Annotated in this window: 82 protein-coding genes, 2 tRNA genes and 1 pseudogene; 47 read left to right on the top strand and 38 right to left on the bottom strand. The window is 64.9% G+C overall.

What is annotated here, in order from left to right; translation table 11 throughout:
- Positions 1 to 117 precede the first annotated feature (117 nt).
- The 23 genes from ACYOEI_RS29655 to ACYOEI_RS29545 all read left to right on the top strand — a co-directional run bounded on the left by ACYOEI_RS29655 (position 118) and on the right by ACYOEI_RS29545 (position 20,072).
- Positions 118 to 657, top strand: a complete 540-nt coding sequence (locus tag ACYOEI_RS29655) for a phage gateway protein (protein WP_462853279.1) — start codon at positions 118 to 120, stop codon at positions 655 to 657.
- 39 nt (positions 658 to 696) lie between these two features.
- Entirely contained in the window at positions 697 to 2,214 is a 1,518-nt protein-coding gene (locus ACYOEI_RS29650; RefSeq protein ID WP_462853278.1) for a DUF3383 family protein, read from the top strand.
- Positions 2,215 to 2,228: 14 nt separating this feature from the next.
- Positions 2,229 to 2,678: a phage tail fiber protein gene (locus tag ACYOEI_RS29645; protein WP_462853277.1), complete on the top strand. Its 450-nt coding sequence runs from the start codon at positions 2,229 to 2,231 to the stop codon at positions 2,676 to 2,678.
- A gap of 2 nt (positions 2,679 to 2,680) precedes the next feature.
- Complete coding sequence (locus ACYOEI_RS29640; RefSeq protein ID WP_462853276.1) at positions 2,681 to 3,133, top strand: hypothetical protein; 453 nt, start codon at positions 2,681 to 2,683, stop codon at positions 3,131 to 3,133.
- Between the two features lie 109 nt (positions 3,134 to 3,242).
- Positions 3,243 to 4,889 (top strand): phage tail tip lysozyme, encoded by a 1,647-nt coding sequence (locus tag ACYOEI_RS29635; RefSeq protein WP_462853275.1) that lies wholly within the window; start codon positions 3,243 to 3,245, stop codon positions 4,887 to 4,889.
- Entirely contained in the window at positions 4,889 to 5,515 is a 627-nt protein-coding gene (locus ACYOEI_RS29630) for a phage baseplate protein (RefSeq protein ID WP_462853274.1), read from the top strand. Before ACYOEI_RS29635 ends, ACYOEI_RS29630 begins: the two co-directional genes overlap by 1 nt.
- The gene (locus ACYOEI_RS29625) at positions 5,512 to 5,904 is read left to right on the top strand and encodes a phage baseplate plug family protein (protein ID WP_462853273.1); all 393 of its coding nucleotides are present in this window, start codon (positions 5,512 to 5,514) and stop codon (positions 5,902 to 5,904) included. The genes ACYOEI_RS29630 and ACYOEI_RS29625 overlap by 4 nt, the downstream gene beginning before the upstream one ends.
- On the top strand, positions 5,901 to 6,776 hold the full coding sequence (locus ACYOEI_RS29620) for a baseplate hub protein (protein ID WP_462853272.1): 876 nt from the start codon (positions 5,901 to 5,903) through the stop codon (positions 6,774 to 6,776). Before ACYOEI_RS29625 ends, ACYOEI_RS29620 begins: the two co-directional genes overlap by 4 nt.
- A complete protein-coding gene (locus tag ACYOEI_RS29615; protein WP_462853271.1) occupies positions 6,773 to 7,489 on the top strand; it encodes a Gp138 family membrane-puncturing spike protein in 717 nt (238 codons plus the stop codon). The genes ACYOEI_RS29620 and ACYOEI_RS29615 overlap by 4 nt, the downstream gene beginning before the upstream one ends.
- On the top strand, positions 7,489 to 7,836 hold the full coding sequence (locus tag ACYOEI_RS29610; protein ID WP_462853270.1) for a contractile injection system sheath initiator: 348 nt from the start codon (positions 7,489 to 7,491) through the stop codon (positions 7,834 to 7,836). The genes ACYOEI_RS29615 and ACYOEI_RS29610 overlap by 1 nt, the downstream gene beginning before the upstream one ends.
- On the top strand, positions 7,829 to 9,037 hold the full coding sequence (locus ACYOEI_RS29605; protein ID WP_462853269.1) for a baseplate J/gp47 family protein: 1,209 nt from the start codon (positions 7,829 to 7,831) through the stop codon (positions 9,035 to 9,037). The genes ACYOEI_RS29610 and ACYOEI_RS29605 overlap by 8 nt, the downstream gene beginning before the upstream one ends.
- 1 nt (position 9,038) lies before the next feature.
- A complete protein-coding gene (locus tag ACYOEI_RS29600) occupies positions 9,039 to 9,689 on the top strand; it encodes a baseplate wedge 1 family protein (protein WP_462853268.1) in 651 nt (216 codons plus the stop codon).
- A gap of 3 nt (positions 9,690 to 9,692) precedes the next feature.
- Positions 9,693 to 10,847, top strand: a complete 1,155-nt coding sequence (locus tag ACYOEI_RS29595; RefSeq protein ID WP_462853267.1) for a hypothetical protein — start codon at positions 9,693 to 9,695, stop codon at positions 10,845 to 10,847.
- The gene (locus ACYOEI_RS29590) at positions 10,844 to 11,029 is read left to right on the top strand and encodes a hypothetical protein (RefSeq protein WP_462853266.1); all 186 of its coding nucleotides are present in this window, start codon (positions 10,844 to 10,846) and stop codon (positions 11,027 to 11,029) included. The genes ACYOEI_RS29595 and ACYOEI_RS29590 overlap by 4 nt, the downstream gene beginning before the upstream one ends.
- A 57-nt stretch (positions 11,030 to 11,086) precedes the next feature.
- Positions 11,087 to 12,664 carry a hypothetical protein gene (locus ACYOEI_RS29585; protein WP_462853265.1) on the top strand — a complete coding sequence of 526 codons (1,578 nt, stop codon included), beginning with the start codon at positions 11,087 to 11,089 and terminating at the stop codon, positions 12,662 to 12,664.
- A 129-nt stretch (positions 12,665 to 12,793) separates the two neighbouring features.
- Positions 12,794 to 13,132, top strand: coding sequence for a hypothetical protein (locus ACYOEI_RS29580; protein ID WP_462853264.1), 339 nt, complete (start codon positions 12,794 to 12,796; stop codon positions 13,130 to 13,132).
- 1 nt (position 13,133) lies between these two features.
- Positions 13,134 to 13,529: a DUF5675 family protein gene (locus tag ACYOEI_RS29575; RefSeq protein ID WP_462853263.1), complete on the top strand. Its 396-nt coding sequence runs from the start codon at positions 13,134 to 13,136 to the stop codon at positions 13,527 to 13,529.
- Positions 13,526 to 13,840, top strand: coding sequence for a hypothetical protein (locus ACYOEI_RS29570; RefSeq protein WP_462853262.1), 315 nt, complete (start codon positions 13,526 to 13,528; stop codon positions 13,838 to 13,840). The genes ACYOEI_RS29575 and ACYOEI_RS29570 overlap by 4 nt, the downstream gene beginning before the upstream one ends.
- Positions 13,819 to 14,040 (top strand): hypothetical protein, encoded by a 222-nt coding sequence (locus tag ACYOEI_RS29565; RefSeq protein WP_462853261.1) that lies wholly within the window; start codon positions 13,819 to 13,821, stop codon positions 14,038 to 14,040. The genes ACYOEI_RS29570 and ACYOEI_RS29565 overlap by 22 nt, the downstream gene beginning before the upstream one ends.
- Positions 14,037 to 14,360, top strand: coding sequence for a hypothetical protein (locus tag ACYOEI_RS29560; protein WP_462853347.1), 324 nt, complete (start codon positions 14,037 to 14,039; stop codon positions 14,358 to 14,360). Before ACYOEI_RS29565 ends, ACYOEI_RS29560 begins: the two co-directional genes overlap by 4 nt.
- On the top strand, positions 14,281 to 14,508 hold the full coding sequence (lysC, locus tag ACYOEI_RS29555) for an Rz1-like lysis system protein LysC (RefSeq protein WP_462853346.1): 228 nt from the start codon (positions 14,281 to 14,283) through the stop codon (positions 14,506 to 14,508). Before ACYOEI_RS29560 ends, lysC begins: the two co-directional genes overlap by 80 nt.
- A gap of 103 nt (positions 14,509 to 14,611) precedes the next feature.
- Positions 14,612 to 14,770, top strand: coding sequence for a hypothetical protein (locus ACYOEI_RS29550; protein WP_462853260.1), 159 nt, complete (start codon positions 14,612 to 14,614; stop codon positions 14,768 to 14,770).
- 238 nt (positions 14,771 to 15,008) lie between these two features.
- Positions 15,009 to 20,072 (top strand): helicase-related protein, encoded by a 5,064-nt coding sequence (locus ACYOEI_RS29545; RefSeq protein ID WP_462853259.1) that lies wholly within the window; start codon positions 15,009 to 15,011, stop codon positions 20,070 to 20,072.
- A gap of 42 nt (positions 20,073 to 20,114) precedes the next feature.
- Here ACYOEI_RS29545 and ACYOEI_RS29540 read toward each other — a convergent pair whose 3' ends face one another.
- Entirely contained in the window at positions 20,115 to 20,312 is a 198-nt protein-coding gene (locus ACYOEI_RS29540) for a hypothetical protein (protein WP_462853258.1), read from the bottom strand.
- Between the two features lie 207 nt (positions 20,313 to 20,519).
- On the opposite strand from ACYOEI_RS29540, the gene ACYOEI_RS29535 reads away from it, so the two are divergent.
- The gene (locus ACYOEI_RS29535; protein ID WP_462853257.1) at positions 20,520 to 20,948 is read left to right on the top strand and encodes a hypothetical protein; all 429 of its coding nucleotides are present in this window, start codon (positions 20,520 to 20,522) and stop codon (positions 20,946 to 20,948) included.
- A 148-nt stretch (positions 20,949 to 21,096) separates the two neighbouring features.
- On the opposite strand, the gene ACYOEI_RS29530 is transcribed toward ACYOEI_RS29535, so the two are convergent.
- Genes ACYOEI_RS29530 through ACYOEI_RS29520 form a run of 3 tightly spaced genes read right to left on the bottom strand, consistent with a single transcriptional unit; the run spans position 21,097 to position 22,419 of the window.
- On the bottom strand, positions 21,097 to 21,369 hold the full coding sequence (locus ACYOEI_RS29530) for a DUF1883 domain-containing protein (protein WP_462853256.1): 273 nt from the start codon (positions 21,367 to 21,369) through the stop codon (positions 21,097 to 21,099).
- A complete protein-coding gene (locus ACYOEI_RS29525) occupies positions 21,366 to 21,920 on the bottom strand; it encodes a hypothetical protein (protein ID WP_462853255.1) in 555 nt (184 codons plus the stop codon). Before ACYOEI_RS29525 ends, ACYOEI_RS29530 begins: the two co-directional genes overlap by 4 nt.
- Before the next feature lie 7 nt (positions 21,921 to 21,927).
- Entirely contained in the window at positions 21,928 to 22,419 is a 492-nt protein-coding gene (locus ACYOEI_RS29520; RefSeq protein ID WP_462853254.1) for a DUF4365 domain-containing protein, read from the bottom strand.
- 334 nt (positions 22,420 to 22,753) lie between these two features.
- Here ACYOEI_RS29520 and ACYOEI_RS29515 point away from each other — a divergent pair.
- Positions 22,754 to 22,840: transfer RNA gene (locus tag ACYOEI_RS29515), tRNA-Ser, on the top strand.
- A 714-nt stretch (positions 22,841 to 23,554) separates the two neighbouring features.
- Here ACYOEI_RS29515 and ACYOEI_RS29510 read toward each other — a convergent pair.
- The gene (locus tag ACYOEI_RS29510; RefSeq protein WP_462853253.1) at positions 23,555 to 24,283 is read right to left on the bottom strand and encodes a hypothetical protein; all 729 of its coding nucleotides are present in this window, start codon (positions 24,281 to 24,283) and stop codon (positions 23,555 to 23,557) included.
- A gap of 460 nt (positions 24,284 to 24,743) precedes the next feature.
- Between ACYOEI_RS29510 and ACYOEI_RS29505 the strand changes: the two genes are divergently transcribed.
- Positions 24,744 to 25,919, top strand: a complete 1,176-nt coding sequence (locus tag ACYOEI_RS29505; RefSeq protein ID WP_462853252.1) for a DUF3500 domain-containing protein — start codon at positions 24,744 to 24,746, stop codon at positions 25,917 to 25,919.
- Between the two features lie 258 nt (positions 25,920 to 26,177).
- Here the strand turns inward: ACYOEI_RS29505 and ACYOEI_RS29500 are convergent, their stop codons facing one another.
- Positions 26,178 to 27,878, bottom strand: a complete 1,701-nt coding sequence (locus tag ACYOEI_RS29500) for a glucoamylase family protein (RefSeq protein WP_462853251.1) — start codon at positions 27,876 to 27,878, stop codon at positions 26,178 to 26,180.
- 783 nt (positions 27,879 to 28,661) lie between these two features.
- On the opposite strand from ACYOEI_RS29500, the gene ACYOEI_RS29495 reads away from it, so the two are divergent.
- Positions 28,662 to 29,723 carry a GGDEF domain-containing protein gene (locus ACYOEI_RS29495; RefSeq protein ID WP_462853250.1) on the top strand — a complete coding sequence of 354 codons (1,062 nt, stop codon included), beginning with the start codon at positions 28,662 to 28,664 and terminating at the stop codon, positions 29,721 to 29,723.
- 115 nt (positions 29,724 to 29,838) lie between these two features.
- On the opposite strand, the gene ACYOEI_RS29490 is transcribed toward ACYOEI_RS29495, so the two are convergent.
- Positions 29,839 to 32,817: a mechanosensitive ion channel family protein gene (locus ACYOEI_RS29490; protein ID WP_462853249.1), complete on the bottom strand. Its 2,979-nt coding sequence runs from the start codon at positions 32,815 to 32,817 to the stop codon at positions 29,839 to 29,841.
- A gap of 361 nt (positions 32,818 to 33,178) precedes the next feature.
- Positions 33,179 to 34,180 carry a hypothetical protein gene (locus ACYOEI_RS29485; RefSeq protein ID WP_462853248.1) on the bottom strand — a complete coding sequence of 334 codons (1,002 nt, stop codon included), beginning with the start codon at positions 34,178 to 34,180 and terminating at the stop codon, positions 33,179 to 33,181.
- A 211-nt stretch (positions 34,181 to 34,391) separates the two neighbouring features.
- On the opposite strand from ACYOEI_RS29485, the gene ACYOEI_RS29480 reads away from it, so the two are divergent.
- Positions 34,392 to 35,606: an endonuclease/exonuclease/phosphatase family protein gene (locus tag ACYOEI_RS29480; RefSeq protein ID WP_462853247.1), complete on the top strand. Its 1,215-nt coding sequence runs from the start codon at positions 34,392 to 34,394 to the stop codon at positions 35,604 to 35,606.
- 300 nt (positions 35,607 to 35,906) lie between these two features.
- On the opposite strand, the gene ACYOEI_RS29475 is transcribed toward ACYOEI_RS29480, so the two are convergent.
- Positions 35,907 to 39,476, bottom strand: a complete 3,570-nt coding sequence (locus ACYOEI_RS29475; RefSeq protein WP_462853246.1) for a WD40 repeat domain-containing serine/threonine protein kinase — start codon at positions 39,474 to 39,476, stop codon at positions 35,907 to 35,909.
- Between the two features lie 27 nt (positions 39,477 to 39,503).
- Complete coding sequence (locus ACYOEI_RS29470) at positions 39,504 to 40,121, bottom strand: RNA polymerase sigma factor (RefSeq protein WP_462853245.1); 618 nt, start codon at positions 40,119 to 40,121, stop codon at positions 39,504 to 39,506.
- A 632-nt stretch (positions 40,122 to 40,753) separates the two neighbouring features.
- On the opposite strand from ACYOEI_RS29470, the gene ACYOEI_RS29465 reads away from it, so the two are divergent.
- Positions 40,754 to 40,999 carry a hypothetical protein gene (locus tag ACYOEI_RS29465; protein WP_462853244.1) on the top strand — a complete coding sequence of 82 codons (246 nt, stop codon included), beginning with the start codon at positions 40,754 to 40,756 and terminating at the stop codon, positions 40,997 to 40,999.
- A 148-nt stretch (positions 41,000 to 41,147) separates the two neighbouring features.
- Positions 41,148 to 42,266: a DUF1559 family PulG-like putative transporter gene (locus ACYOEI_RS29460; protein ID WP_462853243.1), complete on the top strand. Its 1,119-nt coding sequence runs from the start codon at positions 41,148 to 41,150 to the stop codon at positions 42,264 to 42,266.
- A 145-nt stretch (positions 42,267 to 42,411) separates the two neighbouring features.
- On the opposite strand, the gene ACYOEI_RS29455 is transcribed toward ACYOEI_RS29460, so the two are convergent.
- Together ACYOEI_RS29455 and ACYOEI_RS29450 are read right to left on the bottom strand one after the other, a co-directional pair.
- Positions 42,412 to 42,945 carry a cyanophycin metabolism-associated DUF1854 family protein gene (locus ACYOEI_RS29455; RefSeq protein WP_462853242.1) on the bottom strand — a complete coding sequence of 178 codons (534 nt, stop codon included), beginning with the start codon at positions 42,943 to 42,945 and terminating at the stop codon, positions 42,412 to 42,414.
- 134 nt (positions 42,946 to 43,079) lie between these two features.
- Entirely contained in the window at positions 43,080 to 45,341 is a 2,262-nt protein-coding gene (locus ACYOEI_RS29450; RefSeq protein ID WP_462853241.1) for a cyanophycin metabolism-associated ABC transporter, read from the bottom strand.
- A gap of 991 nt (positions 45,342 to 46,332) precedes the next feature.
- Between ACYOEI_RS29450 and cphA the strand changes: the two genes are divergently transcribed.
- Complete coding sequence (gene cphA / locus ACYOEI_RS29445; protein WP_462853240.1) at positions 46,333 to 49,005, top strand: cyanophycin synthetase; 2,673 nt, start codon at positions 46,333 to 46,335, stop codon at positions 49,003 to 49,005.
- Between the two features lie 249 nt (positions 49,006 to 49,254).
- On the opposite strand, the gene ACYOEI_RS29440 is transcribed toward cphA, so the two are convergent.
- The 6 genes from ACYOEI_RS29440 to ACYOEI_RS29415 all read right to left on the bottom strand — a co-directional run bounded on the left by ACYOEI_RS29440 (position 49,255) and on the right by ACYOEI_RS29415 (position 57,248).
- Positions 49,255 to 49,494 carry a ferredoxin gene (locus ACYOEI_RS29440; protein WP_462853345.1) on the bottom strand — a complete coding sequence of 80 codons (240 nt, stop codon included), beginning with the start codon at positions 49,492 to 49,494 and terminating at the stop codon, positions 49,255 to 49,257.
- Positions 49,495 to 49,570: 76 nt separating this feature from the next.
- Complete coding sequence (gene ilvC / locus ACYOEI_RS29435) at positions 49,571 to 50,575, bottom strand: ketol-acid reductoisomerase (RefSeq protein ID WP_462853239.1); 1,005 nt, start codon at positions 50,573 to 50,575, stop codon at positions 49,571 to 49,573.
- A gap of 108 nt (positions 50,576 to 50,683) precedes the next feature.
- Positions 50,684 to 51,244, bottom strand: a complete 561-nt coding sequence (gene ilvN / locus ACYOEI_RS29430; RefSeq protein WP_462853344.1) for an acetolactate synthase small subunit — start codon at positions 51,242 to 51,244, stop codon at positions 50,684 to 50,686.
- 761 nt (positions 51,245 to 52,005) lie between these two features.
- Entirely contained in the window at positions 52,006 to 53,571 is a 1,566-nt protein-coding gene (locus tag ACYOEI_RS29425; RefSeq protein WP_462853238.1) for a DUF4340 domain-containing protein, read from the bottom strand.
- Positions 53,572 to 53,703: 132 nt separating this feature from the next.
- Positions 53,704 to 56,469: a Gldg family protein gene (locus ACYOEI_RS29420; RefSeq protein ID WP_462853237.1), complete on the bottom strand. Its 2,766-nt coding sequence runs from the start codon at positions 56,467 to 56,469 to the stop codon at positions 53,704 to 53,706.
- A gap of 50 nt (positions 56,470 to 56,519) precedes the next feature.
- A complete protein-coding gene (locus ACYOEI_RS29415; RefSeq protein WP_462853236.1) occupies positions 56,520 to 57,248 on the bottom strand; it encodes an ABC transporter ATP-binding protein in 729 nt (242 codons plus the stop codon).
- Between the two features lie 365 nt (positions 57,249 to 57,613).
- Between ACYOEI_RS29415 and ACYOEI_RS29410 the strand changes: the two genes are divergently transcribed.
- Both ACYOEI_RS29410 and ACYOEI_RS29405 read left to right on the top strand, forming a co-directional pair.
- A complete protein-coding gene (locus ACYOEI_RS29410; RefSeq protein WP_462853235.1) occupies positions 57,614 to 58,693 on the top strand; it encodes a Gfo/Idh/MocA family protein in 1,080 nt (359 codons plus the stop codon).
- Positions 58,694 to 58,846: 153 nt separating this feature from the next.
- Positions 58,847 to 58,920 (top strand) — tRNA-Arg (locus tag ACYOEI_RS29405).
- Positions 58,921 to 59,068: 148 nt separating this feature from the next.
- Here ACYOEI_RS29405 and ACYOEI_RS29400 read toward each other — a convergent pair.
- Positions 59,069 to 60,232: an FG-GAP repeat domain-containing protein gene (locus ACYOEI_RS29400; RefSeq protein ID WP_462853234.1), complete on the bottom strand. Its 1,164-nt coding sequence runs from the start codon at positions 60,230 to 60,232 to the stop codon at positions 59,069 to 59,071.
- Positions 60,233 to 60,623: 391 nt separating this feature from the next.
- A complete protein-coding gene (locus ACYOEI_RS29395; protein WP_462853233.1) occupies positions 60,624 to 62,282 on the bottom strand; it encodes a sigma-70 family RNA polymerase sigma factor in 1,659 nt (552 codons plus the stop codon).
- Between the two features lie 212 nt (positions 62,283 to 62,494).
- Between ACYOEI_RS29395 and ACYOEI_RS29390 the strand changes: the two are divergent.
- The 4 genes and pseudogenes from ACYOEI_RS29390 to ACYOEI_RS29375 all read left to right on the top strand — a co-directional run.
- Positions 62,495 to 63,094 (top strand): annotated as a pseudogene (locus tag ACYOEI_RS29390) (RNA polymerase sigma factor); the annotation flags it as partial.
- A 214-nt stretch (positions 63,095 to 63,308) separates the two neighbouring features.
- Positions 63,309 to 63,992 (top strand): WD40 repeat domain-containing protein, encoded by a 684-nt coding sequence (locus tag ACYOEI_RS29385; protein ID WP_462853232.1) that lies wholly within the window; start codon positions 63,309 to 63,311, stop codon positions 63,990 to 63,992.
- Entirely contained in the window at positions 63,932 to 64,504 is a 573-nt protein-coding gene (locus ACYOEI_RS29380) for a WD40 repeat domain-containing protein (protein ID WP_462853231.1), read from the top strand. Before ACYOEI_RS29385 ends, ACYOEI_RS29380 begins: the two co-directional genes overlap by 61 nt.
- Before the next feature lie 129 nt (positions 64,505 to 64,633).
- Positions 64,634 to 65,443, top strand: coding sequence for an endonuclease/exonuclease/phosphatase family protein (locus ACYOEI_RS29375; RefSeq protein WP_462853230.1), 810 nt, complete (start codon positions 64,634 to 64,636; stop codon positions 65,441 to 65,443).
- Positions 65,444 to 65,463: 20 nt separating this feature from the next.
- Here ACYOEI_RS29375 and ACYOEI_RS29370 read toward each other — a convergent pair whose 3' ends face one another.
- Together ACYOEI_RS29370 and ACYOEI_RS29365 are read right to left on the bottom strand one after the other, a co-directional pair.
- Positions 65,464 to 66,141, bottom strand: coding sequence for an ABC transporter ATP-binding protein (locus ACYOEI_RS29370; RefSeq protein ID WP_462853229.1), 678 nt, complete (start codon positions 66,139 to 66,141; stop codon positions 65,464 to 65,466).
- A complete protein-coding gene (locus tag ACYOEI_RS29365; RefSeq protein ID WP_462853228.1) occupies positions 66,134 to 67,258 on the bottom strand; it encodes an ABC transporter permease in 1,125 nt (374 codons plus the stop codon). Before ACYOEI_RS29365 ends, ACYOEI_RS29370 begins: the two co-directional genes overlap by 8 nt.
- Positions 67,259 to 67,695: 437 nt before the next feature.
- Here ACYOEI_RS29365 and ACYOEI_RS29360 point away from each other — a divergent pair, with 437 nt between their 5' ends.
- Complete coding sequence (locus ACYOEI_RS29360) at positions 67,696 to 68,280, top strand: hypothetical protein (protein WP_462853227.1); 585 nt, start codon at positions 67,696 to 67,698, stop codon at positions 68,278 to 68,280.
- A 424-nt stretch (positions 68,281 to 68,704) separates the two neighbouring features.
- On the opposite strand, the gene ACYOEI_RS29355 is transcribed toward ACYOEI_RS29360, so the two are convergent.
- The 7 genes from ACYOEI_RS29355 to ACYOEI_RS29325 form a co-directional block, all read right to left on the bottom strand.
- Positions 68,705 to 69,547 (bottom strand): methyltransferase domain-containing protein, encoded by an 843-nt coding sequence (locus tag ACYOEI_RS29355; RefSeq protein WP_462853226.1) that lies wholly within the window; start codon positions 69,545 to 69,547, stop codon positions 68,705 to 68,707.
- Entirely contained in the window at positions 69,538 to 70,326 is a 789-nt protein-coding gene (locus ACYOEI_RS29350; RefSeq protein WP_462853225.1) for a class I SAM-dependent methyltransferase, read from the bottom strand. Before ACYOEI_RS29350 ends, ACYOEI_RS29355 begins: the two co-directional genes overlap by 10 nt.
- A gap of 147 nt (positions 70,327 to 70,473) precedes the next feature.
- The gene (locus ACYOEI_RS29345; protein ID WP_462853224.1) at positions 70,474 to 71,241 is read right to left on the bottom strand and encodes an SDR family NAD(P)-dependent oxidoreductase; all 768 of its coding nucleotides are present in this window, start codon (positions 71,239 to 71,241) and stop codon (positions 70,474 to 70,476) included.
- Between the two features lie 120 nt (positions 71,242 to 71,361).
- Positions 71,362 to 72,213: an alpha/beta fold hydrolase gene (locus ACYOEI_RS29340; protein ID WP_462853223.1), complete on the bottom strand. Its 852-nt coding sequence runs from the start codon at positions 72,211 to 72,213 to the stop codon at positions 71,362 to 71,364.
- 53 nt (positions 72,214 to 72,266) lie between these two features.
- Positions 72,267 to 72,557 (bottom strand): acyl carrier protein, encoded by a 291-nt coding sequence (locus ACYOEI_RS29335; protein WP_462853222.1) that lies wholly within the window; start codon positions 72,555 to 72,557, stop codon positions 72,267 to 72,269.
- Complete coding sequence (locus tag ACYOEI_RS29330; protein WP_462853221.1) at positions 72,554 to 77,602, bottom strand: type I polyketide synthase; 5,049 nt, start codon at positions 77,600 to 77,602, stop codon at positions 72,554 to 72,556. The genes ACYOEI_RS29335 and ACYOEI_RS29330 overlap by 4 nt, the downstream gene beginning before the upstream one ends.
- 102 nt (positions 77,603 to 77,704) lie before the next feature.
- Positions 77,705 to 85,093: an SDR family NAD(P)-dependent oxidoreductase gene (locus ACYOEI_RS29325; protein ID WP_462853220.1), complete on the bottom strand. Its 7,389-nt coding sequence runs from the start codon at positions 85,091 to 85,093 to the stop codon at positions 77,705 to 77,707.
- A gap of 692 nt (positions 85,094 to 85,785) precedes the next feature.
- Here ACYOEI_RS29325 and ACYOEI_RS29320 point away from each other — a divergent pair.
- The gene (locus tag ACYOEI_RS29320; RefSeq protein WP_462853219.1) at positions 85,786 to 90,144 is read left to right on the top strand and encodes an amidohydrolase family protein; all 4,359 of its coding nucleotides are present in this window, start codon (positions 85,786 to 85,788) and stop codon (positions 90,142 to 90,144) included.
- A gap of 505 nt (positions 90,145 to 90,649) precedes the next feature.
- Here the strand turns inward: ACYOEI_RS29320 and ACYOEI_RS29315 are convergent.
- Positions 90,650 to 91,072: a hypothetical protein gene (locus ACYOEI_RS29315; protein ID WP_462853218.1), complete on the bottom strand. Its 423-nt coding sequence runs from the start codon at positions 91,070 to 91,072 to the stop codon at positions 90,650 to 90,652.
- Between the two features lie 896 nt (positions 91,073 to 91,968).
- Between ACYOEI_RS29315 and ACYOEI_RS29310 the strand changes: the two genes are divergently transcribed.
- The gene (locus tag ACYOEI_RS29310; protein ID WP_462853217.1) at positions 91,969 to 93,024 is read left to right on the top strand and encodes a ComEC/Rec2 family competence protein; all 1,056 of its coding nucleotides are present in this window, start codon (positions 91,969 to 91,971) and stop codon (positions 93,022 to 93,024) included.
- Positions 93,025 to 93,264: 240 nt separating this feature from the next.
- Here ACYOEI_RS29310 and ACYOEI_RS29305 read toward each other — a convergent pair whose 3' ends face one another.
- The 3 genes from ACYOEI_RS29305 to ACYOEI_RS29295 form a co-directional block, all read right to left on the bottom strand.
- A complete protein-coding gene (locus tag ACYOEI_RS29305) occupies positions 93,265 to 94,575 on the bottom strand; it encodes a C45 family autoproteolytic acyltransferase/hydrolase (protein WP_462853216.1) in 1,311 nt (436 codons plus the stop codon).
- Between the two features lie 582 nt (positions 94,576 to 95,157).
- Positions 95,158 to 95,625, bottom strand: a complete 468-nt coding sequence (locus ACYOEI_RS29300) for a hypothetical protein (protein WP_462853215.1) — start codon at positions 95,623 to 95,625, stop codon at positions 95,158 to 95,160.
- 37 nt (positions 95,626 to 95,662) lie between these two features.
- The gene (locus ACYOEI_RS29295; protein WP_462853214.1) at positions 95,663 to 95,929 is read right to left on the bottom strand and encodes a DUF4177 domain-containing protein; all 267 of its coding nucleotides are present in this window, start codon (positions 95,927 to 95,929) and stop codon (positions 95,663 to 95,665) included.
- Positions 95,930 to 97,690: 1,761 nt separating this feature from the next.
- On the opposite strand from ACYOEI_RS29295, the gene ACYOEI_RS29290 reads away from it, so the two are divergent.
- The 3 genes from ACYOEI_RS29290 (at position 97,691) to ACYOEI_RS29280 (ending at position 103,972) form a co-directional block, all read left to right on the top strand.
- A complete protein-coding gene (locus ACYOEI_RS29290; protein WP_462853213.1) occupies positions 97,691 to 100,594 on the top strand; it encodes a hypothetical protein in 2,904 nt (967 codons plus the stop codon).
- Between the two features lie 569 nt (positions 100,595 to 101,163).
- Positions 101,164 to 101,523, top strand: coding sequence for a hypothetical protein (locus ACYOEI_RS29285; RefSeq protein ID WP_462853212.1), 360 nt, complete (start codon positions 101,164 to 101,166; stop codon positions 101,521 to 101,523).
- 1,114 nt (positions 101,524 to 102,637) lie between these two features.
- Positions 102,638 to 103,972 (top strand): phospholipid carrier-dependent glycosyltransferase, encoded by a 1,335-nt coding sequence (locus ACYOEI_RS29280; protein WP_462853211.1) that lies wholly within the window; start codon positions 102,638 to 102,640, stop codon positions 103,970 to 103,972.
- A gap of 258 nt (positions 103,973 to 104,230) precedes the next feature.
- Here the strand turns inward: ACYOEI_RS29280 and ACYOEI_RS29275 are convergent, their stop codons facing one another.
- Both ACYOEI_RS29275 and ACYOEI_RS29270 read right to left on the bottom strand, forming a co-directional pair.
- Positions 104,231 to 104,602 carry a hypothetical protein gene (locus ACYOEI_RS29275; protein WP_462853210.1) on the bottom strand — a complete coding sequence of 124 codons (372 nt, stop codon included), beginning with the start codon at positions 104,600 to 104,602 and terminating at the stop codon, positions 104,231 to 104,233.
- Positions 104,603 to 104,645: 43 nt separating this feature from the next.
- Positions 104,646 to 104,957, bottom strand: coding sequence for a hypothetical protein (locus tag ACYOEI_RS29270; RefSeq protein WP_462853209.1), 312 nt, complete (start codon positions 104,955 to 104,957; stop codon positions 104,646 to 104,648).
- A 196-nt stretch (positions 104,958 to 105,153) separates the two neighbouring features.
- Here ACYOEI_RS29270 and ACYOEI_RS29265 point away from each other — a divergent pair, with 196 nt between their 5' ends.
- A complete protein-coding gene (locus ACYOEI_RS29265; protein WP_462853208.1) occupies positions 105,154 to 105,927 on the top strand; it encodes a bestrophin-like domain in 774 nt (257 codons plus the stop codon).
- A 42-nt stretch (positions 105,928 to 105,969) separates the two neighbouring features.
- Here the strand turns inward: ACYOEI_RS29265 and ACYOEI_RS29260 are convergent, their stop codons facing one another.
- The 3 genes from ACYOEI_RS29260 to ACYOEI_RS29250 all read right to left on the bottom strand — a co-directional run bounded on the left by ACYOEI_RS29260 (position 105,970) and on the right by ACYOEI_RS29250 (position 111,431).
- On the bottom strand, positions 105,970 to 107,658 hold the full coding sequence (locus ACYOEI_RS29260) for an ABC transporter permease (protein WP_462853207.1): 1,689 nt from the start codon (positions 107,656 to 107,658) through the stop codon (positions 105,970 to 105,972).
- Positions 107,659 to 107,772: 114 nt separating this feature from the next.
- Positions 107,773 to 108,705, bottom strand: a complete 933-nt coding sequence (locus tag ACYOEI_RS29255) for an ABC transporter ATP-binding protein (protein WP_462853206.1) — start codon at positions 108,703 to 108,705, stop codon at positions 107,773 to 107,775.
- Complete coding sequence (locus tag ACYOEI_RS29250; RefSeq protein ID WP_462853205.1) at positions 108,702 to 111,431, bottom strand: hypothetical protein; 2,730 nt, start codon at positions 111,429 to 111,431, stop codon at positions 108,702 to 108,704. The genes ACYOEI_RS29255 and ACYOEI_RS29250 overlap by 4 nt, the downstream gene beginning before the upstream one ends.
- Positions 111,432 to 111,635: 204 nt before the next feature.
- Between ACYOEI_RS29250 and uvrA the strand changes: the two genes are divergently transcribed.
- The 3 genes from uvrA to ACYOEI_RS29235 all read left to right on the top strand — a co-directional run.
- Positions 111,636 to 114,473, top strand: a complete 2,838-nt coding sequence (gene uvrA, locus ACYOEI_RS29245) for an excinuclease ABC subunit UvrA (RefSeq protein WP_462853204.1) — start codon at positions 111,636 to 111,638, stop codon at positions 114,471 to 114,473.
- 212 nt (positions 114,474 to 114,685) lie between these two features.
- On the top strand, positions 114,686 to 114,967 hold the full coding sequence (locus tag ACYOEI_RS29240) for a hypothetical protein (RefSeq protein ID WP_462853203.1): 282 nt from the start codon (positions 114,686 to 114,688) through the stop codon (positions 114,965 to 114,967).
- Between the two features lie 125 nt (positions 114,968 to 115,092).
- A partial coding sequence (locus ACYOEI_RS29235; protein WP_462853202.1) for a hypothetical protein occupies positions 115,093 to 115,343 on the top strand: 251 nt, incomplete at its 3' end.

Raw genomic sequence — 115,343 nt, 5'->3', positions numbered from 1 at the left:
CCCTCATGAAAGTCACGCGGAAGGCGGGAGGGCGCCGCTTTTCGATCGGCCGATCTATCCGCGTGATTAACCGATGTTAACGATCTGGATGCAAAATGTCAACATATTCTATGTGCAATGCTCGATAACACTCTTATAGCCCTCATCATCAGCACAGTGATCGCCCAGGAAGCCGTGGCCGGAATCCCCGGGACCCCGCTGAAACAGGCCTTCCAGCCGACCATGCAAGGCGTCAACACGCAGCCCACGGCCTACCTCTACAAGGTCGGGGACCGCCGCGTCGGTTTCCCCTACCGGGCCGATGTCTGGGACGGCGTCAACAACCTGATGATCCACACCGAGCTCCAGCAATACGAGACGACGTTCCAGTTCAGCGCGCTGGCCACCCAGTATCCCACCACCCCGACGCAGTATACGGCGTCCGACCTCCTGAACCTCGTCGCCTACTGCCTGCAAAGCGCCGACGCCGTGTCCGCCATGGAAGCCCAAGGCGTGGGCCTCCTGCGAGTGACGGACGTGCGCAACCCGTATTTCACCGACGACCGCCAGCAGAACGAGGCGTGCCCGAGCTTCGACGTGACCTTCACCCACAAGCAGGTCATCCGCTCGACGGTGCCGATCCTCGACGCCACGGAGATCCGGGTGGCGACGGTCTGAATCAATACGACAGAAAACCGAAAATAAGGAGCAATATCAATGGCTATACCTATTATCAACTTCGTCGACATCACGTCCGGCGTGGGCGGCACGTCCCAGGTCCCGACTCGCAACCTGGGCGCGCTGGTCATCTCGATCAACAACCTCGTCCCGACCGGGACGATCCTCAGCTTCACCTCGGCCGCCGACGTCGGCACGTATTTCGGCACCGGCTCCGGCGAATACGCCCGCGCCGTGTTCTATTTCGGCTGGGTGAGCAAGAACATCACCGCCCCGGCCCTGCTGAGCTTCTGGTTCTGGAACCAGGACGCGGCGACCCATTCCTTGATCTTCGGCGTGCAGGCGACCTACTCGCTCTCCACGTTCACCGCGATCACCGCCGGCCAGCTCAACCTGACGCTGGGCGGATTCACCCATACGCTCACGGGCATCGACTGCTCCGGAGACGCCAGCCTGACCGCCGTGGCCGCCACGATCCAGACGGCGATCCGCGCCTATTCGGCCGGCGGTGCGGCCTGGACGGCCGCCACCGTCGCCTACGACGCGACCCACAACCGATTCACCCTGACGAGCGGCTCGACCGGTGCGGACACGGTCCTTGTGACCGCCGCAGTCAGCGGCGACCTCGCCGGCCCGCTCGGCTGGCTCGCCGGCGCGATCCTCTCCGACGGGACTGCCGCGCAGCTGCTCACGGCCAACCTGGACCAGCTCGTCAACATCAGCAATAATTTCGGCTCCTTCTGCTTCGGGCCCAGCTCGATCAACACGCTCTCGAACGTCGAGGCCGCCGCCGCGTGGAACAACAGCCTCACGCCCAACGTCCAGTTCATCTACTCGGTGCAGGTGGCCGTCGCCGACGCCTCGGCATGGTCGGCCGCCCTGCTCAACACCGGCGGGGTGACCCTCACTCTGGCTTCTCCGGTTTCGGGCGAATACCCGGAGATGGTCCCGATGATGATCCTCGCCGCCACCAACTACGCCGCGACGAACAGCGTCCAGAACTACATGTACCAGCAATTCAATCTGACGCCCTCGGTGACCACGCAGGCCGACTACAACACCTATACGGGGCTGCGGATCAACTTCTACGGCAACACGCAGACCGCCGGCCAGGTCATCAGCTTCTACATGAAGGGGTTCATGATGGGCCTGGTGGCCTCGCCCCAGTTCCAGAACCTCTATTCCAACGAGATCTGGTTCAAGGACGCCCTGGCCGCGTCGCTCCTGAACCTGCAACTCTCCCTCTCGCAGATCGCGGCCAACAACACCGGCCGGGCGCAGATCCTCGCCACCTTGCAGGGCGTCATCAATCAGGCCCTCAATAACGGCACGATCTCGGTCGGCAAGGCCTTGAACACGACCCAGCAGCTCTACATCGCACAGGTCACGGGCAGCCCGACCGCGTGGCAGCAGGTCCAGAACATCGGCTACTGGGTCAACGTCGTCTTCCAGCAGTCCGTCGTCGACGGCGTCGCCACCTATACCGCCGTTTACACGCTGGTATATAGCAAGGACGACGTCGTCCTGAAGATCATCGGATCGGACATTCTCATCTAAAGGAGTAAAATTACATGGCAAATGACATCACAGGCTTCGGCTCCGCCGTGAGCCTGATCGCCTCCAACACCTACCCGGCGGGGATCGCGATCTCGCAATTCGCGGACGACGCCGACGCCTTCGACATGGCGAGCGTGAAGATCGCCGACACGGCGATGGGGGTCAACGGCGACCTGATCAAGTGGAGCCGCGCGGTCGGCAAGCCGATCACGATCAGCGTCGTCCCCGGCTCGCTCGACGACACCAACCTCGCGATCCTGGCCAAGAACAACGACGCGGCCCAGGGCCAGGTCAACGCCCGGGACGAGATCACCATCACGGTCGTCTATCCCGACGGGAGCGTCATCACCTTCGCGAACGGCTTCCTGACCGACGCCCCATTCGGGAATTCGTTATCGAGCAGCGGACGCCTCAAGAGTAAGACGTATTCCTTTATGTTCCAAACGGTTAACGGGGCCGTATAGCGATGGAGCTCCGGGACCCCAAGGAGATCCTCCTCACGGACGGCGAGGCGAAGGAACGCAAATTCTTCCTCTCCAAGATGCCCGCCATCGAGGGGCTGGAGATCATGGCACGCTACCCGACCAGCCTGGCCTCCAGCGCCATCCCCAAGATCGGCGACTGGGGCGTCGTCCAGGACTTGCAGGACAAGATCCTCAAATACGTGGCCGTGGAGATCAACGGCAAGCTGATGCCGCTCTCGACCCGGGCGCTCGTGGACAACCACGTCGGCGACTGGGAGTGCCTCGCGAAGCTCCTGAAGGCGGAGGTAGAGTACAACAACAGTTTTTTTCGGAACGGGACGATCTCAGGTTTCTTGGGAGACGTCTTCCAGACGTACATCAGGAAGATTTCCGAAATGTTAACGGCCTCATCGGGACCATCGTCGCCCATGGAAAAGCCACGCTCCACGAATTGAGGACGGTCTACACCATGGAGGACGCGTTCATCTTGTGGGAGATCATCGCGGTGACCGCGCATAACGAATGGCTCGCCGCCGAGCATGCGAAGAATAAGCCGGGCCGGAAATGACCGTCCTCGACACGTTCTATCTGCTCTTCAAGACCGACATCCCCAAGGAGGCCGGTGCCGACATCTCCAAGCTGGACAAGCAGCTCGACGAGCTCGGCAAGAAGGGCAAGAAGCGCACCGAGGACGAGAACAAGCAGTACGACGTCCTCAAGAAGCGCCGCAAGGAGCTCCTCGACGAGACCAAGCAGCAGCAACGCGAGACCGACAAGCTCAGGGATTCCTTCACCGGGATGATCGAGAGCGCCGTCGGCGCGGCGACCGCCTACGTCACGTTCAGCGCGCTGAAGGCCGGGCTGGTCGACGCGAACAAGCTCAACGCCTCGCTCGCCATCCTGGGCAAGACGACGGGCCAGAACGCCGGCGAGGTGAAAGCCTACGGGGCCGCCCTCGAACAGGTCGGCGGCAAGGCGGAGGACCTCTACTCGTTCGTCGGTGCCCAGGCGGCCTACGCCGCCCAGCACCGGACCCCGTTCGAATTCAAGCGGCTGATCGAGAACCTGCACAACCAGGTCAAGAACAAGTCGCCGCAGGAGGCGCTCACGCTGCTCCAGCAGGTCCCGGGCGCGGTCGGACTGGCCCCGCTCATCGAATCGTCCGACGAGGATTTTCGCGCGGCGCTCGCGGGAGGCAAGGACAGCGCCCGATTGAGCGACAAGGATGCCGAGGCGGCCTTGAAGAATCAGGAAGCCTACGCCAAGACCAAGCAGGCCTTCCAGAGCATCGCCACGGAGATCGATACGCATCTGCTCGGGACGATCCAGTCCCTGAACGAGGCGTTGCTCGGGCTCGTCGATACGTTCAAGGGCCATCCCGTCGCGGCGGAAGTCGCCGGGACCGGGACGGCGATTGCTACCGGCCTCCTCGGCTGGAAAAGCTGGGGATGGCTGAAAGGTTTGATCGGCGGCGGAGGAGCCGTCGCAGGCGCGGCGGAAGTCGCCGGAGGCCTGTCCGCCGGTGCTATTGGCGCGGCAGCGGCGGCCGGGGTCGCCGCCACATGGGGGGCGGGGGCCTTGGGAGAGTTCATCGGGAAGAAACTCCGGGGAACCTCGCCGAAAGCCGCTACCGGTTCCAATAAAGCCGAATCCATCGCCTTCTGGCAATCGCAGGGCTATTCGCCCGCGCAGGCCGCCGGATGGGCCGCCAACGAGCAGGCCGAGAGCAGCTACAATCCCGCGGCGAGCAACGGCAGCCACGGAGGCATCTTCCAGTGGAGCGCCAGCCGACGGGCCAAGATCCTCGCCGCCACCAGGATCGATGTCTGGACCGCCAGCCACGCCGATCAGCTCAAGGCCGCGGCCTGGGAAGCGAAACAGATGGGACTGGGACCCCTCGGTTTGCCAACGGGCTCGGGAGACGCGGCCGCCGCGATCAGCAACAAATTCGAGGTCCCCTCGACCACTCCCTATGGATTGCTGATGGAGGCGCAGAAACGGGCGGGCATCGCCAACGCCATCTCGAGCCAGATCCCCTTCGTCGGCCCATCCCAGGGAGGGGCCAATAAATCGGTCAGCATCAAGGTCGGAGACATCAGCGTGAACACACAGGCAACGGACGCCGCCGGGGTCGCCCGCGGGGTGAGCCACGAGCTCAAGAACCAGCTCCGCATGCTCGCCTCCAACGTCGACGACGGGGAGTTCGCCTGATGGTCGCCATCACACCCTCTTCCCTCGTCTCCGACCTCTCCTACGGCCTGGGCCTGCTCAGCTCGTTCGGGCTGCGGGTCGACGTCGTGGGGATCTACGGCAACGGCGGGACCACGCCGGCCGACTTCGGCCAGATGTTCGCGGGCGCACGGCCGATGAAGGCCACGATCCGCGAGACCTCCCGGGTCATGGAACACCCGGTGGAGACCGGCGTCGTGCTCGCCGACCACCACATCATCAACCCCGTGGAGATCGACCTCCCCCTCATCGTCTCGGCCAGGGACTACGCCCAGACCTTCAGCCAGATCCGCCAGGCGTTCATCAACGCCACGGCGCTCTCGGTGAAGACCCGCGTGGGGATCTACTCCGACATGATCATCGCCGACATGCCGCACGAGGAAGAGCCGGACATGTACGACGTCATCACCATCGGGCTCCGCCTCAAGCAGGTGATCTACGTCGTCCCCGTCGCCAACGGCGGCACGCTCGTCAACTTCCAGCCGGCCGACCCGCTCAACAGCGACACCACGGCCAGCGGCCTCCAGAGTGCCGCGGCCCTGGCGGGCAACGTCCTGTCCGCCGCCACGTCCGTGGCCAGCTACGCGAACCTCGGTAAATTCCCATGATGCAGGTCCCGATCCAGGCGATCCCGAACCAGTCGTTCTCCGTCATCCTCGACACCAACACCTGGAACTTCCTGCTCAAGACCGTCGAGGACACCACGGTCGTCGGCCTGACCCTCAACGGGACGGACATCCTCGACGGCGCACGGGCCGTCTCCGGGTCGCTCATCATCCCCTCGCGGTACGAGGAGAGCGGGAATTTCTTCTTCACGACCGCGAACTTCCAGCTCCCTTTCTACACGTCCTTCAACGTGAGCCAGTCGCTGATATATATCTCCGCGGCCGAGCTGTCCGCCATCCGCACGCCCCCTTCGCCGCCGATCACCGCCGCCTACTTCGACCCCATCGCGGCCTTGCCGTTGCGCTTCGCGCCCCAAGGCTATTCCGCATGAGCAGTGCTTTCGACGCCCGCGTGATCGAGGTCGACCTCGTCCTGCCGGACCAGACCTATACGTTCTCGGGCGACTACGCGATCTACGCCGGCGGCACCAAATTCGGCAGCGCCAGCATGAATACCTGCGAATGCCGGATCGACAACCTGACCAAGGAGCTCCGGAACACCATCCTCACGCTCGCATCCCCCCTGCTCTCGCCGCCCGCCAACAACCCGACGCCGACGACTCGCGTGCCGGTCGTCCTGAACCTGAAGGCGGGCCGCGAATCGACCGGCACCTTCCTGCTCTTCACCGGGAATGTCATCTCCTGCGAGGTGACCCAGCCGCCCGATATCGGGATCGTGCTGCGGTCGCTCACGAATAATTACAACATGAGCCTGATCCTCGGCCTGCAGCAACCGGCGACGACCCGCCTGTCGGAAATCGCCCAGGTCGTCGCGACCCAGAACGGCCTCTTCCTCGACTTCGAGGCGACCGACAAGCAGATCGACAACTATTCCTTCACGGGATCGCTCCAGAACAACATCGAGAAGCTCAACCAGATGGGCGGGATCCAGGCCGGCGTCGACAACGGCACGCTCTGGGTGATCGACGCCGACTCGGCCCGGAAGAATACCGGATTCCTCATCAACGAAGCTTCGGGCATGGTGGGCATCCCCCAGGTGACCGACCAGGGCGTCACCGTCAAGGTCATGCTCAACAACGCCATCCTGATCGGGGGGAGCGTGACCATCCAGAGCACGACGAACCCGGCCGCCAACGGCACGTTCAAGGTGGCGAAGATGGACTACGAGATCGCCAGCCGCGAACAACCGTTCTGGTACACGCTGCTCTGCTCCAACCTGGGCATCTTCCAGGGATCGACATGACGACTTACGCCCCGCCTTCGAGGAACCCCGCCGACAACGACACGCTCACCGGCGTGCTCAAGCTGGCGTTCACCAAGTTCCTGCAGAAGACCGACGACATGCTCCCCGCGCGGGTCATCGCCTACAACCGCGCCACGAACCGGGCCCAGGTCCAGCCGCTGATCTCGGTGGTGACCACGGCCAACCAGGTCGTGCCCCGCGCCCAGGTGGCCTCGGTGCCCGTCTTCCAGTACGGCGGGGCCGGGTTCGTGATGAGCTTCCCCGTCGCGACCGGCGACACGGGATGGATCAAGGCCAACGACCGGGACATCTCGCTCTTCAAGCAGACGATGCAGGCCAATCCGCCGAACACGCAGCGCAAGCACAGCTTCGAGGACGCGATGTTCTTCCCCGACACCCTCCTCGACGGGGTGACGATCGCGGCCGAGGACGTGGGGAATGCCGTGTTCCAGAACGGCGACGGCACGGTACGCCTGGCGCTCTGGCCTACCCTGTTCAAATTCACGGCCCCGCAGGTGACGGTGGGAGACATCGAAGGCTACACGCCGACGCCGAACGCGGTGCTCGACGTCCAGAGCACGACGAAGGCATTCATCCCGCCCCGCATGACGACCGGGCAGCGGGATGCGATACCCGACCCCGTGGAGGGCATGACGATCTACAACTTGACCAGCCATGCCCTGGAAACCTACACGAACGCGGGATGGCCCTGATGGTCAAGACGCTCGGCACGAATGCCAATCACGACCTCGATCTCGGCCCCGACGGCAACATCGCCATGCTCTCCGGCATCCGGGCCGTCGCCGCCGCCTGCGTGACCGCATGCCTGACCCAGCTCGGCGAGTGCGTCCTCGAGACCGGGGTCGGCCTGCCGAATTTCCAGACGATCTGGGTGGGAACCCCCGATTACGCGATCTGGGAATCCTACCTGCAGAATACCCTGCTCGATGTGCAGGGCGTGACGTCCGTGAAATCGATCACCCTGTCGGCCACGGACAATGCGCTCACTTTTGTCGCGGAGATAAACACGATCTATGGAAGCACGATAGTCAATGGCTGAATCTGCACCGTATCAATATCTGGACGCGACCGGCGTCATTGTGCCCGACACCTCATCCCTGCTGGCCGACGTCCAGTCCGAGTACCAGGCCGTCTTCGGCGCCGACTTGATCGTCACCCCGGATACACCCCAGGGGGTCTTGATCACCGCCGAAACCCTGGCCCGCACCGAGGTCGTCAACAACAACGCCGCGCTGGCCAACCAGATCAATCCCAACATCGCCGGCGGCGTCTTCCTCGACGCCATCCTGGCCCTGACGGGCATGCAGCGGACGCCCGCCAGCCCCACGGTCGTGACCAACGTGACGCTCACCGGCGTCGCGGGCACCGTCATCCCCGGCGGCTCCTTGGCCGCCACGTCGGCCGGCGATCAATTCCAGTCCACCGGCACCGTCACCCTCGGACCCGGCGGGACGGCGACCGTCAACTTCCAGTCCGTCGCGACCGGGGCGATCCCCTGCGCCGACGCGGCCCTGGACACGATCGTCTCCAATATCCTCGGCTGGGAGACCGTCACGAACGACGCCGGCGGCACGCCCGCCTCCGTCACGACCCTGGGGGCCAGCACGCAATCGGACCAGGCGGCGCGGGCCCTGAGGAAGAACACCCTGGCCTTCCAGGCCGTGTCGCTCGCCGAGGCGATCACGTCGGCGCTTTATGCCACCGAAGGGGTCAGGAGCCTCACGTTCCAGGAGAACGTGGACGCGGGCACGCAGACCATCAACGGCATCAGCATGGTGGGTCATTCGATCTACGCGTGCGTCGAGGGGGGCACCGACGCCGCCGTGGCCGCGGCGCTCCTCGAGAACAAGAGCTCCGGGTGCGCCTGGAATGGCGGCACGGTCGTGGACGTGGTCGAGCCCGCGAGCGGGCAGACCTATCAGGTCAAATTCGACCGGCCGAACGTCGTCGAGCTCCTGGTCAAGGTCACGACGTCGAACGGGAACGCCGCCAACATCACGCAGGCGGTCCTGGACTATGCCGCCGGCCTGATCAACGGCCTGGAAGGGTTCGTGGTCGGCTCGGATGCGTCGCCGTTCGAGATCGCCGGGGCGATCATGAGCGAATATCCCGGCTATTTCATCTCGAAGGTGGAGCTCAGCCTGACCTCTCCGGTGTCGTACTCGACCGACGTGATCCCCATCGCCGTCGACGAGATCGCGCGCACGCAGCTCTCTTATATCACGGTCGTGATCGCGTAAGATGCCCGGCGACATCCAGGACTTCGATTTCAGCGTCGATCTGCTGAAGGCGCTCCTCTGGCAGTACGACGAGGCCGCAAACCTCCAGGCGCTCCTGGAAGACAAGGCCAACTGGTACGAGATCAACCAGAGTCAATTCTGGCGGGACTGGATCGCAAACGTCTTCGACTTGCGCACGGCCGACGAGTTCGGCCTGAGTGTCTGGTCGATCATCCTGGGCCTGCCGCTGTTCGTCAACAACAACAACGACGTCGGCCCCTTCTTCGGGTTCGACTCGCAGACCGGCGTCAATTTCGACAACGGGATCTTCGGCGACGAGAACACTTATGAGCTGCCCACGGAGATCAAGCGGATCGCGCTCCAGCTCCGATACTTCCAGCTCACCGGCAGCGGGACGGTGCCGGAGACGAACCGGATGCTGAAATACGTCTTCAGGAATTTCGGTCCGGCGTGGCTCGTCGACGACTACGACATGACCCAGTATTACTTCTTCGCCTTCCCGCTCACCTTCGACCTCAAGTACCTGTTCAACAACTATGACATCCTGCCGAGGCCGGCCGGGGTGCAATCCACCTGGACCGACACGCCCGACGCATTCTTCGGGTTCGCGATCGGCGATTACAATTTCGACAACGGAAATTTTGGAGAATAAATTATGTGCCCCAGCGGTGGTTATTTCGACATCCCTTTCGCCGAGAACGGCGACCTCAATACCATCCCCGACCCCACGCAGCCCGGGGGCACGGTCAGCTACAACCAGGGATTCCCGGTCGGCTACAGCACGCCGGTCGCCTCGGGCGGCCTCCTGGTCCCGCGCACCGCGTTCAACCAGGTGTTGAACGACATCACCACGGCGGTGCAGGCGATCCAGAAGACGGGCGTCCCGCCGTATTTCAGCTTCATCAGCTCGAATGGCGGATATGTCCAGTACGCGCGAGTCCTCTACGGCGACGGACATGTCTACCAGTCCCTGAAATCCTCCAACACCGCGACCCCCGCCAACGACGGCGTGAACTGGACTCTCTTCGACGCCTCGGCCCAGCGCATCAAGCTCACGGCGAACGCCACCTACTACGTCGCGACCACCGGCAACGATTCCAACCCGGGCACCTCCGGGTCGCCCTGGCTGACGGTTCAGCACGCGGTCGACTACGCGCTGAACACCGTCGACAGCGGCGGCTTCAACGTCACGATCTCCGTGGCCAACGGCACCTACACCGGCGCGGCCAGCATCACCAAGCCCATGGTCGGCGGCGGGCTGCTCATCATCCAGGGGAACGTGGGCACGCCCGCCAACGTCTTCTTCAACGTCACGGGGAATGACGCGGTGTCCATCAGCAACGGCGCGAACGCGCGGGTCGACGGCATCAAGATGGCCACCACCACCTCGGGCAACGCCCTCACCGTCGGCCAGTTCGCCGCCTGCGTCCTGGGCGCGGTCGAGTTCGGGGCCGTGGCCTCGGGCTACAGCCACCTCAACGTGGTCCCCTCCGCCCTGCTCACCCTGAGTTCCAGCTACAAGATCTCCGGGGGCGCCAACGCGCACTTCCTGGCAAACGAGAACGCGGTGATCGGCATCAACGCCAGTATCACGGTGACCCTCACCGGCACGCCCGCCTTCGCGGGCTCCTTCGCGCTGGCGAACAATCTGAGCCAGATCACCGTGCCCACCATCACCTTCTCGGGGTCCGCGACCGGCCAGCGCTACTTCGCCTCCAGCAATTCCCTGATCCAGACCAACGGCGCCGGGGCAAACTATTTCCCCGGCAGCACCTCGGGGGCCACCGCCAGCGGGGGTCAATATCTATGAGCATCGAGGACGACGCGAAGGCGCTGCTGGACCAATCGGACAGGACGATCCTGCGCTGCGCCGAACGGGGGATCATGGTCCCCCGGGAATGGGTCGATTTCCGCGCCGAGCTGCGCGCGATCGCCTCGGGGGAATCGTCCGACGCGATCCCGGCCATGCCCGCCTATCCCGTCGGGAGCTGAATTTCCACCCAAACCTATGAGGAATGACATGACGAAACATCCCAGCCCGGGGGCCCGATGATCACCTGCACCGCGTCGGGCATCAACGCAATCATCCTCACCCCGACGGATTCGTCGCAGCCGATCGCGCTCGCGGATGAGGCGCTCTTCCTCTTCAAGGCACCGGCGACCAACACCGCGGCCGTCACCATCGAGTACGGCGGATTGACCCCGATCGCCGGGGTGAAGGAATCCCCCACCGGCCAGGTCGCGCTGGTACCGGGAGATATCATCGCGGGTTGCTGGTACATCGGCCTCTGCGACATCGCTGCGGGCTCGATCGTGATTACCCCGTTCACCGCATCCGGGGCCGCGGGTCCCTTCGTCCCGCTCTCCGACGCCCCCTACACGGCCCCGATCCATCCCGAGAGCGGCATCGCCCAGGGGCATGGACTCGTCTGGGGCGACGAGAACCGCGTGTTCCAGGCCGACTACATGGGCGAGGTGAGCACGGACCCGACCACCCAGGCGATCATCGTCGCGGTGGGAGGCACCCCCCAGGCGGGGGATGTCGTCGGCTTCCGATACGACTTCACCCACGCCTCCGTCCCCTACAGCGAGACCGTCTCCTACACCGTCCAGGCCGGCGACACCACGGCCACGATCGCCGCATTGCTCCTGGCCGCGCTCCGGGCGAACGCCAACATCTCGGGAGCCCTCGGGCCGGGGATCATGAGCAATGCCCTGGTCATCCCCAACACGACGAGCGTCGCCTTCAACCAGCTCTGGCCGCTCTGCTCCACGAGCGCCTGCACGGCGATCACCACATCCAACACGACGATAACGATCTACGGCGGTGGGGACGTCCTCGAGGTGAACCCGGTCTTCGCCTTCGGTCGTTACGTCGCCGGCAGGAATGCCCAGGTCGGCGACCTCCTGTCCAATCTGATGTGCGTCGGCGGCGATTCGTCAACGGGTGCGTTGGCCCAGCAATACTTCCAGCTCCTCGCGAAAATCGCCGATGCGTCCCCGACGACGGCTCGGGGAGGGATCCATCTCACGTCGGGCCAGCTCCTCGGATGCGGTCTCTACCTCTCGAAGGGCCTCGCGACCTTGTTGCCGGGCGGGGGCCTGCCCGACGGCGGGGACCTCGATTTCGGCGCGATCAACGCCGGGAAGGGCTTCTACGTCCACGGCAAGCCGATCGCCACGCCCAGAGAATCAATGCGGATCGCCGACCCCCAGGTTCAGAACAAGATGATCGACAGGAGGATCTTCGGGCTTCGCGATCTCGGCATCGCCTCCTGGCAGACGATCCTGACCATCACCCCGTCGACGACGACCAATGTCTACGTCCAGGGACACATCGAGATTAAGGCCGACGCGGCGACCGGCGCGACCGGCATGGGATCGCGGTCGAGCGTCTGGGACTACCGTTACGCCAACGGCGCCCCGAGCGTGTCCTTACGCGTGGCCGATTCGTCGTCCGGGAATGCCATCCCGCAGGTACGACTGACGACCAGCGGGAGTTCCATCCTGGTCCAGCTCGCCTCGAGCGATGGCGTCCATTCGATCGAATCCGGCATCGCCGAGGTCACCAGCTACCTCCCGGATGCCGCGGCGTACGCCGACCCTTTAACGTGGGCGATGGCCTGAGCCGTTCATGCCGCGTAGCGGGAGGCGAGGTGGAAACGAGCGATGGCAAAATCAAATTAAAATGCGTCCGAGGATGTCACGCCACTGTCCCTCGACCATCTCCAGTTCCAAGCATTAAGGAGACCACCATTGCAAATCGAAGATCCGACGGACGGGCCCCCGAGCAACGCCTGGGTCATCGACCGACGCGTACCCCTCGCCACCATCGCCGCCGTCTTCATCACGATATTGCTCCAGACAGGGGCCATCATCTGGTGGGCGGCGAAGATCGAATCCCGCGTCGCGTCGCTGGAGACAGACGCCATGCTCGACAGGATCAACCGCGACAAGGTGACGAATCTGGAGGGTGATATCGCGGGGATCAACAGCAAGCTCAATGACATCAAGGTCAACGACCTCGCCGACATCAAGAAGACCCTGGAGCATTTGATCTGGGAGAAACACGGCCAACGGCCGCATGGAGAGTGAAATGAACGTATTCCTCGACCGCTTCAAATCCGACGACAACGGGACGTTCGGGATGATGATCCTGGAAGGCCAATACCTCTGCCACACGTGCGAAGACCCGTGGAAGAATAACGCCCCGAATCAAAGCTGCATCCCGGCGGGGAAATATTCCGTCGTGAAATATAGCAGTCCGAAATTCCCCGGCGTCTGGAGGGTCGAAAATGTGCCGAACAGATCCGGAATCCTGATCCATAATGGCAACAATATCATCGACACAGAGGGCTGTATCCTCGTCGGAGACAGCATCGGCTATATCGACGGGCTGCCCTCTGTTTTGAATAGCCGGAAAACTTTAGCCATGCTAAAGTTGCAGCTACCAGACGATTTCGATCTCACCATAACAGGAGTAGGATTATGACCGACGAAACAACACCCGCAACCCCTCTCGCCGATGCATCGGCCACACCGCCTTCCGGAGATCAGGCGGAAGCGCCGGAGCAGCCCGTAGAGGCTGCACCTCCCGCGCCCGTCGAACCTATTCCCGTCGCCGATCCTGCGCCGGTGACCGCCGAACCGGTCACCGAATCCGCCCCTGAAGACGTTCCCGCGGATTCCGGGCACTCGCTCAGCCACCTCGAGGAGGAGTTCATCATCGAGTGGGATAAGCTCTTCACCGGCATGCACAACGACGCGAAGAAGTTGCTCGCATGGGTCGCTTCGCGGCTCTGATGGTCCAGATCCACAGGAGCGTCCCCGCCGCCCTCCAGCACGCCGGGACCTGGGCGGGTTTCGCCGCCACCCTGGCCAGCGTCGGGCAGGCATTGGATAAGCCGTATTCGACCCACGCCATCATCGCGGGCGGGATCTGCGGCCTGATCGCCACCGTCATCAAATCCCCGCAAGATCCGCCGAAAGATCCCGAGGCATGAACCCATGGGTCAAGGTCGGCATCGTCGGCGGCTGGACGATCACTTCGTTCGCCGGAGGCTGTTACGTGACCACCAAGTTCGACGAGGCCAGTCAGGCGAAAGCCCTTCGTGCCCAGATCGAGGCCACGCAGCTTGCCGTCCAGGGGGCTAACGACCATGCCGCCGACCTCGAGAAGGAACTTGCCTCGGAGCGCGAGAAGGGGTTTAAGATCAATCAGAAGATGGAGGCCGCCGTTGCGAATGTTCCCGATTGTCCTGTCCCTGATCGCCTTGTCGGCGTGCTCAACGAGGCCATCACCGCACCTCGTCCCTCCCCCTGACCTGACCCAATCGTGCGACCCGATCCGGCCTTTGCCGGACGGGCTCACCATGACCGGCCTCGCGAAGCGATACGCCATGCTCATCGGCCAGTACAATGAGTGTGCCATGCGGCACGAAAGCCTCTCCTCCTTGCTGAGGGGCGAATGATCGCACGCCTCTCCCTGCTCCTCCTGTTCTCGCTCTCCGCATGCGGCCCCTGCTTCGGGGCGCATACCGGTTACGACTGCCGCCTGATCGATATGGGCAGCCTGTGATCGACGCCTACGACATCCTGCACTATGCCCGCAAGGCCAAGAACGAGAGCCAGATGAAGGGCGAACGCAACGACACGGCATTGGTCCTGATGGGAGTATGCACGGCATTCATCGGAGCCACGATGATCACGAGGAGCATGGGCCGCTCGAGATAACTGTTCGCTTGCGCGATCCGCCCCACTGCCCTATGACTGGGGGAAACAGACGCGGTTTCCTATGTCGGCCGGTTTCAAGAAACGCTTCAAAGTCGACCGTCACCCCCTCCTCCCTTTCGGCCCCTCATCCGGTCCCTATGACCCTCCGCCGAAATCCCCATCCCCGCTGATCATTCCCGATCCGGCATTTCCATCTTCGAACGGGCAACGCCCGAATCCTTCGAACACCCCTCTTCCAATGGCCGCCCCGCCGCTCCCTGCGAGTTCTATCTCATCCGGCGAGAAGGCCAAAGCTCGCGACATCCTCGCCGCGATCCGCACGCTGAAATCCCTCGAAACCGAACGCCGTCCCGCCGCTACCGATGAACGGGACATACTCTCCCGCTTCTGCGGCTTCGGTCCCGTCGCCCTTTCTTTGTTCCCCGATCCGCTCACCGGCAAATACAAAGACGGCTGGCAGCCGCTCGGCGAAGAGCTCCGCGACCTCCTCACCCCCGAAGAATATGACTCGGCCCGACGGACGACTTTTTGCGCGTTCTACACGTCGCCCCTCGTCATGACGGCAATGCATGACGGTCTTGGGCGTCTTGGCCTCCCTCCCGGCTCGACCGTCCTCGAGCCCGGATGCGGCATCGGCAATTTCATCAGCGACGATCACCGCTTCATCGGCGTCGAACTCGACGCGATCTCCGGCCGAATCGCCCGCGCCCTCCATCCCTCCCACGACATCCGCATCGAGAACTTTCGCGACTCGAAGCTCCCTCCCCTCGACGCCGTCATCGGCAACGTCCCCTTCGCCGACATCAAGCTCGATTTCAGAGGTCGGCGCTTCTCCCTCCATGACTTTTTTTTCGCCAAGTCGGTCGACTCACTGAAGCCCGGCGGAGTCCTTGCGCTGGTCACTTCGCATTTCACCCTCGACAAGCAGAACGCCGCGATCCGGGAGCATATCGCTTCCAAGGCCGATTTCCTCGGGGCCATCCGGCTACCCTCGGATGCGTTCAAGCGTGAGGGGACCAGTGTCGTCACCGACATCGTCTTCCTGCGGAAACGGGCACCGGGCCAGGAGCCGAATCACGTCGACCCGGAATGGCTCGGCGTTGGCTCCCTGCCCCTCGACGGCGCGGACGTTCCGGTCAACCGCTACTTCCTCAATCACCCGGAGATGGTGCTGGGAAACTGGAGTCGGAAGGACACCCTTTATGGCGGGGAGGGATTCAGCGTCGTCTCGAACGGCGACCTGGAGAGCCAGTTACGAGACGCGATCGCGAGGCTGCCCGCCCAGGTCGAGAAGTCGACGGCCGAAAGGGCGAACCCGCCGCCCGAAACACACCCGCCCGAATCGCGAAACACACCAGCTTTCACCCCACCTCCGCCCCTGCGTCACGTCACCGAGGGCAGCTTTTTCGTCGGCGATGACCGGATCATCCGGCAGATCCTCGACGGCACCCCCGAGCCCGTCACCTATTGCGGCACGCTCCAGAAGGCCAACGGCACGCCGATGGGCCGCAAGCTCGGCTCCCTGGTCGAACTCCGCGACTCCGCACGCCGTGTCCTCCAGTCCCAGAACGAGGGATGGCCGGAAGAGAACCGGGTCGAGGCACGCCGCGCCCTCAATCGCGTCTACGACATGTTCGTTTCGGCTTACGGCCCGATCAACAAGACCACCTTCACCGACTCCAAACTCGGCGGCACGATCCGCCGGATGCCGAATCTCGTCAAGTTCCGCGAAGACCCCGACGCCATGCTCGTCATGTCGCTCGAGGAATACGACGAGGCGACGGGGAAGGCCGAGAAGTCGGCGATCATGCGCAAGGACGTGGTCGGCCCGAAGCCGCCGGTCACCCACGTCGCCAGCGCCGAGGAAGGGCTGCTCGTGTCGCTCGACCATCGCGGGGCCGTCGACCTGCCGTACATCGCATCGCTCTACGGAAAGCCCGAGGGAGAGGTCATCTCGGAATTGGGTGACCTGATCTACCGCGACCCCGAGTCGAAGGAATGGCAGACCGCCGATGAATATCTCTCGGGGAACGTCCGAGCAAAATTGGAAGCCGCCGAAAGGTGCGGTGAGGAACGTAACGCGGAAGCTCTCCGTGAGGTCCAGCCCGAAGACGTGCTCCCCGGCGACATCGACGCCAATCTCGGTGCGCCATGGATCGAGACCTCGGACATCCAGCATTTCGCGGCCGATCTGTTCAACACCCCGGCCGAGGCCATCAAGGTTGGCCATCTCAAGAAGGATGCCGTCTGGTCGGTCGAGCCCGATTACCGGGCCATGCAGTCGGTCGCGGCGACCTCCGATTACGGCACGTCGCGCATCAACGGGATCACGCTCTTCGAGCAGGCGTTGAATCTTCGCACGCCCGTCGTCTACGACCTCGTCCACAACGGGGACCGTGAGGAGCGGGTCGTCAATCAGGAGGAGACGCTCGCCGCCAGGGAGAAGCAGAAGCTCGTCAAAGAGCGATTCAAGGGCTGGATCTTCTCCGATCCCGACCGCACCGAGCGGCTCGTCAGGATCTACAACGACACATATAACAACCTCCGGCCCCGGCTGTTCGACGGCTCGCACCTCGAATTTCCGGGGATGAGCCGGGCGATCACGCTGAAGCCGCACCAGGTCGACGCAGTCTGGCGGTGCATGAGCTCGGGCAACACGCTCCTGGCCCATTGCGTCGGGGCGGGCAAGTCGTTCGAGATGGCCGCCTCGGCAGTGAAGATGAAGCAGGCCGGGCTGATCAAGAAGCCCCTGATCGCCGTGCCAAATCACATGCTCGAGCAGTTCTCCCGCGAGTTCATGCAGCTCTACCCGAACGCCAAGATACTCGTCGCCACCAAGGAGGACATGGGCAAGGAACGTCGGAAGCATCTCACGGCCAAGATCGCCACCGGCGAGTGGGACGCGATCATCGTCACCCATTCCAGCTTCGAGCGGATTGGGATGTCGGATGAGTATCAGGAACGGTTCCTGCGCGAGCAGATCAAGGAGTACGAACACCTCCTCGTCGACAAGGCGTCGCACGGCCGGAATATCATCAAGTCACTCGAGAAGCAGAAGGCCGCCCGCGAGGAGAAGCTGAAAAACCTGCTCGCCGAGGACAAGAAGGATGACGGGCTGGTCTTCGACGAGTTGGGCGTCGACCAGATATTCATCGATGAACTGCAGCAGTTCAAAAATCTCGAAACGCCCACGAAGATGGAGCGAGTCGCGGGGATCCAGACGGGCGGCTCCGAGCGGGCGTTCGACCTCTACATGAAGGCCCGCTATCTCGAAGAGAAGCACCCGGGCCGCGGGTTCGTCGGGGCGACCGGCACGCCGATCAGCAACTCGATGGTCGAGATGTATACGATGCAACGGTTCCTCGACCCCGAGGGCCTCCGGTCGCGCGGCATCGAGCATTTCGATGGCTGGGCGGCCACCTTCGGCGAGGTCGTGGACACGATGGAAATCTCGCCCGACGGGGCCACGCTCAAGCCCCGCAGCCGATTCGCCAAGTTCGTGAACCTGCCAGAACTGACGCAGATGTTCCGGGCGTTCGCCGACGTCCAGACGGCGGAGATGCTCGACCTGCCCCGTCCGAGGCTCGAAGGCGGGAAGGCCCAGACGGTGGCCTGCCCGATGTCCGAAGATCAGCAGGAATTGCAGGCCGGTCTCATCAAGCGATACGAGCGCATCCGCAGCGAGAAGGTCGACCCCCGCGAGGACAACGCCCTGGCGATCACCACGGACGGCCGCAAGCTCGCGCTCGACGGCCGGATGCTCGCAATCGGCGGGGATTTCGCGGGCTCGAAGATCAACGCCCTGGTCGGCAACGTCGTCAGAATCTGGCGGAAGACCGAGGCCACCCGAGGAACGCAGATGGTCTTCTGCGACATGGGCGTGAACGCCAACCCGTTCTCGGCCTACAAGGAGATCGTCGAGAAACTCGTCGACCACGGCATCCCCAGGGCCCAGGTCGCGATCATGGGCGACGCCGACACCGATGCCAAGAAACAGGCCCTGTTCGAGAAAGTCCGTCAGGGGACGGTCCGCGTCCTGATCGGCTCGACGGCCAAGATGGGCACCGGCACCAACGTCCAGAAGCGGCTGGTGGCGCTGCACCACCTCGACGCGCCGTGGAAGCCCGCCGAGGTCGAGCAGCGCGAGGGCCGGATCCTCCGACAGGGGAATGAGAACGAGGAGGTAGCGATCTATCGATACGTGACCGAACAAAGCTTCGACGCGTACATGTGGCAAGCTCTGGAGACCAAGGCCCGATTCATCAACCAGGTCATGAGCGGCGATTGCGTCGTCAGGAAGGCCGAGGACATCGGCGGCCAGGAGCTCAGCTATGCCGAGGTCAAGGCGATCGCTTCGGGCAATCCCGCCGTCCTGACGCTGGCGGAGACCGACGCCGAACTCCAACGTCTGACGATCCTACGGAAGAACCACACCGACGAGCAGTACCTCGCCAAACGGAATCTGCGTGACCTGCCGGAGACGATCCAACGGCACGAGAAGCGGATCGAGGGACTGACCGCCGATATCGAAACGATCCAGGCCCACAAGGATGACTCGCCGCCGACGACGGAATCGCTGACGAGGCGGCTCGATGCGTTGCCGGACAGGGTCGACCGGGTGAAGCGATACCCGATGGGAAAGGCCTACGGGCTGGAATTCGGCCTCATCATGCATCCGCTGGGCGGGACGGAGGTCTATCTCGAAGGCGCAGCTTGCCGGCGAGAATCACTGCTGAAGGATCATCCCGGGCCGCGTGCCATCCTGAATGCGGTCGGTCGGTTGATCGACGGCTACGAACGTGAGCGAGAGGACCGTCGGCAAGACCTGGCCGTGGCGCAAGGGCAATTGAAGGATTACGAGGCCCGGCTCGGGACGCCGTTCGGCCATGCGGAATATATGAGTCGGTTGGCCGACTTGCGAGATCGGCTGAAGCTCGGGCTGTCCGAGAAGGCACCCGAGGGCGGCATGCAGGTCGCCGAGCTGGCCGAGGAGGTCAAGGCCCTGAGATCCGGGCATACCGTCGAAGCCGGATCCGATCGGATTTCGGTGAGGAAGGCGATCCGCGCCGAGCGGCCGGTAACGTCGAGGATTCGGAGGAGGGATCTGAATGGCGGGGCGGACGAAGAGGTGCAGGAAGTGCCAGTCGACAAAGAACCTGCAGGCCCAGTGCTTGAAACAATCTACACGCCGGATGTCCCGGCGGAAATCGTCATGCCCGAATCCGTCAAGGCGCCGAACGGGCATCGGCAGGCCGTGACGACAGGGAGGCGGAAAGCCGAGGAGCAGATGCGGTTGTTTTAGACCCGAGGGGCCGAACCCCTCGGCCCGGAGGAGTCTCGGCGATTATTTCTCCTCGGGGACGTCGTCGGGATGGAGCTTGGCGTGTTGCTGATAGGTATCGCCCGGCGAGTCGTTCTGCACGAGAGTCGGCTTCCTGCCGGGCTGCGGCGTTTCGCTCGCGTCGGGCACGATCTCCTCGCCGTGGTGCTTCTTCTCCTCCTGGACCTTCTTGTCGTGGGCGATGTTCCGGGGGTCGGCCATGGGAGCTCCCATCGTGAATTGGGCGAGTTCGGCGGTCGGATGTCATCTTGGAGCATTTCATGCGCCCGGCGAGATTATTCCGCCGCCTGGACCATGATATTCCTCCATAACTCGCAGTCCCGAATATTTGCGGCATCATTGATCGATGCATAGCGACGCCGTTATCATCGACGGCCTGATTTCCGCATCGATCATCGGAGCCAACACATGGGACGACCGCGACTCGCAAAACATCCGAAGCCCGTCGAGCCGGAAGACGAATCGCCGGAGGAGCCGGCCGGGTTCGAGACCCATGGGAAAGCCACCTCCAAGGCGGACGCCGTCCGCGCCGCGCTCGCCGAGGGGATCGAACTGCCCGGCGACATCGCCGAGTTCGTCTTGAAGAAGTTCGGTCACGACATCTCGAAGCCGATGGTCAGCAGTTACAAGGCGCAGGAGAAGATGCGACAGGCCAAGAGGGCTGAGGCTGCGCCCGCTCCGAGGCGCGAGCCTGCTCGGAAGCCTGCCCCCCCTACTAAGGCAACCGCACCGGCAGCCTCGAACGGCGACCTGGTCGATGACATCGTCGCCGTGAAGCAGTTGGTTGCAAAACTGGGCGGCGGGCAGGTCCGAAAGCTGATCGACCTGTTCGAGTGAACGATTCGATGGGGCGGTCTGGCCTTGGTGGGGGCCGACACCTCGGACGTCCCCGGCCGGGGGAAGCGGGGGCGGCGGCTCAGATCGACGATGGTGGTGCGCAATTCGCCAGGAGGTGAGCGTTTGGCAGACTGGCGATATTCGCCCTTCATGCCGTCGCACCGCTCAGCAGTCGCGCGCTGGCCTTGACCTGGCCGGCGCCCCCGCCCAGGTCCACGACGACGTGCCATCGCCCGTCGGTCGGCACCGCCATGCGGACGGGGCTCTTCGTCGCATGCCCTCCGTAGTAGCGGTAACCCGCACCCCTCTTGTAGGCCCCGTAATTCGCCGCATCCATCAGCAGGACGTTGGCAGCCCGATCGAGCGTCACTTCGGCCACATCCCCCGCCTGCGCGTCGAATTCGTTGTTCAGGTGATTCATGAGCAGGCCTCGCCCTCGTGAACGGGTCCCCGATCCTCGAATCCATCCCGTCGCCGACGTGCCGGTCGCTTTCGGATCGCCCTGGCGAAGAAGGCGTCGTACCAGCGGTCGACGGACTCGACGATCTCATCGATCGCGCCCGAGTCGAGCGGACGGCAAGAGGCCTCCCCCTGCTGCACCAGCTCGAACGCCCCTTCGGGCGAGACGACCGGTTCCGCCGCCCAGGTGTACCAGCCTCCGTTGTCCTGCATCGTGAAGAAGAAGAGCACGACGGGGAACGGGAAGGGGCCGAAACGCAGCATTTTCTGCATGGCTGGATGCAGTTGCTTGTTGGCGTGCTCCGCCGTCGTGGCCGAGAATACCCCCCTCAATTCGACCCCGAATTTTCGATGGCCGCCCCTCCCCTCCGGATTCAGCGTCACCCAGAGGTCTACTCCCACGTCCGCCGCCTCCTCGGCGACGATCAGGTCGGGGCGGCGTGTCAGATAGACGACGGCCATGGTCCGGACCCGTTCCGCGATGAAACGCTCTTGGGCGGTGCTCGTGGACATGGTCGCCTCAGGAGGAGAATGCGGAGGCCTTCGTCTTCGCGGCCCCGGCCAGCGTGCCCCAGTAGCCCCTGATTTCATCATACAGGATTTTCAGGTTGGCGGGGCCGAGGGGGTACTTCCTCGGGATGGTGGAAATCGGCCCCGTCCTCGAGCCGTCGATCGCGAGGATGTAGGCCTCCTCGCCCGGCTCGTCGACCCCGATCACATAGGTGGGGATCGGGCAAGCGACCATCGCCTCGACGTCTGCCGACTCGATCCTCGCCCTGATCCCGGCCCTGGCCGTCCCGCCCACCTTCCGGGTCGACTTCACCTGGGCGAAGAAATACGGCCGACTGCCGGCCACGCCGACGAGCTCGACCAGGAGGTCATAGGTAGGGAACTTGTCCCCCAGGAAATGCGCCGCGAAGTAGGGGAGCGCATTGCCGCAGAAATCCGTGAGCCGCAGCTCGGCGATCCTCTCCCCGCGCATGCCGAGCAGGTCCCCGGAACCCAAGGCCATCTTCGCGAGTCCTCGACGACGGGTCGGATCCCGGCCGCGGAGGCCGATCGGCCCCCCGGGCTCCTCCCCGGGACGTGATTCGTAACAATCGTAACAAGACCCCTTCGGTCCCGCCCCGCAGAAGAGGACCGTCGGGGAACGGGGCCGGCATCCCCGGTTTCTTCGCCGACTTCGCAGACTGCCCCGTAGCAGGCGTGCCGTGCGTTTGGTATCTTCGAAATCGGGGCGAGCGTCCCGAATCGTAACAAAAACCAGTAACAAGCGAAATCGTAACAGAAAGTAGCAAGGCTGGGGTTGACGGAAAGCGGGAGCCTGGCTAGAGTTAGATCCACCTGGAGAGGTGACCGAGAGGCCGAAGGTGCGGCACTGGAAATGCCGTGTGGTGTCACAGCCACCGCGGGTTCGAATCCCGCCCTCTCCGCTTAAACTGTGTTTCTCATGAGGCTTGCGTCATATCGACGCAAGCCTTCTTCTTTGTGTCTGTTAGCCCGTCCGACCGCCAAGCACACCTCAGGTTTACAGAATGGTTGACAAGTACGACGCCAACCGTCGAAGGATCCGACCCTTCGTGGAATGGCTCGGGCCAACCAAAGCTATTCAGGCGCTCGACGATGCCAGGTTGGAAGACTTCTACGACCATCCGTCCGCCAAGGTGAGTGGGGCCAGTTCTTGCCCTCCTCCACTCACGAATGGCTCTTGACTACGAAGCAGTTCATTTCGCGACTCACCTCGTAGCAACGGATTCCCCTGCCGGGGAACATCTCCGATCGACGCCTCCGTTTCATCACTCCGCCGCCTCGTAGAGCGGGACCTTCACTATCGCGAAGATCCGGCGCTGCTCTCAGCTCGCAACGGGATCTCAGAACGCCTGATCAATTCGGCCTGGCGGTCGAACTTTGCCAGAGTTTTGGCGTAAACAACGGAGCACTCTCCGCCTGGAAGGCGGGGATCCCTTCACCGTTCGCTTCGGCTGATTTCGACGCACATCGCCCGGCACTTCGGGATCGACGCCAAATCGCGCGGCGCCTACTTGTCACCGAGCAAGGAATGCCGGGCCCATGTCTTGCGCGAGCGGATCGAGGCCCACCAGACCCCGGCAAGATGGACTGGAAGTTGACACCTATTCACATGTAGTTTAATCTGGGAGATGACTGACGGCGGAATTCCTACGTGGAGATAAGAGCCCGCCAAGGTATCCACCAAGAATTCCGAGTCCGCCCATGGCGCACGCCAAGGAAAATGAAATAGCTTCAGGCTTTGCGGGAGACGCCTTCCTTCTGCCTACCTCGAAGAAACACTCCGGATAGTCTGCCACGAATTGAAAATTCTCACCACGTTTCATATAAGCGCGAAGCCATTCGCCGGGCAAGGGGTCAATCTTTCGATCCCCGCAGCTTGGGACGATCCTCTCACTCTTGATCTTCTCGAGGCTCCTCGGTGAGGAGAAGCGGACGAAAATCCGACTGCCCGGAGGGATACCTTCTCCTTTCTCGACCCTCGAGACCTCGATCTCGGCGAGGTAAGCGTTCGCCTTCCCGGACCATTCATGGAACGCTGACAATCGGCCGACGACGATGTGCGACGAGGATGCTTCAAGTTTTGGGGAGGATTGAATGAGTATCCCTGCATCAAAACCCGCACGAGCTTGAAAAGGAGGGGCGGCCAGCACAACCCCAAGGACAAGCCTCGCGAACTTGAAATGAGGCATGGTCACGTCTCTGATCGAAGAATTCCGTCCCGAAACCTCGCCGCTCGGTTCGAGCCTAGCGTATCCGACATCTGTCGTATAGCCCGGTTCTTGTGATTCAAGGGGAGTCGAGGAGACGGCTATTCCGACAGGCTGAAGCCATCCGTACCAGAGCATCGCAATGCCCGGCGACGCGAAAGGTCGAGGAACAAGGGATGGCACTACACTACGAACCAGCCACGCAAGTGTCATGCTCCTCGCGCACCGTCCGGAGAGTTCCAGGGGTCTAGAAACCGCCTGGTGTCGCGTTGTCTGTCTCACGAAACCTCAACGACTTGGATCCGTACAATCAGCCGCGAACTCGGAGCGGTAGCGACTTGCCAGACCTCTCAGGGTCGCCACCCGCCTCCCCGGAAAGAGTCGTCAGGGATGATGAAGTGGAATTTAGGAGAAAGCATTCTCGAGAAACTAAGGGCCGAGGTTATCGTCGATGTAGTCGCGATTGATTCCCGACGCGGCGGAGCCTGTCGGCAGGTCGAACACTCGGGGCGGGGTTCCCCGGGCGCGAGGACCGGACCGGGCGAGATCGATCGGGAGTCGGCTCTTCATTTCAAATGCGGCTGAAGGAGGACGTCGGATGCGCAGACCGATCTCTCTGGCGATCGTCACCGTGGCCGGCACTTTGCCGGTCGGCTTGCTTGCGATCGGCTTGGACGCCGGGGCGCCTCGCGCCAAGGCGCAGACGGCAGCCACACAAACGAACGCGCCGGCGTTGCTCGAATCGCCGAAAGTGGCCGACGTGGTCGACGCCACGAATGCGTTCCTGGCGACGCTGTCTGAGAAGGAGCGTGCGGTCGCGGAGATCGAGCTCACGCCGCAACTCGCCGTCCGGTGGACGAACTTCCCCGGGGGTTCGAATGTACGCAACGGCGTGTTCTTCCGTGACCTCAAGCCCGCGCAGGTCACGGCGGCGATGAACGTCGCCAAGACCGCCCTCGGTGAGGAAGGTTTCGCTCGGTATCAAGAGGTCCGGGCCGCGGACGACGTCTTCGCGAAAGGGCGGGGAGGTCGCGGGCCGGGCGGGCCGGCCCAGAAGAAGGACGGTCGGGGTGGGCCGTTCCAGAAGAAGGACGACCGAGGAGGACCGGCCCAGAAGAAGGGAGGAGGATTCGGCGGCGGAGGAGCCATGTTCGGTTCGGCGAATTATATGATCGCGTGCCTTGGCAAGCCGTCGAAGACGTCGCCATGGATCCTGCAACTGGGCGGTCATCACCTCGCGATTAACATTTACTACAAGGGAACCACCGGTGCCGCGACGCCCTACCACGTCGCCGCACAGCCGACGGTCTGGAAGGACGAACAGGGCAAGACGCACGACCCGCTCGCCCCGATGCGCGACTCGCTGCACGGACTGCTCGTCTCGCTCACCCCGGAGCAGTCGAGCCAGGCCAAGCTCGAGGCCCGTTTCAACGACGTGTACGTCGGCCCCGGCAAGGATGGACAGTTCCCGACCAAGAGCGAAGGGGTCCCAGTTTCGACGCTCTCCGATGCCTCCAAGGCGTTCGTCAAGAAGGCGATCGCGGCCTGGACGGGCGACACTCCCCAGGGTCTCGCCTACCTCAAGCTGTACGAGGCCGAGTTCGACAAGATCAAGGTGGCTTACTCGGGGTCCACGGACGTGGGCGAGCGAGGCGATTACGTTCGGCTCGACGGCCCTCGTGTCTGGATCGAATTCGCCACGCAAGGCAGCGACCATTACCACACCATCTGGCGCGACCGCCTGACGGACTATGGTGCCGAATTCTCGTTCTGACGCTCACGCTCCGGGAGAACCGCGACATCTCGATCCGCGCTCACCCGTTTGCAGCGTTTCAACCGGTTTGGTTGATGAGCGAGTTGCGGAGACCTGATTTGGACCCCGTGCGTTCGCAAGTTCGTGCCTTACCGCGTCCCCGTTGGCACGAAGTTGGGGACGCACGGGGCTCTTCGGTTTTCGAATCACCGCGGTTCGGGATGACCGCCAAAGCGCTCCACGTCAAGTCCGCCATGTCCCACTCGAGCGATTCGCCCCTCATTTCGAGCCCGTGATCTCGGTGAGTAGCCAGGGGACGTCTCGCGAGTTGCCCCTCCAGGCGTCGCCGCTCGTGAGAAACGGGGAGAAGCCTTCGACGAGGATGGTCGAGAGGCCGTCGGCCCATGAGAGGTCAAAGAGCGCCGTCACGAATCGATCGGCCGGATTATCATCCGAGACGACACCCTCGGACGGCCTGTGAGCCTGCGCCCGTTGCGCGGAGTCCCGAAGGACGACCGAAGTGGGCGGAGCACCGTCGGCCGAGGCACGATGCACGTCGGCGATGTGCCCGATCTGTGGGTCGAGGTTGCCGTCGACCGCGAACCGCTCGGGAGCGATGAGGGGACGGATCACGGTTTCGACCTTGCCGACACTGAACGCTCGGTGGAGGAAATCTCCGTCGAGGGCGTTGCTGATCGACGCCATGATCATCGCCTGGTCGAGGACGAGGAGACTGTCGGAGACTTGCCCGGAGACCACGTCGACCGCGTCATAGAATCCGTACGAGCCATAGACCGGGAAGTGGGTCGACAGGGCCCGAAGGTTGGCCATCGCCTCTCGAGGCAAGAAGGCAAGGGCGAGGAAGGTCGCGTGCGGGGTCACGACCGTCTCTCGGCCCCTGGCCGACGGACGGACTCGCGAGCCGATTTCCGCAACGCCATAGGCACGGTATCCCCCGGCGGGGTCGGCCGAGGCCGAGATCCCCCAGTAGCCGAGGCGTGCGTCGGTGAGGCCGTATTCCATCTGGGCGGAGGCGTAGAGGGTGTGGTTGAGGCCCCAACTCGTCGGGGCCCACTCCGACTCGGGGACGAACAGCGGGACCATGAGCGCCTCGAACATCGTCCCTTCCCAACTCGGAACGAGCCTAATCCCTCGGTAGGTACGTGAACGTTCGGCAACCTCCACACCCTGGTAGACGGCCGGGTGAACCGAGATCGCGGTCGAGGTCGAGCCTTCGGGGAAAGCTCGGGCCATTCGGAAATAGTGGTCCGCGGGGAGTTGGCCTCGGGCAATTCCGACGTAGCTGGCGATCCGAGTCTCGGCGTTCAACGTCCCGTAATGGAACCCCGTGAAGTGCTTGTCGTCGGTCCAGTAGCCGCCGTAAAGGAGGCCCGGATGGGCGACCGGGTTCGCGGGGTCGTATGGGTCGTAGAAGAACGCGAAGTCCATGGGTTCGAGGATGGCGTCGGCTTGCGGCTTCAAGTCGGGGCGGACGTTGCCCACGAGCATCAAGGCAACAGCCAGCCAGCCGTTGTCGACCGATGAGAGGAACGGGCGGATCGCACCGCCGCTCGGCCAGGCGAGAGCCCTTGCGCCGCTGGCGGGTTCATACCAGTTGTAGAAGAACCCATGGGAACGTTCGAGCCGGACCAGGGTGCCGAGGACCCCACTGATCCGACGGCCGGATTCCTCGTGAGAGATCAGATTGAGCCGCTCGGCGGCCAAGGTGCTCCAGAGGTAGCCGGCGACGTTGGTGGGCGAGGTCAGCCCTTCGGCGACCCAACCGGCCTTCGTCTTCCGGAGCTGATCGGCCGGGAGGCTACCGGCCGCGGCGACGGCCTCGATCGAGCGCCAGGTGTCCCTCGCATAACTCGCGAGCAATTCCCGGTCTTCGGGCTTCAGGTCGATCGGGCTCGCCGAAGCGTTCGTCCCGACCAGAATTCCGAAGGCGATCGCGCCTACAAGTTTCCGCAGACCCATGGGAGGGCCTCCCCATCGCGGAGATAGGTTCCACGAGCCGACGCCTTCCCGCATTCGCGTCGGTTCTTGATCGGCGGTATTTCGAGATCCCACGACCCCTCGGTCACCGGAGGGTGAGCAGCCCCCCGGCGACATATACACCTGATACGTTTTCCGTCGCCGGTCGGTTCACAGCGGATCCGGACGCGGCGCCCTGCATGACCCTACTTGGGTTATCGAACATTCGGATGATCTTTGATAAGTCCGGGATCGATTCCTCGAAAACCTCGGCCATAAACACTCGATCGTCTGGACGTAAGCCAGGCCAGGATCAAGCATTTCGGCAAGACCTGCTCCGAACAGAGCGGTGTTCCCGTCGCGCGAGATCGACGTATTGTGAGGGCGGGAATCCCCTTGCCGCCACGCATCGAACAAACAGGAACCTCTGATCTGGCAAGGCAGGTCACCAGGACGGCTCCGTAACCACAAATCGAGTTGGCGACCCAAACCGGGACCTGTTGAATGAATAGCTCGCGCGGGACTCCACGACGCGAGTCCGATCCTCTGGATTTTCGTCACAGTCAATAGAACCGGAAGACACGAGCCGATTTATTTTCCCCAAAATTCCCAAATCTCTTTCCACAGTCGAATCCATAACTTAGAATAAAGATTGAAGGTTCGTTTGCGATTGAGCCGAAGGGCACGCTAATGTTCAGCGAAATTCGACTTCTTGAGGTTGCATTCGCGTTTGGCTTGTTTCTCGTGATGATGAGTCTCGTGATCTCAACTGTGGCTCATGCGAATATGGCGGTAAAAGGCGGTCAGGAGTGCAAGATCGGGACGACCGTGCTCGCCGCCTCGATCGCGTTGGTGATCATGCGGGAGGCGTTTGCCAACCCTTGGTTTGCGATCCTTTCGCACATCTCGATCGCCGCCGGCACGATCATCTTCTGCCGGGGGGTCCGGTCCTTTCGAGGGAGGGCCCCGCACAACCCGATCGCGATCGGACTCGGAGCGGGTGTTTCCCTGCTCGCTTGCGCGTATTCCACGTTCGTGGTGGAGAGCCTTACGGGCCGCATCGCGGCCATTTCGCCGTTCCTCTCGGTGTTGATATTAGACGCGGCCGCGACGATGGCCAGGGGCGTCGCCCCGGAAGACCGCCCCGCGTACTGGAGCACCGCCCTTGCCTTCGGACTCGACGGCATCCTCCTGGCGATCCGCTCGGTCGAGGCCCAGGTGACCGACCTCGGAACGAGCTATGGGATGTCGAGTCCGCTCGAGGTCGCGAACGTCTTGGCGCTGAGCATCATGACGGCCTTCTCGATTCTGGGGATGCTCATCTCGTTGAATCACGCCTCTCGGCGACGACTCGAAGCACTCGCGCTGATGGATCCCCTGACGACCCTGCCGAATCGACGTCACTTCGACCGCCGATATGAAGAGGCCCTGCGAAAGATCCATCAGAGGCCGAGCCGGCTCGCCCTCGTTTATATGGACCTCAACGGCTTCAAGGGCATCAACGATCGGCTCGGCCACAAGGCGGGGGACGAGGCGCTTCGAGTCGTGGCGGCACGACTCTCCGGCGCAGTGCGTCAGTCCGATTGCCTGGTCAGGCTGGCCGGGGACGAGTTCGCCCTGCTCCTCGAGGACATCCGATCTCGCGATGAGGTGGTCCGGCTCATCGATCGGATCCGGGAAGAGGTCGAACAGGAAGCCTTTCTCGGCGGAGAGAGTGTCCGCCTCGCGATCAGCTGCGGGTTCGCCGTCTACCCCGAGGATGTCGACGACGTCTCGCTCCTCATGCACCAGGCCGATCAGGCGATGTATGCCGACAAGCGGCTCGTCGCGTTGAGTCGGACCGGTTGACGGGTTGCCCGAAACTCGACCATAGCCCATCAACCGCGGTCTCGAGGCGGTTCTCGTTCGGATTTGCGTCATCCCCGCCGGTTCCCTCGCGGAACCGGCGGGACGACGTTCGTCCTCAGCGGCCATCCATCTCGCCGGGGAGGCCATGCCGGAGTCTCGGCGCCTCGGTCGCTTCTCGGGCGAGATGCTTGGGCCGAGGGGGGACCGGCGTCGGCTCGGGAGTCGACGAGACCAAGCGGACCAGTGGGGTCGGGCGGGCCAGCATGACGTCCAGGCGCTCGGCGAGCCCGAGGATCTCACGGCTGAACTCGTCGCGGCAGAGCATCTCCTCGGTGAAGTTCAAGACCCCGAAGTACACCTGAACGAAGAGGTCGATGCTGTTCACGTTCAGGGTGTCGATGTGGATCTCGATCTTGTCGGGGCGGAACCGAGAGTGGTTGGTGGCAAAGGCCCGGAGCCCGTCCCGCATCGCCGTCACTTTTTCGACCGGCGTGCCGTGGGCGAGCGAGACCGTGCAGCGATAGCGTCGGCAGGCCCGCGCGCCTCGGTTGTCGATCAGGGCGGCGGCCATCACCGAGTTGGGGATCGTGAGGAGAGAATCCTCGAACGTACGCAGCCGGGTCGAACGGAAGCCGACCCGCTCGACAATACCTTCAACCCCCTGGACCGCGATGTGTTCCCCGATGCGGAACGGGTGTTCACCGATAAGCAGGAGGGTGCCGAAGAAGTTCTTGAGCGTATCCTGGGCCGCAAGCGACGCGGCCAGGCCAACCAAGCCGAGTCCCGCGAGGAGTTGGGTGAGCGTCTCCCGGCTGCCGAGCAGGTAGACCACCGACGAACCGGCAACGACCATGGCAGCCAGCTTCAAGCCATTGGCAGCCGTCGGGACGATCATGTCGCTCAGGCTTCGCCGGTCGTGCAGGCGATCGCTGCGCGCGTAGAGGACCATCACGAGATCGACGAGGCGGAGCGCCGACCAACCCAGGAGCCCAATCCAGACGATTTTCACCGCGGGGAATGTAATGCCCACGACGCCCACGGGTAGGTCGAGCATCCGGATCGTTTGGTGGAGGCAGAGCAGGCCGAGTTGAAGCGAGAGCGGCAAGACCTTCGACGTGACCAGGGCGCGGTCGAGGTCCAGTCCCAACCAGTGCAAGCCGAGGCAGGTCGCCCACGCGATGAGTCGCAACCCCAGCCAAGAAGCCGCCCCGCAGGTCAGGAACGCGATCGCGAAGCCGATCCACTGGTAGAGGTCGAGGCCAAGCGCCGGGCTCAACAGCGACGCGGGCAGCCGGCCGCGAAGCCAGAGCGCCGGGACCAGTCGAACGCTTGGGACGGCCCTCACTTTGTCCTTGGACAGGTCGGACGCGAGCGGGCGATCGCGAGCCTCGAGGAACATCGCCTCGACCCGTGCGACGGTCTCGCGCGAGAATTGCCAGTCGCCCCGGCGAGGCTCCTCCGACCTCCTCACCAGGTCGATCCGGCCCAGGGGACCGCGATAGTAGTAATAACGGGGACCGTCGGGGTCGGACGGGAGTTCCTCGACCGCGACCCGACCGATCCGGTCGAGGACGAACTTGAGCTTGTACGCCAGCAGCGGCCCGAGCTCGGCGCTGGCGCTGTGGGGGATGTCTTCGAGGTCGAGGCAGCGGGCCGCCATCTCGAGGTCGCCGGCATCAGACGCGTGCAGCAGCGTCCGCATGGTCTGCTGCGCCGAGTGGAAGTTCGACCGGTGTTCGCGGGCCGTCTTCTCATCGGGGGTGAGCCTCTCGAACAGGTCGGGCACCTTGGAGACGGTGTCGCGGTCGAACCGCCAGACGCCGTCCTTGCCTCGTGCCAGCGTCACCTGCCAGTCGCTGTCGCGGCCAAGGACCACCGTGTCGGCCTCCCACGTGTCCGCGACCGTCATCAGGTCGATGCGTGACCGTAGCAAGACCGCCTCGAGCTTCGCAGCCAGCCGGAGGCCCACCGTCTGGCGGTTCTCCTCGGACAGCGAGTTGAGGTCGAGGCACGCGAGCAGGTCCTTCGCTCGATCGCTGTCGAACTCGAGGTCGTCCATCGCCTCGAAGAACGTCCGCAGGACCTTTCGAGGCGAACTCAACGCGAGCGGGACCCCGAGCGGAGGCGCGACCTTCGCGTTGCGGCCGGCGGCGAGCACTTCCTCGCCGATCACGAGGCCGATCGTGGCGTAACGTGGGTCGGCTGGCCGGTCGCGGAACCCTTCGACCAGGGCGTCGAGGTTGCGTAAGCTCCCTCGGGTGAACAGCCACGCATCCTGCCCTTCGGGCAGACGAACTCGCTCCATCATGACCCGTCCGCGATGGTTCGAGTGCCAGACGTACCGGTAGCCGTCGGGATCGTTGGGGATTTCCTGGGAGAAGACGAACCCGCAGCGCTGGATCACGAACGCCAGCTTCCTGGCCATCTGTGCGCCTTCCGAAGCGCGGAGCTTAGAGGGGATATCGCGGAGGTCCAGGCACCGCGCGGCCATCGCGAAGTCATGCCGGCCCATGGCCGCCCCCATGAACGATCGCATCGTGGCCGCCGGGTCCGTCCGCCCCTCGGCCATCTTGGATCGGGCTTCGTCGAACTGGTGCTGGCTAGCTGTGGATAACTTCCGCATCCTCCCGATCTGTCCGACGGTCTTCGCGTCGAATCGCCAGCGGCCATCAGCCTGGCGTTCCAGCGCGATCGGCAGGTTGCCCACCTCGTCCAGCACAACACGTTCGCCTTCGGCACGGTCGGGGACGGAGTAGAGTGGGATACTCTGGCGGTTCAGGATGAAATCGAGTTGGTGGGCAAGCAAGGCGGCGTCACGTTCCTGAATCTCGGGGGCCAGCGAGTCGAGCGTCAAGCAGTCGATCGCGTTAACGATCAGACCAGGCGAACGGTCATAGCTCGTAATCGCAAAGTAGAACGTCTCGAGGGTATTACGAGGCGTCGAGCGATCGTTCCATCGCGCCGCTTCGTTAGGCTGCGGGTAGCTAAAGGGCCGAGGCGCGGGGGTTTCGGCGGGTTTGGGCGTCTGGGCTCGGGCGGATAGGGAGATCAGAGCGAGGCCGATGAACGCGATCGACCGCTGGAAGTTCCGCATGGGTGGCCTCCTGCCTTGCGATCCGGAATGGCGTGGGGGGTATCGGTCTTATTCCCCGTCGCTACGCGAGCGCGGAGTTGCCTCGTGCGGGGGGCATGAGGATACCCAGTCCGCCTATGAGATCAAGGTGAATTGGGAAAAGCATGTCGCGATCGAATCGAACGCGCGACTGCGATCCATCGCACGTCTGGAGAAGAGGCGATCGACCGTCGCTCGTATTCCGTAGGGTGGGGACCGCCCGCGGACAATCCGGAAGACCCCGTGGGCAGCGCCCCCTACATGAATCGAGAACCGAGGCGGGCCCGACATGGGGTCGGTGCCCGCCCTGAAGCCGCGTAATTCATGGGCGGCTCCATCCCCTCTATCGGAGCGAGGCGGGGGCGAATGCCGGCGTAGAAGTCGGAGCAGGAGCCGAGACAACGGGGGACGTCGGCCGGATGACGCCTCGGACAAGGTTGCCGCTCCGGCTCGATGTCAACAAAAGGGCATGCGTCCGATCCAACGGCCAGTATCCTTCCAGCTCATCGTGGGGGGTGAAGGTGACGATCGCCGAGCGAACCCCTGGGCCGCCGACCCGGCCGTCGTCGACGGCTCGGGCGAGGTCCACGGTCTCGAGCCGCCAGCCTCGCCCTTCGATCACGTTCTGGACGCAGGTCAGCCGACCCGTTTCGACGTCCCAATGAAGGTTTTGATTCCAGGGTCCCGAGAGGATCTGGTGGACGATGACGCCCGGGGCACTCGAGCGAAGGGACTTGAAGAGGGCTTCGGGGTCGTAGAGCCGGATCTCGGGATGGATGTCGCCGTAGTCGGCGGTGGCGATCAAGCGCTGGCCTCGGACCGTCACGAAGGTGGGGCGGCAGCCATTGATGGCAGCGTCGTCGTCGATAACGTCCAGGACGGCGTGATCGAGGTTGCCGTCGGCCCAGGCTCGTTCCCAGTCGAGGCGATGAATCTTCGCCTTCTTTTGGAACGTATCGCCGAGGAGGGTCCCCCACCGATCATCCCAGGTCAGGCCGGTCGGGTGGGTCATGAGGGGCTTCGCGTCCCGCTTGAGCCAGACGACGCGACCGGTCGGGGCCAGGTCCAGGGAGTACTCGCGGATGACACCGACCCGAGGATTCGCGGAATGGACGTCGCCGTAGGCATAGATCTTGTCGCCCCGGATCGCGATCCCCTGCGCGGCCCCGAGCCCCTCGACGGTCATGGCCGTAGCCTCGTCGACGACGGCGTCGGCGGTCCAGGTCCCGTCCGGGGGAGGTTGTTGCGCGAACGTCGGGGCCGCGAGGAGGCAAACGCTCGCGAGCAGGATCGAGGTGAGGACGACCCGTTCGTTCATCAACCCACGTCGCCGAAACCAACCCATCAGAGTGCTCCTCTACGTTGAGATCGGTCGGCCGGGAGGACGTCGGGGGGGGCACTCGCCGGCCCGCTCGATCATCGAACGAGGGAGAGCAAGGCGAATGAACATCTCGTGAGGATTTCGAGTATCCCCGTGCGCCGAGTAGACGAGGCCGAGTCCTCGGCGATATCGTCGAGCGGATCGACGCCTCGGGGACTCGAACAGGAGAAGGGTTATGCGTCTCGTGTTGGTCTGCGGCCTCGTCCTCGGCGCCCTGGCGCCTCGCCCGCTGTTCGGCCAGGAAGGCGCACCTCGAGTGAGACTCGCGACCTTCAATGCCTCGCTGAACCGCGACTCGGCCGGCGCCCTGATCCGGGACCTCTCAACGCCGGAGAATCCGCAGGCCGGGAACGTCGCGGAGATCATCCAGAGGGTTGCTCCGGACATCCTTCTGATCAACGAGTTCGACTATGATCCCGAAGGCCGGGCGTCGGCTCTCTTCCAGGAGAACTACCTCGCCGAGGGACAGAACGGCGCCCCTCCGATCTCCTACGAGTTCCGCTTCTCCGCGCCGGTCAACACCGGCGTCTCGAGCGGCGTCGACCTGGACAACGACGGTAAGGTCGCCAAGACTCCCGGTTCTCGAGGCTATGGCAATGACTCGTTCGGCTTCGGGCAGTTCCCCGGCCAGTACGGGATGGTGCTCTACTCGAAGTTCCCGATCGATCGGGACGCGATCCGCCAGTTCCAGGGGCTCCGCTGGGAAGACATGCCGGGGGCCTTGCTGCCGACGAAGTCCGACGGTTCCCCGTGGTACTCGTCGGAGGCCTTGAAGGTCTTCCGGCTGTCATCCAAGAACCACTGGGACGTGCCGATTCGAGTCGAAGGGAAGACGATCCACGTCCTGGCGAGCCACCCGACTCCGCCGGCCTTCGACGGGCCCGAGGATCGAAACGGGCGCCGGAACCACGACGAGATCCGGATCTGGGCCGATTACCTCTCGGGAGGAAAGGCGGCCGAGTACCTCGCCAAGCCCTCGTCAGGCAGCCTGACGCCGCCCGAGAGCTTCGTGATCATGGGCGACCTCAACTCCGACCCGAACGACGGCGGGAGTGTCCCCGGCGCGATCCAGCAACTCCTCCGCCACTCTCGGGTCGACGCGTCGTTCACGCCGACGAGCGACGGTGCCGCCGAGGCTTCGGCCCGACAGGGGAAGGCCAACACCCGCCATCGTGGAGTCGCGAGGGAGGACACGGCCGATTTCTCCGACGAGTCGGTCGGGAACCTTCGGGCCGACTACGTCCTTCCCTCGAAGGACCTTGTGGTCGTCTCCGGCGGCGTCTTCTGGCCCGTCGAGACCGACCCGCTCCATCGGCTCGTGCGGATGTCCCCGGTCGCGAGCTCGGATCATCGCCTCGTTTATCTAGACATCCGAGTCTCAGGTCAGTAATGACCGCGAGTCACCTTAAGCCGACCACCCCGCCTCGGATTGAGGCGGGGTGGGAATTCGAGGTGGCGTTGGGGGAGGACGCGATTCATCCATCGGACGCGACAGCCGGCGTGCGAACCGCTGGCCTCGGTGCCAAAACTCCCCCAACATGAGGCACGCCTTCGTTGGCGTTAGAATGCCAAGAACACTCTCCGCCCACAAGGCCCTAACCATCGTGCTAGGCCAAGTCGGTATATCTGGGCCGAGTGCGACCCCGAGTAACGGCCGAAAGACTCGCCGCATCCTGCTTTCAGTGATCGACTACGGGGCCGACTCCACGCCGGAACGCCGTCGACGCCACTCCGGTAAATCCAAAATATGGAGCGAGCCGTCGTCGCGGAGTTCCATGCCGGTGGAGACCTGGAGCGAGCGTTCGACCTCGGCGAGGGGCGTGTCCAGCATCGTGGGGACCTTCCAGAGATGCGCGGTGTTCTCCTGGCCGCCCGTGATCACGGTGCGATCGTCGGGGCTGAAGGCGACGAACCAGACCTGATTCTCGTGACGGAATGCAGGGCCGATCGGGGTCCCGGTGGCCTTGTCCCAGAGCTGCGCGGTCCGGTCGTAGCTGCCGGTCAGCACGGAGCGCCCGTCTCGACTGATCGCAAGGGCCCGGAGCAGTCCTTCGTGTCGCAGCGGAGGAGTGATCGACACTCCCCGGTTCGCATCCCATAGTCGCGCGACGCGGTCCCAACCGCCGGTGATCAAGGTGCGTCCGTCGGCGCTGAAGGTGGCGACAGAAACAGGCCCATCGTGCTGGAACGGCGGCAGGCGAAGGATCCCCGTCGCCGAATCCCAGAGTCGAGCCCGCATGTCGTCGCTCCCGGTGACCACGGTCCGGCCGTCGGGGCTGAACGCCACGGCCATGACCGCACCTTCGTGGCGGAGCGGCGGCAGGCGTAAGCTCCCGGTGGCCGTCTCCCAAAGCCTGGCCGTCTTGTCGTCGCTCCCCGTGACCATGAACCGACCGTCGGGGCTGAACGCCACGGAACGGACCCAACCCTCGTGGCGGAGTGGAGCGCCGATCGGCTCGCAGGTCGAGGCGTTCCAGAGCCTTGCCGTGTGATCGCTGGCGCCCGTCAGGACGACGTCGCCCTTCGGACTGAACGCGACGGCCCTGACCTGCCCTTCGTGGCGAAGCGCGGGACCGCGTGGCTCCCCCGTCGAAGCGTCCCAAAGCCTCGCTGTCTTGTCGAAGCTCCCGGTCAGGACCATCCGGCCGTCCGGGCTGAACGCAATCGCCTCGACGGCGTCCTCGTGAGTCAGGGGCTTTCCGATCGACTCTCCGGTGGCGGCGTTCCAGAGTCGGGCGGTGTGGTCCTGGCTCGCGGTCAGGATGGTGGTGCCGTCGGGGCTGAAGATCACGGCCCGGATGAAACCTCGATGCGCGAAGGAGCGGCCCGACGTCCTCGCGATCTCATAGATGAGTGCCGTCTTGTCGAATCCCGCCGTCAGGACGGTCCGACCTTCGGGGCCGAACGCGACCGTCGAGACGGTATGCTGATGGCGAAGGGTCGGGCCGATCGGGAGGCCGGTGCTCGCGTTCCAGAGCCGGGCGATCCCGTCGAACGCACCGGTCAGGAGCGTCTTCCCGTCGGGGCTGAACGCCACGGCATGGACGCAGTGCTGGTGCCACAACGGGCGTCCGACGGGCGAGCCGGTCGCGGTGTCCCACATCCGGGCGCTCCGGTCGTAGCACCCCGTGATCACCGTCCGGCCGTCGGGGCTGTAGCCGACGGACGAGATCCAATCCGGGTGCCGCAGCGGTTGGCCGAGAGGCGCTCCGGACCTGGCATCCCAGAGCCTCGCGGTCTTGTCCCAGCTCCCCGTCAGGACGGAGCGGCCGTCCGGGCTGAACGCGACCGAATCGACCAGGTCGTCGTGCGACATCGTTGCGCCGACGGGGCGGCCATCCGCGGCATCCCAAAGCCTGGCGGTCCCGTCGACGCTGCCCGTCAGCACGGTGCGGCCGTCAGGGCTGAACGCGACGCCAAGGACGGGCTTCTGGTGGACGAAGTCCGGCCCCACCCTCGCGCCGGTCGCAACGTCCCAGATCCGGGCGATGTTGTCGTCGCAGCCGGTGATCAGAGTCCGGCCGTCGGGGCTATAAGCGAGTGCCCCGACCTTCGCCGGGTGAGAGATCGGCGCACCGCTGGACTCGCCCGACTCGGCGGAGCGGAATCGGACCGACCGATCGTCGCCACCGATCGCGATCGTCCGTCCGTCGGGGCTATAGGCCACCGCATGGATGGCGCTCGGGGTCTCGCAACGGACCCGGAGCGGATGGATCCGAGGCCACCAGGCCGAGAGGTTGACCCGGATCGCCCGCTCGAGGTCGGCGTCGCGCGCGAGGCTCGCGCTCCGGAGCCCCCGGAGGAGCCAAAGCATGCCCTGCCCCACGTCCCCTTGCTCGCAGAGGGTATGCCCGCGTTCACAAGCGAGCCGAGAGTCCTGCCGATCGACCTCGCGTTGCCGAGAACGGACGTCGAGCAAGGCCGTCCCGAGCTGAGCGGCCGCCCGATAGTGGTAGACGGCGAGGCTGATCGTGAGGCCGATGGTGCACATGATCGCGACCACGGCCAGGCCGATCGCGATCGCCAGCGACGTCTTGCGGCGATACCAGCGCCAGACCCGGCCCGTTGCCGCGACCGGGCGGGCGATGACCGGCTCGAAGTCGAGGAATCGGTCGAGGTCCTCGGCCAGCGCCATCGCCGACCCATATCGCCGTTGCGGGCTCTTCTCGAGGCACTTGAGGCAGATCGCCTCGAGGTCGCGTGGGACCGTCGGCCGTAGCCGCGTCGGTGCGACGGGATCTTCGTTCAGCACCTGGAGGACGGTCTCCAGCGGTGTCCCGGAACGAAAGGGCGGCCGACCCGTCAGCATCTCGTAAAGGATCGCCCCCAGGCTGTAGACGTCGACAGCCGCCGTGACCCCGACGACCTTCCCGGCTCGGACTGTGGCGTCGCCGCTCGGCATCGCTTGCTCGGGCGCCATGTAGCTGGGCGTCCCCAGGAACTGGTCGGTGAGCGTCGGGAGCGCCGCGTCGTCATCCAGGCGTTTCGCGAGCCCGAAGTCCATGATCTTGGGGATCCCCGAGCCGGTCAGGAAGACGTTCGCCGGCTTGAGATCCCGATGGATGATGCCCAACTGGTGCGCCGCGTGGATCGCCCTGGCGAGGACCGCGACGAGCTCCGCGGAATGCCTCGCCGACTGGGGAACTCCGCCGATGTCGTCGGCCAGGCTCTTCCCATCCAGAAACTCGAGCGCGAGGTAAGGCCGCCCTTCGTGCTCGCCGATCTCGTGGATCTGGACGATGTTCGCATGCTGGAGCCGGGCGATCGCGTCGGCCTCTCGGCGAAATCGGTCGAGCTCTCTCGGGGTCGCGTTGGCCCCGGCGAGCACCATCTTGAGCGCAACGGGACGGCCGAGCCTTCGCTGCCGGGCCTTGAAAACGACCCCCATCCCGCCTCGGCCGAGCTCGTCCAGGAGCTCGTAACCTTCGGGAGCCGGTCGATCGCGCAGGAGGGTCGCTTCACCTTCCCCGGGAGGAGAGCCGACCTGGGCATGCCGTCGGATCCCGGCCGAGACCTCGAGGGGGAGTTCTTGCTTGAGCTCGTGAAGAAATACTTGATCGACGTCGACAGGCGCCGTGGCGACTCCGGACGCCGCGAGTTGGGAATCGGGGCGGAAGTCCGACGCCGTCAGGCGTTCGAGCGACTGTTGGCACTGGGCACAACGCTCGACATGATCCCCGATGGACGTATCCTGGGCCTCTCCGAGTTGATCGGCCAGGAGTCTGCGGAGTTGATCGGGAGTCGGACAGGCCTGGATCATCGGGAGGAGTCTCCCCGTTCGTCGTCGTCAGGTCTGGGGATCAGGTCCCTCTAGGCGGGCGATCTCCTCGTGGAGCATCTTCTGCACCTTGCTCTTGGCCTTGAAGACGGTGGCGACCCTCATCTCGAGTCGTACCGCCACCTCCGCGCCGCTCAGGCCTTCGATCGCCGTGAGTCGAAAGGCTTCCCAGGTGTGGGGCTCGATCCGGAGTCGGACGCGGACCGTGGCTTCTTCCAAAAGCTCGAGGTCGAACTGTTCGTTGAGCCTCTCGACGAGGTCGTCGCGGGCCTCCAGGGACTCCAGCCAGTCCGCATCCGCACGACTGTCGCGACCGCTCGCCTGGAGGGCCGACTTGCGCCGGGTCACCAGGCTACTCCAGGTGTGGTGAGTGAGCGTCCGGAGCCAACCTCGGAAGCTGAGGTTCGGGTCGTAGGAAAACGTCCTCATCTTGACGCAAAGCGTGGCCAGGACCGCCTGCGTCACATCCTTCGCATCGGCATCCTGCAAGTTCCAACGGCGGCACCAACCCTGGATCTTGACCCCGTAGCGGTCGACGAATTCCCCCCAGGCCAGCTCGTCGGTCGGGTGCTGTCGTAACCTCCCCAGCAGGGTCGCGCTGGTCCGAACGTCGGGAGCGTCCCTCATGTGGTTAATACCCCTCGAGGCGTCGAGAGTTGACACGCCTACCGACGATTTTCGGAGGAACGCGCTTACGGCCGGACCGTCGACCCAGATCCACGACCGGTCAGCACGGTCATTCGAACGACCAGACCTCGGGCTCGACGGCTCGCGGACATCCCCATCGTAAGACCTCGCCCGACGACCGGCTAGCGCACACCGCCAAGGACTCGAGTCCGGGTCTCGGGCGGCTTCAACGGCGATGCTCCTCATAATCCTGCCTCCTCCTCGCCCCGAGCACTACCCGCTCGAACTCCTCTCGTTTTTTTCTCGTGCCGTGTAAATCCCTGTCAGGTTTCCTCGGCTCGATGCGTAAGACTTATCGCGGGGAATCATCCCTCACTTCGAAATCGGTCTCGGTCCGAAGGCGATCCAGTCCTAGGGCGTGCTCGTTGTCGAGGGCGGTGCGGCAGGTTCGAACTCTCGAGTCGAACCCGTCCCGTGATCCCTCGAAGGCTTCCGCGCGGGTCGGTGCGGGAGCGTCGTGGATCCGACAATCTTAGTGGTCCGACTGCGTGAACACGACGATTCGATGCAGGTCCATCGGTCCCGGATCGAGCCTCGCGTTCGTTCCCTGATCTCCTTCTCGGAGCCTCCACATGCGACAGGAACCCTCGGCGATCTCTCTCAGGGGAGTGATCACGTTTGTCATGTTCGGAGTCGTCATCCCGGTGTCCGGATGCGGAGGATCGGGGGAGTCTGCGTCTCGACCGGCCACTGAAGAGGCCGGGCGATTCAACAGCCTGCAAAAGCTCGGCGCGATGAATACCAAGGAGATCATCGCGGCGAAGAAGAAAGAGGCCCTGGCGCTCAGGCCCAAGAACAAGCCAAACTCGCATCGATGAGGCTCGATCCCCTGAATGGATTCGAACCCGCGCGACGACGCGTTTGCGATTGATCTTCCTCGAGTTCAACCTCGAGACCGCCCGAGCGACCCGACGAGCCAGGGACCCGGACTCCATTTGCCGCGACCTTATCGGGAGACGAATGAACATGACGCCATCCGCTCGACGTCTGCGTGGTTTCACGTTGATTGAATTGCTGGTCGTGATCGCGATCATCGCGGTGCTGATCGCGCTGCTACTCCCCGCGGTCCAGGCGGCCCGCGAAGCGGCCCGACGCGCCCAGTGCGTCAACAACCTGAAGCAGATCGGGATCGCACTCCACAACTACCACTCGACCAACGACACCTTCCCGCTCGGCCGGGCCTGCACCGGGCTCGGGGCCGGGAATACGGTCAACTGTGGAGTCTGGGACGGATTCAGCTCGCAGGCCCTCATCCTCGGGAGCATCGAGCAGGGGGCGATCTACAACAGTCTCAACTTCATGCAGAGCACCACCCAGCCGGCCAACTCGACGGGCTTGGTGGCGAAGATCAAGAGCTTCCTCTGCCCCTCCGACCCGAACGCCGGGAGTGGGTCGTTCTCGGGTTCGTGGAATGTCGACAACGACTTCTCCAACATCAACAGCTACAGCGCCTCGACGGGCACCACGTACGTCCCCGGCGACAACAGCCAGGGGGGAACGTCGAGCACCGGGCTCTTTGCTTACTCTTTTTGCTACGGCATCCGGGACTGCGTCGACGGGAGCTCGAACACGGTCGCCTTCGCCGAGAGCCTGACGGGCGCCCCGCCGTTTACACCGGTTCGCGGAAATGGCGTGGGAGGCTCGAATGGCAACCCGACATGGGGCAACCTCGGCAGCCCACCGGTCACCGACGCCAACAGTAACCCCGCGCAGGTCATGGCCAACCTCCAAGGTTGCAACACGGCCTGGCAGGGTGCCCAGGTCATCTTGAACACTCGTGGTTACGTCTGGGGACTCGGCAGCACCGGGTTCACGATGTTCAACACGATCGTGCCGCCGAACTCCAAGCAATACCCCTGGAACTCGTGCGCGTTCATCGGCTCCGGCAGCGGCGGCGTGCCCAGTTGGCCCAACGCGGCGAACGGGGCGAACTTCGCCAATGCCTCCAGCAGTCACCCCGGCGGAGCGAACACCCTCTTCGGTGACGGGAGCGTGCACTTCATCAAGGACTCCGTCGCCATGAACATCTGGTGGAGCCTCGGGACCCGCAATGGCGGCGAGGTGATCAGCTCCGATTCGTATTGAACGATCGGGCCGAAGCCAAGGGGCTACGCACCTCGTGAGTTGAGCCCTTCCAGCTCGAACCCCGGCTTTGTCTTCAAAGCCGGGGTTTCTCTGCGCTCGACGTGAAGCGGGGCTCTCACCGAAGGTCAATCCTCAGCCGCCCCGGTCACAGGTAACGCTCGAGGAGCCGACGGCTCGCATGGTCCAACTCGCCCGTGTCGGGGACACGATAGCGGAGCTTTTGGGCGTCGGTAATGAGGACGCTCCGACCTTCGAGTCGGCGAATGTCATCCTCATTTTCGAGGGTGAATGTCGTGGGCCCTCGATCGGTCTCCACGACCCATTCCGAAGGGGACGTCTCGCCCGAAACCCGGACGATCCGGGTGATGACGGGGACGAATTCGCGGTGCGCGAGTTCGTCCTCCAGGATTTGCCGGACGCCGGGGGAGAGCCGTTCGAGCGACTCGACGCAGAGGATCTCCCGACCGTGCGAGTCGCAGAGCGAGATCCAGCGGCCGGGGTCGGAGATCGGGAACGACCGGACGGGCTCGACGCCGACATGTCGGCGTCCATCGGCGTCGATCAGGACAAGCCGGCCCCAATTGTCGTGCGTGAGGCCGAACGGAGGGGATGCGCCGGTCGGGGTATCCTCCGGCTCGCCGTTCGCCTCGGACTTGGCGTAGCTTGGGCTCGGTTTCACCGAAATATTCTCATACGATTGGCTTCGAGTACCGGAATGAATCCCACGTCGAGGTCCGCTCGCCGATTTTCGTGCCTGCCCCGAAACCCGTTCTTCTCTTAAGGAACGGGTTTCGAGAGAGTCACTGGGAACGATCAATGGACGGCCATGCCGGCCGCCAGCTCCATCTGGGCGCGGTGGAGCCGGGAGTAGGCCCCGGACCGCTTGAGCAACTCTTGCGGCGGGCCGACTTCGACGATCTTGCCACGTTCGAGGACAACGAGCCGGTCGGCCTTTCGGAGGGTGCTGAGCCGGTGGGCGATCGCGATCGTGGTCCGGCCTCGGATGAGGTTATCGAGGGCTTCCTGGATCTCGCGTTCGGTCTCGGTGTCGACCGACGAGGTGGCTTCGTCGAGGATCAGGATCCTCGGGTCGATGAGGATGGCCCGGGCGATCGAGATCCGCTGGCGTTCACCGCCCGAAAGGGCCTGGCCGCGTTCGCCGACCAGCGAGTCGTAACCGTCGGGCAGCCGGAGGATGAAGTCGTGGGCACGGGCCGCCCGCGCCGCCTCGATGATCTCGCGACGAGACGCGTTGGGCCGGCCGTAGGCGATGTTCTCGGCGATCGTGCCGAAGAACAGGAACGGTTCCTGGAGCACGATGCCGATGTGTCGACGGTAGTCGGACACGGCATAAGATCGGATGTCGACGCCGTCGACCAGGATCGCCCCTTCGCTGACGTCGTAGAAGCGGCAGACGAGATTCACAAGCGTGCTCTTGCCCGCGCCGCTGGCGCCGACGAGACCGATCAACTCGCCGGGCCGGACGGCAAGGTCGAGCCCATTGAGGATCTGCCGGCTTCCGTGGCGGAATGAGACTTGCCGCAGCTCGATCTCCCCTTCGATCCGCTCCGAAGGGACCGGGCGGACCGGCTCGGCGACGCTCGGCACCCGGTCGAGGATCTCGAAGATACGCTGGGCGCTCACGCCGGCCTTCTGGGTGGCCTGGACCATGCGGAGCATCGACTCGAGGCGCATGTAGAATCGGGCGATGTAGGTCAGGAACATCGTCAGGGCCCCCACCGTGAATCCCCGGTGGAAGACCATCCAAGCCCCGACTCCCCAAACGATGAGCAGGCCCCCTTGCGTCAGGAATGCCGTCATCGGGCCGAAGAACGACCAGATGGTGTTCACTCGATCGTTGACGTCGAGCACATGCTGATTACTTTGCCGGAACCGTTCGACCTCGCGTCGCTCCTGCGCGAAGGCCTTGACCACGCGGATGCCCGGGATCGTGTCGGCCAGGACGCTCGACATCGCCGCCCACGCCCGGCTCCCTTGCCGGAGGGCGCGGAGCATCCGGTAGCGGACGAACTGGACGAGCCACATGATGAGCGGGAACGGCACCAGCGCCGCCGCGGCCAGGAGCGGGTCTCGATGCGCGAGGACGACCACGGTCATCACGATCATGATCACGTCGGACGCGAAGTCGAGGAGGTTGATCGAGAGGAAGTTGCAGATCCGGTCCGTGTCGCTGGTCAGCCGCGACATCAGGTCGCCCGTCCGCTTGCCCCCGAAGAACTCGAGCGAGAGCTTTTGGAGGTGGGCGTAGGTCTGCGTCCTCAGGTCGGCGCTGACGCGTTCGCTCACCCAGGCCAGAACATAGGTCCGCAACCAGCCGAGCAACCAGGCCAGGATCGACGTCGCCGTCATCCAGACCAGGTACCAGACGACCATCCCAAATCGTCCCCCCTGCCCTCGTTCGAAGGGGATCAGGACGTCGTCGACCAAGGGTTCGGTGAGTGCCGGGGGGACCAGGCTCGCCGCAGTGCTCGCCAATGTGAGGAAGAAGCCGAGGACGACCATCCCAGCCCGCGGACGCGCGAACCGAGAGAGCCGGAGCAGCGACGACGCCACCCTTGCCGGCTTTACCGAGGAACACGAAGCGCAGGGCGAGCCCCGATGGGCCACGATCGCTCCGCACGACGGGCAGACCGAGTCGTCCGCCGAGTCGACGTCCGGAGGTTCGCCGGAAATCCTCACTTCGAACCGGTCGATGAACCGCGCGACGCCGGGCGCCCTAGCGATCGTGTAACGCCAGCAGGCGAGCCTGCCCGACGCATCGACCAACTCCAGCGACCCGACCCCGGCCCGGTCGCGCGACTTGAGCGCCAGTTCGGGCCCGAGGTCCCACGATTGGACGTCGAGAGCCGTCGAGTCGCTGCCCCCCCCCGCGTGGATTAATCGACGATCGGTGAGGGCGAGCAGGCCCTCGCCATATCTCATCCGCGCGTCGAGATCGTGGCAAAACCAGGTCAGTATCAACTCGCCCGGATCGAGCCCAGGCGCCAGGGCATCATGCCATGGCCCGGGCAGACGGCCGGATTCGATGGAACTCCCATCCTTCTTCGAAAACACGTCGAGGATCCTTCTGTCGACCCGGGATGGGACCTGGGACGGAGGTCACGTTCGACCTCCCCTACTCTCAATACGAACGAATCATTCTAAGCGTTGAAATGTCCTTGAATAGGCCCGCGATCCAAACGCCCGATTCGACTTCCGCCACGCCACGCACACCCCTGTCGGTGGCAAGTCGCTCGCGACCGCCGCCAGACCCGGCCTTCGGCGGCCGGAAGATGAACCGCCATAATCCATTGAACCCAAACATCTTACAAAAAAACTCCGGCACACGAAGGGTGGGGCGATGGGCCCACACTTCGCGACATCTTCCCACGAGGCACATGGAAAACTTTCGGTCCGCCCCGTTGATTTTTCACGCCGCGGACGCATAAAGTAAGGCACTACATCTAGCCGGTCGGGGTCGTCGAGTTCTGCGAGGAAATCTCCATCGATTGTTTAACGAGTTGACACTGTTTGTCTTGAGTTGTGCGGCCATTCTAGCCTCTCGATTCGAGCGAAGGGGGCGTCGTCAATTCTTTTTCGGTTTCTCCGAGATCGCTCCCGATCCGTGGGTTGTCTCCCGGGGTTTTCTTGGAACATTGTCACGAAATGAATGCAATTGGATTCGACCGATGTTGTGCCGGGGGTTCGTCCTGTCTCTCCCGGCGCTCGATTTGCATGAACTTCGGCGATTGTGAAGGAGTGATAAGCTTTCGAATTCGGCTCCAACGATCGGGTCGAAATCCCCGTACTTAGGCGATAGTCGAACGTTTTCGATGGTCTTCCCCCCGAGCCTTCGGCTCCGGAGGATTTCCCGAGGGTCGTAAAACGTCCGCTCCCGTCGCGTATTTCCCGTCAATGAGGCCGGGTGTCGTCCAACGGATGGTCCCTCCTCGCGTGGTCGTATGCGCACACGCGGGGTCGGTGAAGATCGGCGATCGGCGCGCCATTGCGAGTTCCTCGAAGTGGGTGGTCGCGAAGCCAATCCAGTCTGGGAGGTCCGAGGTTTATGCAGTTTTTGAAGGTCCTGGCCCTGCGCGGTCCCAATATGTGGGCGAATTTCCCGGTGCTCGAGGCCTGGGTCGACCTAGGGGCACTCAAGGACTCCCCCTCGACGTCGATCCCGGGGTTCAACGACCGGCTCATGAGCTGGCTCCCCACGATGATCGAGCACCGGTGTAGCGAAGGGGTCCGGGGCGGATTCTTCCAACGCCTCCGAGAAGGGACCTACCCGGCGCACGTCCTCGAGCACGTGACGCTCGAGCTCCAGGAATTGCTCGGGATGCCCGTCAAATACGGCCGGGCCCGGGAGTTGAAGGAGGATTCGAGCGTCTACAAGGTCGTGGTCCAGTACCGCGTCGAGGAAGTCGCTCGCGCCTGTCTCGAGACGGCTCGCGAGCTCGTCCTCGCGGCCATGGACGACCGCCCCTTCGACGTCGCGGCCGAGGTCGAGAAACTCCGAGGCCTGGCGCACGAGGTTTCGCTCGGGCCGAGCACCGCGTCGATCGTCGCCGCCGCGAAGGCGAGGAACATCCCCTCGAGGCGACTGAACACGGGGAGCCTGGTCCAGCTCGGATACGGCTCCAAGCAGCGCCGGATCCTGACCGCGGAGACCGACCGCACGGGGGCCATCGCCGAATCCATCGCCCAGGACAAGGACCTGACCCGGACCCTGCTCGCCGCCGTCGGCGTGCCCGTGCCCGACGGCCGGCCGGTGGTCGACGCCGACGACGCCTGGGAAGCGGCCCGAGAGATCGGCGCCCCGGTCGTGGTGAAGCCCCGGTTCGGCAATCAGGGGCGCGGCGTGGCCACGAACCTCTCGACCCGTGCCCAGGTCACAGCCGCGTTCGCAAGTGCGCTCGAACAAGGCGATCAAGTCGTCGTGGAACGCTACGCACCCGGGGCCGATTATCGGGTGCTCGTCGTCGGGGGGAAGGTCGTGGCCGCCTCGCGTCGGGAGCCCGCGCAGGTTCTCGGTGACGGCCAGAGGACGATCGCCCAGCTCGTCGAAGAGGTCAACAAGGACCCGCGACGGGCGGACCACCACGCGACGGCCCTGAGCAAGATCATCCTCGACCCGATTGCCATCGCGGTCCTCGACGACCAGGGCTTCACGCCCGACTCGGTCCCCGCCTCGGGCCAGACGGTCCTGGTACGGCGGAACGCGAACCTGAGCACCGGCGGGACGGCCGCCGACGTCACCGACGAGGTCCATCCCGACGTCGCGGCCCGGTCGATCGACGCGGCCAGGGTCATCGGCCTGGACATCGCCGGCATCGACATCGTCGCGCTCGACATCAGCCGCCCCCTCGAAGAACAAGGGGGTGTCGTCGTCGAGGTGAACGCGGGCCCCGGCCTGCGGATGCACCTCGAGCCCTCCTCGGGGCAGCCTCGGCCGGTCGGCGAGGCGATCATTGATATGATGTTCCCCGAGGACGACAACGGCCGGATCCCCCTGGTCTCCGTCACCGGCGTCAACGGGAAGACGACGACCACCCGCCTGATCGCCCACATCCTCCGAGGGACGGGCAAGACGATCGGGATGACCAATAGCGACGGCGTCTACGTCGGCACCCGACGAATTGAGGCCGGCGATTGCAGCGGCCCGCAAAGTGCCCGCGCCGTGCTGCTCAACCCCAAGGTCGAGATGGCCGTGCTCGAGGCCGCCCGAGGCGGGATCCTCCGCGAAGGGCTCGGGTTCGACCGCTGCGACGTCGCCGTCGTGACGAACATCGGCGAAGGTGACCATCTCGGTCTCTCGGGGATCGAGACGCTCGAAAAGCTCGCCCTGGTCAAGCGCACGATCATCGACGTCGTGCTCCCGACCGGGATGGGCGTGCTCAAGGCCGACGACCCCTGGGTCGCCCAGATGGCCCCCAAGTGCCCCGGCTCGGTGACCTTCTTCTGCCGAGACCCCGAGCACCACGTCGTCCGGGAAGCCCGGGAAAAGGGTGGCCGCGCGGTCATCGTCCGCGACGATCACGTCGTCCTCGCCGAGGGGGATCGCGAGACTCCCTTCATCTCGCTTTCCCGCGTCCCGCTCACCTATCACGGGCGTGTCGGCTTCCAAGTTGAGAACGTCCTCGCCTCGATCGCCGCAGTCTGGGCGATGAACATCCCGTTCGACCAGATCCGCCAGGGGCTCTCGACGTTCTCGAGCAGCGCCAACCAGACCCCCGGCCGGTTCAACGTCCTCGAGGCGAATGGCGCCACCGTCATCATCGACTATGGCCACAACCCTTCGGCCGTGACGGCGCTGGTGGAAGCGATCGAAATGTTCCCGCAGAAGCGCCGATCGATCGTCTTCTCGGCCGAAGGCGACCGGCGCGACGAGGACATCATCCGCCAGACCGAGATCCTCGGCGATGCCTTCGACAGCGTCATCCTCTACGAGTACCCCAATCGCCGAGGCCGCGAGGAAGGCGAGATCCTCGCGCTACTGAAGCAAGGGCTGGCTACCGGCTCGCGCCTCACCGAGACCCTCGACGTCCCCGACGAGCCTTCGGCCATCGAGCTCGCCCTCCGCTCGCTCGAGTCGGGCGACCTCCTCGTGATCCAGCCGAAGGAGATCGACGACGTCGTCGCCGAGGTCCTGCGGTTCCTCGAAACCACCCCCCCGCCCTTCGAGACCCCCGTCGCCGGCGCGAGGCTTGCCCTCGTCGGCCAGTCGGAAGACGCCTGATCACGTCAATAGCCGGGCGTCCCCTTAAAGGACGCCCGGCCCGCGACGACCGAGAACGCCGAGAGCGTGGGCGACAGTCGGGTTCGGAACCCGTTGTCGCCCACGCTCTCGGATTTTTAGGATCAATCGCGGGAAGATCTCTTCACCACGAAGGCACCGAGACACAAAGGTAAAAATTACAAGAGTACAAATCATACTCGAATTTTTTCCTGGATTTCTTTGTGCCTTTGTGGTGCATCTCCACCAAGCCTATCCGCGATCGCCGTCGTTCCCGATGGCCTCGACAGGGCACTCTTCCATGGCGGCCAGGCAGGCATTTTCTTCGGCTGCGTCCATCGGTTGGCGAAAGACGTAGCTGCGTCCTTCGTCATCCTCGCGGAGGAAGCAGCTCGGCGCGGTCTCGCGGCAGAGGTCGCAGTCGATGCATGTCGCGTCGACGTAGAACCGTCCGGGGACATTCTCGGGGACTATCTGGGTCTTATCGGCCATGGCCATTTACGGAGAACGGCCCCAGCGCCTTCGAGGGCGAGGGGCCGTCCCGTTGCTCCCGGTGCGATAATCGGGTTCAGACCGTCTTGGAGTCGATCCAGGTCATCAGGCCGCGGAGCCGCTTGCCGACCTGCTCGACGGGGTGCTCGCGCTCGCGCCGCTTGGTGGCGTTGAAGCCGGGGCGTCCGGCCTTGTTCTCGAGGATCCACTCGCGGGCGAACTGCCCGGTCTGGATCTCGTTGAGGATCTTCTTCATCTCGACGCGCGTTTGCTCGTTGATGATGCGAGGGCCGCGCGTGTAGTCGCCGAACTCGGCGGTGTTCGAGATGCTGTACCGCATGTAGTTCAGGCCGCCCTGGTAGAGCAGGTCGACGATGAGCTTGAGCTCGTGGAGGCACTCGAAGTAGGCGCTCTCGGGCTGGTACCCGGCCTCGACGAGGGTCTCGAAGCCCATCTTGACGAGGGCGCTGACGCCGCCGCAGAGGACGACCTGCTCGCCGAAGAGGTCGGTCTCGGTTTCTTCGGCGAAGGTCGTCTCGAGGACGCCGCCGCGGGTGCCGCCGACGCCCTTGGCATAGGCGAGGGCGAGGGCCTTGCCGGCGGCCGAGCAGCCGTCACCGGTGGCGATCAAGCAGGGGACGCCGCCCCCCTTGACGAACTCGCTGCGGACGAGGTGGCCCGGCCCTTTGGGGGCGACGAGGGCGCTGTCGACGCCCTGGGGGGGGACGACCTGGCCGAAGTGGATGTTGAACCCGTGCGAGCAGAGGAGGAGGTTGCCCGGGCTGAGGTTCGGCTTGATGTCCTGGGCGTAGATGTCGCCCTGGACCTCGTCGGGGAGGAGGATATTGACCAGGTCGCCGGCCTTGGCCGCCTCGGCGGCGGAGACGGGCTTGAAGCCATCCTTGACGGCCTGGTCGTAGTTGGCGGAACCCGGTCGCTGGCCGACGACGACGGTGCAACCCGAGTCGCGGAGGTTCTGCGCCTGCGCGTGGCCCTGGCTGCCATAGCCGATGATGGCGATCGTCTTGCCCTTCAACAGACCCAGGTCGGCGTCCTGGTCGTAGTACATCTTAGCCGGCATCCGCGACTCCCCTTCGGAGCGGAGGGGCCGGACGGACAAAGGTACGCGGAGGGGGCTCGCACGAGCCCCCGCCCTTCCCCTCGGCCACCGGCCCTTCTCGAAAACTGCTTACAGGTTGGAATGTCCCAGGACGGTGGGCGCCCCCTCGTCTGCGTCGGCAGCCGGAGGGGCCGATTCGGAGTCGCTCGAGGGCCCGATCCCCCGGACCAGGGCGATCCGGCCGGTCCGCGCTAGCTCGCGGATCCCGTAAGGGCGAACCGCCTCGATGAACGCCTCGATTTTCTTTTCCTGGCCGGAGATCTCGACCATCATCTGCTCGGAGTCGACGTCGACGATCCGACCCCGGTAAATCTCGACGAGGGCCTTGATCTCGGCGCGCTGCTCCGGCGGGGCATCGATCTTGATCAGCATCAAGTCCCGCTCGACGAAGTCTTCGCGGGAGATGTCGAGGACTTTGACGACCGTGACGATCTTCTCGAGTTGCTTGCGGACCTGTTCCAGCAGCCGGTCGTCGCCCATGACGACGACGGTGATCCGGGACAGATGGGGATCCTCGGTCTCCCCGACGGCGAGGCTGTCGATGTTGAAGCCTCGCGACGCAAACATCCCCGAGACGTGCGCGAGCACTCCCGGCTGGTTCTGCACCAAGGCCGAGATCACGTGGCGGATCCGCCCCGTCCCTCGCGCCGATGCCGACCCCGTGGTCTTTCCCGCACTCGTTGCCGTCGCCATCGCCAATTCGACCCCTTTCGGCTTCGCCTCGTCCCTCCCGATCGACCTCGGCTCGGACAAGCGGAAGCGAAAATTGTAAACCACCGTCCTGTCAAATCGCAAGGGGCCCGGCCCTCGCTCCCGCGAGAACTCTCTCCCCTTCGGCTGGGCTCCGACCCAGGAGACAGCCGAGCGGCCGAAAATGTTCGCCCAGGACGAGGCGCTTCCTGGAGGCCGAACGAGTCCTGTGCAGTCAACCCGATCGTCATTGACCACACAGGCACAAAGCCACAAAGAAATGTCTATTCCGTATTGATCTCGTTCCCAAGGGCTCCGTGGGTGTGCCTTTTCCGACGCTCCGCGTCATTACGATCGACTGCGAGAAGCCACCCGGCGGCGATCATTTCTCCGACGCGATCCGGTAGGGGCGATCGACATCTGAACGCATGGGGCCTCGGATTCGAGCCCGATTTCAGAAGGTTGGGTTCGACGTTCTACGAGCGGATCGAGGTCCCTGGCTCGGCACGCGGAGCGTGCAAGACGGCATTCCCACGGGGACGATGGTAACGAAATGTTTAGTTAGCATAATTTTTCCATGCGTGAACGACGAAGACCATGGGAACGAGCAAAATGCATCGGGCCCCGGAGGAGGTTTTGGAGTTCCTCCGGGGCCCGTTTCACGCGAATACGACTCTGGCGTCAATCCCTCGGTTGCAACCTCAAGGATGGTTGGGGATCCCCGGGATGCCGCCGGGCGGGAGGCCGGGGAAGCCGCCCTGGGGGAGGCCCGGGAAGCCGCCGGGCATCTCGGGCTTGTCGCCGCCGGCCTTCTTGTCGCGGACCAAGGCCTCGCGGTTCAAGGCGATCGACTTGAAGCTGTCGCCCGGGGTCACGTAGTACCAGCCGGCGAACCGCTCGGTCAGATCCTTGACGCGCTTCTCGCCGTCGGCGATCCGCTTCTGGTGGTCGGCGGTCTCGCGGTCGAGCTTGTCCTTCGCGGCCTTTTCCTCGGCGACCCGCTTCGGGTCGTCGGGGGCTTTCTGGAAGGGGTCGTCGGGGATCGTCAAGGGCTTCTTCGGCTCGGGGGGATGCTCGGGGGGGAGGATCGAAGGGTCGAAGGCGGCGGTCACGAAGAGGTAGCGGCTCTCCGTCGCCCCTACGGCTTTCTTCGCCTCGTCTTTTTTCTTCTCGTCTTTCCCGGCCGGCTTGTCGTCGTTGTTGCCGGCGGTCAGGTCGAGGCCGCTGGCGAGCACGACGTCGCCGTAACGGAGGGTGTAGACCACCCCTTCTTCCGTCGTAACGATGACGTCGCCCTGGTTCGAGTACAGGCCCTTGGCGGTGGGGTAGAAACCCCGGCTGACGAGCGAGTTGAGGGACTGTCGCGTCGTCGGCTTGATCTCGGCGCCGGTCGAGACCTGGAGGTCGCGGCTCAACCCTTCGGGCTTGGGCCGGACTCCGACGATCTTCAGGTCGGCGAGCGCGGTGGTCAACGCCTGGAGCTTCTCGGTGTCGAGCTCTTTCTCGGCGGGCAAGCCTTCGAGGGTCCAGGGGGAGCTCGAGTCCTTGCGCTCGATGGTGAGGACCTCGCCGGGGATGATTTCGCCCCGATCGGCGTCGACCTTGTGGTTGTCGAAGACGATCTTGCGGATCTTGCTCCCCTCGACCTTGAGCAGGTTGGTCTCGATCCAGTCGGCGAACTTGGTGGAGAGCTCGACCTTCAGGTTGACGCCATAGATCCGCTTCTGATCGGGGACGCGGACGTAGCGCTGGCCGGCGGCATCGGCCCCCTTCTCGCTCTCCTTGCGGACTTCCTTGCCGATGATGAAGTCGGCCAAGATCTTCTCGGAGGCATCGCGCAAGGTGACCCGCTTGCCTCGACCTTGCAAGGTCGTCGCCTTGGGGTCGGCGGGGTCGACGACGCCCATGGTCTCCTGGTCCTGGGCGAGGTCCGCTCGGACCGTATCCTTCTTGAGGTCCATGACGCCGGACGCGGTCTTGGCGAGCCGGTCCTTGGCGTCGGCCGGGTAGTCGTAGTGGGACGGGATGACCCACTTTCCGTCCTTGAACTTCACCTGGAATTCCGAGGAAGTCGCCGTCGTGGGCTCGAACTCGACCACCCGGAGCTCGGTGCAGGCGAAGGGATCCTTGAAGTCGGGGAAGAACGGCTGCCCCTGCTCTTTGAACGCCAGATCTTCCATCGAGTGGTCGGGGATCCTCAGGAACGCCGCGCCCGTGAGCAGCAGCGCGACACCGACGAATACTGCGGTCTTGGTCGTCTCTTTCATGTCGCTCCTCATATCGCGTCGGTTGGACCGTGGATGACGACCGTTGAGTTCGAGGGCAAGCCGGCGAATGCACCGGCCTGCTCCCGATCGTCGACGGCCGTCCTCGAAAGTCCGGCTTCGGCGTGGATCAGATCAGGCCAGCCGGTTGGGATTCGCGCCTTGGTTCTCACGTCGGAGGCGTAGGCCGAGGACGAAGAGCCCGAAGAACAGCGGGGGGATTGGCGGCAAGAGCATCGCCCCCACGCGTACCTCGTTCTGGGTCTTGCGGATCGCCTGCTCCGTCACGGCCTTGATCTCGAGGAGCTTCTTGCGCTTCACGTCCTCGATGTTCGCCTTGTCGACGTCGAGGCGACGGTTCGCAATCTCCTGGAGTTGGAGCACGCGGATTTCCTTGGTCCGCTCGTCCATTTCCTTGTTGACCCGGACGGCTTCGACCTCCTTGTCGAGTCGCTTCTGGAGCGTGTCGAGCTGGCCCTTGGCCTCGTCCTCGGCGGCCTTGGTCTCGTCCTGCCTTTTCTCGAAGAACGCCTTGTTCTGGGATTCGAGGTAGGTCAAGGTCCGATGCTTGGGCCGGCGCTTGCGGAGGGCGACGAAAGCGTCATCGCCGGCAAGGACGTCGACGCAGTTGAGCACGAAGGTCACGTTGTCGAGGTCGAGGTTCTCCGCGCGCTGGCGGCGGAGCATGAAGAACTGCTCGGAGATGACGTCGAGGTCGGCGATCGCGATCGCATGGACCTCGGCGGCCTTCGGCGGCTCTTTCTTCTCCTTCTCCTTGCCCTTCTCGACCACGGGCGGGGCCTCGGCGGCGGGACGACCCTGGATCCGGGCGGCGAGCGTATAGGCGGTGCTCGAGCGGAAGTGCGGCCGTTGCGGGTTGATCCCCGACGGGCCCATCATGTTCTGCTGGGCGACGTCGCCGAAGGACAGCGTGCCCCCCGAGGCGTTCGAGCGGAGCAGCGGGATGAAATCGAGGCCCGCCCCGCCCCGCTGCCGCAGCAGGCCGGGGAAGATCAGCACGACCTCTTGCAAGCCCGAGCTGACGCTCTGGTCGGGGTTGAACGCGTCCTCCGCGCCCGACCCTCGGCCCACGAAGACGACCTCGGGGGGGAGGTCGGCGAGGCTCGGGTGGGGGTTGTACGGATTCCAGACGATGTCGGTCGCCGGCCAGTCGATTCCCAGGAGCTCCATCAACGGACGGAGGTCACCCTTCGGCTCGGGCGGCTGGCCCCCGCCGAACGGCCCGCCTGGGGGCATCCGAGGCACCTCGGGGGCGATCTGCGGGTTCTCGAACGGCATCGGGTCGAGGAAGAGGAGCACCGGCCCGCCGCTGCGGACGTGGGTCGTCAGGTTGTCGATCTGCTTCTGCGTCAGCGACGACGGCTGCGCCACGAGGAGGACGTCGAGGTCCGACGAGATCGGCGTGTCGGGCGAGACCGAGCTGACTTCGTACTGCTTCTTGAGCTCGGTCACGATCGACCACTCGGGGGTCTGGCCCATCGAGCGGAAGTCGAAATTGCCCATTAGCTTGGCGTCGGTGTTCAGGATCCCGACCTTCTTCCGGCCGCTCCTCGAGACGACCCGGAGCGAACGCGTCAGCTCGTACTCGACGGGGAGGCCCCGATCGAAGAACGGGATGATCACTTCTTCAACACCGGAGTTGAACGCGACGCCGAGGTAGATCTCGGCCGAGCTCTGCTTCGCGTCGTCGGCGACCATCACCCGCCTCGGCTCGATCCCGAACCGCTTCTCCGCGTCGCTCGCCTGGGGCGAGTAGAGCTCGGTCTCGACGAGGTTGAGCCGGACCCGGTCGCCCCCCTGGGACGCGTAATCCTTCAGGAGGTTGATCAGGTCGAGTTTCGTCTCCACGTATTCGCGAGGGACTTCGGGACTGTAGTAGGCCTGGATGAAGACCGGCCGATCCTTGGGGATCTGCGCGATCGCGTCGATCGTCTCGCGGGAGAGCGTATGGAGGCGTTCCGAGCTGAGGTCGGTTCGGATCCCGGCACGGGCGACGAGCGTGCTGAGGCTACCGAGTGCGAGGAAGACGCAGGCGACGCGGACCAGCGAATGGCCCAGCCGACCCCGGCTCCGCTCGCCGCCGGCCCACTGCCGACGGCCGAGGATCACCATGTTGGCGTAGAGGAACGCGGCCGCGAGCGCCACGAAGTAGAAGATGCCCGAGAAACGCGCCTGTCCGCTGCCGAAGCTTTCGAACTGAGCGGGGATCGACAGGTCCTCGAAGATCCGTCGCATCAGCGAGCTCCCCGTCGTCGAGCCCAAAAGCCCGAGGAACACCGGGACCGCCGAGAAGATCGCCCCGAGGATGAACGCCACGGTGACGTTCGACGAGAGGAGCGAGGCGACCATGCCGATGGCGATCAGCAAGACCCCCATGAGCCAGTAGCCGAGGTACGTCGCCGCGACGATCCCGAGGTCGGGGGATCCGAGCCAGAGGAGAATCGCGACGTGCGTCAGCGAGAACGCGAGGGCGACCGTGTAGATGCCCAGGGCCGCGAGATACTTCCCGAGGACCACGTCAACATCGTGCGCCGGGAGCGTGAAGAGAAGTTCGTCCGTGCCGAGTCGACGCTCCTCGGCCCAGGTGCTCATGGTGATGGCCGGGATGAAGAACAGCAGCAGATAGGGCATCCACTGGTTCAGCGACTGAAGGTTCGCGAGGTTGTTGGCGAAGAAAACCGGCTGCCAGAACGCGACCCATGAGCCGACGAACACGAACAGCGTGATGAAGACGTAGCCGGCGGGGTTGCTGAAATAGCTGGAAAGATTCCGCCTCGCGATCGCCCGGATCGCGTCCCAGCGGAATGGGAGGCCCTGTTTCGAGCCGGAAGACGGGCCCTTGGGGGCCGGGCCGGATGATTTTTTTTGAAGCGTGGTCACCGTATCGTTCCTGAAGGCTGGTTGTCCCGTGTTGAAGGTCCCGACGCGGATCAGACCGGCTTGGCGGTGAGGTGGTGGAACTGATCCTCGAGAGTCCGGCCCTCTTTTCGCATCGCGGCGGGCTCGCCGTCGAAGACGATTTTGCCGTCGTGGATGAACAAGACCCGGTCGGCGACCGGCTCGACCTCCTGGAGGATGTGGGTCGAGACGAGGACGGTCTTCGATTGACCGAGCTCGCGGATCAGCTTCCGGACGCCCCGGATCTGGTTCGGGTCGAGGCCGCTCGTCGGCTCGTCCATAATGAGGACTTCCGGGTCGTGCAAGAGCGCCTGGGACATCGACACACGTTGCCGATACCCCTTCGAGAGCTTGCCGACCGGCTTATACGCGACCGAGCCGAGCGAGCACTGCTCGAGCACGGCGTCGATCCGATTCCTCAGCTGCCCTCCGGACATCCCCCGCGCCTCACCGAAGAAGCGGAGCAGGCCGTGGGGCGTCATGTCGGGATAAAGTGGGCCGTTCTCGGGGAGATACCCCAAGTGTTTGGCGGCTTCGATCCGGTCTTCCTGGACGTCGATGCCCGCGATCCGGGCCGAGCCTCGGGTCGGCGCGACGAAACCCGTCAGCAGCCGCATCGTGGTCGTCTTCCCCGCGCCGTTAGGGCCGAGGAAGGCCACGATCTGCCCCTGCGAGATCGAGAAGCTGACATCGCGGACGGCCAGGAAGCTGCCGTACTGCTTGGAAAGCCCTTGGGCTTCAATCATGAGGGGAGCGGACATACCAACATCATCCTCAGAGGACCATTCGAGATCGTGCCGGGCTCCAGCCTCGGGCGCCCGAGCGTTGCACTCGATGCACGACCAATCCGAGGCACCGCTCGCGGATCCGCGGCCCTCGCCCGGGCCGTCGGGCTTCAGTAGGGCACATTATGCCCGGCCTCGAGGCGCGACGCAACCGGCGCGACCGATACTCTTGGCTGGCCAAGAGTTCAGGCCAAGGCCACGCATGATCGAAGGTGTTCGGACGAATCGCGCAGGATCGAGTCGATTTCACGCGAGTCGACCGCTACGTATTACGCCCGGTGCCTGACCTTGGTTCGCTCACTTCGGCAACGAAAAAACCCAAGCCCCCGCGAGACTCACACATGAACGCTCCGAAACAGTTGCGAGGTGGGTTGATCGGTTGCGGTTTCGTCTCACAACACCACATCGAGGGCTGGAAGACCATCCCGACGGCCAGGATCGTCGCCCTCTGCGACCTCGACCCGTCCCGCCTCCAATCCGCCGGTAGCCGTCTGCCCGAGGCTCGGCTTTATGCCGATGCAATGTCGATGCTCACCTCGGAATCGCTCGACTTCGTGGAGATCTGCACCCCGCCCGAGTCCCACCAGGCCCTGGTCGAATTGGCCGCCGGCCGAGGTCTCCACATCCTCTGTCAGAAGCCCGCCGCCCCGACCCGCCCCGAGCTCCTCGCCATGCTCGAAGCCTGCGACTCGGCCCGGGTCCGCCTGATGATCCACGAGAACTGGCGGTTCCGCCCCTGGTACCGAGCCCTCCGCGCCGAGATGGCGTCAGGTGCCATCGGACGCCCGATTCGCCTGCGGATCGCCCACCGCGACACCCGAGCTCTCCGACCCGACGGCTTCGCCGATCAGCCCTTCCTCAAGTCACGCCCTCGCCTGATCCTGCTGGAAATGGGCTGCCACCTGATCGACACGGCTCGCTACCTCTTCGGCGAGATCTCATCCGTCTCCGCGACCCTCGGCCGGTTCGGCGACGACCATCCCGGCGAAGACCTCGCCACGCTCTCCGTCCGCTTCGACAACGGGGCCGTTGGCCTCCTCGACATGACCTGGTGCGCCTCGCCGGATGCCTCGCGACCGGAATGGGCCCTCAACGAAACGGTCGTCGAAGGCACGACGGGCACTCTCCGCCTCCAGGACGACGGTTCCCTCCTTCGCACCGGCCTCAACGGCGAGACCGGGACAAAGCCCGTCCCCCTCCCGCCCCCGGATCGCGTCTACGTCGACGGCTACGCCGCCACCCAGGCCCACTTCCTCGCCGGCCTCCTCGACACCCTCCCCCACGAGACGAACGGCGCCGACACCCTCAAGACCATGGACGTCGTCTGGGCCGCATACCTCTCCGACCTTGAGCGACGCACCATCCCGGTCTCCGAACTCTCCGGAGGATCGTCCCCGACCTCCCCGAGCGAATCCGCCTGACACAAACTGTTCAGATACAACACATTACAACCAAAGATCCGTCCGAGCTCCGCCGCTCTTCGACGAGGCGACCCAATTTTTGAGGGTTTGGGGTTTTCTCGAGACCCCGCCTCTCGTTAGGATACATCCCGTCAGAGCGAGGCACACACCAATGCACCCGTAGCTCAATTGGATAGAGCATCGGTCTACGGAACCGAAGGTTAGAGGTTCGAATCCTCTCGGGTGTACTACGACGCAAACCCCTGGATCTCCAGGGGTTTTTTGTTTGTCCGGGGGTGGCAAATCGAGAGGCCGTCACGTGATCGTTCCTCAGATCACCGCGACGCATGCACTCATCTCGATCATGCTAGTCCAGTCAAAGACCCGCTTCACCCCTCATTTCCGCCCAGGGTCGCTGAACCAGACGGCGTTGGGGGCGTCGGAGCGGGCGGCGGCGATGTCGGGCCAGCCATCACCGTCAAGGTCTCCGGCGGCGATTTCGTAGACAGTTCCCTTGCCGTCACCCCAGTGGATTTCTTCGAGGTGGATCTCACGGTCCTTGGGCTTGTTGAAGAAGATCGAGCCGGGAAACTCAACGTTTCCGACGATAATATCGACATTCTTATCTTTGTTCAGGTCCGCCAGGCCGATCGCGTAAGGCGTGATGGACTTGGGGGCCACACGAATCGGTGCGCCGAATCGTCGATGTCCTTCGTTCAGGGAGAAGAACACGCCTTCCTTTTCGTCGCCAATGACCACATCGAACGTCCCATCGCCGTTGAGGTCGGCCGAGGCGGCCGAACGGATCGAGGAGTGTGCGGGTCCAAATGGAGTCGACTCGGCGAAGTTAGCTTTGCCGTCGTTCCAGAAGACCAGGCTCTGTCCGCCGTCGCGGTGAGGGACGAGGAGGTCGACGGAACCATCGCCGTCGAAGTCCTTGGCGACGATGATCGTGGCCGATTCGGTGGGGAGGGGAGAGCTCGAGGGAAAGGCACCCCGACCGTCGTTGAGACAGAGGTAACTGGGGCACGGGTCGTCCGGAATCGAACCGCGGTTCGCGACGAGGATATCGGGGCGGTTGTCGCCATTGACGTCCGCCAAGGTGATGTATCGCGTCGACCAGTTGGGGTCGCCAAAGGTGCCGGACAAAACATATTGGCCCTTGTCATTGTTCTTGTAGATGAGCTTTTTGTCCGGCTTGTCATTGCTGACGACGATGTCGAGGTCGCCGTCGCCGTCGATATCCGCCAGGGCGGCCGAGTAGGTGCGATCGGCGGTCTCGCTCAGGTTCTCGGTGGCGAACCGCCCTTTGCCATCGTTGCGAAGGACGAGATCGAGCAGCGGCCAGTGGCGGCCCTTCGCCAGGATGACGTCGAGATCGCCGTCGCCGTCGATGTCGCCGAGGCTGACGCCCGCGGAGGATTCGCCCTTGGACTCGAGAAGGAGCACTCGCTCGAAGGAGCGTGGTTCCGCGGCGAGGATTGATCTCGCCGTCTGCGAATGCACGAGCGGAGCCGTTGTCAGGAGGAAGAGAGCCGTCAGAATCGCGGATTTCCTCATAATGCACCAGTCCCCCAGAGGTCATTCTCAAGCGACCAGTCGCCGCCTCGCAACGAGCGGCGAGGCTTCACGCGTCGCACTGAGCATAGCGTGACTCCCGGGCATTCTCGGAGCTCTCTCCGTCGCGGTCTTGTGTCGGTAGAACAGGCCTTAGGATTGGCTTAACATCGTCGATCGGGATCGAGTCGACGGGAGTCGGCCGGACAGGAACGATGGGTGCTGCCATTTCAGCCGACGGCTTCGGGACGTAACCGGTCCGTCCCTCCTCACAACACCAAGATCATGACCGGCTCACCCTCCTCGTACCCAACCCACGGGGCGATCACTTCCGAGGGCCTCTCGAGTCCGAGCTGGAAGCGACACCCGACGACTCCCGCGGCCCAGGCCGCGGTCAGGGGAGCGAGTCCTCTTCGGCGATTTCGCTCTTCAGGGTTTCGAGCTGCCCGATGATCGCATCGATCTGGGCCTCGATCTCGCGTCGAGATCGTTTCGCCCGGCCGCCCGACTCCTTCGCATTGCGCACGACCATCAGCCGGTCGCCGGGCATGAGCGGATAGTTCGTCAAAGGATCGCCTTTCCTGGAGATGGCCGTGAGATCGACCGGGAACGTCTCCTCGCAGCAGGCTCCCGGGGGTGCGGGGCGAACGAGTTGGACCCTCAACGTCTCGGGAGTCGCCCGGAGCCCTCCGGCCTGATTGATCGCATCCGAGACCGTTTCGTTGCCGGTCGCGGGGTAACGCCCCGGCTTGGCGACCTCGCCTTGAACATAGTAGCCCTTGCTGTTGAAACTCAGGACGGTGACCGTCACGAGCTCGGAAGCCCGAGGGGCGACCTCCACGACATCCTTCTGCTGCCCCTCCTTGAGCCCGAGGGACTCCTCGCTGAGGAATTGACGGAGGTGCCGGATCAGCTTTTCCTTGATCTCAGGGGTCGTCAGGCCGGCGACATAGAGTTCTCCATAGAAGCCAAGTGAGATCTTCCCGTCGGGCCGGACGAGTCTCTCGCCGTGGATGGGACGGCCGGAGAGGTCGCCGCGGACATCGACGTCGAGGAGGTCCGGTGGCTCGACCACATATTCCGGCAACGCCCGCTTCTTGCCGAGGTCCGGCCGCCGTCTCTGGTCCGGCGCTCCGGGTGCTTCGGCCGGCACGGCTTGATCGTCGATGCTCGCCGAGACGGCGGGGCGATTCGCGAGCCGGTGCACACCGACCGTCGTGAGACCGACGGTGAGGCCGACGCCGAGCAGGGCCGTAGCGGCCAGCTTCATCTTTGTCATGAACATTCGATCAAGGACTCCTTTCGCCAGCAACAAGGCGGCCGGGCCTCCGCCGGTGATCAGGGCCCGGCCGTTCGCGATTCTCAACGCGACGGAGATGGTCTCGTTCAAGAGCACGGCGGATACGGCCCTCGGGCGCAGGCAGGCGACCAGCGTCGCCGTCGTGAGTCCGAAGCCTCGTCGCGTCAGCCGGGCCCGCAAGTGCGCCCGAGCCCGGCTCAGTCGCCCCTTCACCGTGCCCAGGGGCCAGCCGAGATGGCGGGCCGCCTCCTCGTGCGTCATCCCCTCCAGGTAGCAGAGCACGACCGCCGTGCGTTGGGATTCGGGGAGATGGCCGAGCTCCTCATGGAGCGCAACCTGCCACTCCTGACCTTCCGCCTCCTTCATCCGGGCGCACATGAGGGGCTCGTCGCCGTAAGACTCGTGACACGCGAGGCGGGCGGATTCGGAGCGAGCACGGAGCGCGACCCGGCGGGTCACCGTGTAGAGCCAGCGGCCCAGGGACGGGTCGACCCGGATGGTCCCGGCCTTACGAACCATGATCAGGAACGTGGCCTGGAACGCGTCCTCCGCCGCATGGCGGTCTCCCAGGATCCGTCGGCAAACGCCGAACACCATCGGGCCATGGCGCTCCACGAGGGCGGAGAACGCCTGGCTGTCCCGATGCTCGGCGAACCGGTCGAGCAGCTCCTGATCGGGCACCCCGGCAACGCTCCCGTGTCGGAACAGTCCCTCGATCTGCCGGTGCAAGACCTCCGAACGACCGCGCGACATCCTCCTTGCCTCCTCCCGCCTCGCGTTTCGCAATCCCGACACATAGTTAAGGCACGGGGCCGCGATTCGGATACAACTTTTCCTCCGAAGGCTGTTGCCCTTGGGCTCGAGGCGACATCACTTCCGTTCTGCGTATTGGCGACGACCGAGAAAATTTCAGGATCGATGGAACAATCCGGCGGATCGGCGGCTTTACTGGGTGAGTTCGCCCGATGGGAGTTCCGGAAGGGGCCAAGCCCGTGACAGGTGAGCGAGAGACAACATCCCTCAAGGACATCCGTACCCTCTTCAGCGTGGGGATGTCTGCCGAATTGACCGACGGACAACTCCTCGAGAGGTTGGTCACGCGCCGAGGCGAGGAAGCCGGGTTCGCCTTCGCAGCGGTCATCGAGCGGCACGGCCCGATGGTCCTTCGAACGTGCCTGAGCGTCGCGAGGCACGACCACGACGCCCAGGATGCGTTCCAGGCCATCTTCTTCATCCTGGCTCGTCGCGCCAGGTCGCTCTGGGTGCGAGACCCTCTGGGGCCCTGGCTTCACAGGGTCGCCTTTCGGGTCGCGGTGCGCGCCAGGGTCGCCAAAGTGCGGCGGCAGGAGGCCGAGATAAGAATGGCCGTCATGCTGTCCGAAGACATCGCCGAGCGGACGCCGCTTGATCTCCGCCCGGTCCTTCACGAGGAAGTCGAGCGGTGGCCTCATCACTACCGCCTGCCGATCGTCCTCTGCGACCTGGAGGGCCGCACCTACGAGGAAGCGGCAAGGTGTTTACGATGCCCCGTCGGGACGATCAAGAGTCGCCTGACGCGGGCGAGAGAGAAACCTCGAACGAGGCTCGTCCGCCGGGGGTTGGCCCCCACGGCCGGTTCGCTGGGTCTCATCGGTGCGAATGAAGCGATCTCCGCGACGATCCCAAGTGCGCTTATTGTTTCTACACGTCATGTCGCGTTGCGATTCCTGGTTGCACCCGGCGCGGCTCGGCGTTCGGTCTCGCCATCAGTCGCAATTCATGGGAAGAACGAACGTGAGCATGTTCCTGACCAATGCCAAGGTTTTCAGTTCATCCTTCGTCGCGATGGGCATCATCACGGCCGGTGCAGGCCTACTCGCACAGGGGTTGCCGCCGGCCAAGCAGGCACCCGTTCCGGCAAAGCCCTCGAAGTCGGCCCGGGTCGCATTGCCGGAGACGAGCACCGTGAACGCCGTCGCGGGAGATAGTGAGGATCTAACGCTGACGGTCGACTACGCTCCCGATGGTAAGACGGTGGCATCGGCGGGAACGGGTGGCACGATCTCACTGTGGGACCCCGTCACGGGTGAGCGGCGAGCGAGTTTCGAGGGGTCGAAGCGGGTCGTTCGATCGTTCACGATCGCGCCCGACGGCAAGACCCTGGTGAGCAGTGGTGACGACGCGGTCGTCCGCCTGTGGGATCCGGTTCAAGGGACCCCGCTTCGTACATTCCCGGGGCTGAGCGAGGCGATCCGCCAATCCATCCCCGATGCGGATATCGCCTCGGTCGCTTTCTCGAAGGACGGGAGCTCGATCGCAATTGGCGGCGGCGGCGGACACACGCAAGACGAGGCGGTGTTCGAGGAGAGACTCTTCGAAACCGAGACCGGGAAACTCAAGTGGGCCCACATGGGGCGTGGGGAATGGGCCTTTTCCGTCGCTTATTCTCCCGACCGGAAAAGCCTGGCAGTGCTGGTTCCCTGAAGGCGAGGATCTGGGACGTTTCGACCGGGGATTTGAAATCGACTCTCGCACCTCCCCAAGGCGGAGTGCAGACCGTCGCCTTCTCGCCCGATGGCAAATCCCTGGCAGGCGGCGGGGCGTATCGCGCGAACGGTGCGGATCGGCCTTCGGGCCAGCTCATTTCTTGGGACCTATCGACCGGACGAATTCGATGGAGCAGGGAAGGGCTCCACGGGGGGATCCGTACGGTTGCCTTCTCCCCGGACGGCCGATACATCGCGAGCGGTGGGGACGGGGGGGTCAAGGACACCGCGTACGAGGCGAAGGTCGTCAGCGAAGTCAGACTCTGGGACGCGGGAACCGGCCGACTTTGTTGGACCGCGGAAGAGGAATTAGGGGAAGTGAATTCGCTCGAATTCTCACCCGATGGGAAATCCATCGTCTTTTGCGACCACAAGTCGATTGCATCGATCTGCGTACGGACCGGTATCCTCGAGAGGACGTTCAAGAGGCCCACGCTGAATCGGCCATGACAGTCGCCAACGCATCAGGCCGTCCACACTCTTCGGGCAGCCCCTGGACGAAAATCAGCGCTCAGCATCCGGGACAGCCGAGAGGACAATCATCACTCGATATCCTGTCCGAGCCCAGATCATTGAATCATGGGAAACTCGATCCGCGTCGCCACGATCAACATTCTGAACGACCTGTCTCGATGGAATCAGAGACGAGCCCTGCTCGCGACAGGTTTGCGCGAGAGGGACCTCGACCTGATCGCCATGCAGGAAGTCACCGAGCCGGTCGGGAGGAGTACCGCGCATTGGCTGGCCGACGAGCTCGGCGGTTATTCGGTCCACGTCTGCCCGAAGTCCGGGTGGAGCGCGGGTCGTGAGGGAATCGCTATCTTGAGCCGCTTACCCGCCGAGGATCATGAGGTTCTCGACCTGCTCAGCCAGCAGAGGACCGTCCAGATCCTGCGAGTCCGAATCGAGGGACGGGCGGTTGCTTTCATCAACGGGCACTACTACTGGCCACCAGGGCTTCATGCCGCGCGAATCCGCCAGGTGCAACGGGTCATGGACCGGGTGAAGAGGCTCGATCCGCGGACTTCGGTGGTCGTGTGCGGAGATTTCAACGGTTCGCCGGGGACCCCGGCGATCGAGTTGATGCGGCGATCGCTGGTATCGGCCCACGAGGCTCACCATGGACATGAGCCGGAATACACCTGCCCGACGCCACTCCAAAGCGGAGGGAGGATTCGGGGGGCCGTGACCCGAGGGCTGCTTCGCGCATTCACCAATCGCCCCGGAAGCTCTTGGCGGGGGACCCTCGACTACATCTTCGTCAGCCCCGACATTCGGGTGGTCGACTGTGGCGTGTTCCTCGATCGACCCTCGCAGGATGACCCGACGCTGTTCGCATCCGACCACCTGGGCCTTGCGGCCACGTTGGAAATCCCTGAGCACGAATAAACATCCATAACAACAGAGATTCAGCCGTCCGACACGATCTTCCCGTCGCGGAGCTTGAGAATCCGGTCGGCCCAGTCGGCGACCTCGGCGCTGTGGGTGACGACGAGCATGGTGAGCTTGCGTTCGTGGCGGAGGCCGCTGAGGAGGTCGAGGACTTCGCGCTGGGCGACGCTGTCGAGGTTGCCGGTGGGCTCGTCGGCGAGGAGGAGGGTCGGCTCGTTGGCGAGGGCACGCGCGATCGCGACGCGCTGGCGTTCGCCGACGGAGAGCCGGTTGGGGAGTTGTTTGCGTCGATGCGCGAGTCCGACTTCCTCCAACAGGCGTTCGGCGCGTGAGGCACGCTCGGCGCGGGGCCAGGGGCCCTCGAACATCGGGACCTGGACGTTCTCGACGGCATTCAACGTCGGAAGCAGGTGGAACGACTGGAAGACGAAACCGACCTGACGCGAGCGGTAGGCGTCGAGGTCGAGTCGACGGAGGGGATCGCCTTCGAAGTACACTTCGCCCGAGGTGGGGACGTCGAGGCCCCCGAGGAGGTGGAGGAGCGTGCTCTTGCCGCAGCCGCTCGGGCCGGTGATCGCGACCGACTCGCCGGGCGATACGGACAGCGAGACGCCCCGCAACGCGTGTACGGCGCCGTCGGGGTAGGTCCGGGTCAGGTCGTCGCCGCGGAGCAGCGGCCTGGAGTCGTTACTCATGGCGGAGGGCCTCGGTCGGCGGCAAGGCCGCCCCTCGGAGTGCGGGATAGAGACCCCCGAGCACGCTCAGGCCAAGCCCGAGGGCCAGGCCGACGACGATGACCGCGAGCGGGGAGTCGGGCGAGACGAAGCCGCTCGCCGCGGGGAGCCGCGCGAGGATGTTCACGCCGACGACCCCGAGGATCACCCCGCAGACCGCCCCCGCCGCGCCGAGGGCGAGCGCCTCGCCGAAGATCAGGGCGAGGATTCGGCGACGCCGCCAACCGATGGCGCGGAGCAGGCCGATCTCGACGGTCCGCTCGAAGACGGTCATCATCATCGTGTTCAGCACCCCGACCGACCCCAGGAGCAACGCGACCGCCGAGGTCGCCCAGGCCATCGACTTGACCAGGCGGATCCGGATGTCCCCCTGGACGTAGTCGCGCGAGGGGATCGCCGCGATCCCGGGGACGGCCGCCTCGACCCGCTTGCGCAAGGCTTCGACCGATGCGCGGTCGTTCTTGTCCCCAGCGATCACGAACCCCGTCACGTCCCCTTCACGGCCCATCATCCGTTGGAGCTCGGATCGGGGGACGATCAACCCCCCGTTCTCGAAGAGGCTGTCGCTCTCGAAGATCCCCACAACCCGGAATGGCTCTCCCGCGACCCGGATCGCGTCGCCGACGCCCTTTCCCAGGTTCATCGCCAGGACCCTGCCGAGCATCGCCACGCGGTGGTCGGCTTTCGCCAACGTCCGACCCTTCTGGAGCCGGATGCCCCGGAAGAGGAGGCTCCCCGGCTCCCAGCCGTTGATCAGGACGCTCACGAGGTTCGCCTGCTCGAACGAGACGGCGTCCATCAACGACCCCGCGACCTCCTTCACCCCCGACACCTTCCGGAGCTTCTCCCCGAGCGCCTCCTCGAGGTTGCTCGTGAGCTTGTCGCTCACCCCCGCCCGGACCACGACGAGGTCGATCCCTTTCGCCTCGTTGATCGACAGAAACGACTGCTCGAAACCCCAGGCGATCCCCAGGAGCGCCACCACCGCGGCAATCCCGATCGACAGGCCGACGACCGTGAGGATCGTCCGGACCCCACGTCTGAGGAGATTCTTGGCGATCAACGTCGTGAAATGCATGAGGCTCCGCAGTGAGAACTTGAGACCAGAAGGCGCGAAGACACCTCGGATTCCGGAAAGGCCCAGCATTCCGAGCAGGCCCTAGAGTACGGGGTCCGGCCCGGATCGCTCAAGGGGGAGATTCGGAAGAGTGGACAGGAGACAGGAGCCAGTAAACAGGAGCCGGAAGAAAGGAGATTGGAGACATCAGACGGTGCACAGGAGACAGAATGACGACGGATGGACCATCAGGGGGAACAGGAGGCCGGTCGGGAGGTAGGATACCGAAAGTAGGGACGAGACGCGGAAAACCTTCGTGGGTGGAATCAGAAGGCCGGAGGTGGGAAGCTGAGGTGGCGAGAGGATTCAAAGGGTGTGATGGCCAACGCTAATTTTACGCGCTTTCAATTTTTACGATCGTTCAACAACAACGACGGAGAAAGTCAAAGGGGTGAAATATGAGTTCGAACGAAGTCGAGAATGCCGCGCGGCGACGGTTCAACCTCGGCGATTGGCTGTTTGTGATGGCGGGAATCGCCCTCACGTTGAGCCTGCTCCGAACCGGCGACTGGTTCGCCCGGTTCCCGGGGCGCATTCGGTACTGGCGGGTCGCCATCCCGAAGTTGCTCGACGTGACGCCGCTCGATCTGACCTGGGGGCAGACGGCGAGGGATGTCCTCGGGCAACTCGCCATGGAATCGCTCGGTCTTCTCGGCTCGACGCTCCTCGGCATGATGCTGATCCAACTCGGGATGCGGCTACGACAACCTCGACCCGCGTACTCGACCTTGCTTCGGCAGCCCGGGTTCGTGGTTTGCACGAGCATGGTCGTCGGGGTGTTCCTTCTCATCGACTTCATTTGGATCGCAAGGGTGGATGTCCCCAAGTGGGTCATCCCGACCTGCGCCCTGCTCCTGCTCTGGCCGACGACCGGCCTCCCTCCCTGGCGACCGGAAGCCAGTGGGATCGACCGCCTCGGTCGGGTCGTGGGATGCGGATGGGTCCTCTTCGCGGCGATCCTGTATGGGGGACTGTCGCTTTGATGATTCGTGCAAGGCGAGGACTTAGGAGCAACGCGAATCAGCTCCAAAATTTGTCAACTTATTTGAAACCTCATCTGTGAGATCAACGACGTTCCGGGAAGGCCGGGAGGGTTTGTCCGGGTGAGCGAGACAGAAACCCGTTTGGCTCATGTGGCGAGATCGGTGCTTCGGCAATCCCGTGGGGTGGGCACTGCCCACCAGTCTTTCCCGGTGATAACTGAGGGCAGAAAAGCCGTCGACACGCGATCCGCCCACGTTGTTCGAAGGTGGGGGTGGCTAAACCGAGCCTCCCGGAATGCCGGTGGGCAGTGCCCCCCTACAACGGATGCCAGCACCGATTCCGATTTATGTCCATATGCCGATCCGATTCTTTGAGAAAGAAAGGGTTTCGGGCCCGACGTCGGCCATCCCATTCGTCGTCAGGTCAAGGGGCCTGGCCGACCATGAGGTAGCCGCCGCCTCGCCAGATGGTTTCGTAGTGGCTGTTTTTCAGGTTTCGTTGGCCGATGGCGGCGATGTCGATGTCGCGATGGCGCTCGACGAGGTCGGTGAAGTCGTCGCCGAGGTGCATCAGCTTGGAGACGACCCAGCGGTCGAAACCGGGGAGGCCGAGGCGATGGCCGATCATCCGATTGGTCATGTCGGGCATCTCGTCGGAGATCACGATCGTCGAGCCGGGGCGGACGACTCGGACCATCTCCTTGAGGGCTTGTTCGGGGTCGTTGAAGTGGTTGAAGCCGCCGATGCTCAGGACGGCGTCGAACGAGCGGTCCTGGAACGGCAAGGCCTCGGCCTCGCCGAGCACGAGTCGCATGTCGCGGTTCGGATTCCGGCGCCGGCAGGAGGCGAGTTGCGAAGTCGAGACGTCGATGCCGACCACGTCCCAATCCGTCGGGAGCCACCCGAGGTAGACTCCGTCGCCGATGGCGACATCCAGGAGATTCAGGCCGTCGAGTTTGGGCAGGTGGTCGAGGATGATGTTCCTCGACCGACGCTCGCCGCCGTTGCAGACGAAGAAGAACCACTCCCAGAAGCGGAACTTGGGCCAGAGCGCGCTATTGTAGAAGTCGGCGGCGATGCGGTTGTCGGCGGTCGGCTGGTCCTTGACGACCAGGACGCCTTCGCGAATCGGATAGTTCCGGCCGCAACCCGAGCAGACGAGGCCGTCGTGATTGACGGCGACGAGGGTCCCCTCGCAGTCGACGCAGGAGAGCGTGCTCGGGTCCGAGGTCCAGTCGGGCGTTTGCTTCGATTTGGTCAACGCCATGGTTGACGTCCTTTCCGGGGGTCGGGGTCCACGAAACAGTATCCGAGGCGATTCCAGATCGGGAACCGTCGGTGGCCCGGCCAGGCGGCGCGTGCCAAAGCGTCGACGTCCCCTTCGTGATCGAGCACCATCGCGACGAACTCGCGGTCGAGCCCCAGGAGGCGGAGGCCGAACCGGTCCAGCTCGCCGAGGCCGAGGAAGTGGCCCGGGGCGAAGCGGTGGAGGTCGGGGATCTCGTCGGCGACGACGACCGGGGCGTCCTCCCGGGCGACGCGCCTCATCTCCAGGAGGGCCCGGGTCGGGTCGCGGAAGTAGTTGAACCCGCCGACCGAATAGACCGCGTCGAACGTGCCGTCGGGGAACGGGAGCGCCTCGCCTTCCGCCCAGACGAGATGGCCAGCCATCTTCGGGAAGCGATCGCGGCAGGCGGCGAGCCGGCCCCGGGCGATGTCGACGCCGAAGAGCTCCCAACGCTCGGGGAGGAGGGGTAGATTTTCGCCGTCGCCGATGCCGACCTCGAGGACCCGGGCGAACGACCGCGCGGGCAGGTGGCGGAGGACCTGGCGCCTGGCCGGGGCGATCCCGGGCCCCTGGAACCAAAGGAAGAGCTGCTCCCAGGGGCGAAACAACCGCCAGTTCGGGCCGTCGTAGAAGTCGGCCGCGACCCGGTTCATCCCTTCGAGCGGACCAATCGCATCGAGGATCCCGTCCCGCTCCGGATACCGTCGACCGCAGCCCGGGCACTCCTCAAGCCCCTGGAGCCTTCGTCCGCAGTCCAAGCACGACGCCAAGTCAGCGGCACGGAGGGGCTGTACAGGAGCATTATCCACAGATGACGCGGATTCACGCAGATAAAATGCCATTTTTCTTTCCTTTGAATTCATCTGCGTTATCTGCGGATTAATGCTTATAAATTTATCGGTTTCTCAAAACTCGGTGGTCAACGCCTCGGGCCCGGCGCGGTCCATCATCCAGTCGAAGACGCGGTTCGGGAGCCGCAGGAGGAGCCCCATGCCGATCGCCGCGCCGAGGGGGAAGACGTGGTCGCGAGGCCGGCGGACGACGGCGCGGACGATCGACTCGGCGGCCTCGCCCGGCTCGAGCATCTTGACCGGCTTGCGGAACGGGGTGTCCTGGGTGATGGCCGTACGGACGAAGCCGGGGTAGACGGTCGTGATCGTGACCCCTCGACGCTTGAGGGAGGGTCGCAGACCTTCGAGGTACGTCGTCAGGGCGGCCTTCGACGCCGAGTAGCCCGGCATCCACGGCAGGCCGCGGAATCCGGCCACGCTCGAGATCCCGACGAGGTGACCCGAGCCTCGCGCGAACATCCCCGGCAGGACCGCCTCGATCGTCCGGGCCACGCCGAGGACGTTGATCTCAAGCATCCGGCGGAACCCCTCGAGGTCGAGGTCCAGGGCGCTCGACAATCCCCCCACCCCCGCGCAGGCGACGACGACCTCGACCGGGCCAACTTCGGCCTCCAGGGCTGAGACCGCATCCCGCAAGGCTTCGCCGTCACGGACGTCGGCCGGCTTCGAGGAGACCAGGACACCGGTCGACCGGAGACGCTCCGCGACTTCGTCGAGGGGGCCGGCGTCGCGGTCGATCAAACTCAGGCGATACCCGCGGGCGCCCAGCGCCAACGCGGTCGCCCGGCCGATCCCGTTCGCCGCGCCGGTCAACAGGACCACGGGCCCCCGCCCCTCATTCCCACCTTGCATCGGCCTCTGCTTTCTTCAATCGGCCCCGGATTGATTCATGGGGCTACGAGGTCATCCGGCTCATTCGCCCTTACGGACAACGGCCTCGGATCAACGGGCGTTTTCGAGCGCAGGGCTCGATGGGGTATTCACGAACTCGCAGAGGAGCCGGAGGAATTCCTCGGGGTTCTCTTCGGGCGCCCGGTGCTTCGCGCCCGGGACGATGGAACTGCGGCAGTTCGGGAGGTTCTCGACGAGATACGAGGCCGTCGCGAGGAAGGGGGAGAACTCGCCGTAGAGCGCGAGCGTCGGGATCGACAAGCCGTGGATCAGCTCCGAGGTCAGCCCGGCCTCGACCTTGGAATCGTCGCCGCACGTCGTCTTGCCGAGTCGCAGCAAGCGGTTGAGCGCGGGGAGGCCGACCTCGCGACGGAACTGGAGGAGCCGCTCGCCGTCGAGGTGGAGGACCTGGTCGAAGAACTTGCCGAGGTCGTACCAGTGCTCGTCGGAAAGGGTCACGCCCGCCCGGTTGGCCTCCTCGCGGAAGTTCTGCCAGTGGCCCCAGCGGCTGACGTCCTCGAGGTGCCTCAAGGCCGGGAAATAGGGGTCGGAGAGGACGAGCGACTCGACCCGATTCGGCTCGAGTACCGCCGCGTGGAGGGCGATCACGCCGCCGAAGCTATGGCCGACGACGGTGGCCCGGTCGATCTCGAGGTGGTCCATCAGGGCGAAGAGGTCTGCCGCGTGGTCGGAGGAGGTATAGCCGGTGGGGGGAGCCTCGCTGTAACCGTGCCCCCGGAGGTCATACGCCGTGACCCGGTGCGACTCGCTCAAGGCCTGGATCGCCCGACAGAGGAACCAGATGGAGAGGTCGCCGGTCACGCCGTGGATCAGGACCACGTCCGGGCCCGTGCCCGCCTGCTGGTAGTGGAAGGTCAGGCCGTTGGCGGTCGTCATCGGCATGGGCGTGTCTCGCAAAGAGGCCGCGGTCGAAGTCGACAGAAGCTTTGAGGATATTATGCCTTGTTCCGGGCGATGTGCTGGACGAGGAAGTCGGCGAGCTCGCCGATGCAGAGATCCCGGTTCTCGCGACGGCCGAGCTCAGCCATCAACTCGCCGAACGGGAGGTCCTTGCCATAGCGGGCCTGGAGCGTCTCGCCCAGGACGACGGCGTCGATCGACGCCAGGCCCAGGTCCGCGAAGAAGTAGGTGTCGGGGCCGATCTCGCCCGAATACTCGCGGCCATGGAAGTTGGAGAGAAGGTCCCGCAGCTCGGCGAGGACCTGGTCGCGCATCTCGTCGTTCATGAATGGATCCTCTCGCGATGGTCCGTGAATCGGCCGGTCGCGGTCGAAGGCCGGTCCGCCTCGATCGCGTTGAGGGCCGTCCAGGCCCAGGCGTAGTCGCCCCTCCGTGCCGAGGTGGCGCGGACGTCTCGGGCGCCACCCACAGATTTCGAGGTCAGCCGGACAACGAGCTCCCCCGATTCGGGATCCGCCCCAATCACTTCGACATCCTCCGGCGCGGCCTCGGCCATGCCAACCGCTACGATCACCGCCCGCTTCGCGGACACGAAACGGGCCGACCACTCTTCGCGGTCGACGAGATCGTCCCCCATCGACTCGAGGAGAGCATCCTCGCCCGGCCGCAGCTCCAGGATCTCGGGCCCCGAGGACAACCCGGCGTCGGCGATCGACTCCACGGCAATCCCCACCCGGTCGTCCGGGTCTTCGACGGCGATCGCAACGGCAACCCCCTCGGCGAAGGCGAAGGCGACATCCGGCAAGTCGTCCCGTTGCGGCTCGAAGAGCGAACGGACCCGGAACCGGCCGGTCGGCTCGGGGACGAGCACCAGGTCGGCGGGATAGACGTGCGAGACGCCCCGCTCGGCCCAGATCCGTCGGACCGCTTCCTTGGCCGCGATCCTCCCCCAGAGCTCGAGAGTGAAACGCGCATCCGAATGCTGCCGGGCGCGGAGAGCCTGCCGCTCTTGCGTCTCGAGCTGCACCCACTCCAGGACATCGCGCCAGACGGGCTTGGCCATGTCGGAGGGGGGCTGGAGCCAGACGGCCTGGAGCGAGCCTCCGAACATCGAGGAACCGGGCAGGAAGAGGGGCTCGCCCAGGAACTCGCGGTCCGGCTGACGGAAGTGGTCGCGGTATCGGCTCGGCCAGTAGAAACGCCAGTCTTCCCAATCGGTGAACCGGGCCCAGACACGGCCGTCAGGTCCGACGAGGTCGGAATCGACGCGGATCCGATGCCGAGAGATCTCCTTGACGTCGATCCGGCATTCGACGAGCTCGCCCTCGTCGGGGTCGTCGCCGAAGAGCGCCAGCTCGGCGACCCGGAGCGGGAACATCAGGTCTCCTTCGCCGCCGGGGATCTTGTCGAGCCCCCAGCATCCGAGGAGTTGCGTGAAGGCGTCGAGGACGATCGGGTCGGTGTGGAGGGCGAGCGGCTCCGAGGGGCGGAGCAAACCCCGCCTGGGGAGGACTTTCAAGGTCCCTTCGATGCCCGAAGGGGACGACTCGCCAACTCGAACGATCGCCTGGAGCGCCGGGCCGTGGAAGAGCCATTGATCGTCGTACAGCTCGTTCGCCGTGAACCGGCACGGACCGGGATCGGCGAGCGTGAACGGCTGCGCAGGCGGAGCCGGAGGTCGGGCGTCCGCGAAGACGATCGTCCCCTCGACGACAGGGCCGTCGCCCCCGAGCCGACTCGTCGCGTAGGGGCTCCGGTTGTAGATCTGGACCCGGACCTCGTCCGGGCGCTCGGGATCGCACTCCGACCGGAACTCGAGGGGGACCGGCTCCTCTTCGTACCGAATCCAGCGATGGGCCTGGAGATCCCGGAACGCGACCACCACCCGGCCGGGGACCAGCGGGGCCGCCGCCTGGGCCAGCATCTCGGCCATGACCGTGAACGGGAGGACGGGGAGGCCCTTCCGCTCGGGATCGAGCGCCGAGACCCGACGTCCCCCAAGCGTGTGGTTCTCTCCCACAGGATCGCCGTCGACCTCGAGGTTCCGCCGAGCGACCAGCGAGCGTCCCGGATCGAGTGACTGAATCTCACCGATCCAGGGGCCCACCGTCACCGACGGCGGAGGATCTTCGGTCGACGCGTGCGGCCCGAACATCGACGGGTCGAGTGGTGCCGATAGGCCATGTCGGGCGGCAAACGCCCCCATGACCTGTCGCTGCGTCTCCAGGAACTCGTCCATCATCCGCAAGTGGGCCATCATGGCCTCGGCGCGGAAGGCTGCCGAGGGTGGGGCGGAGGGCTCGGAGGGGATGGGAGCCGCCTGGAGTGGAGCATGTCCGCCGTTCGTCGACGTGCCGTTCCGACCGACTTGGGCCGGGTCGTGCCCTTCGGGGTCATGGGCGTGACCGTTGCGGCCGGGCTCAACGTGGACGGCAGAGTAATCATCGGAGGCGAGGGTCGTCGGCCGTCGGTCCAGGGTTGGCTGAGAGCGGTTGCGGAGCGTCTCGACGAGCTCGGCCGAGAGCCTCATCTCGGGGAAGCCGACCGCGAGCGCCGGACCTTTCGACCTGGCTGGAAGGTCTTGCGAAAAGTCGATTCGCGTCGGGCTCCGCCTTCGGTAGAGGTGGCCGGGATGGAAGTCGACACCCTGGGCGAAAAGGGACGCCACCAGGTGGTTCAACTGGGTCAGGCCCGACCGCCTCGGGAGGTTCGCCGCGACGGCGAAGTGGGGGCGACCTCGCAACGTGTCCTCGACGAAGCCCGTCAGGTTACCGCGCGCCCCGACCTCGACGAAGATCCGGACACCGTCCCGGTGCATCGCCTCGACGGTCGACCGAAACTCCACGGCCATCGCCCACTGGTTGACCGCGACCTGCTTGATGAGCTCGGGGTCGCTTTCCATCCGGCCGGCCGTCGCACACGAATAAACCGGGACACGGGGCGTCCGGAGCGTAAGCGTATCGTAGAACGAGCGGATGGGCCCGAGAGCCCCTGCGAAACCCGACGTATGGTACGCCCGCGAGAACGGCAGCCTTTCGCACATCACCCCCTGCCCTCGCAAGGTGGCGGCGACGGCGTCGACCTCGGCGGGGCGACCGGCCAGGACGACCTGGTGCGGGCAGTTGTCCATGGCGACGGCCAACTCGGCGCCAAGGGAGCCGAAGACCGACTCGACCTTCTCACGTCCGGCGGCCACGGCGAGCAAGCTGGCGTCGGGGACGATCCCCGAACGATCGAGGCTCTCGATCAACAGGCCGAGCTCGCCGAGCCTGGCTTCGAGAATAGAGTCGACCGAGATCGCACCCGCCGACGCCAAGGCGAGGAACTCGCCGCTGCTATGGCCCACGACGGCGTCGGGGCGAAGTCCGAGCCCTCGGAGCAACTGGTGCAGGGCCCACTGCGAGGAGAGGACGACGTTGACGGCCGTCCCGACCTCCCAAAGCTCCGCGTCGCCGGGGTCCTGGGGTCCGAAGAGGACGTCGCTCGGGAGCCGGTCCTTACCCTGTTCGAGTGCGATCCGATCGGCCGTGTCGAAGAGCGTGCGGACCTCGGGGAAGTGCGGGCAAAGGTCGGCAAGCATCCGAGGATACTGGGACCCTTCGCCGGGGAATAGGAACGCGAGGGAGCCCGTCCGCGCCAGGGGCTCTTCCCAGAAATAGGCCCCTCGGGCGTCTCGGACCGATCGGCAGGAGGGATCTTCAAGGCGCTTGACCAGGTGGCGGAGCTTGTCGCGCAGCTCGAGCGGCGAGGCGGCCACGATCCCGACGCGGATCGGGCCGGGGTGCGGGTCTGTGTTGATCGTGTAGGCCAGGTCCTTGAGATCGACCTGGAGGTTCGGCTCGTGGTCGAGCCAGTCGAGCAACGCCCGGCTGAGGTCGAGCCAGCGCGTGCGGTCCGAGGCCGAGAGCAAGATGGCCTCGGTCTCCCAGCGGGGCTGGTGCGCGGGATTCGGCCCGTCTGCGGAGCGAGAGTGCTCTTCCAGCACGGCGTGGGCGCTGATCCCGGCGAAGCCGAATGCGTTGACGCCGGCCCGCCTCGGGGGTGTCCCGTCGGCTCGGATCCAGGGGCGAGGCGCCGAGTTCAGGGCGAAAGGACTGTCCGGGCCGGTCAGGAGCGGATTCGGGGCGTCGACGGGGCTCGACGGCGGGATCACCCGGTTCTGGAGGCTGAGGGCGGCCTTGATCAGGCCCGCCATGCCCGCGGCAGGCATCGCGTGTCCGATCTGGGCAGACACGGCCCCCAGGCTGCGCCGGCCCCAACGTGTCGGGGGGAACACCGCACGAAGGGCCTTGAGCTCGGCGCGGTCGGAGGCGGGGACGCCGAGACCGTGCCCTTCGACGAACCCGACGGTCGCGGGATCGATATCCGCTCGACGATAGGCCCTTCGGATCGCTCGAGCATGTCCTCGGGCGCTCGGGGACGAGAGGGCCGGCCCCTTGCCGTCGCTGGCCAGCCCCACCCCTTTGAGGACCGCATAGATCCGGTCGTCGTCCGCCTCGGCGTCAGCCAGCCGCTTGAGGACGAGGACGCCGACCCCTTCGCCCGGGACGGTCCCGTCGGCCTCGCCCGAGAACGGCCGCGCCCACCCTGTTTTCGAGAGGGCTCCGAGCTGGGAGAAGACCATCGGGAAGTCGACGTCGCACGAGAGGTAGACGCCGCCGACGAGGGCCAGGTCGGCCCGACGTCCGACGAGCGCCCGGGCCCCGAGGTCGAGCGCGACGAGCGACGAGGCGCTGGCGGCGTCGACGACGTAGCTCGCCCCCGAAATGTCGAGCTGGTTCGCGACCCGGCCCGCCGTCGCGTTGGTGACCTGGCCCGGGATCGTCGAGGGGTTGAAAGGGGGGAGCCCGGCTTTCAGGTCGGCCCGCACGGCCTCGAAATCCGCATCGGACCAATCGGGGTGGAGCGTCCGAAGGATCGCCAACGTCTGGGCGAGAATCCGCCCGTGCTGGAGTCGTGCCAGGTTCCCCCGGTTGAAGTAGTTGCCCCGGCCGATGACGACCTCGACGCGGCGGCCGTCCGGAACCCCTTGGGCGAGCCCGGCGTCGGCGAGGGCAGCCCTGGCGGCGTCGAGGACCAGGAACTGCTCGGGCTCACCCCCCGCGACGGTGAGAGGCATGATCCCGTGCAGCGCGGGGTCGAACTCGATCGGGTCGTCGAGATATCCCCCGCGTTGGGTCGCGACGCGGTCACTCGCGGTCGAGGACGGGTCGACGAAGACCGTCGGATCCCAGCGCCCGGGGGGGACGTCGCCCGTGCAGTCGCGGCCGGAGAGGATGTTCTCCCAGTAGGCCGAGGCGTCCCCGGCCCCGGGGAACCGGCAGGCCAGTCCCACGATCGCAATGTCGAGCGCTCGTCCGGTCTTCTTCATCGCGATACCTTCCAACGCACCCGAGGGGCGAGGGACCTCGAGGGCAGCGATCCGGCGTCGTGCGGCCCTCCGGACTCCCGTCCCGAAGGGCCCGCTCCGCGATTACGACGTCGGCTGGAGGACGAGGGCGTCCTGGGGCTCGGCCACCTCGACCGCCGTCAGGTTGCCGAGGGCGCCGGCGAGGATGACCTCCACTTCACCTTTTCGGCCGTGGATGAGCTCCTCGGCCAGTCGCCGGGATCCGTCTTCGGGGGCGATCATGGTCATACCCTGGCGACCGAGGTGACCCTCAAGGTCGGAGACCATCCCGACGCCCGACCACGGGCCCCAGATGATCGAGACCACCCGGGCCTCCCAACGTCGGTCGAGCCAGATCGCCAGCTTGTTGAGCGCCTCGTTGGCCGCCGCGTAGTCGGCCTGTCCGCGATTCCCGAACCGGCCGGCGACCGACGAGAAGAAGGCCGCAAACTTCAGGGGATCGCGATCGAGCAGCCCGGCGAGGTTCAAGGCCCCTTCGAGCTTCGTCCCCAGGACGCGGTCGAACGACTCCGGGGTCTTGTCGCGGAGGAGCTTGTCCTGGATGACCCCCGCGCCGTGGATCAGGCCCGCAAAGGGACCGAAACGTCGACGCCAGCCGTCGAGGATGGAGCCCAGGGCGTCGCGATCCCGGACGTCCGCCCGGGCGTAGTGGACCTCGGCCCCCGCCGCTCGGAGTGCTCGGAGGTTATCCCGGATCTCCCGCTCTCGGCGGAGTCCCTGATAGGCCCGCTCGAGGTCGGCGGGGCCGATCGGACGGCCCCCCCGTGAGAGCACACGATGCAGGGCCCCCTTGAGCTCAGCCGGGTCGACGATCCCGGTGGTCGCCGGATCCTCACCCTCGGCCGGTAACGGCGACGACCCGACGAGGAGCAAGGTCGGCCGCCAACGTCTGGCCAGGTCGAGCGAGACGGACGACGTGATCCCCCTGGCCCCCCCGGTGACGACGACCGGCGCCCCCTGGGCGAGTTGGAACCCGCTCCCCGCCTGCCCCGAGACTTCGGACTCCGTCACCCGGAGCACGATTCGACGCCGGTCGAGGTAGCCGACCTCGGAGTGCGGGTCGTCGGACTCGATCTCGCGGACGAGGTTGGCCGCGAGGAAGGTCGGCTCCAGGGTCGGATCGAGGTCGACGACCCGCACTCGGACCGCCTTCGGCCACTCGCGGGCGAGCGTCTTGATCAGGCCCGCGACGCCGCCTTGCCCCGGGAAGAACTCTCCCGGGGAGGGTTCGACGCTCGCGAACCCTCCTCCCATGGCAGTCCCCGCGATCAGACAAGCGCCCCCCTGCCTCGCCGCCTTGGCCAGATCGCCGGCGCCTGCCTTCGCGAGCAGGAAGAGCCCGCGGACCTCCGGCCCGAGCCGCCCGGCCCAGGCCGTCGGGTCGAGGTCGACCGTGGAGAACACGCCAAGCGGCAACGCGTGGACGATCCCCGCCAGGCGTCCGCGCGCCTTGGCCCGGTTCAACAGATCCTCCACGGAAGCGGGGGAGGTCAGGTCACACCAATCGCGCTCCGACTCCGAGTCGCGCGGGGTGCGGTCGTGACCGACTCGAACGACGAGGTGCCCTTTCGCCCGGAGGTCGGCAGCGAGCGCCCGCGCCACCCCTCGGCCGTCGTCGGTCAACAGGACGAGGCCGCCCGGCATGAGCCCCGAACCTCGGGCTGGCCTGGGAAGCGGCGCCTCGATGGCCTCGATGACCCGACGCTGGACCCGAGACTCGGCGACAATGGGGTCGCTCCGCTCCGCAACGGGTCGGGGAATCGGCGTGCCGACGGTGTGGCCGTTGCTGACGGTAAGAGGCTCGGTGTTCGGGCCACGAAGGGCGTCCTTCGCCTTGGCAACCCGGTCGACGATCGCCCCGAGGGTCCTGGCCCTGGCGAGCTGGTCCATCAACTCGGCGTTCGCGGCAAAGACCGAGTCGGGGAGGGTGTCGCGGAGGCTCCCGAGGATCTCGACCCGCTTGATCGAGTCGATCCCGAGGTCCGCCTCGAGGTCCAGGTCCAAGCGGAGCATCTCGGCGGGGTAGCCGGTCCGGTCGCGCACGATCGCAAGCAGGCGATCGGCCAAAGTCTCGCGGCTCGGAAATTCGGGGCCATGATTGGCGTGCCCGTTCCTCGAAGCTCCCACCGGCTCGGTGTGTCCGTTGGTGGAGGCCGTCGGCGGGGTGGGGTGCGTCAACCTGATCTCGAGCTCATCCGTCCGCTGAGGATTCGGAACGACGAGGCGCGGGGCGAGACGCTCGGGGAGGAGGTCCTGGGCCGAGAATCGTCCGTTCGCGAGATGCTGAGCCGGGGGCGAAGGCTTATGTTGCGGGGGGGCTTGTCCCGAGAGGAAGCCCAGCATCGTCTCGCGCTGGACGTCCAAGAAGGTCTGCATGGTTTTCTGGAACGCCTCGAACACCCGGGCGACCTCGGGTTGCTCGGACGCGGCGGATTCGGGACGCGCCACGGCCGGGATCTCCTCGTGAGTTTTAGACCCGTTCCGCGACGGCGTCGGGGCCTGCCCGTTGCGGTAAGCGGCTGGCGTCGGCGGCGTCGGCCGGCTCTCGACCTTGGGAGGGACAGGGAGCGCCGGGCCTCGTCCGAACTGCGCCGGCTCGGGCCCAACTGAGGGGCGGGACCGGGCGCCGTTGACCATCCAGGTCGAGGGGCTCGGCTTCACCTCGTCCGAATCCGAGCGGAACCGGACGGGGTCGAGCTTCCGACAATCTCGGCCTTCGGTCAGCCTCCCCAACCGGATGGGCACCCCGGCCGCGAACAACCGGCCCAAAGTCAGGAGCAGACCGACGACCCCGTGACGACCGTTCGGGTTGCAAGCCGCGGCGAGGTGAGGCTGACTGCCGAGGATCGAGCCCACCAGGGACGTGAGCGTGTTCCCCGGCCCAACCTCGAGGAAAACCCGGGCCCCATCGGCATGCATCGCCTCGACCATCGCGGCGAACTGGACCGGCCGGGCCAGGTGCTCGCCGACCTGCGATGCGATCGTCGAAGGGTCGCCCGAGTAGGGCGATCCCGTGACGTTCGAATAGACGGGGTATCGCAAAGCCTTCGGCCCGAGCGTCCGGGCGAGCGATTCCAGGGGTGCCTTCGCCGAAGCGACGAGGGGCGAATGGAACGCGCACGAGACCTGGAGCCGCTGTCCTCGAACACCCAGGCGCCTGGCCCGTTCCAGAGCCTCGTCGACACCGGCGACGACTCCGGAGATCACGGTCTGCCTGGGTCCGTTCCAGTTGACGGCGGCAACCCCGTCGATCCCTTCGAGGATCGCCGCGAGCTTGTCCGGCCCCGCGGCGAGCGCGGCCATCGCCCCTGGGGAGCCGCCCGCAGCCTCGTTGAGGAAGCGTCCTCGGGCCTCGGAGAGCTCCGCCAAGGCCTCGCGAGAGAAGGCCCGGGCCGAGTGGAGTGCGACGAGCTCACCGTAGCTGTGTCCCGCAGCCAGGTCCGGGGTCACGCCCAACGATTCGAGCAGGCCGAGGAGTCCGACGCTCGCGGCTCCGAGGGCCGGCTGGGCCACTTCGGGGGCTGCGAGGGCCTTCTCCTGTCTCGAGCGGTCTTCTTCGTTGTAGGCGTGCGGCGGGAAAACGAGACTGCCGACGGGCTTCGCTCCCAGGGACCGGAGGGTCCGGTCGAACGACTCGAATCCTTCGCGGACTTCGGGGAATGCCACGGCCAGTTCGCCGAGCATCTCGGTCCGCTGGGCCCCCTGGCCCGGGAACAGGAAGGCCACCTTCCCCGGGGTTGCCCCTTTCGTGTCCCGAAAGGCAACGCCCGAGGGGTCGTGGAAATCGTCGAGCCCTCGGGAAATCGCGGAGCGGGCCGAGCGGAGCTTGCCTCGTAGGTCTTCCAGCGAGGTCGCGACGATCGCCAGCGACGCCGACGCGGTGCCGACCCTCGAAGCGAGGGTCTCGGCGACGTCGCGGAGGCGAGGCCGAGCCCCGACGTCGGGCGCCTCGGCCAGTCGGTCGAGACTGGCGAGGATCGAGTCCCGACGATCCCGCCAGACGAGGAGCTCGGCGGGCCACTCTCGCGACGGCGACGGGGCCCGGTCCGTCGAGCCTTCGTACGATTCCAGCACGGCATGAAAATTCGTCCCGCCGAACCCGAATGCGCTCACGCCCGCCCGCCTCGGCCCGTGCTCTTCGGCATGAAGCCAGGGACGTGTCTTCGTGTTGACGTGGAAGGGGCTCTCGGAGAGGTTCGCTTTCGGGTTCGGGGTCTGGACCCCGATCGTGGGAGGGAGCACCCGGTGGTAAAGCGCGAGCGAGGCGTTGATCAGCCCCGCCAGACCCGCCGCGCACTTCGTATGGCCGATCAGCGACTTGACCGAGCCGAGGGCGCAGCTCTCGCGGGGGGCACCCGCCTCGGAGAACACCTCGCGGAGCGACTGGACCTCGGCAAGGTCGCCCGCGGCGGTGCCCGTCCCGTGGGCCTCGACGTAACCGACCGAATCGGGGGACACCCCCGACTTCGCGTACGCTCGCCGCAGGGCCCGGATTTGCCCCGCGGGATGGGGCGCCGTCAGGCCTTTGGCACGGCCGTCGCTGCCTGCGCCCAGTCCTTTGATGACGGCATAGATCCGGTCCCCGTCGCGCTCGGCGTCCGCCAGTCGCTTGAGGACGAGGACCGCGACCCCTTCGCTGATGACGATGCCGTCGGCCGAGGCGTCGAACGGCCGGCAGCGTCCCTTGGGCGAGAACGCGTGCGTCTTGCTAAAGGCAAGGTATGTGAACGGATTTTGAACGGTATCCGCGCCCCCGAGCAGGACCATGTCGGCGGCGCCGCTCTCGAGCTCCCGGACGGCCAGCGCGGCCGCCGCGAGGGACGAGCCGCAGGCGGCGTCGACCGTGTAATTGGCCCCGCCGAGGTCGAACCGATTGGCGACCCGGCCGGCCGCCACGTTCAGCAGGATCCCCGGGAACGAATCCTCGGTCCACTCGGGCAACAGCCCCCCGCCCTGCTCGAGGGCCTCGCGCCCCGCGCCCGGGATCACGGTGTCGAGCAGGGGTAAGTACGAACGGAATGCGTAACCCATCGCGAGTTGGGCAGCCCCGCCCCCCGCGCCGAGCACCACCGCGGTCCGCTCCCTCGGGAACGGCCGGTCGCGGTAACCGGCGTCGTCGAGCGCCGCCCGTACCGCTTCAAGAGTCAGGAGATGGAGCGGTTCGATCGACGGCAGGCTCGCGGGGGGCATCCCGTAGCGCAAGGGGTCGAAGGGGATCTCAGGGACGAACCCGCCCCACTTCGACGTGACCTTGTCGGGGGCCTTCGGGTCCTGGTCGTAGTACAACCGCCAGTCGAATCGGTCGGCGGGGACCTCGGTGATCGAGTCGACCCCCCGAAGCGTATTCTCCCAGAAGCTCTGAGCGTCGGCCGCCCCCGGGACGATCGCCGACATCCCCACGATGGCGACGTCCGACGGCTGCGCCTCGGGTTCCTTCGAAGCCGGAGCGGCGACCTCGACCCGACCGAGTGAATCGGTCGACCCGACGCTGATCTGCTCGTGGAGCGCCGCGATCGTCGTCAAGCGATTGCGGAGCGTGGCGGCCTGGCCGAGCATGTACAGGCCCCGCCCGGCCTGTTCGGCCTCGGCCACGGGGACCATGCCTTGGGTGTCGTCGCCCGCGCGTTCGACCCCCTTGGCCGCGATCCTGAGCCGGCCAACGTTGAGTGCCTCGAGGGCGGCCTGGACCTCTTCGGCGGACTTCCCTTCGGCGACCAGTCGCCGACGCTCCTGGTCGAAGGATTCAGTGAACGGCGAAGGGCTCACGCGGACCTCGTGGCCTGGCCCGGTCTCGAGGAGCACCGTCCGCTCGCAACGGAGCGCCTCGGCCTGGAAGCCGGGCACGATCGCCCCCGACTCGACGGCCTCGGCCGTGAACAGGTAGGCGGTGCCGATCAAGGCCCCGACGTTCACCCCTCGCCTGGCCAACGGAGCGGCCAGGACGGCCACCGCCGACGCCGACCGATCGTCGTGGATGCCGCCCGCGAACAGGACGTGGGTCCGGCTCGGCTCCTCCTCACGATCCAGACGTTCCAGGATCGCCTCGACGGCCTGTTCCCAGAGGATCAGGCTCGACCGAGGACCGACGTGGCCGCCGCACTCTCGACCTTCGAGGACGAAGCGCCTCGCGCCTTCGTCCCAGAACCGTCGCAACAGCCCGGGCGAAGGCACATGGAGATAGGTCGAGATCCCCGCATCTTCGAGTTCCTTCGCCTGGTCGGGACGTCCCCCCGCAATCAAGGCGAATGCGGGCCTGACCTGACAAATCGCTTCGACCTGCTCTCTCCGCAACTCGGGCGAGACGAAGCCGAGAAGCCCGACGCCCCAGGGGCGTCCTGCCAACCTCGAGCGAGTCTCCTCCATCAAGGGTCGGACGGCTCCGCCCCGCATCATCGAGAGCGCCAGGAAGGGGAGTGCCCCCCCCTCGGCGACGGCCACCGCAAACGCCGAGGTGTCGCTGACGCGGGTCATCGGCCCCTGGACGATCGGGAAGCGGGTGCCATGAGACTTCGCCAACGTCGAGTCGGGTGCCAGCGGCCGTGCCGCTTTGGCGTCGGCCAAGGCAGCGTCGATCGCCTCATCGACGGCCCTGACGATACCCCCGACCGTCACGAACCGCTTGGCCAGTGTCGCCGCGAACGCCGAATCCTGCCCGGCGGGCCAGGCCTGGCCGTCACCCCAGCCAATCTCCCGATCCAACGTCCGGCCCCAGTCGGCCTCGCCCCGAGGCGAGGCCTCCTTGAGACGAACCAATGTGGGCGACCCCGGTATCGCATAGACCCGGACCGGTGCGCCGGCCTCTCGCCCGACGACGACGGTCTCGCCGCCATCCCAGCGTGAGACGCGCTCCCGAGTCGAGGCCGACAAGGGCGATTCTCGCGCCAGGAGGAGAGCGCCGTCGAGGACCACCCCCGCCGCCCCCGCCGCCACGCACGCGGCCGCCGATCGCAAACCGACCCCGCCTCGAACCAGGACCGGCCTGTCGACCAGGTCGAGAGTGGCCTGGAGCAGGATCAACGACGACTCGTCCCCCCCCTGCCCGCCCGCCTCGTGCCCGGCGACGATCAAGGCGTCGAAACCCGACCGAGCGGCGATAACCGCCTGCTCGCGCCACCGGACCTCGGCGACGGCCAATCGCCCCGTTCCCCGAACGACGGCGACCGCGTCCGACCAGTCGCCCATCCCATGGGGGGCCGCGATCACGACGCCGAGATTCTCGGGTAACGACCGGAGCCACTCATCATCGATCGCTTCGAGGGGGAGCTTCAATCCGAACGAGCGATCCGGGAGGTATCGCGCGACCCGTTGGATTGCCTCCGAGGCCTTCGCGTCGAAACCGTAACCGAGGTCGAGTACCCCAAGCGCCCCCGCTCGGCACCCGGCGACGACCACGCCGGGATCGGTCGAGCCGGTCGGCGAAAGGGCGATGACCCGCGGCAGGAGTGATCCCATGGAGTGATACCGCTCGTGATCAAGGGCAGGACTACCGTAAAGTTTATCCACGTATAGGTCGGTGTCAAAACGAGCGTTTTCGATAACAAATTCCGGACCGCCCGACGACCAATTCGACCTGACACGCAAGACAACTTGTGGCGAACGTAACGATTCGCGGGGACTATGGTTGAATTCGAGACGGTTTGCCTGCGACTCCCCACTTGCGTCGAGTTTCGGCACGGTGAGTCGGTCGGCATGAGCCTTTGGACTCACGTACGGTGAAGTTGGTCATGGCACGCCTTCGATCGGAACAGGTTTGCGCATCGGATCGAGCCGGCTTCCGCGCATTGCGCACGATTCGTCCCGTTTCGCACCAGAGTCGGAGGGATGATGAGGTTTCGCCGGGGCCGGATCGGTTGAGTCGAGGGCCGAAGGGCCCGGAATCGCCCCAATCCATACGTCCGAGAATTCACAATGATTGATTCGTCATGCCGCGGGGCGGGGAGGCCGGAGTTCACGAGAGAGGGCATGAACCCTTGCCGAATCAGGGGCGGAAATGCTATCACCGATTGGACAAAGCGGGGGAACGTACGCACGTGGAGATCCGTCGGCGACGCCAACCCTCGGGCAAGGATGTAGGGGCCCCGTGGCGCTCCGCAGGACGAGCCCAGGGCCTATCCTCCCTTGCCGGATCGCCTGGGAGTTGCTTCATGCCTCGCGTCACCCGGTCCCCGATCCGATCCTTGCTGGCAACCGTCGTCGTGGCGTCGACGACGATCGGCTTCCCACTCTTCTCGGCAGACCTCCGCCCCGGGTATCGCCCGGTCGCTTACGCGATCCGGAACGCGACGATCGTCACCGCCCCCGACTCGACGATCGCGGGGGGGACCGTCGTCGTCCGCGACGGCCGGATCGAGGCCGTCGGCCCCAACGACAAGGTGACGATCCCGTTCGACGCCGAGACGATCGAGGGCAAAGACCTGGTGGTCTACCCTGGGTTCATCGACCTCTATACGACGATCGCCCAGGTGCCCGGGATGGTCCGGTCGCGGACCGGTGCCGGCCGGGCGGTGAACTATAACGACAATGCCCTGGCACGCACGCCTCCGGACAATCGGAACGGCCTGACGCCCGAGTACGAGGTCGCGACGGCCCTCGACCTCAGCGAGTCCCTCGCCGAGGAGCGTAGGAAGCTGGGATTCACCTCGCTCGTGTCGGCTCCTGGTGGTGCGATCGTCACCGGTCAGAGCGTGCTGGCGAGCACGGGGGGCCTCCCGCGCCGCGAGGCGATCCTCCGTTCTCCGCTGGCGCTCCATATCAACCTGAAGCCTCCCTTCGAGCCGGCACCGACGAAAGGGGACGACGACCATGCCCCGACCCGAGGCCGAGGCCGGTCGACCGAGCGCTACCCGTCGGTCCTCATGGGCGTGGTCGCCCACCTGCGGCAGGCCATGCTCGACGCCGAATATGAGCACACACTGTCGGCCTCGGCGGCGAAGGACTCCGACCGCCCCACGTACGACCCGGCCCTCCAGGCCCTCTACGCGGCGAAGACCCGGCGGATCCCGGTCTGGTGGGAGGCGAACACTCGCGACGAGATCCATCGGGCGCTCGATCTGGCGGAAGAGTTCGGCACGTCGGCCGTCATCGTCGGCGGTCGCGAAGCCGGGAAGGTCGCGGAACGCCTCAAGGCGCAGGACGTCCCGGTCATACTCCGAGTCGACTTCCCCGACGAGCCGAAGGTCCCCACCGAGGCTGAGTATCGCAAGCGCGAACCGTTGGAGCAGGCTGAGCCGCTCCAGGTACTCGTCGAGAAGGGGGCCCGTTGGAAAGAGCGGCTCGAGACCGCCCGAGCCCTGAGCAAGGCGGGTGTCCGGTTCGCGTTCTCAACGGACGGGATTTCGAAGCTCGAGCAATTCCCCGGCAACCTGCGCAAGGTCATCTCGGCGGGACTCTCCCGCGAGGCCGCCCTCGACGCCCTGACCCGACGTGCGGCCGAGATCGCCGGCGTCGACCGCAGGCTTGGGACGATCGAGCCGGGCAAGCTCGGGCACCTCGTCGTCCTCTCCGCCCCCTTCGGCGACGAGAACGCCAAGGTGCGTTACCTCCTCGTCGACGGGCAGAAGTTCGAAGTCGACAAGCCGGGGGCCTCGAAAAAGGACGACGCCGAGCCGAAGTCGAAGAAGTCGGAGTCGAAGTCGGAATCCCCCAAGGCCAAGACCGACGAGCCGAAGGCCAAGGATTCGGCGAAATCCGAGCCGAGCACCGGTGCCCAGGCCAAGACGAAGGCTGATGCGACGACTCCGACGACCAAGTCCGACTCCTCCCCGGCGACAGCTCTCCCCCCGAAGTCGGCCGAGGATCAGCCCTCCCAACCACCGTTCCGCGACGTCTCGACGGAGTTCGACGAGTCTCGCAAGCCGAAGATCAAGACGGGGGGGACGGTCTTCATCAAGGACGCCACGATCCTCACCGTCGCCAAGGCAGGGACGATCGCGAAGGGTTCCATCCTGATCGAAGACGGTAAGATCGCCGCGATCGGCGAAGGGCTCTCCGCCCCCAAGGACGTGACGGTCATCGACGCGACCGGGTTGGTCGCCATGCCCGGGATCATCGACACCCACTCCCATATCGCGATCCAGGGGGGTGTCAACGAGGGGAGCCTCTCGCTCGTCCCCGAAGTCCGCGTCAAGGACGTGGTCACGGGCGACGACACCGCGATCTACCGGGCCTTGGCCGGCGGGACGACCACCGCGAGGCTTCTCCACGGGTCGGCCGACACGATCGGCGGGCAGGACGCCGTCATCAAGCTCCGCTACGGCCAGGCGGGCCGCGACCTGATCGTGAAGAACTCGGCCCAGGGGGTCAAGTTCGCGCTCGGCGAGAACGTGACCCGAGTCCCCGGCCGGTTCCCGAACACTCGGATGGGGGTCGAGGCCACGATCGACCGCGCGTTCGAGGAAGCGCGTGCCTACCGCGCGTCCTGGGTCGCTTATGAGGCCGCGAAGGCGACCGGGGGGGCGTCCGTACCCCCGCGCAGGGACCTCCGGCTCGAGGCCCTTGCCGGCGTGGTCGACGGTTCGATCAAGATCCATTGCCACTGCTATCGAAGCGACGAGATCTTGATGCTCCTCGGGGTCGCGTCGAAGCATGGCATCCGCGTCCAGTCGCTCCAGCACGTCCTCGAAGGCTACAAGGTCGCCGCCGAAATCGCCGCGCACGGGGCGACCGCCTCGACGTTCTCCGATTGGTGGGCCTACAAGGTGGAGGCTTACGACGCCATCCCCTACAACGCCGCCTTGATGTCCGAGGCGGGAGTCTCGGTCAGCATCAAGAGCGACAGCGACGAGCTGATCCGCCACCTCAACCTCGAGGCGGCGAAGATGGTCAAGTACGGCGGGCTGACCGAGGCCCAGGCCCTCTCCCTTGTCACGATCAACCCCGCGCGTGAGCTCGGCCTCCAGGACCGGATCGGATCGATCGAGGTCGGCAAGGACGGGGATATCTCGCTGTTCAACGCCCACCCCTTCGACGCCTTCGCCCGTTGCGAGCTCGCGGTAATCGACGGCGAGGTCGCCTTCCAACGTTCGCCGAAAGACGGCAAGCTCACCCCCAGGCCCGGCAACCACGCGACAATGCCAGGAGCGGCAGCCGAAGCCAAGGAACGGCTCGTCGAGAAGCTCCAGAACTCTCGGGGCGATTACGCCATCGTGGGAGCGACCCTCCACCCCGTCGGATCACCCGACATCCCGGACGGGACGCTCGTGATCAGCGAAGGGAAGATCGCCGCGATCGGCGGCCCCGAGACCCCCGTCCCGTCCACGGCCCAGAAGGTCGACGGCCAAGGGTTGGACGTCTGGCCCGGCATCATCGACGCAGGGACCCGGCTCGGCCTCTTCGAGATCGGCAGCCTCGCCGAGACCCACGACGATGCCGACTCCGCGCAGTTCCAGCCCGAGTTGCGTGCGAGCACGGCCCTGCACCCCGACAGCGAGATCATCCCCGTGGCCCGGGCGAACGGGATCCTCACGGCATACGTCCAGCCGAACGGCGGCCTGATCTCGGGGCAAGGATGCGCGATCAGCCTCGAAGGGTGGGTGCCCCGCGAGATGATCCTGGCCGACTCCGTCGCCTTGCACGTGTCGATCCCCGACTATATCCCCCCCGAGACCGAGTCTTCCGCCCGCCGAAACTCGGGGGACGCACCGAACCCCCGGCAAAAGCGCAAGGAGCAGCTCGAGTCGATCCGCGAGGAGTTCCGCAAGGCCCTGGCCTATGACAAGGTCGTCGCCGAGGCCCGGGCCCGACACGCACCCGCCCCGACCCCCGACCCGAGGCTGGCCGCGCTCGCCCCCTATGCCAAGGGGGAAAAGCCGGTGATCTTCCGGGTCGAGCACCGGAACGAAATCCTCGACGCCCTGAAAATCGCCGAGGACTTGAAGCTCCAGGCGATCCTCTCGGGGGCCTCCGACGCCTGGAAGGTCGTCGACGCGATCAAGGCGGCGAAGGTCCCCGTCCTCATCGGAGGAACCCTCCAACTGCCGAACGAGTCGACCGATCCTTACGACGCCCCCTACGCCAACCCTGCGCGGCTGCTCGAGGCCGGGGTGCCGTTCGCGATCCGCTCGAATCCCCACGGCCCCGAGCAAGCGACCGCCTCGAGGAACCTCCCTTACGAAGCGGCGACCGCCGTCGCATTCGGCCTCCCCGAGGCCGAAGCGTTGAAGGCCATCACCCTCGCCCCCGCGAAGATTCTCGGCATCGCCGACCAGGTCGGCTCGCTCGAAGTCGGGAAGCGGGCCAACGTCGTCGTGACCGCGGGACACCTCCTGCAACCCACGACACAGATCAAGGCCCTGTTCCTGAACGGGAAGCCGGTCGACACCTCGAGCCGACACACCCGCCTCTTCGAGAAATATCGACGTCGGCTGACCGAAATCCAGGCCGGCAGCGCCCCCCTCGGGATCGACCCTCCCTCGTCGTCCCCCCCCGACCTCGCCCCGACCCCCTCGCCAACGCCGGTCGTCCCCAGCACCGCGCCCGCCGCCGATCAGACCCGTCGGCGTTGATTGTCCGCATACAGACTGGCAGATGGGGCGAACCTTCGCTACGCCCGGGGTCGCGGCTACCTCGATGTTAAGACGCTGAGTCCCACGGGTTCCGTCTTCGGACCCCGTGCGTGCCAGTCTCGGCCGGCGTGTTCCGACTTGGACAGAGAGCTCGTCGGAGGCTTTCCTCACGGTCGATACGCGTTCGTCTTCCGACCGAGGTTCGAGCCCCAATGGGGCCGAGCCTTGTCCACACGCGGTCCGAAGACGGAACCCGTCGCACCCTCGACCTTCGTTCCACGCTCGATCACGGCCGACCTTGGATCGATTGAGCCAACTTCCAGGTTTGGTTCGGAGCCCAAACGCGAACGAGCCCGAATCCCCTCGTCAACCGGGAGGATCGGGGCATTGCGCAAGCCGATCGGACGAATTCTCGCACACGATTGACGGGACGAGAATTCGACGACTTCATGGCCCACGAACCCTAACTTATGCCAACAAGTTCGCGTGAGAATCGAGATCCAGCTTAGCTGGCGTGCGCGCCGACCGGCCGACGGTCGAGGTGTTCGGCCTGGGCGGCTAAACTCAAGGCATTGATGATGTTGGCAATCTTCTCGAGGTGCTCGTCTCGGCTCAGGTAATCGGCGATCCCCAGCCGGAACAGGATGTTCGCCTCGTCCGGGAGGTAGGTCTCGCTCAGGGCAAGGAACGAAACCGGCGAGGCTTGGGAGTTAGCCTCCCCTAACATGCGCCGAAACTGGGCGCGACCGATGCCTTCATCCAGATGGGCGATGACGAGGCAATAGTCGCCCTCGATCGCCTCGGAGAACGCACGGTCAACCTCCTCGACGACGTGGAGGCCGGGGCCACCCAGGACGTCGAGGTCTTCACGCACCCTCCTGACGAGGCGGGTGTCGTTGCTGATCATGAGGACTTGATTTTCAGTCATCTTGATCGCTCCAACATGATGGTCTCATCTCGGACCCCATCCGGTACCGAATTCCTCGACGCGTGCCGACATCCTACGAGCGGGATGGCTCAACTTCTTATTAGGAACGAGAAGGGATTGCCACCACGACAAGAAATCCCGCCGAAATTCCCGAGATTCACCGAACTTCGAAAAATTAGACCGGCACTGACGAAAAGCCGCAAATCACAGTCTATGGCAACGGAATCTTCGAGAGATGCAAAAGATTGTGATCTTTCGCGCATTAAAAATCTAGACGATGCCGAGAACATCCCATCTTCGCTCGATTTCAGTCCTAAACTCTCGTCGCAATCGCCTTCAGCTCGACCGTTAGACAAGTTTAAAAACCATTCTTGATCTGGCGAACTCCCACGCGATTGGGAGATCCAATCATACGAGATGTCGGCACCCCAATCAACCCAAACCACCCAAATTACAAGCAATTTATTGCGAGATTCGCGATTCCGAGTGCTCAGAGGGGGACTTACCGAAACTTGCCCGCCGCGTCAACGCAGCCTGACCGAGCCGACCTTGTGAAGATTCCAGGATCGAGGCTCGATCTGACGACCTGCCGGACCATCATAATTCGGAATTCGAAACAACCTATCCATGTCTTTTATTTCCGACAGTGATCGCAAGTGCGAAGGAATTCTAGCTCGCTGGACACGGTTTGTCCGGCCAACTGCGCGATTTTCCCGCGAGTTCCTCCTCGTTCGTCTCTGCGAGGAGGAGACGCCATGAAAAGCCGAGCCGGGAATCACTCGTCGGATCCATCCCATTTCTTGATCGCCGTTTTTCCATCATGATGTGACGGGGGGTAACGGCGGGGCGCGGTCCCCGGTACGTCCTTCAAGATCGACTGACGAGGGGGTGACTTCGTGCCTTTCCGCCTCACTGGAATGCTTCTCGCGCTGATGGTGCTGCCCTTGTTGGGTGCCGACGCACCGTCGAAGGGGTTGGAGATCTTTTTCATCGACGTGGACGGGGGTGCGGCCACCCTGGTCGTGACGCCGGAGCGTGAGTCGCTCCTGATCGACTCCGGCTGGCCCGGCCGCGAGGATCGCGACCCGAAACGGATCATCCATGTCCTGAAAGACGTCGCCGGGCTCGACCACCTCGACCATCTGGCCACGACGCACTGGCACATGGACCACTTCGGTGGGATCGCGGGCCTCTCGAGCCTGCTGCGGATCGACCATTACTGGGATCGAGGCCTTCCCGACCCCTCGGCGGCGGACGGGGACAAGGTTAAGTTCCCGGACGGCCCGAAGCCGGACGACGCCCTGGGAAAGGCCTACCTCAAGGCGACCGCCGGGAAGCGGAAGACGCTCGAGGCCGGCGACTCGATCCCCCTCAAGGGCAAGACCGAGGTCCGGATCCTCGCGTCGGGCGGCAAGGTCATCCCCGCCCCATCAGGGACTCCGAACCCGTGCTGCGCCGGAGCACCCGCCGACCTGCCCCCGGACCCGAGCGACAACGCGATGAGCCTGGTGTTTCGGTTCCGGCTCGGACGCTTCGACTTCCTCGATTGCGGCGACCTGACCTGGAACGTCGAGAAGAAACTCGTCTGCCCCGAGGACCGGATCGGGCCGATCGACCTGTTCCAGGTGACCCACCACGGGATGGCGATCTCGAACCACCCGACCTTGTTGCAGACGATCGCCCCCACCGTTGCGATCATGAACAACGGGCCGAGCAAAGGGGGAGACGCCGCGACCGTGGCCCGGCTCAAGACCATCCCGTCGATCCGAGCGGCCTTTCAGCTCCATAAGAACGTGAAAACATCCGCCTCGGAGAACACCGATCCTGCCCTGATCGCCAACCCCGACCCCAAGGGGGGGCAGTTCATCCGGGTCTCCGTCACACCCGACGGCGCAAAGTTCACCGTCCGCGTCGGCGCGGTCGGGCCGTCGCAGACCTTCGAGACGCGCTGAGCCCGCAGCGTCGAGGGAGCGGCCCCGGCGCGCCATCCCTCGACGCGGGTCTGCCGGATCCGCCCGCTCGCCATCAACGCCGGGGAACGCGGGATAGGTGACGCCACAGCAGACCAGGCAGAAGGGTGACGGCCAATCAGGGGACAGGGCAAAAAGGGCCGGGTCGGCCAGGGGAGCAATCCACCTGGGCGACCCGGCAATTTCTGCTTCCCCATGATTGATCAACTTATCGTTTCACGATTATTTGTGACCGGCACCACGAGGATCTACCTTGTCCAGGGCGAAGTCCAGGTATCCCGTGCGGACGATCCGCGCCGAGGTCTTATTGTCAGGGCTTACCTCGTCACGCAGATAGAAGCTCACCTGCAGCTTTCGCTCCTCCGGGAAGTAGAGGGCGTGCCAGAGGGTCCGGGACGGCGGCCGGGATGGCGGAGGCACGGCCACGAAGTCGAGGGTGTTGTGGGACTCCTTGATGAACTCCACGGTCGGTTTGCCAGGCTGCTCCTCGAGGAGCTCCGCCACCTTGCAGTAACGCGGGCAGATCCCCTTGGACATGGCGGCCGAGGGCGGACCATTCTTATCCAGGTGGCGGTGCAGGCTGAAGTTGGTCGTGATCAGGGGTTTGCCGGGATTCTCGATGAAGTAGTCCCGGTTGCGGTGCTGGGAGTATTCCCACACGAACCCGTTCCCATGCCGGTCCGCGACGAGGTAGTGAACCGGGTTGAACTGGTACGACTTCTTGGTCTGCAGGAGCATCTCCTTCGCCTCCTCCGCCGTGGCGCACGTGTCGAGAAGCATCCGCGGCATCCGCATTTCACCGGCCCCGACCGCATCGATGCCGTCCGGCTCCATCGAATACGTTTCCCGCGTCTCTTCGTCGGCCAACAGCGCGACCGTCAGCCCTTCGGAGTTGACGCCGTCCAGCACGCCACTCAACAGGTCGTAGGAATAGATCGCCAGCGACGCATACCCCCGGTCGGGGTACATCTCGACGACGTACGGCCGACCCGTCGATGCGAACTCGCTTCGGGTCGGGCGTGTTCCCCGATTCGTGCCGGTCGTGAAGTCGTAGTTGCGGCTGACGACGCCCGTACCCGATGCGGTGGCCTGCGGCGGGTAGTACACCACGGAGCAGCCCGCGCCGAAGGTCCGCGGGTACCACAGCCCGCTGAAAAGGAAGCCGTCATCGTCGACTTGCTTGCCGAACACGTCCGCGACGCCTCGCATGCGATCGAAGAGGATCGGGTAGTTCCGTTCGATGGAGCGACGCTGCGCCCTCGTGCGGAGGCGGTCCATGCTGGGGATAGGTTTGACCTCATAGCGATCCTTGGCGATCGTCGCCAGCGCCCGGCCGATCTCCCGGTTCGTCCCCTTCAGGACGATGTGCCGCACCTCCAGGGTATCCGCCGGACTCCCGGCCACGACCCTGTCCTGCAGGATCGCGCCCTTGGCGGCGGTAGGAAAAGCCGAGTTCTGCGCCAGGGCAAGGGAAGGGACGGCGATCACGCCGACAACCAGGAGGAGCCTACAGCCAAAGCACACATGATGCATCACTGCATGATCTCCAACGGATTGTTGAAGCGGTCGTGACGTCATTCGTGAGGGGATCGGAAATATTGGCGAAGGTCGTTCTGTTGCAAGGGAAAAAGGAGTTCAAAATGCCCGAGACGATGGCCGGTGGTGTCGAGTTTCGAGGCAAAGCATTCCGGTTCGAGAAATCATCTTGTTCGTAGCTCCCCAGCGAGTTATCCACCGACGCCGTTGGGAAACGTTGCGGGCGACGTCGGGTCGGGGTCCCGTTTCCGGACGCCGCTGCCGTGTCGGATCTTCCTGGCTCCGTCCGGGAACCGAATGAGGACGAATCGTCTATACACGCCGACACTTTTGCCGAAGGGGACCTGACCGTCCGTGACAAGCCGCTGTGGATCATGGGGGGCCGCATCGAGTGCAAACGATTCGATGCGGCGCAAGGCATCCTTGTCGTTGCCTTCTGCTTGGCGGTTCAGGACGGAGAAAGCGGCCGTGAGGACGAAGCCGACGGCATGATGTATTGCCGACTGGTAACTCATGACGAATGGCTGAGGTAGACCTCGAATGGGGAACTGTGGCCCGTTCCTGACCACATGACAACCATCAGGAGCCCGGCTTCTGCTCAGGTATCGTGACCGTGACCTTGCGGCCCACTCGACTATCCGGGATTCTCACCGGGAACAGTTCCGACGAGCCGTCCTGGTACGTGACGCGAAGGACCAAGAACCGTGGCTGGTAGTAGCTCGTCTCGCGGCCTAGAAGCGTGCTTTGGCCGGTTTTTTGAACGGAAAGCTGGAAGGGTGCCCCCTCGACCCACGCGACGTCCAAAAAATTGAGGTCCAGCGCTTTCGGGTCGCCCTTCAGAGACTTGGCGTCCTTCCATCGACCGGCGAACGCATACTCAACAGCGACGATTCTTCTCCCGTCTGGGCTGGTTAGCGATACGTCGAGCGGGAAGAAGCCAATCCAGTGGGAGACCTGGCTGGAATCTACGGCAAACAGACCGACGGCAACGATCGCCACGCCGACCATGAGGTGAATTAGCTTGAACCGGGCTGGGGTTACCCGCATCCTGCCCTCCGTGAGTTGAGTCTGCCGCGTCTGAGGCTCAATTCGGCTTCGGTCGCTTCATCGTATAGCGGAGTCTGCTCTGGGTGGCGAGGATGGTGGAGACGAGCTCCCAGCCTTCTTGCCCCTGTCGGTTCAGCAATTTTGTATTGTCGTCGATATAATGTTGTCCGATTACCTCCTTGTATTCCCATACGATTGGAGGCTTCGCCTCCGGGGCCTGGCCGGTCGTCGTATTCGAGAGAACGAAGAGTCCGACCGCGAAACCGAAGAACGCTGCGACAGCCACCGACCGATTGGATCGCATGAGGTTGTCCCCTGTTTTGGAATCGACGCTGGCGAACCGGCACGCCAAGCAGCGAGGATAACACGCAGCCGGGCCAGTGTGGGTCTCAGCCCCCCAGTACCCGCTGAATGCTGGATTCTTCTCGAGGTCAAGCGATGGGAAGGCACCTCTTTCGATTCACCCTGCGAAGGCCTTCGGTCGTCGTGGGCCTCGTGGCTGCGGTCCTATCGCTAATCGTGAAACCCTATCCGGACCGCGGTCATTGGGGTCGTCTAGGCGCCTACCATCTTGATCAGTCAATGGCGTATCTGAAACGGGCCGAAGCGGTCGAAACGAAAGACCCCGACGCCTTTGAAAAGCGGCTTCGAAGACGCCATTGGCACCGATCGCTTGCCGCAAAGTATGCGCGTGCGGCGACGTACGGACACGAACCACCAAACGAGGAGCAGCCGCCTCCCGAACCGTGACGATCCGTTTCGACGTTACTCGCGGGAGTCGTTTGGACGAGGAAGGATGGACGGCTTGGAAGGTTAACTGGCCAGGGCTCAAGATGCGAAATTGGTGCTGGATGTAGCGGGTCAAGGGTGGCACAGGTTGGAACAACCGGTGTCGCGCAGCGACAAGAGGCCCAACGTCCGTGACATCGGCCTACCCCGCAAGGGAATGCGGTCCACGGAGCAATCGAGCGGGCTGGGACGAGGCATAAGTCGATGCCTGGCGAGAACCTTCGATCCCGATGACTTGCCTACGACCTCTCGTCGCTGCGCGACGCCGGTTGTTTCACCCGGTGCTACCCGAATTAGGTAGAAACCACATTGCATAGTGGACACGTGTAGCAGCACCGATCTCGCTTCATGGGCCACTGGCCAGCCTCACACGACCTCGATCACCCTCTGCACGCACGGCTTTCCCGTACTCCCCCCGCCGGTCAGCTCACGGAGCTTCGGCAGTATCCGGGCCTCGCCCGCCTCGTGAGTCTGCCCGCACATCGGGGGCATCTGCCGTTCGGAACTAAAAAAGAGGACACGCTTTTAAGCGGCCTTCCTCGGTCGCCCACGGGATCGAAGCGTCAACTCGAGCCCCGCCCGTCTCGCGAACCCACGACTCCTCGCCGTACGAGCGGCCACGCTCCACAGACTGGCGCAGACGCTCCAACTTGCTCAACGGAAACGGCGCATTCACACGCGACAGCCACCAGCGATCCGACCGCTGCGCAGTCTTTGTTAGGTCCCGTTTGTTCTGCCCCCAAGCGCTTCGATCTACCTGACCCTCTCACTGAAAAACACGATCGCCGTGCTGCGAAATAGTCGTCCCTGGGCCGCGATCACCCGGAGATTCCGTTGAGCTTCGAGATGTGATTTCCCGATCGATCGAGGACTTTTGCATTGTGATTCCGAACGATTCGTCGCTAACCTGAGTCGTCACCTTCTCAAGTTTTTCGGTGGTTCCATCCTCATTCATCGATTCGGCCACCTTCGACGTCCCACTCGTGGGCTGCGAAGTCGGCTCGAGGATGAACTTTCGCATCCATGACCAGTCTTAGTTTTATAGGACAGGCTCAGGCTGCTTACGATCCGGCCGAGGATGGTTGATTTCCGCTCCGAATTCGGTCGACGGGGGATCCGGCCGGGGGCGGCCGCGTCGCGGCGCCCTCGTGTCCATGTCCCCGGAGTGCGCGAAGGTTCCGAAAAGCGACACGACCCCCCAAGGATTGCACCTCATATGGCTTGGACAACACGATCGCGATTGAAGACGTCGTCCGCCCGGAAGTCCCGGGGCCGCATGGAGCGATTACTCCTCGAACAGCTCGAGGACCGGGCGCTCCTGGCCACCGGGCCGTTCCCCGTCGGCGGTGACCCCATCGTCAATCCGTCGGACTTCCGGGTCACGACGTTCGCCAGCGGGCTGAACTACCCGCACGGGATGATGACGATGACGGACGGCTCGATGCTCGTCGGGGTGAGCAATCCCGTCGCCGGCGACACGTCCTACTTCAACACCACCGGCCAGCTCCTGCGATTCACCGACGCCGACGGCGACGGGGTCGCCGACGGCGCCGGGACGAGCGTCTACAACGGACTTCCCGGCGAGGTGACCGCCGTCCACCAGGGCGGCCCCTTCATCTTCGTGACGACCAGCGAGGCGGGGACCGAGCGGATCTCTGTCCTCCGCACGGGGGCGACCCCGGCCGACCAATTGACCCTCGTCGGCAGCCTCAACTTCAACTTCCCTTCCGGGTGGGAGCACACGACCTTCGCCTCCGCGATCCGGCCGACCCCCGGTCAGTCCGGTGACTTCGACGTCTTCTTCAACATCGGATCCCAGTTTAACGGCGTCGTCATCGGCAACAACGGCAGCGTAACCCTCGACTCGAGCGGGAACCCGACCTATCAACCGACCACCGGCAACGTGACGACCAGCGGCTTGCTCACTGCGACCCTCAACGGCGACTCGATCTACAAGGTGACCGTCCACGACAACGGCGGTACCCCGGTCATGTCGAACCTGACCCAGATCGCCACCGGCCTGCGCAACGCCGCGAGCCTGGTCATCGACCCGAACACGGGCGACCTCTGGCTTGCCGACAACGGGATCGACGGGAACGAAGGTGGCAACGAGGCCTGGAGCACCGACGAGCTCGACAAGATCCCCGCCGCCCAGATCGGGGGGGCGATCGAGAACTTCGGCTTCCCCTACAGCTACACCAGGACCATCGACAAGCCGGGCGACCCCGTCACGGTCGTGAACCCGGGCCCGAACGTGGTCCAACCGATCATCGCCTATGAACCCCTCCCCGACTCGGTCCTGACCGCGGAGGGGTCGGAGAGTGAAGGGTCGTCGGGCATCGCGCTCTCGCCCGCGCTCTTCCCCGCAGGGCTGAACAACGGCGTTTTCGTCGGCTTCCACGGCCTGTTCGTCCAAGGGGGGCTTGATAACGACGAAAACCCATTCGTTTACGCCGACCCGGCGACCGGCAAATATTTCGACTTCATCTCGAACAACGAGGCGAACATCGGGCACCTCGACGAGGCCCTGTCGACGGCCGACTCGCTCTTCATCGCCGACATCTCCTCGACGGGGAGTGTCTTCGGCTCGGATGGGCCGGGCATGGGAGTCATCTACCAGATCAAGGTGATCACCCACACGTTGGCGATCACCACGCAGCCGCCGAGCAGCGTGAAAACGGGCCAAACGTTCTCGCTGACGGTAACCGCGAAGGATGCGAACGGGGACCCCGACCCCACTTACCACGGACCGATCACCTTGAGTCTGGCGGCGAACCCCGGCAACGGCATGCTGAGTGGGACCCTGACGGTCAACGCCGTGAACGGCGTGGCGACCTTCTCGGGCCTTTCGTTGAACAAGCCGGCCTCGGGCTATCTGATCAAGGCCTCGGCGACGGGGCTGACGACGGCGACGTCGACGGCCATCTCGGTGACGTCGGCCTCAACGAAGTTGGCGATCACCACGCAGCCGCCGAGCAGTGTGAAGACGGGCCAAGCGTTCTCGCTGACGGTGACGGCAAAGGATGCGAACGGGAACCTCGACCCCAATTACAACGGGCCGATCACCCTGAGCCTGGCGGCAAATCCCGGCAACGGCATGCTGAGCGGGACGTTGACGGTCAACGCCGTGCATGGGGTGGCGACCTTCTCGGGCTTGTCGTTGAACAAGCCGGCCTCGGGTTACTTGATCAAGGCCTCGGCAACCGGCCTGACGGCGGCGACGTCGTCGGCGATCACGGTGACGACGGCCGCGACCCAGCTCGCGATCACGACCCAGCCGCCGCCGAACGTGAAGACGGGCGAGACCTTCTCGCTTGTCGTCACGGCGAAAGACGCAAACGGGAATGTGGACCCGAACTACTCGGGTCCGGTCACTCTGAGCCTTGCGACGAACCCCGGCAACGGGATGCTGAGCGGTACCTTGACGGTCAACGCGGTGCATGGGGTCGCGACGTTCAGCGGCTTGTCGCTGAACAGGGTGGCGTCGGGTTATTTGATCAAGGCCACGTCGTCGAGCCTTGCGACGGCAACGTCGACGGCGATCGCGGTCTCGACGGCCTCGACGCAGTTGGCGATGACCACCCAGCCGCCAAGCAACGTGAAGACGGGCGAGCTGTTCACGGTCGTCGTCACGGCGAAGGATGCGAACGGGAACCTCGACCCCAATTACAACGGACCGATCACCCTGAGCTTGGCGGCGAACCCCGGCAACGGCATGCTGAGCGGTACCCTGACGGTCACTGCGGTGCATGGAGTGGCGACGTTCACGGGGCTGTGGTTGAACAAGCCGGCGTCGGGTTATTTGATCAAGGCCACGTCGTCGAGCCTTGCGACGGCGACATCGACGGCGATCGCGGTGACGACCGCGTCGACGCAGCTGGCGTTCACGGTGCAGCCGCCGAGCACGGTGAAGATCGGCGTGGCGTTCTCGCTGACGGTGTCGGCGAAGGACGCGAACGGGAACGTCGACCCGAACTACTCGGGGACGATCACGGTGGGTCTCGCGGCGAACCCCGGGAACGGGATGGTGAGCGGGACGTTGAGCGTCCAGGCCGTGCACGGCGTGGCAACCTTCACCAACCTCGTCTTGAACAAGCCGGCGGTCGGGTATCTGATCAAGGCGACGGCGGCCGGGCTGACCCAGGCGACGTCGTCGTCGATCACGGCCACGACCTCGTAAGATCCCGTCCTGGCCAGTGCTTCGGATCGAGAAATGGGGACGTAACGTTATACCGAGTGGATGGCCGATCGGATTGTTCGAGGTGATCTCCGCGTTATTTCGTTATCTCCCCTTTCCTGCTTCCCGGGCGTAGTGGAGGCCCGCCGAAGAGATGGCACGACTTGTCTGATCCAGGAACCGGGCGACAAGGAGGTCGCCCATCCCAGTCTCCGGCGACATGAAGAAGGAGGGAGCGTGGCGAGGGATGTTGAATCCACGCGGGCATTCAATTTTGATGCAACAGAACAAGGGAGCGGGCCGAACTATAGTCGTTAGCGGCGCTGACGTTAATCGTCTCATCCCCCGTATCGTGAGTATCTTATGGTCCTTTTGCCCATCCTAGCGATGTTCTACAGTGTGGCCGCCCTGCTGGCGATTCCCCTGATCATATTGCTCAGTCGCTAATTCCGACGCCCGCCCGCGGGTGCGCGGATCGATGAATGGGGACGGGACCGATAAATGGGGACGTAACGAAATACCGAGGGGATAGCCTATCAAACGGTTCGAGTTGATCTCCGCAGTATTTCGTTATGTCCCCCTTTTCTGTGGCCGATATCGTGTTGCTCTGCGACTTGTCCGAGGCTTTCAATGAGAAATCCGAGAGGCTCGAACATCCGTCGGCCGTAACGAGCCTCAACGATTGGCTCGAAGAAGGTGGGTGGGCACCTCTGCTCTCATTCGGCCGCAACATAAGCAGTGAAGCGGCGTTCCAGGCTCGCGCCTATGGCGGAGCGCTCGTTCGCCTGGACGTACCGGCGTTCCTTCAAGCCGTCGCAGACCAATCTTGGATCAAACGCGATGCCGTGGTGCTTGCCCTGAAAGACGAGGAAGACGAGCGCTTCACTGTATACCGCCTGGGCGACGACGGAGCGATTTTCGCCTTGGGATAAGCTCAGTTTTCTTGATCGATAATAGGGGCTGTAACGTAATACCGAGGGGATAGACCATAAAGCAATTCCTGGTGGTCTCAGCGGTATTTCGTTATCTCTCCTTTTCTGCCCCAAACGATCATTAGTTGGGCAGGCCGGTCCGAGGAGTTTAGACATTCGGCAGTAGGAGGCTAGCGCGTGTTCATGGCGTTGCGTCGCCTCCTCAGGCTCATCCCGACGGCTATTCTCGTCACGCTGCTCACTCTGATCTGGATTACTGATCGACCTTCACCCGCCTATCCGGCTGGCCAATTCTCGGCCATTCTGCTGTGGCTCGTTCTACTCTCGGCACTCGCCGGTAGCTGCGCCTTTCTCAGCCGCGTCGCCTGGGATACGCGAGGTCACAAGTCACCGAACGGCGGATTCGACGAACCAGACGCTGCTCCTGCCCCGCCTTGCATACCCGAATAAGATTATGGGATAGTGGTCTTTGGTCTCTGGAACTTCGGCGTGGCTCTCGCTGTATTTTACAACGACCAGGCAGGATCGAATCCGAGTGTGCTCTACCGAGAAGGGGAATTAGTGCGTGAATTCGCCGAGCAGGATGAGGTATGGGTGCCATATGCCGGCGACGGCTCGCTTGAAGAGGGTCCCCGGTATCCTGGCAATGTCGTTCCCGATGATATAGAATGTGATTGTATTTTAAATTCTGTTGATGCCGCACTCGACGCGGCCGGATTTATTGATAGGATTACCTCCAATCATATCCTTGAGAGTTACGCTTCCGAGGTCCAGCCTATCTGGTCATCCCCAGGTTTTTAGCCTTCTGGCAGCGACGAACCTCACACGGCAAGCTGGCCAACTTCACCCGAACGAGTGTCCTGTCTTGATCCGCAAAAGCGGTTCAGCACTCAACATCTGTGGTCGGGTCGAGTCAAGGGGCGTAACGAAATACAGAGAAGAAAGCCTCTGAAACTGCTCCTGATGATCTCCATGGCATTTCGTGATATACCCTTCCACTCCAGCGTCGACCGAGTAGGCTGGCATCCCCGTTGTTACGAAGGACCGTCACCGTTAGAACGGATATGTTCGGCGGGGACGGGGGCCGTAACTCGAAGATCGGCGGAGGGGAGCCGTGGATGATTCGCGGGGAGAGAAGTGGCGGGGGGTCGTCGACACGTTGACGACGCTGGCACTTCTGGTGATCGTCGGGGGCCTCAGCATGCTCTCCTTCGGCGACGAACGGCCGCACGTCGACGAGGTCTACTGGATCGGGTCGGCTTACTATTTCGACCTGGCCGTCCTCCGCGGCGAGCTTGACCACCCGGACTGGCGGCTGCTGCCGGCCCGGGAGAACCCGCCGATCGGCAAGTATCTCATCGGGGCCGTGCTCTACGCGGGGGGGATCCGGGTTGAGACGCTCGACGCTCTCGGGTCGTACTACCTGACGTTCTGGGATTGGGGCAAGGGCGAGGACCGGGCGAAGCGACAGGCGGTGGTGGACCGGATGTCCCCGGGCGCCGAGCGGTCCGTGCGGCTGGCGGCCTACCGGCCTATCCGCCCGGCGGAGCTCTACATCGGACGGGCCCTGGTGATCGCCCTGGGGTTCGGCTGTGCGCTGGGGGTCGCCTCGATCGGCCGAGCCTGCTCGGGCCGGGCGACCGGGGCGATCGCCGCCCTGGCGTTCGCGAGCCACACGATCATCATCATGGCCTACATACGCACCCTGGTCGACATCATCGCGCTGTTCTTCTCGATCATGGCCGTCCGGCTCCTGCTGGCAACAGTTCGGCCAGCCTTCGACGGTCCCCGGCGCTCGCAGGCAGCGACGGTGGGGCTCGGGATCGCGACGGGGTTGGCCCTCGCCCTCGCGTGCGGGACCAAGATGAACGCGCTAGTCGTCGCCGCCCTGGCGGGCGTCGTCTGGCTCTGCCTGGTCGTCCGGGCAGCCGGGTCATCCGGTCGATCGGCGAGGGCCCCGGCGGTGGGTCTCGGGGTCGGAGGGTTCGTCGCCGCCGTGGTCTTCGTGGCGAGCAACCCGGCGCTGTACCCGGACCTCCGGTCCGGGCTCTTCGCGCTGGTGGAGGAGCATCGCAGGACGGCCCAGCTTCAGATCGGCTTCCTCGGGAAACATATCTGGCTCGACCCGGGGATGGACCGGTTCCTGGCCGTGGCCGACCTCGTCGGGATCCGGCCCGAGGCCTTCGTGGTGGTTGTCCTAGCCGCGGTCTGCCAGTCGGTCGACGGCCTGAGGCGGTTCTCGCAGAATACGGTCGTCTGCCTCTGGTGGTGGATCAGCGTGGCCCTGGTGGTCATCTGGATCCCCTTCGCCTGGGGGCGTTACGCGGCGCCCGCGGTTCCGCCCAGCGTGCTCGTGGTCGCCAAGACAATCGTCGATGCAATCGGCGCCGTCCGCGCTCGCGCCGCGCTATGGCAAGGGGGAGGCTCGAGACCGGGACCCATCGATTGATCCCCCGCCGCAGTCCCCGATGGACCGCTCGCGGTCCCTCACCGGCACGTCCTCCCATGCCAGGGAGTTGGAGCGACGATGCTCACTTCGTGAACGCGGTGAGATCGACCTTGATGCCTTCTGGGATGGGCGGATTTTCAGCCGATTTCTCACAACCTACTTGTGCGGTAATCCCTTGATCTCGAGTGGCTTAATGTGCGCTGGCCGTGCCGAGACAGCCAATTCAATGAAGCAGCCGATTGGCTAAGTGTCAGCCGCTCATAGCTCATCCAGAATACGGTCTGGATGTCTCCGCTTTGGGAGTTCCTCAAGCGGAATTTTGAAACTTTCCCCTAGCACAACCACGACGCCTATGCAGATCAGCTGAATCCTTAATGGGAGCCAGTCCATCGCTTTTCCCGCCCCGAAGACCAAACCCAGGGCGACAGATGGAGCAACTACGAACGTCACGATTAGCGATGCGACCCAAATGGCCACTCGTGACCCATTAACTCGCCGGACACCCTGGTCGTTTTCGAGAAGATAGTAGATCAGGTGTGACTCTGTGTCATGGGCCAGCCGCACGTCGTCGTCACTCAGATCAGCGTGGATCACGTCAATGGAGCCGATCTCTTTATCGATGAATTCCATCGAATATCTCCGCTCCGAGTACATCGTGAGTGTCCCTTGGGCTTCATCTCGGCTCCGGCGGATCCGGAGGGACGGGCAGCCAGGGATGACGGAAGGCGAATTCGTATTTCAGATTGAGGACATGATGGTATTCGGCGAGCACGTTGTGTCTTTCGACGCCGGGCTTCGTTGCCCCATTCATCACCAATCCTTGCGAGGTGAGGCGGTTGACAACCTCCAGCCGTTGGTGCTCCCGCGCCAGGACGCGGTATCTCTGCATCCGCGTGGCCATTCGCTGGAGCGTGACGAGCCCCCCAAAGGCGAGAGCCAACACCACCACGGCGATCATGAGCGTTCGGATTCGAAATTTGGGCATTGTCCCCTCACTCTCCCAATCCTATCGGAGCGCAGAGTGGACGCCAAGTCGGGGTTGGGCGATACCCTCCGGGTATCGGTCAAGGCCCTCTACGATGGCCGCGAACGCTCATTTTCGGTAAAAGGGAGGGGCCAAGGTTCGGAAGGGGCCGATGGAAGGTCCTTGCCCTGCCGGACTTGACTCGGAGCGGGATTTGATGTCATCGCTGATCATGGCCCTGATCGCATTGGGGAGCCTATGTTGCGGCACCATCCTCGGATCACTGATGCGGACGCGTCTGCCCGAACAACACCTCCGAGATGACTCCAGGGACGTCATAAAGACGGCGTCCGGCATGATCGCGACGCTCGTCGCCCTGGTCATCGGACTGCTAGTCAACTCCTCCAAATCGACCTATGATCAGGCGAGCGCGAACGTAACACAGATCGGCGCCAAGGTGATTCTCCTCAATCGCACGATGGAGCGTTACGGGTCGGAGACGAAACCAATCCGCGACCGACTCCGTGAAGGGATCGCGACCAGCGTCGATCAGTTGTGGCCGACCGACGGCAAGAATCCGAGCCTGACCGGAATAGAGCAGGCGACAAGCTTGGACGACGTCCATGACATGATCGTGCAACTCTCACTGCAGGACGAAAAGCATCGCAGCCTGCGGTCACAGGCCCTTTCGACATGGGTTGATCTGGTACAGGCAAGATGGCTGGTCATCGAGCAAGCCCAGAATGTCTTGCCGACAGCATTCTTCGCCATGCTGATCTTCTGGCTGACGGTGCTATTCGTCAGCCTGGGTCTCCTTGCCCCGCGTAATGCGACTATCTGGTGCTGCCTTTTTATCTGCGCGATGTCGATGTCCGGGGCAATCTATCTGATTCTGGAGATGAACCGTCCGCTCGAAGGCGCCATCCAAATCTCGCCCGCTCCACTGCACAAGGCCCTTTCTGTGATTGGAAGGGGCACGAGACCAGGGTGAATTTGCCGCTCAGCCGTGGGCGAGGCTCTACCGCAAATCGCTCTAGCCGGATCCACCGGCTCGCCACCACCGCCAACGGAACGCGAGATAGGTGATCCCGTAGAGGATCAGGCAGAGTGGCGGGTACATCCCCAGGAATAGGGCCCAGACGGGCAGGGTCAGCGTCGGCGAGACCCGGACTGATGCTCCCGGCGGGAGGTCGGGCGCCTCGTCGGGCGACAACACCTGCTGCCCGTGCGTCTGGGTCATCGGGATGCTGAATGCCGCGGAATAGGGGCTGGTGATCGTGAAGGCCGCCAGACGCTCCTCGGAGATCGACGAGAAGCCCTGGAGGTAGTAGCGCATCCCGAGCGGGCCGGCGAACAGGAACAGCAGCGTCATGTAGGTTACGACGATCGCGACCGACGTCCGACGCGAGAGCGCCGAGCAGAGGAGGCCGATCGTCGACGTGGCCAGGCAGGTCGTGGCGATGATCAAGAGGAAGACGATGAGCGTCCAGAATCGGTCGCGGAGCTCGGGCAGGAGGACGTAGGCGAGCAGCAGTTGCTCGGTGAGGAGGAACGTGAGCACGGTCGAGACGCGGAGGGCCGCCAGGAGTTTTGCCAGGACGATCCGACCGGGCCGCAATAGCGTCGTGAGCAAGAGGCTGAGGGTCTGGCGCTCGCGTTCCTGGGTGATACTGCCGGCCGAAAAGACCGGGCCGACCAGCAAATTAAATGTGATCACATATGCCACGTAATACCCGGCCCGATCGGATCGGAGGAAGAGCAGGCCCGCCATCAGGGGGATCGAAAGGAGCATGCTCACCTGGATCACGACCCGGAGCATCAACGTCCCCTGGCTGAAGATCTCGCTCCGGAGTTCCTTGTCGAGGACCGGGTTCGTGCCGTCGGGCATCAGGTCGGGCCGCTTGGCGGGCGCGAAGAGGCGGTCGGGGAAGAGGTCGCGGTCGATCACCACGCCGATGGCGTATTTCATCTCCTCTTCTTCGTCGATGACGTCCTTCCCCTCGCTCCCGACGTCGGGAGGGTGGAGGAGCCGGCGATTGACGATGATCGCCACGACGGTCCAGGTCGCCAGGCACCAGGGCGGCAACACCGCGACCGTCATGAAGGAGACGAACTCCCGCGCCCGGGGATCATTCGGATCCGTCCTCGTCATCGCGACGCAGAGGACGGCGAGTGGGAGGATGACCAGGTAGCTCACCATCAGCGCCGAGCTGGTCCGCCGGAAGAAGCTCGAGCAGGCCACGCTCAACAGCCCGAACGTCCCGGCCGCGAGGATCAAGACGACGTAGGCACGGGCGATCTCCGACAGCAGGATCCCGCCCAGGAGGAAGCAGAGGATCATCAAGGGCAAGCTGGAGAGGATCAGGATCACGAGGTAGCTCAACGAGCTGAGCAGCTTGCCGACCAGGATGGTGGCGGGTTGGAGCGGGCTGGCCAGGAGCATCTCGTAGGTCTTCCGCTCCTTCTCCCCGGTGATGCTCCCGGCGGCGAAGGTCGGGGCGACCAGGGCGACGAGGAAGAACTGCCCGAGGAAGAAGAGCTCGAACAAGCGCCGGGCGACCCCCGATCCGACCTGGAGGGTCCCTTCGGTCTCGGCCGGCCAATAGAAGTAGACCAACGCGCTGAGGAAGAGCACGTAGGCCAGTTGCAACGCGAACGCACGGTTCGATCGGAGGTTGACGAGGAGCTCGCGCGTCAGGACGGGGTTGTCACGCAGCAACATGGGTCGTCGGTTCCGAAGGACCAGGGAGGAAGACCGGACGAGGCGCGAGGCTTCGACGCGACGGGTGTCCGGCCCGAGGGCCGTGCCCTCTCGCAAACGTCGGGGACGGGCGGATCAATTCACGATTCCCTTGGTAATCATCATGAACACTTCTTCCAGGCTCAAGGCTTCCTCGGCGAAGGAGTGGACGGCGATCCCCTCGCCGATCATGCGGCCGAGCAGCCGGGCCATGTCCTCGTCCTGGCCTTCGAACTCGGCCGTCAGGGTGTGGTCGAACGACTCGACGGACCGGACCGCCCCGTCGCCGCGCAAGATGGCCTCGGCGCGGGGGAGCGACCCGACGTCCAGCACCTGGACCTTCAGGACCCGGTGTGAGCGGAGTTGGCGCTGGATGTCCTGGATGCTCCCGGCGGCGAGCAGCTTCCCGCGCTCGATGATCCCGATCGACGTGCAGAAGTCGGCCAGCTCCGACAGGATGTGGCTGGAGACCAGGATCGTCTTGCCCATCCCCCGGAGCTCGTTCAGGAGCGCCTTCATCTCGAGGCGGGCCCTGGGATCAAGACCTGACGCGGGCTCGTCGAGGATCAGGACGGGTGGGTCGTGGACCAGGGTCTTCGCGAGGCAGAGCCGCTGCTTCATCCCCTTGGACAGGCCGTTGACGTAGTCGTCACGCTTGTGGGTGAGGTCGAGCAGCTCGAGGACCTCGCCGATGATCTTCTTGCGATAGGCGTAGGGGATCTCGTAAGCGACGGCGAAGAAGTCGAGGAATTCCCAGACCTTCATGCCGTCGTAGACCCCGAAGTCGTCGGGCATGAACCCGATGACCCGGCGGACGGCCATCGGGTCGTCGACGACCGAATGCCCCGCCACACGCCCTTCGCCGGACGTCGGCCGCAGCAACGTGGCCAGGAACCGGATCGTCGTGCTCTTGCCGGCGCCGTTGGGGCCGATGAAGCCGAAGACCTCTCCCTTGCCGATGGTGAAGCTCAGGTCGTCCACGGCGACGAAATCGCCGTAACGCTTCGTGAAGTTCGACACCTCGATCATGGACGAGCCGACTCCTGGCGCGGGTTATTACGAGGAGGAGGGGGAGAGATCGTCTTCAAGGCGGCCCCCGGCGAGCTTGGGGCGGGGGCCATCCCCTTGGTGGCCGGGCGACCGCCGGGTCGCGACCGACCCCGTCTTACACCGTCGTCCGGCATATCTTCGGGGCCGACGTTCGAACGATCGGGGCGCTGGGCTTCGGGGCGGATCAGGGCGTCGAACCGCTCGCCGGCCGGGGCGGGAGCGGCACCGAACCGGAGATGGACGACGACCGCGGTCAGCCCTCGATGACGGTCGACCGCGGGCTCGACCTTGGGGCCGACGAGGACCTTCGACGACCAGGCGACGAGGCGGACTTCCCCATGATTCTCGGGCCGATTCTCGACATACGTCCGGAACTCGCGGAGGAACGGGCGGATGTCGAGCTCCCCCCTGGGAACGCGTTTCGCTTCGGGCTCGGGAGCCGCTTTGACGTCCACCGTCGCACCGACGGCGATCGTCCCGAGATAGGTCTCCTGAGGGGTCTCGGCGTTGCCGACCTCGATCAGGACCGCGTCGTGGAGTTCCAGACCGCTCGTGTTGACGATCCGACGCGCCTTCCCGTCGCCCCCGCCCTCGCCCTGGTCCAATAGTGCGATCGTCCCGGGGAGGTCCACGAGTTGCTCGGCGCGGAAGAGCGAAAGGCTCCTCGGCTGGACCTGGAATCCCTGGAGCGCGGGGACCGGCTGCGATTGCCAGGTTGAGGTCGTGATGTCTTCACCGCGGAGCGATCGCCCGTTGTCCTGGGGCAAGGCCAGGGCGGTCGGGTCGTCGGGGAACGAGATCGAGTATTCGCCTCGCCCGGTCGAATAGAGCGAGGCGAACCGGCTCAGGTGGCCCCTCGCATAGCCGCCTTGCATCTCGAGGACGTCGATCTCGTCGCAGGCGGCCTCGTAGCCGACGTCGTACGCCGCGGCACGCTCGACGCCGACGGCGAAGGCCAGCGAAAGGATCGGGACGATCACCCAGGCCAACTCCCGGCGACCAAGCACAAACCGACAGATCAGCCAGTTGAGCGGCACCAGGGCGAGGACATAGGCGACGATGACTTTGAGGATGAACTTCGAGCTCGGGATCGAGATCCCCGAGGCTTCCTCGAGGATGTCGCGGCTCATCCGAGGCAAGGCCGAGGAGTCGACCCACTCGGCGACCGAGGACGTCGGCGAGTAGACCGCCGCGGGTCGCTTGTCCACTTGCAACGGGTTGACCTCGACCTTGGTCGTGGCCTCGCCCTGGGAACCGGCCTCGGGATCGACCCGCGGTTGCAAGGCCCCGACGTCTCGGCTCATGAGCCGGAACCAACTCAGGTCGGGCCCGGAGAGCGAGGCGAAGGTCGCCGGCCGCATCTCGACGCCGTTCCATCCCCCCTCGAAGAGGAGCATGTCCTCGGGCCGGCGGAGCAGGACGCGACGCACGAGGGTGTCGATCCCGGGCCATGCGGCGAGGGCCGGGTCGGTCGGGTTGACCGTCAGCATCAGGATCCGGCCTCGGCCGACCCTGGCCTCGACGCCGATCGTGTGCGGGGAGCCTTCACCCAGGGGGATGGTCGTTGCCCCCTTGCGAGGCCGGAGGCCGGAGAGGAAGACCGGCCGGTTCGACGCGGGCCGGATCGGCTCGGCCGGGAGGTACATCCTCTGGGCGAGGATCCCCACCTCGTCGTCGGGCCCGGGGATCGGTCGCGGTTCGTCGCGATCCAGGGGGGGGATGGGCGGTTGATACGTCTTCGAGAGGGGCGTCAGGTCTTCTTCCTTCAGCAAGACATTTTCACCCGACAGCTCCGCGGGCAGATAAGGGCCCAGGAAGCTCTCGCGGAGGGCCGCGAAGGAGGGGGCCGCGCCCCCGACGAGGATCAGTTGCCCTCCCCAGTGGATCCAGTCGAGCATCGCCTGCTGCTGGGCCGGCTGGAGTGCTTCCGGGGCCATGCCGTCCCAGATCACGTGGCTCATCGTCGTCCAGGTCAGCGGGTGGGAGGACAGCGGGGGCTTCTCGGGATCCAGGGGGAGGACGAGTCGATAGTAGCGCTGACGATCCAAGGTCGTCGGGTCGAATCGGTCCGCCGACATCGGCATCATGGCCTGGAACTGGTTCCAGCGGGCGTAGACGTCGTTGGAGCCCTTGGTCAGGATGAGGATCAGCATCTGCGACGGCTCGAGCAGCCGGAGCGACGCCTGCCAGACCTCGTCGGCGCGGATCGAGTCCTCGCGATGCAGGTCGAGGCTCAGCTCCTTGGGGACGCGGGGGAGCATCATCTGGAGGCCGATCCGGGACCTCTGCTCCTTCAACAACCTTGCGTCTCGACGGTAGACGACCTCCTGGGGAGAATCGAAGGCCGCCATCCCTTCGCGGGGCATCCCGACCATCCGCGCCGGGGAGGTCTGGAGATAGCCGACATAATCCTCATAGTTCGACCGGCACTCGAGCGAGAGGGTGCTCCAGTGGTTCGCCTTGACATACGGTAAGATGTCGAAGGGAGCGACCTGTGATCGGAAGAACTCGATCGGCGGCTTGAGCTTGTCCTTCTCGGTCTTCTCCTTGGCCTTCTCGGGGTCGGAGAGAATCTTGAGCCGGTCCTCCGTGGCCTGTTCCAGCGAACCATCCTGGGCCACGGAGAAGGAAGGGGTCGCCAGGAGGAGACCGACCGCCGCGAGGGCCGGCAGGGTGAGGCGGGCGAGCTTGTCGAACGGTCTCACGATCGATTGCCCCGTGACCTGGATAGATCCGCCGGACGCGGTGACTTCGGGCAAGACGGGCCTCTCGAAGCGGCCGGCCCTGAGTGTACCCCGTCTGACGAGGGTCCGATAGGGGCCGTTGTCCGGCTTGCGGGGGTTTCCCTCCGCCTTGTAGTCTGTCTCCCTTACGGGTCGTGACCGGGCCTCGGCCCGAGGAGGGGACGGATGTCGGACTTAAGTCAGTCGGAGCCTGAAAGGCCGTCCCGTTCGACCGCCATCGGCGTCCGAGGCGCCCGGGTCCACAACCTCCGCTCGGTCGACGTCGACGTCCCCCACGACCAACTCGTCGTCCTTACGGGAGTGAGCGGGTCGGGTAAAAGCTCATTGGCTCGCGACACCCTTTATGCCGAGGGCCAGAGGCGCTACGTCGAAGGACTCTCGAGCTACGCCCGCCAGTTCCTCGAGCAGCTCGAACGTCCCGACGTCGACCTGATCGAGGGGTTGCCGCCGACCGTCTCGATCGATCAGCGGTCGGGCACGGCCAACCCCCGGAGCACCGTCGCGACCGTCACCGAGGCTTACGACTACCTGCGCCTCCTCTACGCGAGGGCCGGCCTTCCACATTGTCCGAAATGCGGCCAGGCGATCCGCCGACAGACTCCCGAGCAGATCGTCGCCGGCGTCCTCGCGCTCCGAGAGGGACGAAAGGTCCTCATCCTCGCCCCGCTCGTCCGGGGCCGGAAGGGCGAGCATCTCGAGGCCTTCCAGGCCATCCGACGCGCCCGACTGATCCGCGCCCGGGTCGACGGCAAGGTGGTCGAGCTCGGCGACGACCCTCCCAAGCTCGCCAAGACCAAGACTCATGACATTGAGGCGGTCGTGGATCGATTGGTCGTCCGCGAAGGGATCCGCGCTCGACTGGCGGAGAGCCTCGACCTCGCCCTGAAGCTCGGCGAGGGGGCCGTCATCCTCTCGGCCGACGCGGCGGACGGCTGGGAGGACACGCTCCTGAGCACCCGTTACGCCTGCCCGACCTGCGGCGCAGGGTTCGAGGAGTTGGAGCCGAGGACCTTCAGTTTCAATAGCCCCCACGGCGCCTGTCCTGGCTGCGACGGCCTCGGGACGGTCTCGGCCTTCGACCCGAGACTGGTCATCCCCGACCTCTCGAAGTCGCTCGACGAAGGGGCCATCCTCCCGGTCGCCGGGAAACGCCCGGCCGCCGGGAACGCCCAGGAGATCGAGGCGGCGTTGAACGCCTTCGTCAAGCGCCGACGACTCCGCAAGGCCGCGCCCCTTTCCGCATGGTCGAAGGAGTCGCTGGAGCGTCTGCTCCAGGGAGACGAGCCCAACGATTTCCCGGGCCTGATTTCATTACTCGAGAGCGGATACGTGGCGGCGAAGACCGAGGCGAGGCGTTCGGCCTTGCGGCCGTTCCGCGACCAGTCCCCCTGCCCCGAGTGCCTCGGGGCCCGGCTCCGGCCCGAGGCCCGGGCGGTCACCCTGGGAGGCCGGGGTATCGTCGAGGTCACCGACATGCCGATCGGCGAGGCGTTCCGATACTTCGATGCGCTCCGCTTCGCCCCCCCCCTCGACCTCGTCGGCCCCCCCCTGGTCCGCGAGATCCGCCGCCGGCTCGAGTTCCTCGAACGGGTCGGCCTGGGCTACCTCACCCTTTCTCGAGGGGCCGACACACTCTCCGGCGGCGAGTTGCAACGGGTCCGCCTGGCGACTCAGATCGGGTCGGGGCTCGTCGGGGTCTGCTACATCCTCGACGAGCCGACGGCCGGACTCCACCCTCGAGACACGGGCCGGCTGCTCGACTGCCTGCGCGACCTCCGCGACCAGGGCAACAGCGTCGTCGTCGTCGAGCACGACGAGGCGACGATCCGCGCCGCGGACTGGGTCATCGACCTCGGGCCGGGAGCCGGGCCCGAAGGAGGCCTCATCGTCGCGGTCGGCCCCCCCTCGGCTCTCGAGGATAGCGGATCCTCCCTGACCGTCCGGTACCTCCGCGGGGAAACCCAAACCGAGCTCCTCGACGCCGGTCGGCTCGGCAAGAGCCCGGGCTGGGTCGAGATCGTCGGGGCCTCGGAACGGAACCTCAAAGGGGTCGACGCCAGGATCCCCCTCGGGACGCTGACCTGCGTCTCGGGAGTGAGCGGGTCGGGAAAGAGCACGCTGGTCCACGAGGTCCTCGCACGTTCCGCACGACTCGCCCTCCGTGAAGGGGCTCCTCCACCGGGTTCCGCCCGAGGCGTCCTCGGCCTGGAGGCATTCGACCAGGTCGTCGAGATCGACCAGTCGCCGATCGGCCGAGGGCCGAGGTCGACGCCGGCCACGTATACCGGGGTCTTCGACGAGATCCGCAAGGTCTTCGCCAGGGCCCGCGAGGCCAAGCTGCGGGGCTATGCCGCGAGCCGTTTCAGCTTCAACGCGAAGACGGGGCGTTGCGCCTCGTGCGAGGGCCAGGGTGTCCGCAAGGTCGAAATGAACTTCCTCCCCGATCTCCTCGTCACCTGCGAGTCCTGCGGGGGCCTGCGCTTCAACCGCCCGACCCTGGAAGTCCGGTTCAAGGGCCTATCCATCGGCGAGGTCCTCGCCCTCCGGGTCGACCGCGCCCGCGAAATCTTCGACGCCCAGCCGAAGGTCCTCCGAGGCCTCGAGTCGTTGCACGAAGCGGGGCTCGGCTACCTCACCCTCGGCCAGTCGAGCACGACCCTCTCCGGCGGCGAAGCCCAGCGCGTGAAGCTCGCCGCCGAGCTCGGCCGGGCATCGACAGGCCGGACCCTCTACATCCTCGACGAGCCGACGACGGGCCTCCACTTCGCCGATGTCGATCGCCTCCTCGGCGTCCTCGATCGCCTCGCGAAACTTGGCAACACCCTCGTCGTCATCGAGCACAACCTCGACGTCATCAAGACCGCCGACTGGGTCATCGACCTCGGCCCCGAAGGGGGCCAAGCCGGGGGCCTCGTCGTCGCCATGGGAACCCCTCGCGACGTGGCCCAGGTCGACGCGAGCGCGACCGGGCAGTACCTCAGAGAACTTCTCAAGCGGCCTTGACCCGATCGAGCCGCATTTCGCCTGACGATTCACCTACCGACCCGTTTGAGGTGTTGATCATGGACCTGCCTAAGGATCAAAACCCGGTCCTCTGTGTCGACGATCTCCACTTGGTGCCCTTTATTATCCGGTGTGCAAGGATCCTCGCATTTTTCCAGCGCTTCGCGCCCAAGAGATACTTGCCACCACCCGAGGAGAGGATCCCCCCCTTATTGCTGAAACGCCTGATTCGTGAATTGAAGACGCTGATTCCGAAATGGAAATGGACATCCTCGGCCCGAGCGATCCCTCGATCACCCGCCAAGCTCGGTGAGGAGTTCTTCTACGCGATCACCTCGCTCCGCACGAGCCGCAGCGACCTCCTGCGGGCCGGCTTCACGGATTGCGTCGCGGTCCTCGACGAGGTCTACTCGCTGCTGTTTTCGATAGGAACGAGAGCGACGGAGCGGAGACGCCGCTCCAAGTCACAGCCACCCAACCAACCGACGCAGTGAATTCGAACAACGACCCGACATCGGGCTAGAGCGAATCTCACACGCGTTGCGCATGTCGGAGGAAGACGGGGACTGGCTCCCGGCAGGATCAGGCTGGGCTTTTCGCGGAGGACCATCGAGGCCGGGTGCCTGTCCCCGTCTTCCGGGCCGTCGCCGTCTACTGCGGCGGAAACGGGGACAGCCTTCACGCCGCCATTCTGGCGGCACCCGAAACCCATGAAAATGGCGCCGGCGCTCTGCTACACTGGGCCCACGCCCCTGGCACGGCCTTACGCCGGAAAGGTGACTGGTGCTTCGAGCCCGCGGGACAGCCTGGCGAAGACATCGCGCGTACCCGAACCTGTAGCCCAACGGCGTCGGTCCCGACGCCCGCGGA

The organism is Singulisphaera rosea (assembly GCF_054877945.1).
Note: the sequence above shows the minus strand (reverse complement) of the source record. Positions and strands in the feature narration are given on the sequence as shown.

Coding starts and splice junctions, on each gene's coding strand:
- ACYOEI_RS29300 (WP_462853215.1), bottom strand. CDS start 95,625: ATGCGGGTAACCCCAGCCCGGTTCAAGCTAATTCACCTCATGGTCGGC.
- ACYOEI_RS29440 (WP_462853345.1), bottom strand. CDS start 49,494: ATGGCCGATAAGACCCAGATAGTCCCCGAGAATGTCCCCGGACGGTTC.
- ACYOEI_RS29265 (WP_462853208.1), top strand. CDS start 105,154: ATGTCATCGCTGATCATGGCCCTGATCGCATTGGGGAGCCTATGTTGC.
- ACYOEI_RS29510 (WP_462853253.1), bottom strand. CDS start 24,283: ATGCTCTGGTACGGATGGCTTCAGCCTGTCGGAATAGCCGTCTCCTCG.
- ACYOEI_RS29630 (WP_462853274.1), top strand. CDS start 4,889: ATGGTCGCCATCACACCCTCTTCCCTCGTCTCCGACCTCTCCTACGGC.
- ACYOEI_RS29545 (WP_462853259.1), top strand. CDS start 15,009: ATGGCCGCCCCGCCGCTCCCTGCGAGTTCTATCTCATCCGGCGAGAAG.
- ACYOEI_RS29565 (WP_462853261.1), top strand. CDS start 13,819: ATGGGTCGCTTCGCGGCTCTGATGGTCCAGATCCACAGGAGCGTCCCC.
- ACYOEI_RS29465 (WP_462853244.1), top strand. CDS start 40,754: ATGCGACAGGAACCCTCGGCGATCTCTCTCAGGGGAGTGATCACGTTT.
- ACYOEI_RS29380 (WP_462853231.1), top strand. CDS start 63,932: ATGGGCCTTTTCCGTCGCTTATTCTCCCGACCGGAAAAGCCTGGCAGT.
- ACYOEI_RS29480 (WP_462853247.1), top strand. CDS start 34,392: ATGCGTCTCGTGTTGGTCTGCGGCCTCGTCCTCGGCGCCCTGGCGCCT.
- ACYOEI_RS29285 (WP_462853212.1), top strand. CDS start 101,164: ATGTCCCCCTTTTCTGTGGCCGATATCGTGTTGCTCTGCGACTTGTCC.
- ACYOEI_RS29485 (WP_462853248.1), bottom strand. CDS start 34,180: ATGGGTTGGTTTCGGCGACGTGGGTTGATGAACGAACGGGTCGTCCTC.
- ACYOEI_RS29595 (WP_462853267.1), top strand. CDS start 9,693: ATGTGCCCCAGCGGTGGTTATTTCGACATCCCTTTCGCCGAGAACGGC.
- ACYOEI_RS29260 (WP_462853207.1), bottom strand. CDS start 107,658: ATGTTGCTGCGTGACAACCCCGTCCTGACGCGCGAGCTCCTCGTCAAC.
- ACYOEI_RS29365 (WP_462853228.1), bottom strand. CDS start 67,258: ATGCATTTCACGACGTTGATCGCCAAGAATCTCCTCAGACGTGGGGTC.
- uvrA (WP_462853204.1), top strand. CDS start 111,636: ATGTCGGACTTAAGTCAGTCGGAGCCTGAAAGGCCGTCCCGTTCGACC.
- ACYOEI_RS29600 (WP_462853268.1), top strand. CDS start 9,039: ATGCCCGGCGACATCCAGGACTTCGATTTCAGCGTCGATCTGCTGAAG.
- ACYOEI_RS29540 (WP_462853258.1), bottom strand. CDS start 20,312: ATGGCCGACCCCCGGAACATCGCCCACGACAAGAAGGTCCAGGAGGAG.
- ACYOEI_RS29425 (WP_462853238.1), bottom strand. CDS start 53,571: ATGAAAGAGACGACCAAGACCGCAGTATTCGTCGGTGTCGCGCTGCTG.
- ACYOEI_RS29590 (WP_462853266.1), top strand. CDS start 10,844: ATGAGCATCGAGGACGACGCGAAGGCGCTGCTGGACCAATCGGACAGG.
- ACYOEI_RS29500 (WP_462853251.1), bottom strand. CDS start 27,878: ATGGGTCTGCGGAAACTTGTAGGCGCGATCGCCTTCGGAATTCTGGTC.
- ACYOEI_RS29575 (WP_462853263.1), top strand. CDS start 13,134: ATGAACGTATTCCTCGACCGCTTCAAATCCGACGACAACGGGACGTTC.
- ACYOEI_RS29275 (WP_462853210.1), bottom strand. CDS start 104,602: ATGGAATTCATCGATAAAGAGATCGGCTCCATTGACGTGATCCACGCT.
- ACYOEI_RS29645 (WP_462853277.1), top strand. CDS start 2,229: ATGGCAAATGACATCACAGGCTTCGGCTCCGCCGTGAGCCTGATCGCC.
- ACYOEI_RS29395 (WP_462853233.1), bottom strand. CDS start 62,282: ATGTCGCGCGGTCGTTCGGAGGTCTTGCACCGGCAGATCGAGGGACTG.
- ACYOEI_RS29570 (WP_462853262.1), top strand. CDS start 13,526: ATGACCGACGAAACAACACCCGCAACCCCTCTCGCCGATGCATCGGCC.
- ACYOEI_RS29610 (WP_462853270.1), top strand. CDS start 7,489: ATGGTCAAGACGCTCGGCACGAATGCCAATCACGACCTCGATCTCGGC.
- ACYOEI_RS29650 (WP_462853278.1), top strand. CDS start 697: ATGGCTATACCTATTATCAACTTCGTCGACATCACGTCCGGCGTGGGC.
- ACYOEI_RS29460 (WP_462853243.1), top strand. CDS start 41,148: ATGACGCCATCCGCTCGACGTCTGCGTGGTTTCACGTTGATTGAATTG.
- ACYOEI_RS29625 (WP_462853273.1), top strand. CDS start 5,512: ATGATGCAGGTCCCGATCCAGGCGATCCCGAACCAGTCGTTCTCCGTC.
- ACYOEI_RS29255 (WP_462853206.1), bottom strand. CDS start 108,705: ATGATCGAGGTGTCGAACTTCACGAAGCGTTACGGCGATTTCGTCGCC.
- ACYOEI_RS29640 (WP_462853276.1), top strand. CDS start 2,681: ATGGAGCTCCGGGACCCCAAGGAGATCCTCCTCACGGACGGCGAGGCG.
- ACYOEI_RS29335 (WP_462853222.1), bottom strand. CDS start 72,557: ATGAACGACGAGATGCGCGACCAGGTCCTCGCCGAGCTGCGGGACCTT.
- ACYOEI_RS29290 (WP_462853213.1), top strand. CDS start 97,691: ATGGAGCGATTACTCCTCGAACAGCTCGAGGACCGGGCGCTCCTGGCC.
- ACYOEI_RS29475 (WP_462853246.1), bottom strand. CDS start 39,476: ATGATCCAGGCCTGTCCGACTCCCGATCAACTCCGCAGACTCCTGGCC.
- ACYOEI_RS29655 (WP_462853279.1), top strand. CDS start 118: ATGCTCGATAACACTCTTATAGCCCTCATCATCAGCACAGTGATCGCC.
- ACYOEI_RS29505 (WP_462853252.1), top strand. CDS start 24,744: ATGCGCAGACCGATCTCTCTGGCGATCGTCACCGTGGCCGGCACTTTG.
- ACYOEI_RS29305 (WP_462853216.1), bottom strand. CDS start 94,575: ATGCATCATGTGTGCTTTGGCTGTAGGCTCCTCCTGGTTGTCGGCGTG.
- ACYOEI_RS29490 (WP_462853249.1), bottom strand. CDS start 32,817: ATGCGGAACTTCCAGCGGTCGATCGCGTTCATCGGCCTCGCTCTGATC.
- ACYOEI_RS29315 (WP_462853218.1), bottom strand. CDS start 91,072: ATGACTGAAAATCAAGTCCTCATGATCAGCAACGACACCCGCCTCGTC.
- ACYOEI_RS29370 (WP_462853229.1), bottom strand. CDS start 66,141: ATGAGTAACGACTCCAGGCCGCTGCTCCGCGGCGACGACCTGACCCGG.
- ACYOEI_RS29620 (WP_462853272.1), top strand. CDS start 5,901: ATGAGCAGTGCTTTCGACGCCCGCGTGATCGAGGTCGACCTCGTCCTG.
- ACYOEI_RS29495 (WP_462853250.1), top strand. CDS start 28,662: ATGGCGGTAAAAGGCGGTCAGGAGTGCAAGATCGGGACGACCGTGCTC.
- ACYOEI_RS29520 (WP_462853254.1), bottom strand. CDS start 22,419: ATGGCCTTGGGTTCCGGGGACCTGCTCGGCATGCGCGGGGAGAGGATC.
- ACYOEI_RS29410 (WP_462853235.1), top strand. CDS start 57,614: ATGAACGCTCCGAAACAGTTGCGAGGTGGGTTGATCGGTTGCGGTTTC.
- ACYOEI_RS29530 (WP_462853256.1), bottom strand. CDS start 21,369: ATGAATCACCTGAACAACGAATTCGACGCGCAGGCGGGGGATGTGGCC.
- ACYOEI_RS29320 (WP_462853219.1), top strand. CDS start 85,786: ATGCCTCGCGTCACCCGGTCCCCGATCCGATCCTTGCTGGCAACCGTC.
- ACYOEI_RS29605 (WP_462853269.1), top strand. CDS start 7,829: ATGGCTGAATCTGCACCGTATCAATATCTGGACGCGACCGGCGTCATT.
- lysC (WP_462853346.1), top strand. CDS start 14,281: ATGTTCCCGATTGTCCTGTCCCTGATCGCCTTGTCGGCGTGCTCAACG.
- ACYOEI_RS29375 (WP_462853230.1), top strand. CDS start 64,634: ATGGGAAACTCGATCCGCGTCGCCACGATCAACATTCTGAACGACCTG.
- ACYOEI_RS29385 (WP_462853232.1), top strand. CDS start 63,309: ATGTTCCTGACCAATGCCAAGGTTTTCAGTTCATCCTTCGTCGCGATG.
- ACYOEI_RS29340 (WP_462853223.1), bottom strand. CDS start 72,213: ATGCCGATGACGACCGCCAACGGCCTGACCTTCCACTACCAGCAGGCG.
- ACYOEI_RS29295 (WP_462853214.1), bottom strand. CDS start 95,929: ATGCGATCCAATCGGTCGGTGGCTGTCGCAGCGTTCTTCGGTTTCGCG.
- ACYOEI_RS29470 (WP_462853245.1), bottom strand. CDS start 40,121: ATGAGGGACGCTCCCGACGTTCGGACCAGCGCGACCCTGCTGGGGAGG.
- ACYOEI_RS29325 (WP_462853220.1), bottom strand. CDS start 85,093: ATGGGATCACTCCTGCCGCGGGTCATCGCCCTTTCGCCGACCGGCTCG.
- ACYOEI_RS29615 (WP_462853271.1), top strand. CDS start 6,773: ATGACGACTTACGCCCCGCCTTCGAGGAACCCCGCCGACAACGACACG.
- ilvC (WP_462853239.1), bottom strand. CDS start 50,575: ATGCCGGCTAAGATGTACTACGACCAGGACGCCGACCTGGGTCTGTTG.
- ACYOEI_RS29270 (WP_462853209.1), bottom strand. CDS start 104,957: ATGCCCAAATTTCGAATCCGAACGCTCATGATCGCCGTGGTGGTGTTG.
- ACYOEI_RS29360 (WP_462853227.1), top strand. CDS start 67,696: ATGAGTTCGAACGAAGTCGAGAATGCCGCGCGGCGACGGTTCAACCTC.
- ACYOEI_RS29330 (WP_462853221.1), bottom strand. CDS start 77,602: ATGAAGAAGACCGGACGAGCGCTCGACATTGCGATCGTGGGACTGGCC.
- cphA (WP_462853240.1), top strand. CDS start 46,333: ATGCAGTTTTTGAAGGTCCTGGCCCTGCGCGGTCCCAATATGTGGGCG.
- ACYOEI_RS29355 (WP_462853226.1), bottom strand. CDS start 69,547: ATGGCGTTGACCAAATCGAAGCAAACGCCCGACTGGACCTCGGACCCG.
- ACYOEI_RS29535 (WP_462853257.1), top strand. CDS start 20,520: ATGGGACGACCGCGACTCGCAAAACATCCGAAGCCCGTCGAGCCGGAA.
- ACYOEI_RS29400 (WP_462853234.1), bottom strand. CDS start 60,232: ATGAGGAAATCCGCGATTCTGACGGCTCTCTTCCTCCTGACAACGGCT.
- ACYOEI_RS29635 (WP_462853275.1), top strand. CDS start 3,243: ATGACCGTCCTCGACACGTTCTATCTGCTCTTCAAGACCGACATCCCC.
- ACYOEI_RS29525 (WP_462853255.1), bottom strand. CDS start 21,920: ATGTCCACGAGCACCGCCCAAGAGCGTTTCATCGCGGAACGGGTCCGG.
- ACYOEI_RS29560 (WP_462853347.1), top strand. CDS start 14,037: ATGAACCCATGGGTCAAGGTCGGCATCGTCGGCGGCTGGACGATCACT.
- ACYOEI_RS29585 (WP_462853265.1), top strand. CDS start 11,087: ATGATCACCTGCACCGCGTCGGGCATCAACGCAATCATCCTCACCCCG.
- ACYOEI_RS29415 (WP_462853236.1), bottom strand. CDS start 57,248: ATGTCCGCTCCCCTCATGATTGAAGCCCAAGGGCTTTCCAAGCAGTAC.